This window comes from Bradyrhizobium archetypum (assembly GCF_013114835.1).
GTDB lineage: Bacteria > Pseudomonadota > Alphaproteobacteria > Rhizobiales > Xanthobacteraceae > Bradyrhizobium > Bradyrhizobium archetypum.
In genome coordinates this window covers 1-115,343 of sequence record NZ_JAAVLW010000010.1, presented here as the reverse complement: position 1 = coordinate 115,343, position 115,343 = coordinate 1, and the positions used below count along the sequence as shown (strand labels likewise).

92 protein-coding genes and 12 pseudogenes (1 of these 104 running past the window's edge) are annotated in these 115,343 nt (G+C 58.1%); 56 read left to right on the top strand and 48 right to left on the bottom strand.

Going from position 1 to position 115,343, the window contains the following annotated elements:
- Nucleotides 1–678 carry the 3' end of a DUF1521 domain-containing protein gene (locus tag HCN50_RS28535; protein WP_171713208.1) on the top strand. The gene continues 753 nt to the left of window position 1, outside the view, so the window shows 678 of its 1,431 coding nt (coding positions 754–1,431); the start codon falls outside the window, past its left edge; it ends in the stop codon at nt 676–678.
- 716 nt (nt 679–1,394) lie between these two features.
- Here HCN50_RS28535 and HCN50_RS28530 read toward each other — a convergent pair.
- Nucleotides 1,395–1,598: a hypothetical protein gene (locus HCN50_RS28530; protein WP_171713207.1), complete on the bottom strand. Its 204-nt coding sequence runs from the start codon at nt 1,596–1,598 to the stop codon at nt 1,395–1,397.
- Nucleotides 1,599–2,438: 840 nt separating this feature from the next.
- On the opposite strand from HCN50_RS28530, the pseudogene HCN50_RS28525 reads away from it, so the two are divergent.
- Nucleotides 2,439–3,754: pseudogene (locus HCN50_RS28525) on the top strand (M16 family metallopeptidase).
- Nucleotides 3,751–5,175, top strand: coding sequence for a M16 family metallopeptidase (locus HCN50_RS28520; RefSeq protein WP_311968237.1), 1,425 nt, complete (start codon nt 3,751–3,753; stop codon nt 5,173–5,175). Before HCN50_RS28525 ends, HCN50_RS28520 begins: the two are co-directional and overlap by 4 nt.
- A gap of 679 nt (nt 5,176–5,854) precedes the next feature.
- On the opposite strand, the gene HCN50_RS28515 is transcribed toward HCN50_RS28520, so the two are convergent.
- Entirely contained in the window at nt 5,855–6,583 is a 729-nt protein-coding gene (locus HCN50_RS28515; protein WP_171713205.1) for a hypothetical protein, read from the bottom strand.
- Nucleotides 6,584–6,911: 328 nt separating this feature from the next.
- On the bottom strand, nt 6,912–7,610 hold the full coding sequence (locus tag HCN50_RS28510) for a secretin N-terminal domain-containing protein (protein ID WP_171713204.1): 699 nt from the start codon (nt 7,608–7,610) through the stop codon (nt 6,912–6,914).
- A gap of 1,068 nt (nt 7,611–8,678) precedes the next feature.
- On the opposite strand from HCN50_RS28510, the gene HCN50_RS28500 reads away from it, so the two are divergent.
- Nucleotides 8,679–11,555: a hypothetical protein gene (locus tag HCN50_RS28500; protein WP_171713203.1), complete on the top strand. Its 2,877-nt coding sequence runs from the start codon at nt 8,679–8,681 to the stop codon at nt 11,553–11,555.
- 495 nt (nt 11,556–12,050) lie between these two features.
- On the opposite strand, the pseudogene HCN50_RS28495 reads toward HCN50_RS28500, so the two are convergent.
- Nucleotides 12,051–12,592: pseudogene (locus tag HCN50_RS28495) on the bottom strand (nodulation protein NolW); the annotation flags it as partial.
- A 201-nt stretch (nt 12,593–12,793) separates the two neighbouring features.
- Between HCN50_RS28495 and HCN50_RS28490 the strand changes: the two are divergent.
- From HCN50_RS28490 to HCN50_RS28440, 11 genes are all read left to right on the top strand, one after another.
- Complete coding sequence (locus tag HCN50_RS28490) at nt 12,794–13,291, top strand: nodulation protein NolB (protein ID WP_171713202.1); 498 nt, start codon at nt 12,794–12,796, stop codon at nt 13,289–13,291.
- Nucleotides 13,292–13,311: 20 nt separating this feature from the next.
- Entirely contained in the window at nt 13,312–14,163 is an 852-nt protein-coding gene (gene sctJ, locus HCN50_RS28485; protein WP_171713295.1) for a type III secretion system inner membrane ring lipoprotein SctJ, read from the top strand.
- 10 nt (nt 14,164–14,173) lie between these two features.
- Complete coding sequence (locus HCN50_RS28480) at nt 14,174–14,812, top strand: nodulation protein NolU (RefSeq protein ID WP_171713201.1); 639 nt, start codon at nt 14,174–14,176, stop codon at nt 14,810–14,812.
- Nucleotides 14,802–15,425: a type III secretion system stator protein SctL gene (gene sctL, locus HCN50_RS28475; RefSeq protein WP_171713200.1), complete on the top strand. Its 624-nt coding sequence runs from the start codon at nt 14,802–14,804 to the stop codon at nt 15,423–15,425. The genes HCN50_RS28480 and sctL overlap by 11 nt, the downstream gene beginning before the upstream one ends.
- Nucleotides 15,422–16,771, top strand: a complete 1,350-nt coding sequence (sctN, locus tag HCN50_RS28470; RefSeq protein ID WP_311968236.1) for a type III secretion system ATPase SctN — start codon at nt 15,422–15,424, stop codon at nt 16,769–16,771. The genes sctL and sctN overlap by 4 nt, the downstream gene beginning before the upstream one ends.
- Nucleotides 16,747–17,277 carry a YscO family type III secretion system apparatus protein gene (locus HCN50_RS28465; protein WP_171713199.1) on the top strand — a complete coding sequence of 177 codons (531 nt, stop codon included), beginning with the start codon at nt 16,747–16,749 and terminating at the stop codon, nt 17,275–17,277. The genes sctN and HCN50_RS28465 overlap by 25 nt, the downstream gene beginning before the upstream one ends.
- A 63-nt stretch (nt 17,278–17,340) precedes the next feature.
- Nucleotides 17,341–18,396 carry a type III secretion system cytoplasmic ring protein SctQ gene (sctQ, locus tag HCN50_RS28460; protein ID WP_171713198.1) on the top strand — a complete coding sequence of 352 codons (1,056 nt, stop codon included), beginning with the start codon at nt 17,341–17,343 and terminating at the stop codon, nt 18,394–18,396.
- Nucleotides 18,389–19,054: a type III secretion system export apparatus subunit SctR gene (sctR, locus tag HCN50_RS28455; RefSeq protein WP_171713197.1), complete on the top strand. Its 666-nt coding sequence runs from the start codon at nt 18,389–18,391 to the stop codon at nt 19,052–19,054. Before sctQ ends, sctR begins: the two co-directional genes overlap by 8 nt.
- A 2-nt stretch (nt 19,055–19,056) precedes the next feature.
- On the top strand, nt 19,057–19,341 hold the full coding sequence (locus HCN50_RS28450; RefSeq protein WP_171713196.1) for an EscS/YscS/HrcS family type III secretion system export apparatus protein: 285 nt from the start codon (nt 19,057–19,059) through the stop codon (nt 19,339–19,341).
- The gene (sctT, locus tag HCN50_RS28445) at nt 19,342–20,163 is read left to right on the top strand and encodes a type III secretion system export apparatus subunit SctT (protein ID WP_171713195.1); all 822 of its coding nucleotides are present in this window, start codon (nt 19,342–19,344) and stop codon (nt 20,161–20,163) included.
- The gene (locus tag HCN50_RS28440) at nt 20,160–21,197 is read left to right on the top strand and encodes an EscU/YscU/HrcU family type III secretion system export apparatus switch protein (protein WP_171713194.1); all 1,038 of its coding nucleotides are present in this window, start codon (nt 20,160–20,162) and stop codon (nt 21,195–21,197) included. The genes sctT and HCN50_RS28440 overlap by 4 nt, the downstream gene beginning before the upstream one ends.
- A gap of 41 nt (nt 21,198–21,238) precedes the next feature.
- On the opposite strand, the gene HCN50_RS28435 is transcribed toward HCN50_RS28440, so the two are convergent.
- The 9 genes and pseudogenes from HCN50_RS28435 to HCN50_RS28390 all read right to left on the bottom strand — a co-directional run bounded on the left by HCN50_RS28435 (nt 21,239) and on the right by HCN50_RS28390 (nt 34,021).
- Entirely contained in the window at nt 21,239–21,904 is a 666-nt protein-coding gene (locus HCN50_RS28435; RefSeq protein WP_171713193.1) for a CpaD family pilus assembly lipoprotein, read from the bottom strand.
- A gap of 10 nt (nt 21,905–21,914) precedes the next feature.
- The gene (locus tag HCN50_RS28430; RefSeq protein ID WP_311968241.1) at nt 21,915–23,330 is read right to left on the bottom strand and encodes a type II and III secretion system protein family protein; all 1,416 of its coding nucleotides are present in this window, start codon (nt 23,328–23,330) and stop codon (nt 21,915–21,917) included.
- 73 nt (nt 23,331–23,403) lie between these two features.
- The gene (locus tag HCN50_RS28425; RefSeq protein ID WP_171713192.1) at nt 23,404–24,093 is read right to left on the bottom strand and encodes a response regulator; all 690 of its coding nucleotides are present in this window, start codon (nt 24,091–24,093) and stop codon (nt 23,404–23,406) included.
- A gap of 35 nt (nt 24,094–24,128) precedes the next feature.
- Nucleotides 24,129–24,503 (bottom strand): type 1 periplasmic-binding domain-containing protein, encoded by a 375-nt coding sequence (locus HCN50_RS28420; RefSeq protein ID WP_171713191.1) that lies wholly within the window; start codon nt 24,501–24,503, stop codon nt 24,129–24,131.
- Nucleotides 24,504–26,645: 2,142 nt separating this feature from the next.
- Nucleotides 26,646–28,628 (bottom strand): annotated as a pseudogene (locus HCN50_RS33870) (hypothetical protein); the annotation flags it as partial.
- A 776-nt stretch (nt 28,629–29,404) separates the two neighbouring features.
- The gene (locus HCN50_RS28405) at nt 29,405–29,692 is read right to left on the bottom strand and encodes a DUF3363 domain-containing protein (RefSeq protein ID WP_028351141.1); all 288 of its coding nucleotides are present in this window, start codon (nt 29,690–29,692) and stop codon (nt 29,405–29,407) included.
- 146 nt (nt 29,693–29,838) lie between these two features.
- Entirely contained in the window at nt 29,839–32,049 is a 2,211-nt protein-coding gene (locus tag HCN50_RS33130) for a hypothetical protein (RefSeq protein WP_235977263.1), read from the bottom strand.
- 489 nt (nt 32,050–32,538) lie between these two features.
- A complete protein-coding gene (locus tag HCN50_RS28395; RefSeq protein WP_171713189.1) occupies nt 32,539–33,210 on the bottom strand; it encodes a hypothetical protein in 672 nt (223 codons plus the stop codon).
- Nucleotides 33,211–33,271: 61 nt separating this feature from the next.
- A complete protein-coding gene (locus HCN50_RS28390; RefSeq protein WP_171713188.1) occupies nt 33,272–34,021 on the bottom strand; it encodes a P-loop NTPase family protein in 750 nt (249 codons plus the stop codon).
- 783 nt (nt 34,022–34,804) lie between these two features.
- Here HCN50_RS28390 and HCN50_RS28385 point away from each other — a divergent pair.
- Complete coding sequence (locus tag HCN50_RS28385) at nt 34,805–35,530, top strand: hypothetical protein (protein ID WP_171713187.1); 726 nt, start codon at nt 34,805–34,807, stop codon at nt 35,528–35,530.
- Here HCN50_RS28385 and HCN50_RS28380 read toward each other — a convergent pair.
- Nucleotides 35,506–36,570, bottom strand: a complete 1,065-nt coding sequence (locus HCN50_RS28380) for a hypothetical protein (protein ID WP_171713186.1) — start codon at nt 36,568–36,570, stop codon at nt 35,506–35,508. The two genes, HCN50_RS28385 and HCN50_RS28380, sit on opposite strands and share 25 nt — an antisense overlap.
- A gap of 1,036 nt (nt 36,571–37,606) precedes the next feature.
- On the opposite strand from HCN50_RS28380, the gene HCN50_RS28375 reads away from it, so the two are divergent.
- From HCN50_RS28375 to HCN50_RS34855, 4 genes are all read left to right on the top strand, one after another.
- Complete coding sequence (locus HCN50_RS28375; protein WP_171713185.1) at nt 37,607–38,920, top strand: LLM class flavin-dependent oxidoreductase; 1,314 nt, start codon at nt 37,607–37,609, stop codon at nt 38,918–38,920.
- A gap of 376 nt (nt 38,921–39,296) precedes the next feature.
- On the top strand, nt 39,297–39,575 hold the full coding sequence (locus tag HCN50_RS28370; protein ID WP_171713184.1) for a helix-turn-helix transcriptional regulator: 279 nt from the start codon (nt 39,297–39,299) through the stop codon (nt 39,573–39,575).
- Nucleotides 39,572–40,933 carry a type II toxin-antitoxin system HipA family toxin gene (locus tag HCN50_RS28365; protein WP_171713183.1) on the top strand — a complete coding sequence of 454 codons (1,362 nt, stop codon included), beginning with the start codon at nt 39,572–39,574 and terminating at the stop codon, nt 40,931–40,933. Before HCN50_RS28370 ends, HCN50_RS28365 begins: the two co-directional genes overlap by 4 nt.
- A 576-nt stretch (nt 40,934–41,509) precedes the next feature.
- A complete protein-coding gene (locus HCN50_RS34855) occupies nt 41,510–41,866 on the top strand; it encodes a transposase (protein WP_171713182.1) in 357 nt (118 codons plus the stop codon).
- Here HCN50_RS34855 and fcl read toward each other — a convergent pair.
- Together fcl and gmd are read right to left on the bottom strand one after the other, a co-directional pair.
- Nucleotides 41,863–42,816, bottom strand: a complete 954-nt coding sequence (gene fcl, locus HCN50_RS28355) for a GDP-L-fucose synthase (protein WP_311968235.1) — start codon at nt 42,814–42,816, stop codon at nt 41,863–41,865. The two genes, HCN50_RS34855 and fcl, sit on opposite strands and share 4 nt — an antisense overlap.
- A complete protein-coding gene (gene gmd / locus HCN50_RS28350; RefSeq protein ID WP_171713181.1) occupies nt 42,797–43,882 on the bottom strand; it encodes a GDP-mannose 4,6-dehydratase in 1,086 nt (361 codons plus the stop codon). Before gmd ends, fcl begins: the two co-directional genes overlap by 20 nt.
- A gap of 465 nt (nt 43,883–44,347) precedes the next feature.
- Here gmd and HCN50_RS28345 point away from each other — a divergent pair, with 465 nt between their 5' ends.
- Nucleotides 44,348–45,004 carry an FkbM family methyltransferase gene (locus HCN50_RS28345; RefSeq protein WP_171583031.1) on the top strand — a complete coding sequence of 219 codons (657 nt, stop codon included), beginning with the start codon at nt 44,348–44,350 and terminating at the stop codon, nt 45,002–45,004.
- Nucleotides 45,005–45,482: 478 nt separating this feature from the next.
- On the opposite strand, the gene HCN50_RS28340 is transcribed toward HCN50_RS28345, so the two are convergent.
- Nucleotides 45,483–45,773 carry an antitoxin MazE-like protein gene (locus HCN50_RS28340; protein WP_171713180.1) on the bottom strand — a complete coding sequence of 97 codons (291 nt, stop codon included), beginning with the start codon at nt 45,771–45,773 and terminating at the stop codon, nt 45,483–45,485.
- Nucleotides 45,774–46,662: 889 nt separating this feature from the next.
- Between HCN50_RS28340 and HCN50_RS28335 the strand changes: the two genes are divergently transcribed.
- Together HCN50_RS28335 and HCN50_RS28330 are read left to right on the top strand one after the other, a co-directional pair.
- The gene (locus HCN50_RS28335; RefSeq protein ID WP_225670016.1) at nt 46,663–46,908 is read left to right on the top strand and encodes a hypothetical protein; all 246 of its coding nucleotides are present in this window, start codon (nt 46,663–46,665) and stop codon (nt 46,906–46,908) included.
- Between the two features lie 311 nt (nt 46,909–47,219).
- Nucleotides 47,220–48,053 (top strand): 4'-phosphopantetheinyl transferase family protein, encoded by an 834-nt coding sequence (locus HCN50_RS28330; protein WP_171713179.1) that lies wholly within the window; start codon nt 47,220–47,222, stop codon nt 48,051–48,053.
- 953 nt (nt 48,054–49,006) lie between these two features.
- Here HCN50_RS28330 and HCN50_RS28325 read toward each other — a convergent pair.
- Nucleotides 49,007–49,483 (bottom strand): Lrp/AsnC family transcriptional regulator, encoded by a 477-nt coding sequence (locus HCN50_RS28325; protein WP_171713290.1) that lies wholly within the window; start codon nt 49,481–49,483, stop codon nt 49,007–49,009.
- A gap of 1,896 nt (nt 49,484–51,379) precedes the next feature.
- On the opposite strand from HCN50_RS28325, the gene HCN50_RS33125 reads away from it, so the two are divergent.
- Both HCN50_RS33125 and HCN50_RS28315 read left to right on the top strand, forming a co-directional pair.
- Nucleotides 51,380–51,703, top strand: coding sequence for a hypothetical protein (locus HCN50_RS33125; protein WP_210265135.1), 324 nt, complete (start codon nt 51,380–51,382; stop codon nt 51,701–51,703).
- A 207-nt stretch (nt 51,704–51,910) separates the two neighbouring features.
- Entirely contained in the window at nt 51,911–52,741 is an 831-nt protein-coding gene (locus HCN50_RS28315) for a Crp/Fnr family transcriptional regulator (protein ID WP_171713178.1), read from the top strand.
- Nucleotides 52,742–54,003: 1,262 nt separating this feature from the next.
- Here the strand turns inward: HCN50_RS28315 and HCN50_RS28310 are convergent.
- On the bottom strand, nt 54,004–54,441 hold the full coding sequence (locus HCN50_RS28310) for a MarR family winged helix-turn-helix transcriptional regulator (RefSeq protein ID WP_376700335.1): 438 nt from the start codon (nt 54,439–54,441) through the stop codon (nt 54,004–54,006).
- A 1,090-nt stretch (nt 54,442–55,531) separates the two neighbouring features.
- On the opposite strand from HCN50_RS28310, the gene HCN50_RS28305 reads away from it, so the two are divergent.
- Nucleotides 55,532–57,973 carry a glycoside hydrolase family 113 gene (locus tag HCN50_RS28305; protein ID WP_311968234.1) on the top strand — a complete coding sequence of 814 codons (2,442 nt, stop codon included), beginning with the start codon at nt 55,532–55,534 and terminating at the stop codon, nt 57,971–57,973.
- Between the two features lie 113 nt (nt 57,974–58,086).
- On the opposite strand, the gene HCN50_RS28300 is transcribed toward HCN50_RS28305, so the two are convergent.
- From HCN50_RS28300 to HCN50_RS33860, 3 genes and pseudogenes are all read right to left on the bottom strand, one after another.
- Nucleotides 58,087–58,473, bottom strand: coding sequence for a VOC family protein (locus HCN50_RS28300; protein WP_171713177.1), 387 nt, complete (start codon nt 58,471–58,473; stop codon nt 58,087–58,089).
- Between the two features lie 133 nt (nt 58,474–58,606).
- Nucleotides 58,607–58,834, bottom strand: a pseudogene (locus HCN50_RS28295) (hypothetical protein); the annotation flags it as partial.
- Between the two features lie 14 nt (nt 58,835–58,848).
- Nucleotides 58,849–58,955, bottom strand: a pseudogene (locus HCN50_RS33860) (SOS response-associated peptidase); the annotation flags it as partial.
- Between the two features lie 155 nt (nt 58,956–59,110).
- On the opposite strand from HCN50_RS33860, the pseudogene HCN50_RS28290 reads away from it, so the two are divergent.
- A pseudogene (locus tag HCN50_RS28290) lies at nt 59,111–59,284 on the top strand (transposase); the annotation flags it as partial.
- Between the two features lie 378 nt (nt 59,285–59,662).
- Here HCN50_RS28290 and HCN50_RS28285 read toward each other — a convergent pair.
- Nucleotides 59,663–60,781, bottom strand: coding sequence for a branched-chain amino acid ABC transporter substrate-binding protein (locus HCN50_RS28285; protein ID WP_171713176.1), 1,119 nt, complete (start codon nt 60,779–60,781; stop codon nt 59,663–59,665).
- 651 nt (nt 60,782–61,432) lie between these two features.
- On the opposite strand from HCN50_RS28285, the gene HCN50_RS33855 reads away from it, so the two are divergent.
- From HCN50_RS33855 to HCN50_RS28270, 3 genes are read left to right on the top strand one after another with little or no spacing between them, the layout of a single operon-like run.
- Entirely contained in the window at nt 61,433–61,648 is a 216-nt protein-coding gene (locus tag HCN50_RS33855) for a Flp family type IVb pilin (protein WP_376700334.1), read from the top strand.
- Nucleotides 61,638–62,420: a GTP cyclohydrolase I gene (folE, locus tag HCN50_RS28275; RefSeq protein WP_171713174.1), complete on the top strand. Its 783-nt coding sequence runs from the start codon at nt 61,638–61,640 to the stop codon at nt 62,418–62,420. The genes HCN50_RS33855 and folE overlap by 11 nt, the downstream gene beginning before the upstream one ends.
- A complete protein-coding gene (locus HCN50_RS28270; RefSeq protein ID WP_235977262.1) occupies nt 62,417–62,965 on the top strand; it encodes a 6-pyruvoyl trahydropterin synthase family protein in 549 nt (182 codons plus the stop codon). Before folE ends, HCN50_RS28270 begins: the two co-directional genes overlap by 4 nt.
- Before the next feature lie 125 nt (nt 62,966–63,090).
- Here HCN50_RS28270 and HCN50_RS28265 read toward each other — a convergent pair whose 3' ends face one another.
- From HCN50_RS28265 to HCN50_RS28255, 3 genes are all read right to left on the bottom strand, one after another.
- Entirely contained in the window at nt 63,091–63,387 is a 297-nt protein-coding gene (locus tag HCN50_RS28265) for a hypothetical protein (protein ID WP_171713173.1), read from the bottom strand.
- Nucleotides 63,388–63,750: 363 nt separating this feature from the next.
- Nucleotides 63,751–66,168, bottom strand: coding sequence for a putative bifunctional diguanylate cyclase/phosphodiesterase (locus HCN50_RS28260; protein ID WP_171713172.1), 2,418 nt, complete (start codon nt 66,166–66,168; stop codon nt 63,751–63,753).
- Nucleotides 66,169–66,204: 36 nt separating this feature from the next.
- Nucleotides 66,205–66,723 carry a putative pterin-binding protein gene (locus tag HCN50_RS28255; protein WP_376700333.1) on the bottom strand — a complete coding sequence of 173 codons (519 nt, stop codon included), beginning with the start codon at nt 66,721–66,723 and terminating at the stop codon, nt 66,205–66,207.
- A gap of 1,635 nt (nt 66,724–68,358) precedes the next feature.
- On the opposite strand from HCN50_RS28255, the pseudogene HCN50_RS28250 reads away from it, so the two are divergent.
- Both HCN50_RS28250 and HCN50_RS28245 read left to right on the top strand, forming a co-directional pair.
- Nucleotides 68,359–69,129 (top strand): annotated as a pseudogene (locus HCN50_RS28250) (ferredoxin--NADP reductase); the annotation flags it as partial.
- Nucleotides 69,130–69,206: 77 nt separating this feature from the next.
- Nucleotides 69,207–69,371, top strand: a complete 165-nt coding sequence (locus tag HCN50_RS28245) for a hypothetical protein (protein ID WP_171580327.1) — start codon at nt 69,207–69,209, stop codon at nt 69,369–69,371.
- A gap of 347 nt (nt 69,372–69,718) precedes the next feature.
- Here HCN50_RS28245 and HCN50_RS35005 read toward each other — a convergent pair whose 3' ends face one another.
- From HCN50_RS35005 to HCN50_RS28230, 3 genes are all read right to left on the bottom strand, one after another.
- A complete protein-coding gene (locus tag HCN50_RS35005; RefSeq protein ID WP_446471644.1) occupies nt 69,719–70,027 on the bottom strand; it encodes a hypothetical protein in 309 nt (102 codons plus the stop codon).
- 853 nt (nt 70,028–70,880) lie between these two features.
- A complete protein-coding gene (locus HCN50_RS28235; protein WP_171713169.1) occupies nt 70,881–71,111 on the bottom strand; it encodes a hypothetical protein in 231 nt (76 codons plus the stop codon).
- A gap of 405 nt (nt 71,112–71,516) precedes the next feature.
- Nucleotides 71,517–73,256 carry an outer membrane beta-barrel protein gene (locus HCN50_RS28230; RefSeq protein ID WP_171713168.1) on the bottom strand — a complete coding sequence of 580 codons (1,740 nt, stop codon included), beginning with the start codon at nt 73,254–73,256 and terminating at the stop codon, nt 71,517–71,519.
- Between the two features lie 1,299 nt (nt 73,257–74,555).
- Here HCN50_RS28230 and HCN50_RS28225 point away from each other — a divergent pair.
- Nucleotides 74,556–75,470, top strand: a complete 915-nt coding sequence (locus HCN50_RS28225; RefSeq protein ID WP_171713167.1) for an alpha/beta fold hydrolase — start codon at nt 74,556–74,558, stop codon at nt 75,468–75,470.
- Complete coding sequence (locus HCN50_RS28220) at nt 75,467–77,344, top strand: MFS transporter (RefSeq protein ID WP_235977261.1); 1,878 nt, start codon at nt 75,467–75,469, stop codon at nt 77,342–77,344. The genes HCN50_RS28225 and HCN50_RS28220 overlap by 4 nt, the downstream gene beginning before the upstream one ends.
- A 149-nt stretch (nt 77,345–77,493) precedes the next feature.
- On the opposite strand, the pseudogene HCN50_RS28215 reads toward HCN50_RS28220, so the two are convergent.
- Both HCN50_RS28215 and HCN50_RS34850 read right to left on the bottom strand, forming a co-directional pair.
- Nucleotides 77,494–78,060, bottom strand: a pseudogene (locus HCN50_RS28215) (LysR substrate-binding domain-containing protein).
- A complete protein-coding gene (locus HCN50_RS34850; protein ID WP_171713165.1) occupies nt 78,048–78,371 on the bottom strand; it encodes a LysR family transcriptional regulator in 324 nt (107 codons plus the stop codon). Before HCN50_RS34850 ends, HCN50_RS28215 begins: the two are co-directional and overlap by 13 nt.
- Nucleotides 78,372–78,821: 450 nt before the next feature.
- Between HCN50_RS34850 and HCN50_RS28205 the strand changes: the two genes are divergently transcribed.
- The 3 genes from HCN50_RS28205 (at nt 78,822) to HCN50_RS28195 (ending at nt 80,955) form a co-directional block, all read left to right on the top strand.
- Nucleotides 78,822–79,550 (top strand): autoinducer binding domain-containing protein, encoded by a 729-nt coding sequence (locus tag HCN50_RS28205; protein ID WP_171713164.1) that lies wholly within the window; start codon nt 78,822–78,824, stop codon nt 79,548–79,550.
- Between the two features lie 192 nt (nt 79,551–79,742).
- Nucleotides 79,743–80,381 carry an acyl-homoserine-lactone synthase gene (locus HCN50_RS28200; protein ID WP_171713163.1) on the top strand — a complete coding sequence of 213 codons (639 nt, stop codon included), beginning with the start codon at nt 79,743–79,745 and terminating at the stop codon, nt 80,379–80,381.
- Between the two features lie 43 nt (nt 80,382–80,424).
- On the top strand, nt 80,425–80,955 hold the full coding sequence (locus HCN50_RS28195) for a cysteine hydrolase family protein (protein WP_171713162.1): 531 nt from the start codon (nt 80,425–80,427) through the stop codon (nt 80,953–80,955).
- A gap of 563 nt (nt 80,956–81,518) precedes the next feature.
- On the opposite strand, the pseudogene HCN50_RS28190 reads toward HCN50_RS28195, so the two are convergent.
- The 3 genes and pseudogenes from HCN50_RS28190 to HCN50_RS33850 form a co-directional block, all read right to left on the bottom strand.
- A pseudogene (locus tag HCN50_RS28190) lies at nt 81,519–81,676 on the bottom strand (IS5/IS1182 family transposase); the annotation flags it as partial.
- 180 nt (nt 81,677–81,856) lie between these two features.
- On the bottom strand, nt 81,857–82,246 hold the full coding sequence (locus HCN50_RS28185; RefSeq protein WP_171713161.1) for a hypothetical protein: 390 nt from the start codon (nt 82,244–82,246) through the stop codon (nt 81,857–81,859).
- 156 nt (nt 82,247–82,402) lie between these two features.
- Nucleotides 82,403–82,777 carry a hypothetical protein gene (locus tag HCN50_RS33850; protein ID WP_235977260.1) on the bottom strand — a complete coding sequence of 125 codons (375 nt, stop codon included), beginning with the start codon at nt 82,775–82,777 and terminating at the stop codon, nt 82,403–82,405.
- Nucleotides 82,778–83,007: 230 nt separating this feature from the next.
- Between HCN50_RS33850 and HCN50_RS28175 the strand changes: the two genes are divergently transcribed.
- On the top strand, nt 83,008–83,214 hold the full coding sequence (locus HCN50_RS28175; RefSeq protein ID WP_171713160.1) for a DUF6894 family protein: 207 nt from the start codon (nt 83,008–83,010) through the stop codon (nt 83,212–83,214).
- Nucleotides 83,215–83,510: 296 nt separating this feature from the next.
- Here the strand turns inward: HCN50_RS28175 and HCN50_RS28170 are convergent, their stop codons facing one another.
- The 3 genes from HCN50_RS28170 to HCN50_RS28155 all read right to left on the bottom strand — a co-directional run bounded on the left by HCN50_RS28170 (nt 83,511) and on the right by HCN50_RS28155 (nt 87,267).
- Nucleotides 83,511–83,702, bottom strand: a complete 192-nt coding sequence (locus HCN50_RS28170; protein ID WP_171713159.1) for a hypothetical protein — start codon at nt 83,700–83,702, stop codon at nt 83,511–83,513.
- Nucleotides 83,703–84,992: 1,290 nt separating this feature from the next.
- Nucleotides 84,993–85,673, bottom strand: coding sequence for an HAD family hydrolase (locus tag HCN50_RS28160; protein WP_171713158.1), 681 nt, complete (start codon nt 85,671–85,673; stop codon nt 84,993–84,995).
- Between the two features lie 7 nt (nt 85,674–85,680).
- A complete protein-coding gene (locus tag HCN50_RS28155) occupies nt 85,681–87,267 on the bottom strand; it encodes an amidophosphoribosyltransferase (protein WP_235977259.1) in 1,587 nt (528 codons plus the stop codon).
- A 564-nt stretch (nt 87,268–87,831) separates the two neighbouring features.
- Between HCN50_RS28155 and HCN50_RS34845 the strand changes: the two genes are divergently transcribed.
- A complete protein-coding gene (locus HCN50_RS34845; protein ID WP_376700332.1) occupies nt 87,832–88,110 on the top strand; it encodes a transposase DNA-binding-containing protein in 279 nt (92 codons plus the stop codon).
- Nucleotides 88,111–88,287: 177 nt separating this feature from the next.
- Entirely contained in the window at nt 88,288–88,521 is a 234-nt protein-coding gene (locus HCN50_RS28145) for a hypothetical protein (RefSeq protein ID WP_171713136.1), read from the top strand.
- 149 nt (nt 88,522–88,670) lie between these two features.
- Here the strand turns inward: HCN50_RS28145 and HCN50_RS28140 are convergent, their stop codons facing one another.
- On the bottom strand, nt 88,671–88,919 hold the full coding sequence (locus tag HCN50_RS28140; protein ID WP_171713156.1) for a hypothetical protein: 249 nt from the start codon (nt 88,917–88,919) through the stop codon (nt 88,671–88,673).
- Nucleotides 88,920–89,047: 128 nt separating this feature from the next.
- Nucleotides 89,048–90,619: a S10 family peptidase gene (locus HCN50_RS28135; protein ID WP_171713155.1), complete on the bottom strand. Its 1,572-nt coding sequence runs from the start codon at nt 90,617–90,619 to the stop codon at nt 89,048–89,050.
- Between the two features lie 371 nt (nt 90,620–90,990).
- Between HCN50_RS28135 and HCN50_RS35000 the strand changes: the two are divergent.
- A pseudogene (locus HCN50_RS35000) lies at nt 90,991–91,135 on the top strand (IS701 family transposase); the annotation flags it as partial.
- A 619-nt stretch (nt 91,136–91,754) separates the two neighbouring features.
- Here HCN50_RS35000 and HCN50_RS28130 read toward each other — a convergent pair.
- Both HCN50_RS28130 and HCN50_RS28125 read right to left on the bottom strand, forming a co-directional pair.
- Entirely contained in the window at nt 91,755–92,537 is a 783-nt protein-coding gene (locus tag HCN50_RS28130; protein ID WP_171713154.1) for an enoyl-CoA hydratase-related protein, read from the bottom strand.
- A gap of 92 nt (nt 92,538–92,629) precedes the next feature.
- A complete protein-coding gene (locus tag HCN50_RS28125; RefSeq protein ID WP_171713153.1) occupies nt 92,630–93,706 on the bottom strand; it encodes a LacI family DNA-binding transcriptional regulator in 1,077 nt (358 codons plus the stop codon).
- A gap of 296 nt (nt 93,707–94,002) precedes the next feature.
- On the opposite strand from HCN50_RS28125, the gene HCN50_RS28120 reads away from it, so the two are divergent.
- Complete coding sequence (locus HCN50_RS28120) at nt 94,003–95,217, top strand: CaiB/BaiF CoA transferase family protein (RefSeq protein ID WP_171713152.1); 1,215 nt, start codon at nt 94,003–94,005, stop codon at nt 95,215–95,217.
- Between the two features lie 239 nt (nt 95,218–95,456).
- Here HCN50_RS28120 and HCN50_RS28115 read toward each other — a convergent pair.
- Nucleotides 95,457–95,681: pseudogene (locus HCN50_RS28115) on the bottom strand (kinase/pyrophosphorylase); the annotation flags it as partial.
- 713 nt (nt 95,682–96,394) lie between these two features.
- Here HCN50_RS28115 and HCN50_RS28110 point away from each other — a divergent pair.
- The 7 genes from HCN50_RS28110 (at nt 96,395) to HCN50_RS28080 (ending at nt 102,957) form a co-directional block, all read left to right on the top strand.
- Nucleotides 96,395–97,690, top strand: coding sequence for an ABC transporter substrate-binding protein (locus HCN50_RS28110; RefSeq protein WP_171713151.1), 1,296 nt, complete (start codon nt 96,395–96,397; stop codon nt 97,688–97,690).
- Nucleotides 97,690–98,589 carry a carbohydrate ABC transporter permease gene (locus HCN50_RS28105; protein WP_171713150.1) on the top strand — a complete coding sequence of 300 codons (900 nt, stop codon included), beginning with the start codon at nt 97,690–97,692 and terminating at the stop codon, nt 98,587–98,589. The genes HCN50_RS28110 and HCN50_RS28105 overlap by 1 nt, the downstream gene beginning before the upstream one ends.
- Nucleotides 98,589–99,401, top strand: a complete 813-nt coding sequence (locus HCN50_RS28100; RefSeq protein ID WP_171713149.1) for a carbohydrate ABC transporter permease — start codon at nt 98,589–98,591, stop codon at nt 99,399–99,401. The genes HCN50_RS28105 and HCN50_RS28100 overlap by 1 nt, the downstream gene beginning before the upstream one ends.
- Nucleotides 99,402–99,425: 24 nt before the next feature.
- Nucleotides 99,426–100,523 carry an ABC transporter ATP-binding protein gene (locus HCN50_RS28095; RefSeq protein WP_171713148.1) on the top strand — a complete coding sequence of 366 codons (1,098 nt, stop codon included), beginning with the start codon at nt 99,426–99,428 and terminating at the stop codon, nt 100,521–100,523.
- Nucleotides 100,524–100,576: 53 nt separating this feature from the next.
- Entirely contained in the window at nt 100,577–101,032 is a 456-nt protein-coding gene (locus HCN50_RS28090; RefSeq protein ID WP_171713147.1) for a MaoC/PaaZ C-terminal domain-containing protein, read from the top strand.
- 66 nt (nt 101,033–101,098) lie between these two features.
- The gene (locus HCN50_RS28085) at nt 101,099–102,262 is read left to right on the top strand and encodes a glycoside hydrolase family 88 protein (RefSeq protein ID WP_171713146.1); all 1,164 of its coding nucleotides are present in this window, start codon (nt 101,099–101,101) and stop codon (nt 102,260–102,262) included.
- A 218-nt stretch (nt 102,263–102,480) separates the two neighbouring features.
- Nucleotides 102,481–102,957 (top strand): Lrp/AsnC family transcriptional regulator, encoded by a 477-nt coding sequence (locus HCN50_RS28080; protein ID WP_171713145.1) that lies wholly within the window; start codon nt 102,481–102,483, stop codon nt 102,955–102,957.
- Nucleotides 102,958–103,146: 189 nt separating this feature from the next.
- Here HCN50_RS28080 and HCN50_RS28075 read toward each other — a convergent pair whose 3' ends face one another.
- The 6 genes from HCN50_RS28075 to HCN50_RS28050 form a co-directional block, all read right to left on the bottom strand.
- On the bottom strand, nt 103,147–104,370 hold the full coding sequence (locus HCN50_RS28075; RefSeq protein WP_171713144.1) for a glycoside hydrolase family protein: 1,224 nt from the start codon (nt 104,368–104,370) through the stop codon (nt 103,147–103,149).
- A 97-nt stretch (nt 104,371–104,467) separates the two neighbouring features.
- Nucleotides 104,468–105,499 carry a helix-turn-helix domain-containing protein gene (locus HCN50_RS28070; protein ID WP_210265134.1) on the bottom strand — a complete coding sequence of 344 codons (1,032 nt, stop codon included), beginning with the start codon at nt 105,497–105,499 and terminating at the stop codon, nt 104,468–104,470.
- A 301-nt stretch (nt 105,500–105,800) separates the two neighbouring features.
- Entirely contained in the window at nt 105,801–106,994 is a 1,194-nt protein-coding gene (locus tag HCN50_RS28065) for a CaiB/BaiF CoA transferase family protein (RefSeq protein ID WP_171713143.1), read from the bottom strand.
- Nucleotides 106,995–107,033: 39 nt separating this feature from the next.
- Entirely contained in the window at nt 107,034–107,177 is a 144-nt protein-coding gene (locus HCN50_RS28060) for a hypothetical protein (RefSeq protein ID WP_171713142.1), read from the bottom strand.
- 234 nt (nt 107,178–107,411) lie between these two features.
- Nucleotides 107,412–108,206 (bottom strand): enoyl-CoA hydratase/isomerase family protein, encoded by a 795-nt coding sequence (locus HCN50_RS28055; RefSeq protein ID WP_171713141.1) that lies wholly within the window; start codon nt 108,204–108,206, stop codon nt 107,412–107,414.
- A gap of 37 nt (nt 108,207–108,243) precedes the next feature.
- Nucleotides 108,244–108,588, bottom strand: coding sequence for a MaoC/PaaZ C-terminal domain-containing protein (locus HCN50_RS28050; protein ID WP_210265133.1), 345 nt, complete (start codon nt 108,586–108,588; stop codon nt 108,244–108,246).
- Between the two features lie 719 nt (nt 108,589–109,307).
- Here HCN50_RS28050 and HCN50_RS28045 point away from each other — a divergent pair.
- The 7 genes and pseudogenes from HCN50_RS28045 to HCN50_RS28015 form a co-directional block, all read left to right on the top strand.
- Nucleotides 109,308–110,000: a copper chaperone PCu(A)C gene (locus HCN50_RS28045; protein WP_311968233.1), complete on the top strand. Its 693-nt coding sequence runs from the start codon at nt 109,308–109,310 to the stop codon at nt 109,998–110,000.
- Between the two features lie 104 nt (nt 110,001–110,104).
- Complete coding sequence (locus HCN50_RS28040; protein ID WP_171713140.1) at nt 110,105–111,895, top strand: PQQ-dependent dehydrogenase, methanol/ethanol family; 1,791 nt, start codon at nt 110,105–110,107, stop codon at nt 111,893–111,895.
- A 132-nt stretch (nt 111,896–112,027) separates the two neighbouring features.
- Complete coding sequence (locus HCN50_RS28035; RefSeq protein WP_171713280.1) at nt 112,028–112,522, top strand: c-type cytochrome; 495 nt, start codon at nt 112,028–112,030, stop codon at nt 112,520–112,522.
- Entirely contained in the window at nt 112,519–113,151 is a 633-nt protein-coding gene (locus HCN50_RS28030) for a hypothetical protein (protein ID WP_171713139.1), read from the top strand. The genes HCN50_RS28035 and HCN50_RS28030 overlap by 4 nt, the downstream gene beginning before the upstream one ends.
- Nucleotides 113,152–113,286: 135 nt before the next feature.
- Nucleotides 113,287–113,355: pseudogene (gene pqqA, locus HCN50_RS33840) on the top strand (pyrroloquinoline quinone precursor peptide PqqA); the annotation flags it as partial.
- Between the two features lie 280 nt (nt 113,356–113,635).
- The gene (locus tag HCN50_RS28020; RefSeq protein ID WP_311968232.1) at nt 113,636–114,037 is read left to right on the top strand and encodes a (2Fe-2S)-binding protein; all 402 of its coding nucleotides are present in this window, start codon (nt 113,636–113,638) and stop codon (nt 114,035–114,037) included.
- Nucleotides 114,034–115,343: molybdopterin cofactor-binding domain-containing protein (locus tag HCN50_RS28015; protein WP_171713138.1), on the top strand; the 1,310-nt coding region annotated here is incomplete at its 3' end. The genes HCN50_RS28020 and HCN50_RS28015, both read left to right, overlap by 4 nt.

The following is a 115,343-nucleotide window of genomic DNA, read 5'->3' as shown; positions in this document are numbered from 1 at the left end:
ATCGATGCTGGTGAAGAGGGGCGCGCTCCGGGCGCCGGCTCTCAGTCCCAGTACACTCCTCAGCCGCTCGCTACTCCATCGTACTACTACTATACTCCAGTTTTCGTTCCTCCTCCCCCGCCTGTGTCGATGACCCCAGTTGCGGTTAACCAGAGCCCGCCACCGAAAGCTAGTCCGGTGTGGTCGCATGAGGTCCATGACGGCAAGGCAACCATTCACCTTGGCAACAAGTATACAATCACTGCCGACGAGAAGGACGGCACCTGGACCGTTCGCAACAACGAAACCGGCCATGTCTCGAAGATTCATGGCGATCCTCATGTCGATGCTAATGGAGACGGCAAGGACGACTTTGATTTCAAGAAAGGCATGACCCTGCAACTCGATGATGGCACCAAGATTACCGTGGATACGGTCGACTACGGCAAGGGCAAGACCATTTCGTCCAAGCTCACCATCACGAATGGCGACAACGCCATGGTTGTCGAGGGGCTCGGGGACGACAAAGATGGTGCCAACAATCTGAAGGTGACGCAGTCCAATGCTGGCCAAACCCTCGATCAGCTGACGTCGGATGGTGCACAGACGATATATGAGCAAGGTCAAGGGTGGGTCGATAGATCCGGATGGCAGGTCAATCAGGCGAGCATTGACGCCAATGAGCAGGCCGCCGGGTGAGGCCGATCTGAGCGCCATTCAAAGAATGGGGAGCGGGCGCTGTCGCCCGCTTTCCCATGCTCCTCAACGCGCGCAGGGAAGCACCTCCCTTGGGGTGCCCATGCATTATCCGCGCTCTTACGCTTTCGATGATTTGATTGGCATTTCTCTGCCGGTAACAGTCTGCAACGAAGGCACGACTGGATGAGTGGGGGCCATCTCGAGGAGCGAGAGCTGACCCAACCTCAAGTCGACATTGCGCAGGGTTCTGCCAGTAGTTCCTTGTAAGGTCGATTGACAAGAGGGGACGCGCCTCGGCGCCCGGTGCGCGGCGAATACCAAGCGGCAGCAATGCGCGATTCATCGTATTTGCGGCCAAGAGCGACGCGCCGCCTCGTTAGGCGCGTCACCAGCCGCTAACAGCGCGCGAGGACAGGAAGACCCTGTTTGGTCTCTCAATCCTATAAGAGACCTTGCGACGGCGATTGCCTGAAGCAACGCGAGTCCGTTCGATATGTGAGCCGGACGTCTTGGACTACCAAGATACGGATGACCGGAGTAGCCCAAAGCGAGAGGAGCCTAAGTTGTCATGCCAAGCTTACCGCAACCTGTCTGAGCGACCAGGCACCATTGAGGTGCGAATCCTCCGGCTGCTGAGAAGCTCCACTCCGTCCTCTTTGCTCATCGTTGCATGGATGTGCATTTGCGCTCGTTGCTTCTGACTCGATAGGGCCGAATCAAACATCCTCTTCTGTGTCGTCCATGGCAGAGTCTAGATCGGCTTGCGCGTCGCTGACAATTTGCATTGCGAGCATGCCAAGAGCCATTTCGAAAGCTTTGCGTTGTTGCATGCCCTGCGAGTTGGCCTCATCGGCCCCCTCGGTTCCGTCCGCGCCGTTATTGCCTCCTGCTGCTCCGATATTGGGTGCACCTGCGTTCATGTTCGTAACACCGCCTATAGATAACCACCCTCTCATCTTAGCAACGTTAGCTTTCGAGAACCTGACGAGGCTCAGGGCGTTCATGATAAGCCATTGGAGGCCGCATCGATGTTCCGTCAGGTGCGGCGTTGGTGGTCTGCCGAAGGAAAGCTAGTGCTGGTCGAGGAAGAGTGTCGCGGCTGGCAAGATGGTCTCGGTGGACGCTAGCGCGGCGGCAATCCGAAAGGCGTGTTCATTAGAAAAGCTCCTGCAGGGCAGCAGCTCTCGGCAGTGGCCGCCAGGAAGGGGCCTCTGACTTGGTGGCGCCGCGACAGGCTTTAGATGTTTCCCGGCGGGCGCCAGCTGCGGCCGCGAAATGGTGGAGCAGTGCCTCTGGCGCGAGATCGGGCCTGCGGTATGTGGCGTCGCAGGATCTACGCAAACGCGAGGCGGCGAGTTGTCGTGCGTTTCGTGCACAACGTCGCGTTCGCAACATGTTGGCAGATACCAAACAAATGCGGCTTTAGCTTTCGAACAGAAGGTAGGCGACGCGCTTCGTTTCGCGTCCAGCTGGCCGCGCAGCGCCCTGTGCGCGGAAGCATCAGGCGATTGGCCCGGCTTTTGCTCCCTTGTTTGCCAACGGCGTGCGGCTCTCTGCTTTGTCGGGATCGGCCGCTGCAGAATGCCAATCTCTATGCGACCGAAGGCGATGCCATGAAGAATTGGAGTTCATTGACAACCAAGGTGCTAGGCACGGCCACTGTTGCAATGGCCTTGACGACGCCCACCGCGCTGGCGGTCGAATACAAAAAGGATAATAGCAGCAATCCTAGCTTCTGGGACGTTCCTGAAGAACGGAGCGTGCTTACCCAGATCACAGTCACCTCGGAACGACCAGCAACCTTCACGCTTCAGAACGGCCTACAGGTGGTGGTGATCCCTGATCATCGTACGCCGGTCGTCACGCAGATGATATGGTATAAGGTCGGCTCCGCCGATGAGGCGCCGGGCAAGTCGGGGCTTGCGCATTTCTTCGAACACTTGATGTTCAAGGCACAGCCAAGCATCCGCCCGGCGAATTCTCCAAGATCGTGCAGCGCGTCGGCGGCGACGAGAACGCCTTCACCTCGACGGACTACACCAGCTATTACCAACGTGTACCGCGCGACCAGCTGACGAAGATGATGGAATTTGAGGCCGACCGGATGACCGGTCTCGTTCTCCAAGATGAGAACGTGCTGTCCGAACGCGACGTTGTGCTCGAAGAATTCAATAAGAGCGTCGCCAACAATCCCGACAGGCGGTTCACTGAGCAGATCAGGGCGGCGCTTTACCTCAACCACCCCTACGGCCGCCCCAATCTCGGCTGGCGCCAGGAGATCGAAAAGCTCGACCGCGAGGACGCGCTCGCGTTTTATAAGCGCTTTTACGCGCCGAACAACGCGATCCTGATCATCGCCGGCGACGTCGATCCAAAGGAAATCCGCCTGATGGTGGAAAAGAATTTTGGCGATATTCCAGCGCAGCTCGCGATCCCAGCGAAGCGCGTGCGGCCACAGGAGCCGACGCCCGAGGCACCCCGCACCGTGACGCTCTCCGATCCACGCATCGAGCAGCCCACCTGGCGCCGCTACTATCTCGTGCCATCGGCTTCCACAGCGCCCGTAGGCGAGAGCCCTGCGCTCAACGTGCTCGCGCAAGTGATGGGCGGCGGCACCAATTCCTATCTCTATCGTGTGCTGGTGATCGACAAGCAGCTCGCCATCAGCACTGGCGCGAGCTACCAGAGCACCTCGCTCGATCCCTCGCAATTCGTGATTTCGGCCACGCCGAAACCCGGCGTCCACTTTGCCGAGATCGAGAACGCGATCGACGAGGTGATCGCCGACCTCGCACAAAATCTCGCGCGCGCCGAGGATCTCGAGCGCGTCAAGACCAAGCTGATTGCGCAAGCGATTTACGCCCAGGATGATCAGGTCATGCTTGCGGTCCTGTATGGCGGGGGGCTCACGACTGGGCTCAGCGTTGAGGATATCGGAAGGTGGCCCGACCGCATTCGCGCCGTCACGGCCGAGCAGGTGCGCAAGGCCGCGCAGCAATGGCTCGACAAGAAACGTTCGGTAACGGGCTATCTCATCAAGGAGTCTGCGCCCAAATGCGAGGAGAAGCGCCCGTGACCTATTCCTTCACACGCCGTGCCGTCCTCGGTGGGGCTTCGCTCGCGATAGCCACGCTCGGCTCTGCACCATCGCTTGCCGCGACCAGGATTCAGCGCCTGGTGTCGCCCGGCGGTATCGAAGCCTGGGTCGTGCAGGGTGCCACCGTTCCGCTGATCGCGATGGAATATGCCTTCCGCGGCGGAGCGACCCAGGACCCCACAGACAAGCCGGGCGTCGGCCATATGGTTGCGAGCCTGCTCGATGAAGGGGCCGGCGATCTCGACTTCGAGGCCTTTCACGAGCGGCTCGACCGCCGCGCCATTAAGCTGAGCTTTACCTCGAGGCGCGACCAGTTCCGCGGCTCTTTGCGGACGCTTAAGGACAACAAGGACGAGGCTTTCGATTTGCTGCGGATGGCGCTGACCTCGCCGCATTTCGATGCGCTCGATGTTGAACGGATCCGTGCTGCGGTGCTCGCGAACCTTCGGCGCGGCTCCGTCCATCCTTCAACGCTCGCCAATCGCAAATTCCTCGAAGTCGCTTTCGGCGATCATCCATATGCCCGCCAGGCCGGAGGCACCCTCAAGAGCGTGCCGAAAATCGACGTCGCCGATTTGAAGGACTATGTCCGCCGCGTGGTCGCCAAGGACACGCTCAAGATTGCGGTAGTGGGTGACGTCGATCAAGAGACGCTTGGCAGACTGCTCGACAAGACGTTTGGTAGCCTGCCGGCCAAGGCGGAGTTGACAGAGGTAGCCGATGTGATCGCGGCCAAAGCGCCGCAGTGCGTCTTCATTCCGCTAGACGTGCCGCAAACGGTCGTAACGTTCGGCGGTGCTGGCGTCCGCCGCAGCGAGCCGGATTTCATGGCCGCCTATGTCGTCAATCATATCCTCGGTGGTGGCGGGCTGTCGTCGCGGCTGTTCCGAGAAGTCCGCGAGAAGCGCGGGCTAGCCTATTCCGTGCATGAGGCGCTCTTGTGGATGGATCATTCCGCCGTGTTTGTCGGCAATACCGGCACCCGGGCCGATCGCGCCAGCGCGACGGTCGAGGAGGTCCAGAAGCAGGTCCGCCGCATGGCCGAGGAAGGCCCGACCCAGCAGGAACTCGATGACGCCAAGTCGTACCTGAAGGGCTCGCAGATGCTGGCGCTCGATAGCTCATCAAACCTTGCGCGGGCACTGCTGCAGTATCAGCTCGATAAGCTGCCGATCGACTATATCGAGAGGTACAGCGCGCTCGTCGATGCAGTGACGCTGCAGGATGCCGGGAAGGCGGCGCAGCGGCTGTGGGGGCAGGATCTGCTCACCGTCATCGTCGGCCGCTCCCCACTGGCCGCAGCTCAGTCGATCACCGCGCCATCGGCCACGAAGCCGCGGCCAGCGGCAGTACAACCAGGCACCGCGCCATCAGCCGCAACGCCGACGACACCCAATTAACGTTGTATATTCGTGAGGTGATATGCGACTTGACCTCTTTTTTGGGGCCGCGACAGCTTGGCAAGCGGTGCCGTCAATGCGATATCTCGGCCCCGGCCGTAAAGGTCCCACGGGCACTGTCGGAGCCGGAAGGGCTTGTTTCAAGGCACGGTTGGGTCGCGGCGATGTCCATAGCAACGAATTTGATGGTGCGCCACACGGGGTCACCATCTCGACTATGGTCGTCTCAGTGCCACACTCGGCGCGAGCGTCGAGCAAGTGCTCACGCCGGCATGGTCGGTTAAATTCGAGCCGCCATCTAAGCTTCGGGGGAAAAGCACAGCATGGAACGATGGGCACGTTCCTGCAGGCCTGCAGGCTCCATACATTTAGAATGAAGATGCTCGCTCGTCGCTCTAAGCTTCGCACGGCTGAGACGATACAGTGACGGGGGCACGGATCCTGCAGCCAGGTCGTGTGCACTCTTCGTATTCCCTTGCGCCGCCATTGCCTGACCAATTCTCTGAAAGGATGCATAATCGATTGATTGGGTCGATCATCTTGGCGGGAGCCTAAGATAGCCAAGATAGTCGACGCCGTTCGAAAGGACGGTCGCCAAATGCTCCTGCCGTCGGCGACGTCCCGAAGGTCCGCTAGCGGGACGACTATGCCCCCTGCCGCGGGCTGGGCCATGGAATGCCTATGACTGTCCAGGCCAAGGGCCTGCGTCGAGCGACGGTTTGACATGAACAAACCCGTCTTGTCGCAATTCGGCTGTGTGGGGCATACCCAGCATGGTGAAAGTTGTGGTCTGGGAGGTATTGGCAGGCAAGAGTCCCGCCCTCCTTAATATGTTGATCTGCGCATCCGAGGCCATATGGGGAAAGAAGACCCAGTGGTCGGCTATGATACGTTCGTTTTCTGGAATGAAATCTGTGAGTTCCAACAGCGCAGCCCCAGCGGACGAGGACGGCCCGGCTCGCGACGGCCCGGCTTGCGATGGTCCAGCTTGCGAAGGTCCAGCCTGCGATGGCCCGGCTTCCACATTCTGCCAAAACAGCTCGGGATCGAACTCGGGGAGTTCGGCGATGGCTTGAGCAATCGGTTGCTGCGAGCCGGGCTGCGGAGAGCTTTCCCTGTCGGCCACCAATGGCCCGGGGGAGGGCGCAGCCGGCACATATAGATCATCGTCCCAATCCAACAGTGATGGGTCGGAATGCCCCGACTCCAAGTATCGCGCATAGGGATGCCAGGCGTCCAGATATGGCGAGTAGGCTTCGCCATGCTGCACGGGAGACTCCGCAGCAGGTGGCGGAGCGCTAACTTCGAACTCGCTCAGCTGGTGCTCAAAGCCCGCTGCGTCCGCGGGCAGTGATGGTGAATCGGGCTGCGGGCTCGTGTTCGTTGGGCTAATTGAGTTGAAATCCATCCTGTTCCTCCTTTGAAAGTTCGGCTCGAGCCTAGCTCGACGAAGGCCATTTGCATTGCGACCTGCAGAGAACCGTTTCGAAGGCTCGTGGGAGTGCAGCCTCCAAGCTGCCGGCAAAAAATGGCGCCAGCCACGCTTGCCGTATTCCGAGCATCGGGTGCCCGACGTGCATCTCCATTACGATGGGTAGGCGGCATCGCCGTCTAGACATCCGCTCTCTCATGCTAAGAGAGTGAGCTTTCGAGAAGCTGACGAGCGTCAAAGGATTCGCAACGGGCCAATGGTGACGGCACTGACTTCCGCCGAAAGCTGCCGCGCATTTTCAATTTCATCTCTGGCCTGCCGCAGGCTCGCGCACGATGCTGTCCTGATGCGGCGCGTCGGAAGAATAGGGGGCTTCCGGTCGTCCGTCGCGAACGACCGTGGTTGAGGAGCCACGAAATAACTTCACGACCGATTCCCGCGACTGCTTTTCGACGGCAGCGTGCGGCCGCGTCTGCGCCTCCGCTACAAGGCCGTTGAGCGTCTGGTCCAAGAGCGCGACGAAACGTGGTGGACCAGAAACCAGGACGAGGCCATCCCCTGGTGCCGGTCTCACAAGATAGCGCTCGTCGGAGATGTTGAGTGCATCGAGGGCCGCTTTGAATGCATCGAAGCTGATCGGCTTCAACACAAGCAGACGACTTTGCGCCTCGCTTGCAGCAGTTACATACAGCACGAGCCCGTCGTAGTACCATTGAAGATTGTAGAGATTGGTCAAACGGTCGAGGAACTCGCGCGGTGGCAGATCTGGCATGCGCCCGCGAATCCGACCCTTCACTTCGGCGCTGACGCTTACTCTGATACTGAGGTTGTTACCGAATTCCAGCAGTGCGGCAGACAGGTCCTGATCCAGAACCGTGTAGTTATAAGGTGCCGAAGGCAGCGAAAGCTGAGCCCCAAAGGCCGCGAGTGCCCCGGTGGAAAGGAAAACTCCTGCGCTCGCAACTGGGTTCAAAATCTTCAGGATCGTGCGTCGGCTTAGCATTCCCAAGTCCCTTCGGCCTGAGAACAAGTATTAAGGCTTCGCCCAAATTGGAAGCCAAAACGTGATCCTTAAAATGGCCTCATGGCTCGCGTGTTCGTCAGCTTACGGTCAGCTGGTCTCTTTACGGTGCTGACCATCAATTCTTATCTCATCGGCGCCATACCAACGACACCATCGATCATGTTAGGCGCTACGCCGATCTCTCTGAATCCTACCGAAGGTCTGTTTCCGGGCTCTGTCAGCCGGCAATTATCGGCGAGCAGAGCCAGTTTGAGTAGACTTTTGTTCAGGTGGCCTCGCTTCGATTCAAGACGCTGCCTCCTCAGTCGTAGATAGATCGGCATTGATTCCGCCGGTATCGGAAGTTCACCATGCAATAACACAGGCGCGTACGGTGGGCGAGCGCGTCCTCCAGACACACACTCTCTCTGCAATATATCGGAGCAATACAGGTCCATCTGTCGGCAGTGTGCTCGCCTGGGATGGTTCGGACCGAGTGACACCAGCCAGTTTTGTCCAAAGCCGCCATCAGCATCGGCGCGCTAAAGATGCGCCGATGGTGCGTCCAAGGACGTGACACTTCCTTGGTGCTCCCATTGGTGACGGAGCTTGATCGGTGAAGCGAGCTCCCGTCATAGATATGTCGCCAGGCGAGATAATCGCGCATTGGTCCATCGTCGAGTAGGATTGGCTCGTCGTAAACCGTTATGCCTTTCGCTGTCACCGCTCTTCAGTACAGACGAAGCAGAACCACACAATTAAATCATCCTGAGAACTCGTCAGCTTCTAGAAAGCTAACCATCCTAAAATGAGAACCGGATTCTCGAGGGCGAGGCCGCCTAGCGAGCGCAAATGCAATGAACGTGGCTGCGCGCGGTTCTCCGTGTAGTCGGATGGGCTCGATGTAATCGGAGGATCGCGGCTTGCAGCTGCGCCAATTTCTTGTTGTTGCTGTTTTCGATTGGACAACGAGATTTGCTGTTGAAACCTCCCTCGCCTTGAGCCGTGCACACGTCCGAGCTGAGCTGGCGGATTTGCGCACAATCGACATTCTCAAGGACGATTAGAGTGGACCGCAACAACATCAACCCATTCAGCCCTGGTGAGTTTCAGGCGTACAACGCCACGCTGCAGCAGCAGGAGCAAGAACCGGGCAATACGAGCCAGCAAGCGAGGTTTGAGCAGCAGCTGAGCGAGCTGCAACACAGTGCGTTTTATGAGAGCTCCGCAGAAGCGGGTTCGCCTGATGGGCAAACCGCAGACGGAGGTGAAGCGATTCGGCGCACTGATGTCGGCGATTCGATGCAGGTGGCGCCCATTCAGGGCCACTCATTCAGCAGCACGCGCCAAAGCGTAGACATATCCCATACTCCCTTCGGCCGTTCGACTGAAGTGCCGTCCAAGCGAAGCCGCGAGAACGATGGCCCGGACGAGGAGCTTTTTTCTAGATTCCGCGAGGCATCAAAGAAAAGCCGAGCCAGCGATGGCACAATCCGCGAGGAAGCCAAGAAAAGCGGACCAAGCGATCGCACGATCCGAAGGGATCTAGAGGTACTGCGCAACTTCAGCGCCTGGCGTCAGGCGAAGCAGAAGCCACCAATCAGCAGCCAACTAGAGAATCTTCAGGCATTGCGTGCCGAGGGGAACGAGTTTGCGGCCAATGATGTTCGCTTGGCCGCTCGTATCGAGGCAGCGTTGACAAGGCTCGAGCAATTCACAGTCGGAGCGCCGGTGACAACGTTGACTCGGGGCGGCCGGCCGGTTGAGGCTCCCGTCACCGCAGTCGGAGCGTCGGTGATGACGTTGCCGCGGGGCGGCCCGCGGGTCGAGGCTCTTGTCCCCGAGGACGAGGCGCTCATCAACGCTGCGTGTGACGATGGCGTTAAGCGCGGCTTTGCGGCGGTAACCATGCAGGAGTACCGTAGGGCTCTTAACAGCTTCGGTAGGTGGCTCAACAAGCGCGGGGTGAGCATTACTCAGGCTGGCCCCGAGGAGCGAGACCGCTATATTAACTCTGGGAAGGGCTCGTATCTTAGAGAGTTTCCACGCGCGTGGAATCTTCTTCAGGACTACCGACAACGCGCCAACGCGCCGCAGCCGTTCCCGCCTCAGGAAGTTTCCCCCAGCGCGGATGACGAGGCGCTTTTTCTCGAATTCAACGAGGTGGCCCCGAAAATCGGCGTGAACCTGTGGGCACTTCGCCAGTTCAGCGCCTGGCTTCAGGCGACACAGAAGGCCTCAATCACCGGTCGAGTTGAGAATCTAGAGGCTTTACGTGCCGAGGCCGACGAGTTTGCGGGCGATGACGTTCGCTTGCGCAATCTTCTCAGGACGGCGTTGCCAAGGCTCCGGCAATATCAACAAGCTGTCGAGGCGAACCGAGCGCTGGGGTTGGGTCCACCGGAACAAGCGGGCTCGCTCGCCGGCCAAGGCGCTCCGCAGCCGAGCTCGCTTCAGGAGCTTGCGGCAACGCCCGCTACCCCGAGCGAGGGAGCGTGGGATTGGTTTAGGGAAGTGATGCAAGAACCAGCTCCGTCATCGTCCGCACCACACCGTGGCTTGCAGCCCAGCTCGTATCAGGAGCTTCCGGCAACGCCAGCCACCCCGAGCGCGGGAGCGTGGGATTTGTTTACGGAAGTGATGCAAGAACCCACTCCATCGTCCACACCACACCGTGGCCTGCAGCCCAGCTCGTATCAGGAGCTTCCGGCAACGCCGGCTACCCCGAGCACGGGAGCTTGGGATTGGTTCAGAGAGCAGATGCAAGAACCCACTCCATCGTCCACACCACACCCTGGCCTGCAGCCCAGCTCGTATCAGGAGCTTCCGGCAACGCCAGCCACCCCGAGCGCGGGAGCGTGGGATTTGTTTACGGAAGTGATGCAAGAACCCACTCCATCGTCCACACCACACCGTGGCCTGCAGCCCAGTTCGTATCAGGAGCTTCCGACAACGCCGGCTACCCCGAGCACGGGAGCTTGGGATTGGTTCAGAGAGCAGATGCAAGAACCCACTCCGACATCGTCCACGCCGTACCGTGGCTCGCAGCCCAGCTATTGGGACTGGCTTAGGGAACAGGTGCAACAACCCGAGCCATCGTCGTCTGCCAGGGCTGCGCCGTCAAATATCTACGGCGGCCTTGAGCCAGTGCCTGATCCGAATGCGCCCACAGTGTCTGAGTTGCGTGACGATGCGCACTCTGCGCCGGCGCGTGGTATCGCCAGACCACCGTCGTTCATCGGGCCATCATTGCCCCCTCAAGAGCTAGCGGAAATCGGACATATGGTCGACAACTGGAGCCACCGTTCCCAACCTGCCTCGGACGCCCTGATCGACATACTCGGTAACGTCGGTCTCTTGCCGAATCAGTTCGGCCCAACACAGTTCACCATCGAGCGTCAGCTTTACTCGGCCACGTTGGGACCGGGAGGACGCAGCGACGTTCAACTCATCCATCACCCGCGCGCTAGCCAGATGAGTGAAGTCCAAAGATCCCGTCAGCCGCTCCAGGAGCCTGCGTCATCGTCGTCAGCCAGCGCTCCCTCAGACGTTTATGGCAGTGTTGAATCACTGGTTGATCTCAATCCAATCACACGATCCGAGTTGAGTGACCATGCTCAGCCGGTGCGGGGCGCCGGCTCGTCGTCTCCCGGATCATCAGGGGCCTATCGCTGCCGAGCGGAGTTAGCGGATATCGGACCTTTTCTCGGCGACGATTGGAACCACAGCCGCTGGGACAATCAAGGGCGGGGCCGAGAGGTCTCGCACAGCGGCACGTTGTACATACTGAACACGTGGAACCTACTTCCGACCCCGCAGAACCGGCGGATAGAGTTCACCATAAACGGTGAGCTCTACACGGCCGAGTTGAGGAGCAGGCAAAGTAACGCGATCTTGGGATCCGGCCACGTCGTTTATCTCATCTATCACCCTCAAAGTGACTGAAGAACGCGCTTGCGCTGGGAGTCCCCGAGTTCTTCGTTTCGATGCGCCCAAACATCCCATGGCAGCGAAACTGCGAATTCCGACGATCTCCCGCGCGTGTACCGACGCGCTGCGGCCTGCGAGATGATTTCGCCACCATTCCGGGATGATCTCGCCGGGCGTGGAGGCGTCTTCTGCGGATGCTTCTGGCTCCGAGCAAGTCGCACGGGATTGGGGCCTGACCTGCCAGCGAATAGGGAACGCCCGGACGGTACTAGACATGAACTCCGCCAGCGCCCCTAGCTCTCGAAGGAGGTACTCTCGGCAGTCTCACGGCATTGAGCAGCTGATCGATATTGCCTCGAAATGCTACGAGGACCGGATCTTTTCTTTGTTCAGGAACGTTAGGCCGCAGAAGTGGCAAAGCCGTTGATTTGCTCTCAGATAGAGACAACAGGGAGCCTACAAGCTGGAAATCCGTAGCATTTTTCTCCGCTGACGCTGGTGCCCAACCGGCTTCTCGGCGGTGAGAGAGCGTGGCCGCGCCTGTCGTTCGGCCACAAGGCCGTTGAGCGTCTGGTCCACTAGCCCCATGAAGCGTGGCGGACCGCTATTCCCGGTGCCGGTCTCTCAACATAGCGCTCGTCGGAGATGTTGAGTGCATCGAGGGCCGCTTTGAACGCATCGAAGCTGATCGGCTTCAACACAAGCAGACGACTTTGCGCCTCGATTGCAGCAGATACGGAAAGCGCGCCCATCATTGTATCATTGAAGATTTTAGAGAGTGGTCAATGGTCGAGGAACTCGCGCGGTGGCAAATCCGGCATGCGCCCGCGAATCCGGCCCTTCACCTCGGTGCAGACGTTTACTCTGATATTGAGGTTGTTACCGAATTCCAGCAGTGCGGCAGACAGGTCCTGATCCAGAACCGTGTAGCTATAAGGTGCCGAAGGCAGCGAGAGCTGAGCCCCAAACGCCGCGAGTGCCCCGGTGCAAAGGAAAACTCCTGCGCCCGCAACTCGGTTCAAAATGTTCAGGATGGTGCGTCGGCTTAGCATTCCCAAGTCCCTTAATCCTGAGAACAAGTATTAAGAGTTCGCCCAAATTGGAAGCGAAAGCGTGATCTTTAACGGCTTCATGGCTCGCGTGTTCGTCAGGTTGCGGTCAGGTGGCCTCTTTACGGTATTGACCATCAATTCTTAACAACGGCGTGTCTCATCCGCGCCAAACCAATGACACCTTCGAATATGCTAAGCGCTATGCCGATCTCTCTGAACCCTGCCGAAGGTCTGTCCGGGCTTTGCCAGCCGGCAGCGATCGGCCAGCAGAGCCAGTTTCAACAAACTCTTCTTCATGTCGCTTCGACATCAGACGCTGCCCCCTCAGTCGCAGATAGGGCAGCGTCCGTTCCTGCGGTGTCAGAGGTTCAGCGTGCAACGGTACAGGCGAGCCCGCCCGGCGAGCGTGTGCTTCAGGCTCTCTCTTCGATGTATCGGAGCAATCCCGTTCCTTCTGCAGCAAGCGGCGGTGTGGCCGCGATTTCGAAGACCGCCCAACCTGGGCCGGCCGCTCAGCCGCTTTCGCGCTCGCAGCTGGTCGGGGCAAACCCTGCGGGCAAGCCGGAAGGGGGGCTCGACTTCGACGCGATGGTTGCCGGTCTGCGGGACGTTTACAGGGGCGTCGTCGAGGTTTCGCTTGTGTCCAAGAGCACCAGCGCGGTCAGCTCATCTTTGAACAAATTGCTATCGGCGGGCTGAGTTCGTTGACGTCTTGTGTCATCTATGGACAAAACGGCCGTGCCCGCCTATCCGGTCGGCGGTCGCGTGTTTTTGCCGTTCTATGGCTTCTCCTCCCCTTGATCGGCTGTAAGGCCGATCTCTACACCAAAGTGCAGGAGCGCGAGGCCAATGAGATGCTTGCTATCCTGCTTAGCAAGGGCGTCGATGCGGTCCGTGTTACTGCCAAGGACGGGACCAGCACGATCCAGGTCGAGGAAAAGCAGCTGGCCTTTTCGATTGATCTGCTAAATCTCGAAGGGTTGCCACGCCATCCTTTCAAGAGCCTTGGCGAGGTGTTCAAAGGATCGGGCCTGGTTGCCTCGCCGATCGAGGAACGCGCCCGCTACGTTTATGCTCTGAGCGAAGAATTGTCGCGCACGATTAGCGATATCGACGGCGTCATATCCGCGCGCGTCCACGTTGTTTTGCCGAAAAATGATCTATTACGCCAGGACACGATGCCGTCCTCAGCGTCGGTGTTCATTCGACATAGCTCCAATGCAAAGCTCCCAGTTCTGCTACCGCAGATCAAGATGCTGGTCGCCAACAGCATCGAGGGCCTATCCTATGACAAGGTGGCGGTGGTCTTTGTGCCGATTGAGCGGGCTCCGCTAGAACAGCCGGCCCGGCCAGTTGCGTCCGCTCAGTCGACCAAATCTATTTCAGATCCGGTACTTGCGGCCGCTATCGGGGGAGGCGGCGCTGCCGTTGGCCTGCTCTGCTACATATTCCTGGGCTCTCTTATGCGTCAGCGCGCCAAGCCTTCGCGCGCGCGATCCAGATTTGGCATTCGTTCGAACGTGCCCGTTATCGAGCCTCCCAGTAAAAAGATCGCTTCTGACAAGGCATAGGAGTGAGCAAATGCACATACCGCTGCCATCCGCCGGTTCTGATACGTGGTCTGAATCGCACTCTGAGGGCCTGCGCGAGCTTGCTGCCTCCACCCATCTGACCCGCCTTGCTGCCCGTCTTGACGGGCGGCTGTCGGCTTCGACTTTGGTGCGGCTGCAGAAAAGCTCAAGACTGCAGGTAAGACTTGCTGAAATGCTGCTTGCTAATGAAATGGACTCTAGCCGCCGTGACTGGGGAGATGATCTTTTGCGCGGCGATGATCCGAGTAGGGCTGCTTTGCTTGCCGGCAGTATCTGGCATGCTCGCTCGCTCGTAAAGCTCGTCTCAAAGCAGCATCTTGCGATTCTGCTCGACCGTATCGGGGCAGAAGCGCACGCTTTCGGTATCAGGAACCTGGCCAGCGCGGTCGCAATCACCACTACCGCTGATCCGGAGCAACTTTCGCAACAGATTGAACACGATGGCCATGCCTGTCTAGGTGCTTGGCTCGACGAAGCCTCGGCACTTGATCGCACGCGCGTGCTGTTACGCTTGCCCACGGGTACTGCTGCCGAAAATCCAGCGGCCGAACACCGCAATGCCGCGGGCCCATTGCTTTCCCTGGTGATGGCCCATTTGCCGAGGGAGAGGCCACGGCATGACAGCTGATGACCCAGCGCTGCCGGTCGCCCCCGAGATACGTCCGCTCGGGCCTTTGATACCGGCTGCCGAGATCGGAATCTGGTGCGATGCCGTAGAAGCGCGCGCGGCTGCCGAGCGGCATCTGCAGCGTGTTCGCGGCTGGGGACGGACAGCTTATAGGCGGGAGCGGGCGCGCGGCCGTGAGGACGGCTTCAAGAGCGGCGCCGAGGAAATGTCTCGGCTGATTGCGCAGGCTGCTTCCGCACTTGCGCAGCGAAAAGCCATTCTGGAGCAGGAGTTGCCGCAGCTCGTCATGGACATCGTGAGCGATCTGCTGGGCGCGTTTGATCCAGGCGAGATGTTGGTGACGACCGTTCGTCATGTGATCGAGCAAAAATATGGCAGCGCGGAAATTTGCCTCCATGTCTCCCCTCTGAAAGCCGATGCGCTGGCGCGCGAGTTCGCTACGTGCGATGGACAGGAGGGCCGGCCGAAAGTGCGGGTTGATCCGGATCCGGCTCTAACGACAGAGCAGTGCGTGTTGTGGAGCGAATTTGGCAATGTGGACATTGGAGTTGCAGCGCAGCTCCGAGCTCTACGCCTTGGCCTGGGTTTGCCTTCAAAGGAAGACGGACCGTGACCACATCAGCAACCCATGCGGCGGGAGAGAGGAATCTGCACGCTGCGCTATCGTCTCTGAAATCTACAGCAAAGCATATCGACACGCGTGCTGTACGAGGGCGGATCACACGGGCGGTCGGCACCTTGCTCCATGCCGTCTTGCCAGAGGCGCGTATAGGGGAGCTTTGCCTGTTGCAGGATCCCCGCACCGGATGGTCTCTCGAGGCCGAGGTCATCGGCCTATCGCAAGATGGGGTATTGCTCACTCCTATTGGTGATATGGCGGGCTTATCCAGCCGAGCAGAAGTAGTCGCGACAGGACGAATGCATGAAGTACCGGTCGGCCCCGATTTGCTTGGCCGGGTGATCGACAGCTTCGGCCGGCCAATCGACGGAAAGGGTCCAATCAACGCCGCTCAAACTCGTCCGCTGCGTGGTAAGGCTCCCAACCCAATGACAAGGCGCGGTATCGAGCGAACATTTCCACTCGGCGTCCGTGTCTTGGATGGGCTTTTGACATGTGGCGAGGGGCAGCGGATCGGCATCTACGGAGACCCAGGGTGCGGTAAGTCGACGCTCCTGTCGCAGATTGTAAAAGGCGCGGCTGCCGACGCCACCATAGTCGCGTTGATCGGTGAGCGCGGTCGTGAAGTGCGGGAATTCATCGAGCAGCACCTTGGTGAGGCAGCGCTTCGCCGTACCGTCGTTGTCGTTGAAACCTCCGACCGCTCGGCAATGGAGCGAGCGCAATGCGCTTACATGGCGACGGCACTCGCCGAATATTTTCGTGATGAAGGACTTCGCGTCGTCCTGATGATGGACTCATTGACGCGCTTCAGCCGTGCCATGCGCGAAATTGGCCTTGCCGCAGGAGAGCCGCCGACGCGGCGCGGCTTTCCGCCATCGGTTTTTGCGATGCTTCCTGGCCTGTTGGAGCGTGCCGGCATGGGCGAGCGCGGCTCAATCACGGCCTTCTATACTGTGCTTGTCGAAGGCGACGGCTCGGGTGATCCAATCGCCGAAGAATCACGAGGCATTCTTGATGGCCACGTTGTTCTCTCACGCCTTTTGGCTGCACGCGAGCACTTTCCAGCTATTGACGTATTGTCAAGCCGCAGCCGCGTGATGAATGCGGTCGTCTCTGTATCGCATCGAAAGGCGGCTTCCTTCTTCCGTGATCTGCTCTCCCGCTACGCCGAGGCCGAGTTCTTGGTGAAGGTTGGCGAATATAAGCAAGGCAGTGATCCTCTGACAGACCGGGCAATCAATTCGATCGAGGAGTTGCGGAAATTCCTGCGTCAGGGCGGAGACGAGACGTCAAGCTTTGAGGAGACGGTCACATGGATGTCACGTCTGACCGCGTGAATCGTGTCCATGCCTCGAAATTGCGGCTAGTGAAGGATATGAGACAGCGGAGCGCCCTTCGTGAGGTGTCCAACATGGAGGCCCAGCGCCGCACCGCGCTTCAAGCGGTGGAACAAGCTGTCCGGGATCTTGCAACGGCCGAGAAAAACCAAGCGGCGCGCGAAGCGGAGCTTTACCGAGAACTTGCATCGTTTGATTCGCTATCTGTCGAAGAGCTCGATCGTCGCTGTCACATCGTCATCCGACGGCTTAAAGCTGAGACCGCAGGAGCACGCCGAACGCTTGAGGAAGCGCGCGCCGCTCAAGAGCGGGCCGAGACGGCGGTCTTCGAGGCGAGGACTACTTTGACCAAGTGCTCAGCTGCGAGTCAGAAATGGCAGCAAATTGAAGGCGACGTTCAGCGCGCGAGTGATGCCCATTCAGAGGCGGAAGCCGAGATAGAGGCCGATGATGATGTTTTGCTTCGGTATGGCAGTGGTTCGCGTACTCACACGGCTAGCGACTGAACTCTGATGGCTTCTTCTCTTATGCTAGGGAAAGCGCCTTGTCTTGTAGACGCGCCTGTGACCATGGCTACGGATGAACAATCGGGATTTAAACCGGCGGTAACCCTGTCCCCTGCGGTCGTCTCTTGGCTCAACGAGATCGCTGCTGCCCGCAAGCCTCTGCAAAGCCGTCTAAGTGATAAGCCGCTATCCGTGCGGATGGAACGGCTTGTCTGGGAGGCGGAGCCGTGTGCGGTATCGATGCTCGACTGCGTTTGGGCCGTTGGACATGAAACAATCATCTTATCCTTGGCCCGTCCGGTTGTAGAAGGGCTGATCGCGACGGTGCAAAGTGGGCTTGGCCTACCTGCCGAGCCCACTCGTTCGCTCCTCGTCGAATTTGCACTCGATCCGTTGCTCAATCAACTAGAGGGTCTGACGCAACAGAAGTTGCAGCTGATCTGTTTGAGCGAAGCGACGGCTCGAGGTCCTTATCTGGAGCTCGAAATCACCTACGGCCCATTCAAGGGCAAAGCGCGCCTGTTCCTGTTCTCTTCTCTCGATGGTTCAGTTCCACCCGCGTTTCGGGCGTTAGGCGGACTGCTCAGGCAGCTGCCGCGAGAGGATCGCCAGCTTCCCTCAGAATTGCCTGTCATCGTTAAGGGAGAGATCGGCTCGCTCCGTGCGACAGTCGCGTTGCTACGGACAGCAAATGCAGGAGACGCTCTATTGCCGGACGTAATACCCGTCGCCCGTGGCCAAGCCATCCTCAATACGGGAACCTTATGGGCTCCGGCACAGGTTGCAGAGGATCGCTTGATCGTACAGGGGGCATTCCGCTTCCAACCACATCCCCTGGAGTGTGCACATATGATGACCCAATCCGAAAAACCCCGACCTCCCTCCGAAAGTGATCTCGACAACATCGAGATTACTCTTGTTTTCGAATGCGGTCGCTGGACTGTCGCACTCGGAGCCTTGAGGGATATCAACGAGGGACATGTGTTCGAACTTGGCCGGCCGCTCGACGGCCCGGTTGATATCCTTGCCAACGGCCGCCGCATAGGCCGCGGGGACATCGTAAGCATCGGCGGCGAGCTCGGCGTCCGGTTGCGGGGCAAGTTGGCCGTCAATGACTGACATTCAACCGGGAATTCTTGGTCTTCTTGCGCTCACAGCCGGCCTTGGCCTGCTGGCGTTCGTAGTTGTAACAAGCACAGCGTTCATAAAAGTATCCGTCGTGCTCTTCCTCGTTCGCAACGCGCTCGGGACTCAATCTATCCCACCAAACCTAGTTCTATATGGCGCGGCACTGATCCTGACCGTTTTCATTAGCGCGCCAGTGATTGAACAGACCTATAATCGCATTTCTGCGCCACAACTACGTTACCAAACGATCGATGATTGGCTGAGGGCCGCAAAGGAAGGGCAGGAGCCGCTGCGCGATCATCTGAAGAAGTTCACCGCTGAGGAGCAGCGCCGGTTCTTCTTGGCTTCAACCGAACAGGTCTGGCCCGAGGACATGCGCGGCAACGTGAGCGCCGAGGACCTGGTCATTCTGGTGCCGTCTTTTCTAATTTCAGAACTCAAGCGCGGCTTCGAAATTGGTTTTCTTCTCTATCTGCCCTTTATCACCATCGATCTGATTGTAACCACCATCTTGATGGCCATGGGTATGTCGATGGTTTCGCCAACAGTGATATCCGTGCCGTTTAAGCTGTTTCTATTCGTCTCAATCGACGGCTGGTCGCGACTTATGCACGGACTGGTGCTCAGTTACACAACACCGGGAGGCTGACCATGGATGAGGCGAGCATTCTCACTCACATGAGCAAGTCACTTGTGCTCTTCATGATCTGGATTCTGCCACCGCTCATCGCGGCGGTCGTGGTCGGCCTGGTCGTCGGCATCATCCAAGCGGCAACGCAGCTTCAGGACCAAACTTTGCCACTGACCGTCAAGCTTCTGGTTGTTGTCGCGGTGATCGCTTTGTTCTCTCCGGTGCTCAGCGCGGCGCTGATTAAAGAAGCAGAGCAGGCATTTACCGACTTTCCCGCACTAACCGCAACTATTAGCCGACGTTAGATGAACGTCCCGTCACCCAGCGAGACGCAAACTCTGATCCAGGAGGCAACCGAACTGGTGCTTGCAGCCGGGCTCGCGGCAGCTCGTGCCCTTGGCATTATGCTGGTTCTTCCCGTATTTACGCGGGCGCGCATGAGCGGGCTGATCCGGGGCTGCGTGACCTTCGCGATGGGATTGCCATGCGTGTTGCAGATCAGGCACGGCTTGCAGTCGCTGGACAACGGCTCACGGCTGGTCACTGTCCCGCTGCTCGGTTTGAAGGAGGTGTTCGTCGGCCTGCTCATCGGCTTTTTGCTCAGTCTTCCGCTATGGAGCATCCAAGCGGTGGGTGAGATCATCGATACCCAACGGGGAATTACCAACCCTGTTGCTTCCGATGATCCCGCCACGCGTGGCCAAGCTTCGGCGACAGCGGTCTTGCTCGCTACCACTGCGATTACGATTTTCGTTTTAGCCGGGGGATTGGAGAGTATGGTTAGGGGCCTTTATGGTAGCTATCTGATCTGGCCCGTGTATCGGCTGATGCCTAGCTTGACGGTGCAAGGCGCAATGGCATTCCTCGGGCTTGTTGGTCACATCATGCATACGACGCTACTGGTCGCTGGCCCCGTGTTGGCATTCCTGCTGCTGCTCGATGTATCCGTCATGATACTCGGGCGGTTTGCGCCGCAAATCAAACTGAATGATGTCTCTCCGACCATAAAGAATCTGGCGTATGGGATCATTATGGTAAGTTACGCCACCTTCCTCGTCGAATATATGGGATCGGAGATCAGTCGGTCCAGTACCGTGCTCGAGTTGTTCGAGAAGCTCCTTAAATGAGTGGCTCGAGCGAAGAGAAGAAACTACCTCCCACTCCCAAGAAGCTAAAAGATGCACGCAAGAAAGGGCAGAGCCCGCGCAGCGCCGATTTGGTCAGCGCAGTCAGCGTTTGCGCCGGTTTCGGCTGGCTCTGGTTAAGAGCCGGCATTATTGAGGCCAAGTGGCACGAAACGATACGGCTAATCGACAAACTGCAGGATCAGCCGTTCACAAGCGCGGTCCAGCAGGCGCTGGGCGGCTTGGTGGAACTGTTTTTTGCGGCCGTTGGTCCTTTCCTCGGGGCCGGTGTTGCTGCTGGTGTTCTAGCGGGAGTCCTAGCCAATGGTGGACTAAACGTCTCTTTCGACTCTTTGAAGCCGAAATTCGAGAAATTGGATCCCATGAAGGGGCTCAAGCGGATTGCATCTAAGCGGTCGTTTATTGAACTCTCGAAGTCGCTTCTTAAAGTGTGCGTTCTCGGCGCAAGCCTGCTACTCCCGGTTATCGCAAGTTGGAAGGCGCTGGTATACTTGCCAACTTGCGGTATGGGGTGTCTCAGCTTCGTCTTCACTGAGATCAAATTGCTGACCGAGATTGCTGCCGTTGCTTTTCTGATCGCCGGATTGGCCGATCTTCTTATTCAGCGCTGGTTGTTTTTACAGGATATGCGCATGACCGAGACGGAGGCCAAGCGCGAGTCCAAAGAACAGCAGGGCAATCCCCAGGTCAAACGAGAACACCGTCGCCTTCGCCAGGAGACGGCGAACGAGCCTCCGCTTGGCGTGCATCGCGCTACCTTGATAGTGACAGGAGAAGCGATCTTGATTGGGCTTCGCTACATTCGTGGCGAGACCGGCGTGCCGATCGTGGTTTGCCGTGGTGAGGGCGAACTTGCCTCACGACTGCTTGCTGAGGCGCAGTCGCTGCGCCTCAGCATTGTTCGGGACCCGGCCCTGGCGCGTCAGCTCATCCGAAATGCCATGCTTGGCAACGCCGTTCCTGGGAAGTGCTTTGAAGGAGTTGCGAGAGCGCTCTATTCCGCCGGGCTGGTCTAGACATTGCTTGTGCAGCCATGATTGCGCCATCCGGCCGCGCGCTATCGAGGCGACTGTATATCCCTCGTTGCCGTAGACCCGGCTTCTGGCAAGGACTTGTTGCCAATCCCATCTTCCAAGTCGCTCTTGTTGCGGCGCCCCATGGACCCATATGTGGCAACAGGAATGGCGGCACGATCGCCCTTTGTTGTCATGACAGCTCTATTGTCAAGTAGGTCGCCCGGATCGTTGACCATGACTGCGAGATTGTTGCGGATTGAGCAGCCTAGCGTCTGGTCGAACGAATTATCGTTAACTGAAGGACCAATGATCGAAAGCGACGGACAGACGGGAGGACGTGCTTCATAAACAATGGCCGCGACTCGTACCGCGAAGCCGACAGGCCGGTCGATGCGAGTACCCAACAGGCGAACGTTGTAAGCGGCAACGCCCATTGCGCGGGCCTCGCTGGCTACCTGCGCCGCGAGCCGGGGCGAGCCGGTGATATCGAGATGGAGCGCATCAAACCGACTGCGGCTGGCGCCGGCAATGAAATCCCTTAGCCGATACCGCTCCAGGCCACGAAGGCTCTGCAGCACCAAGACACTGTTCTGCTGCTGCACTATAGTTGCTTGTTCAGCCGGCCCGGTGTTGACCAGAGCAGTGCTTGTGCAGCCGCCTAGGCTCGCCATCAGGACGAACAAATGGGGCAGGGCTCGTACAGTCATTCAACAATCCTTATTCGATAATAAAGCCGGCGCCGCCTGTCGCGCCTGGTACACTGGTGCGCGGAGCGTCGCGGCCTCGCGGCGGGCTTGCCAACGTGTTCGTCAAGGTGCGCCCCATATCTGAGGGCGGTCCGATGCGGTCGGCAGGGGCGCTCATCCGGTTCGGGTTCGATGCTGGCCGCACGATGTAAGGCGTGACAATAATAACGAGCTCCGTCTCCTGCTTTTGAAAGGACGAAGAGCGAAACAGTGCACCGAGAATGGGCACGTCGCCTAACCAAGGAAAAGTACTGATGTCCGTGCTGAAGTTACGCCTGATGAGCCCGCCTATTGCAAAGCTTTGACCGCTCCCAAGCTCGATAACGGTCTCCGCACGCCTCGTAGAGAGGGCAGGCACGGCCATACCGTTCACTTTGACCTCACCTTCTTTCGAAATCTCGCTGACCTCAGGTTTCACGCGGACATTGATTTGATTGTTGTTAAGAACGGTCGGGACGAAGTCGAGGCTCACTCCAAAGTGACGAAATTGGACCGAAACCTGTCGGTTGTCCTGCATGACCGGAATTGGAAATTCGCCGCCCGCAAGGAAGCTCGCGGACTCACCAGACATTGCGGTGAGATTCGGTTCAGCCAGCACGGAAGCGAGGTGCTCGCTGGCGAGCGCGTCGAGAACAGCGCCGATGTTGATACTACCGGCGCTGAAGCCGATACCTGCCTTGCCGCCGCCGCTAGCCGTGCCGGAACCAGCACCTTTGCCGCTGCTAAAGAAAAAAGTGCCATTCTGGCCCAAAGCGGAGAGGTTGATGCCGAGCTCCTTCATGGCGCTGCGTGAGACCTCCGCTACGCGAACGCTAAGATTGACCTGTAACGAGCCGGCGACCTGAATTTTATTGACGACCAGCGCACCCGGACCGAGAAACTGCTCTGTGACCTTCACGGCAGTGGCGACGATATCGGCATTGGGAGCCGTACCGTTAAGGATCGCGCCGCGGGGGGTATAGCTGACTTGGATCGGATAGTCGCCGACCTGGGCCTTCAACATGGCACGCAGATCCTCGATCGGCTGCGTGACGACAACACGCAACTCGGCGAGAGCTTCCCCTTTGTCGTTCAAAGCGAACAGGCTGGTCCGTCCGGACTTCTTGCCAAAGACGAAGATGGTTGTATTCGATGGCGCTTGATAATCCGCGATCGTCGGGTCGGCGACAAAGATGCTCGCCGCCGGCGCGGGCAGATGAATTGTCTTGCCGAGCGAGGAGGAAAGGTCGATCGTCCCGTTGATGCTGCTAAGAGCCGCGCGCGGCGGGCCTCCTCTAGCGTCCCGCGTCGTCTGAGCTGCGGCAGCTAGTGGTGATAGCAAAGCGACCGCGCACAGGAGGTGGGAAAGAGAAGGACAAACGGCAGACCACAGGGCGCTAGCGACGATCGAGCGTCGATCGCTGCCACCCTCATTATCTAGAGCGATCTTCAAGGTAGTCTTTGCTTTCAAGTTCGATCGACTACGCGGCCGATGCCGCGCTATTCAATTCAAGGATATAGCCGATGCCGCGTACGGTCGTGATCCGTAGCGTAGCACCAGACTGATTCAAATGACCGCGCAAGCGATAGATTGCGACTTCAAGCGCATTGGTAGAGACCTCATTGTCAAACGCATAGAGGCTGTCCTCCAGCGAGGCGCGAGGCACGGCGCGGCCTGCGCGGCTGAGCAGAAGCTCAAGAATGCACACTTCGCGTCGTGCAATCTTTTGCGGCCGACCACCAACTGAAACTTGCCGGGCGATCGGATCGAATTTTAGATTACCAAATACAACGACGGGGGCTGTCATTTGCGTTGATCGCCTCAGAATGGCTCGCATCCGAGCGATGAGTTCATCAGTAGACACGGGCTTGGGCAGAAAATCGTCTGCACCACCATTGAAAATGGCAATCCGCCTACCGAGATCATTGCGGCTGCTCATCACCATGGCAGGCATAAAATGTCCGTCACGTCTCAACCGCTTCAGCCAGTCCAGGCCGCTTCCATCCGGTAGAGCCAACTCGAGCAGGAGAATGTCGTACTTGGCGTAGTCCAGAGCGGTCGTCGCCTCATCCAGAGTGCCCGCCACATCAACGGCAAAACCGCAATCCGAGAGCGCTCCTTGCACAGCGCGCGCAAGGTCCGCATCATGATCAACCAGTAGCGTTCGCATTTCATTGCCTCTTCATGCCAAAACTACCAAGCAGGTCACCGTCGACCATGAAGTCGGGCGAAATTGAGTTCTCCAGCTTCAACGTAAACGTCGGGAGAAGGTACCGACCAAGAAGAGCAATGTTGCCGACGGCTAGCTCTCACTCCGCCCATTGCCTGCCGATTAGCACTTTCGGCCGTCTGCTGAGGATCGCATACGTCCTCGACAAGGCTCAACGTGGTCTTCATGTCGGCAATCAGGCCAGAATAAGTAAAAGCATTGAGCGCTGTGGCTCGGCCCTCGTACATTTTCGCGCCAATCGCGGCAGTGCTTCTGGTCATCGGCTCGGCGAGCGCATCGCTAGCACGCGCACTCGAAACCAAAGCACAAGAGAGAATGGCTGGATTGGCATGCGAACTGATACGTGACATTTGGAAGGTTCCCATGTTGCCCTGACTCTGCGGTCAGTCTTGCTATGCCATCGACGTGTGAGGTCGTTTGATCACAGCAAATGCAAGCTTGAACGCGTGAAGACGGATCGCACCCCCGCAGTGGGCCGATGCTCTAGATGCCGCTAGCGTGGGACGAACAACCAATGCGCCGCGGGCTATGAAAAGATTGTCTAGGTGGGCGATGACGTGCATCGGGAGCGGGCGAAACCCGGCATTCAGACAGATCCAACGCGCCCGCTAGGCTGCGGCCCATCTGGCACACCGACGAATGATGGGTCCGTCCTCGCAGCGGCGTTATCAGGCATGTGGTTCGCGTGGTTCCGCCGCCTGCATTCCACCTCTCGGAACGAACGGCGGCAGATGCCGAACTTGGAGTCAACTTCGTTTCCGCTCCGACAAAGGGAACGCGAAGACAGCGAGTACTGCTCCTCAGCTCATCGTGCTGTTGCCGCCTCAACTTGGCTGGCGCGGGTACCCCCTCCGGCGCGTAGGCGGCGTTGCCAACAGGCCTTCCGGTGGACTGAACGAGAAGCGTGACGGGGTCGGGCGGCGTGGCCCTACGGGTTGGAGACATTCGCAATTCTTGCTACCTGTCAGGAAGTGTTGCGCGCGACGCATTGTCGCGACTGATGTCGGAAACCCTACAATCTGACGCTACGTGCGATTCAAGTCCCTTCGAGAGCTCGTGGCACGGAATATTTTATAAATCGCAGGCCTGCTGAGGTAGCCACGCGGAAGATCAATGAAAAGCACCGCGACGCATCAAATAGCAAAGCATCTTACGGGAACTAGAGAGCCTGTTCTGGCCGCGATCTCTCCATTCGTTGTCATCTGGACGGAAAACCGATGCCTGTTATGGCGGTTTGAGACATTTCGCGCTTCTTGCTATCTGTCAGCAAGTATTGTCGCGACCTGTGTCGGAAACAGCACAATCTGATGCTGCGTACGATTCGGGTCTTCCGAAAGCTCGTTGCATGAATATAAACGGCCAAACCCCTGACCTCGATTCATAATCTTGTCCGACGTGTTGCCGTCTTTATATCCGGTGACGTCGTGCACCGACGCAAATTGATAAGCCATCGCGCGGGTGAGAGTTGCACCACTTCACCCGCGATAAGCAAGGGGCGCGTCGTTTCCTGACAGATCACCATCATTGTATCCGAGCTATGGGCTCAATCGGTGCCCGGCATATCTCTTCATGGCTCGCAACTTGATGCACTCCCAAAGCGCGTCGGTTACTCGCTTGACGGTGCGCTCATCATCAGTGGCAATTGTTGAGCATCGTGGATTTGGCCTCTAGCCAGGCCCGTTCCAGCTGATTTAAGGATCCGGGCTGATTAGGAAGTTGCATGCCAGAGCCTGCCATGAAGGCGAGGCGGCTTCCCAAGACGAGCGGCCAAGGTGCAGCGGTCATCAAGTCATCACAAGGAGCTTCTGGCGAGGGCCGTTACGAACGATGGGCGCCACAACGAGCTATAGTGATACGGAAAGGTCCATCGACACTGGTACAACCACGGCGCAGCCCGCGCATCGCAGTCGCGCGCGTCCCAGCACAGAGATCGGGGGGGCAGAGCGAAAAGGCCGCGTTTGCGCCTAAGTCTCCAGTTAGCGCTTGCCGGGACCCGGAGATGCAGCCCACCTAATTGCTCAATTCGCGCTCGAGCGAGGGGGCAGGGCACGAGCTGAAACCGAGACTGATGCCATCACGGCAAAGCGACCCGAGGCGATCGACAATTTTTCGGTGATAGATCCCCCGCAATTTACCCACCAGATCAGAGGGTTCGGTGAGGTCGCGTGGCAGGCAGGAGCCGCGCGCGGGGGATGTGTGCGATTTCGTAGAAGCCGGATGGAACGAGCCGCTGACGCGCCCGAGCACCGGGCGAGATTCAAGACCCGATGCTCTTAGACTAGACGATCGCGCTATGCGACTGAGAAGGAGATCTGCGGCCGCAGCGCGGAGGACCGTATCAGAGCACCACAGGATAGTAACTGCTGCGTGTTCCTCGACGGCGCCGATCAGACCGATGCTTGAATGACTCTCGAACCTGATGCGCCGAGCCGAGCTGGATATGCCAAAACTGTGATCACACGGTGCCGGGCTCGGCGAACGGCTCGTTTTACTCATTCGTCGATTGGCGACTGGCGGGCTAGACGATCCACTTCCAACTGTGGGGGTCCATCATCTCGTCGAAGCTCCCCTGGAGAGAACTGCTCTAGATTGAAAGTATACTCTTCTGGATCGATGGAGAGCGACTGGGCACGGTGATCGCCGTCAAGCTCGTCATGCAATTCGTTTTCCAGTCGCTGAAGCTCCTCTGAAGGGACGAAACCTGGCGACGGGATGGGTTGATTATCTAGATGATCGAATAGTCGCCGAAGCTCCTCCTGAGAAATCTGCTCTGGATCGAACGCGACCTGCCCTTCGACGAAAGCCGAGGGCGCGGGTTGATCATTCCGCCGTTCCTGAAGTTCGCCTAGTTGCGCAGAGTCATCATCAAGAAGTCGTCGAAGCTCCCCTGGAGAGAACTCCTCTAGATTGAAAGTAAACTCTTCTGGATCGATGGAGAACGACTGGGCAGGGTATTCGTCCCGTCGGCCGTCAGGCTCGTCATGCACATCGTTTTCCAGTCGCTGAAGCTCCTCTGAAGAGACGAAAACTGGCGACGGGATGGGTTGATTATCCAGCACTTGCCGAAGCTCCTCCCGAGAAATCTGCTCTGGATCGAACGCAACACGCCCTTGGACGAAAGCCGATGGGGCGGGTTGATCATCCCGCAGTTCCCGAATCTCTTCGGGCCGACTGGCTTGCTGCAACGCGCTGTGCTGCGCAATGACGTGGTCGAGGCGCCTCGGCTCCATCAATACCGCGCTTTCGGGATGAATGGGAGCCGCGTCCGAGGGGTGAAGATTGCGCTTGGTGTAGGGGAGCACGATCGTCCCTGTCAACCGGAAGGTCCGGAGATGGTTTATTGCCCTAAGGAGTCCGTCGGGATTACGCTTCCCGATGAACCCGGACACGTCACTGCTCAACGACTCACTGTCGAGCTGAGCAACAAGGCTTGCTTTGTTTTTTGCGAAGAGCCAACGGCTAAAGCTACGAAGAGGACTTGCATATTGGCGGGCGGATTCTCTTGGCAACCCGGCCTTGATGAAGGCCTCCTGGAGCCCCGAGATATCGCGAGCATCCTCGAAATAAAGAGGCCGCATGTCCGACCCTGTCACAACCCCACTTGATTGAGCCGGCCGCAGCGCCGAGGACGCGCTAAGCTGCGCAGCGGCGATGTCGAGGCGCCTAGTCCCGGCCTCGATGAGGGCCTTCTCAAGCCACGGGACAACGGGAGCATCCTCGGAAGAAGGAGGCCGCATGTCGTGCCCTCTCACAATCCCCGTCGACTGAGCCGGCTGCGGCGCCGCGCTGTGTTGCGCAACGGCGTTGTCGAGGCGCCTCGGTTCCATCAGTACCGCGCTTTCGGAATGGATGGGGGCCACGTTCGGGGCGGCAGGATTGAGCTTGGCGCGACCGCTCCTTGGGTGTACGACGACTTTGACTTCGCCCGTCGACCGAAAGGTGCGGAGACGGTCTAATGCTGCCAGGAGTCTCGTGGGATTGCCTTTTCCGACGAACTCGCGTACGTCACCGCCATCGCTCAGCGACTTACTGTCCATCCGAGCAACAATGCTCGGTCTGCGTTTTGCGAAGAGCCAACGGCTATAGCTAAGAAGAGCGTTTACATGCTGCTTCGTCCCGCTGGCGGCCATCCCGCCCTTGATGAGGGCCTCCTCAAGCCCCAAGATAGCGGAAGCATCCTCGGAATAAACAGGCTCCCGATTGTCCCACTGATGCCTCCGTATCACAATCCCGGTTGACTGAACCGGCTGCAGCGCCGAGGCGGCCGGCATTTCTCCACCACCTCCTCCTGAACCGGCGATCTCGCTCAGCTGCCGCTCAATCGCAATCCCTTGCGGATTCTCTAGGGTCCTCGGCCTCTTCGCTGTTCTCAACTCATCTGTGTCATGTTCATTGTCGATGAGGACCTCCTTGCTTGGCAGGAGGTTGCTCCTGGCAAACGCACCCATCAGCTCGTCCGGGGACTGCTGGCCGTCGCTAGACACATTTGAAGGGGGACTACGGCTTGGCCATCTGTCGGCCAGCGCATTATCGGCCTGACGCGCCTCGTGCAATTGCTGCTCAAAAACCTCTTGCCCGGGTCGGTCCCCTTGATGTTCTTGCGCAGCGTGTTGCACCCGGGGCCACGTTGTTAAATTCGATGGGTCAAAATTTTGCGGGTCCACGCTAGCCTCACGTCCAAAGACAACTGAGCAGGTCTTCTACTCGGGCAAGCTTTCGAGAACCTGACGTGGCCAAGGTCCCGTAGCCGGGAGGTATTCGCGCCGGCCAATCTCGGAAGAGGCGGCGGCTGGAACCATCGTCTCCTCCACAATCCGAGCCTTATCGTCATTAGAGATCCAACGCCGGCGTCCTTTTTTCGTGACCACTTCCAGTCGGCGCCGTCGCGTCCGACTTAAGCGTAATAGTCAAGAATAAATGCAAGGCGGTCCCTTCAAAGGAAATCGCGAACCTCGCCTATCGCATGCGCCGCGAGAGGGTAGGGGCAAAACGACGTTTACGGATCACCTGATGCTGGGTGATTTTGTCGGGACATACGAGATCTGGACATGTTCTGACCTGCGAGCACAACCACGATCCGCTCGCGCATCGCAAGTCGCGCGGGTCCCACCGCACAGATCTGTGGGTCAGAGCGAAAGGCCGCGTTTGTCCCTAAGGCTCTAGTCAACGCTGACTGGCCGGCGACGCCGCTCACCCAGTTGCTCAATTCGCACTGGAGCGATGAGAACCAGGGCACGAGCTGAAACCGAGATCAATGGTCGATCATGCCCAAGCGCAACGAGACGTGCGACAGCCTATCGGCAATAGATCCCCGCAGTCTACTCACCTGCATCAGCGGGTAATGCGCAAGCCCCATTTCCTCGGCGAGGCCTCTTCCGATGGTGTCAAGCTCACGCTGCAGGCTCTCGATCAGGTTGCGGCCAAGCTTGACCTTGTCGCCTTGACGGTAGGCAAGCCCCAGGTCTGCCAGCACATCGATCAACCGCTCGAGTGCCGCGCGGACCTCGGCACCAACTAACTTGAATTTCGCGTTTGCCATTTCCTTTTATCCAAACGCTCATGCACGCCCAGGGCGTTTCCCCTTGGTGCCCTGCTGCGAGCAAGCCTATGCCGCTTGCTCCCGGGTAAAACGTCTCCCGGTGCGCCGCCCCGCTGACCCTCGAGGTTGCAGCCCAAGCGCGTTCTTCAACCAGCTTCGGGATAAATACGGACGCGTGAGCCGCCGTCGGTATCTAGCAACTCGGCCCTGTAAGGCACGCCGCGGATGTTGATATGTGTCGGGCGCCCGGCTTGCGGCATGAGGTGCTCCCCCTCTAGTACACGGACAAGGTAAGGCGGAAGCCAGCGTTCGCGGTGCTGCCATCCCCCGCGGATAAGAAACCCAAGATCCGCTATGGGCTGACGCGATGGCCCAGCTTCATTCATCGGCCTCGCGCGAGGATGATGGATGAGGCGAACGTCCCTGCGCCCTCCCGGCCCAAACGTGGCCGAGTAATGCTCACCGTTGATCGCGAACTGGCTTGGGCCGAACTGGTTCGGCATGAGATTGATGTTACTCAGTACATCGATCAGGACGTCCGAGGCCGATTGAGAGCCTTGGCGCCAGCCCTCGCCAACGATAGATCCGATATCCCGTAGCTCCTGGGGGGCCCCTGATGCTCCAACGAACGACGGTGGTCTGGCGAGCTCAGGCGCCGGCACGGAGTGAGCGTCGTCACGCAATTCATACGGTGTGGGCGGATTCAAATTAACCAGCGGCTCAAGACCGCCGTGGACGTCTGACGAGGGACGCCTCGTAGATGATGGTGACGCGGGTTCTTGCATCTGCTCTCTAAACCAATTCCAAGCGCCCGCGCTCGGGGTGGCTGGCGTTGCCGGAAGCTCCTGAAGCGAGCGCAGCTGCGGGCCGCGGTGCGGTGTGAACGAGGATGACGCGGGTTCTTGCATTTGCTCCCTAAACCAGTCCCAAGCTCCCGCGCTCGGAGTGGTTGGCGTTGCCGGAAGCTCCTGAAGCGAGCTCGGCTGCGGAGCAGGGTGCGGTGTGAATGAGGACGACGCGGGTTCTTGCATCTGATTCCTGAACCAATCCCAAGCTCCCTCGCTCGGGGTAGCTGGCGTTGCGGGAAGCTCCTGCGGCGACCCGGGCTGCCGAGCGCCTTCCGCAGCGAGCGGAGGCGCGCTCTCAGGAGGAGCCAGCCCCAGCGCTCTGTTCGCCTCGAGGACTTGCTGGTAGCGCCGAAGCCTGAGCAAATCGGCGTCAATTTTGGAGTCCGCGGTCTGGTTCCTATACTCCTCAACATCTTGGGCCAGCCCATTGTCGTTCAGTCGGCCAGCCATGGCCCCTTTTTCGCGCGTTTGCAGCCAATCACTCAGCCTGTAAAGACGGCGCGCCCGTCTATCCACCGTCTCCGGCTCAACCCTGGCTGTCGCCTTTTCTGCGTTGGCCAACATGTCGATGAGGGTTGCGTCTGCCGGATAAGGAGCCAGGCGCCGGATATCGGCTGACAAGGCCCTACCCGCGCCGATGTCCCGGAGCTTTTTCAAGGCCGCGATGGTGCGCCTGCTCGTAAGCTTAGGATCCTTCTTGGAATCCTTCGCGTAGGCCTCTACATCGCGATCCAACCCAGCATCTAACTCCGGGTTGCCGAGCCGATCGGCAATTGATGCCCTCCGGTTCTGGCTAAGCCACGCGCTGAAATTACGCAAATCTGCTATCGCATTCCGGATGGTGCCATCGCTCAGCCTGCCTTCGGCCTGGCTCTTGAACGCCTGCAAGAGCGCCTCGTCCTGCTCAAAAACACAGGGTATGCGGGCCGGCTGCTTGGCGTGATCAACGCGAAACTTCGTTAAAAAGACCTCTTGCTGAGCCGTGGAGCCGGACGGCTTTTCGCTGCGAGGAGTCCCAAACGCCTTTCCGACACCTGACTTGATACGCGACCACAGTCCGCGATTCTTGCTGTTCTTCGTCTGTATCGCGCCCTGCTCCTCAGATTGCAAAGTGTAGCGCGCACTGCTGAACAAATCATCCCGCAAATTGGACTGCGGCGGTACTTGGGCCGAATCTCGAAAATAAGCGCGGGGAATGTCTACGCTGTGGCGCGTGCTGCTGAACGATTTGTCCATCAGCGGGGAGTGTGGCGGCATCCTCATCGAACCGCCGAGGTCAGTGCGCCGGATTCCTCCACCGCCCGTTTTGGGACTTTCATCAGGAGAACTAGACGTTGCGGAGCTCTCACCAGGCGAATTGAGTTGCAACTCGCCCATCTGCTGCTCAAAGCTAGCTTGCTCGCTCGTATTGCCCGATTGCTGCCCCGCGCGCTGCTGTTGATAGTACGCTCGTGCGAATCCTTCCACATCGAAATCAAACAGATTAAAACTGTTATTCGTTCGCTCCATGGCACCTCACATCCCACAGCAAAGCTCGTATCCGGCGCACGGTAGGGTGATTGAGTGGAAACGGTGGAGCCTTCGGCCGAGATTCCGACTGGCGCCTGAAGCCAACCGACAATCAACAATCATTTGCCGCAACCGAGACCGCCGCCATGCCCCTCCGATTTCCGAGATCAAGCAATCTGGTGTTCATTTCCTTCACGACGGATGACGTCGCCGTCTACATCGACGTTCTCATGCTAGGAGAGTTACCTGTTGAGAAGCTGACGAGTCTCAGAATATAAAAATAAGCCAATGGCGACGGCGTTGATTTCTCCAGAAATCTGCCGCGTACCCGCCACGTGATCTTTTTTTGGCCCAAGCCACGCACGAGGGTCCTCCCGAAACGAAGCGGGCAAACGGCCTCGCCGACAGCTCGGATATTATGTCTGCGAGCGATACGACCAAATTGAAGAACACTTGTGTCGCGGGAATTCTCTACATGTGGAGCCCGACTCAAGCGGACGGCTGTGGCATTGCCATCGACTCGAGATCGCGGAACATGCTGTAGTTCCGCCAGATCCACTGATGCAACTCGGTGGAGGAATCTTTCTCATTGCGCAGATATCCCGTAAATGAAAAGCTCAGTCGGTCGACGTAGGTCTTTAGAAATACCGGTAGCGCCGAAAAGCGGAGTACACGCGCGCCATCAATGGCTTCAGGTAACTCGCCGCGCAGCATGAATTCATTGTGGACGGTGATTAGCGATCCTGGCGGAATCCGCCACCGCAGCATCTCATAGCTGCGCGAGGAGATGCGGTCGGTGCCGGCCAAGAATAGAACGACGGGGGCAACACGGCATCGGAGCGCCTCCCTGATGAATCCGATCTCCTCGCACATCTTGAAGAATTCATCAAAGGCATGGAAGCCAAGATCGATTACCTTGGCCACCCGATCGTGCAGGATAAGCCGGTCCATCAGCTGCATCTTGCCGTATGTGTCGATCACATCCGCCGTCTCAGTGATGTCAGGGAGGTAATCGACCAGTGACGGCTCCTTCAGGTTGATGTCGAAGGAGAGCGCAGTGCCGTTCTTCAGAAGCAAGAACTCGCTCATGAGGCGAGAGACGAGCGTCTTACCGACCTGCGGGCTAGGCGAGCAGATGATGTAAACGGGCGTAGCTAACATTGGCAGTAACATTATGCGAACTTCATACGTGGCTCAGCCGGTTCAATCGCCGAACGATCGACTATTTTTCACCGGCGCGGGTTACTGACTTGGCGCCGGCCAAGTCGGTCAAGTTAATGCGATCATATTCGCGCCAGACATTCGCGAGCCAGTGCCGAACGTAGCCGCGCAGCACGAAGGAGTGGTTCGCGGCATCCTCGTTCCGGCCCTTGTTGGCTACAAAGTTGACGAACGGGACGGAAGCAACTTCGACCTGCTCATAGGCCATCTCGTTGAGCTTGGGGATCGTCAGCTCGGTCGCGTTCTTGATTCGGTGGAAATAGGAGTTGTAGGTCGATTCGTCCCACTGGAAGAATTGAGTGTCGTTGATGAAGTTCTTGACCAGAAAATACTTTGCACCAGTCATGAAACTGGACGTCTCGGCGATCTCGTCCAGGGAAGCGATGGATGATCCCAAGATGTGGAATACGGCAAAGGTGATCTGGCCGGACCGCGCGGCATCCAGAAAACCGATGTCGCGCAAGGATGCCAGCGCCGGGGACAGCAAGCCTGCGCGGGCGTCGATCACCGTGACGGATAGCCCTGAGTTCAGTGTGTCGAAGATCTTCATCTGATCCGCAGTCGTGGTCATGTCGACGATCTCGGTGATCTCGGGGTGGAATCGCTTCAACGTTCCTCGCGGCGACTCAGTATCGAATGCGTGTGTCTGCACGTTATTGGTATTGAAATAGTCCAGAAGCGTTCGGGATACGGTCGTCTTGCCAACCCCACCCTTGTCCGCACCTACCACAATCACAACCGGCTTTGTCATGGAATCCCCCTAAAGCACTCGCTACCGCCGACCGCGACGTGTGCAATCGGCAAATCTCTGCTTTGGATGCGAACATGGCAGAAACAAGGGATAGTGGAATCTTTGGCGCGTCACCAACATGATCGGTGGGGATTGTTTAATGCCAGGCAATCAGTGACGTTGGAATACAGACGACTAGTTGCTGTGAGCGGTGTTCCACGTCAGGTTTGTAAACATGCGATCGACTCCGTCGGAAAAAAGTCGACTGCGGCGATGATCACCGCGACCATCATCGGCAGTACATCGCCGTTATATCGATGAGCATCAAACGGCTTGAATCTCACGTTGCGTCAGGTTGTAGGCTTGGAAGAACGATGACCAAGGCTAACCACGCAGGCCTCTATGGCTCATTTGAGAAATCAATTCGAGCGGCATGGCTTGCGAAGTCGACCTTCTCGCTTGCGGATGATGATCGATTATTCAGGTGCAGCTTGTGCCAGGATGGGAAGCGCTTTCGCCGGTTATTAAAATGACACTGAAAGAGAGCAAGGTCGCAATGTGGCCTGGGGAGTGTCGGATGATTACGATGCTGAATGCTTGGTAATGTAAGCTGCAATTGCGCAGGTCGCGTGCCGCCAGCGCTGCGATCAACTTATCAGAAGATCGCGAACAGACGCGCTTCCACTGCAAAGGACAATCTTTGTCCGGCCGGGGGTTCCGGCCCGGAGAAAGCGGCGCTGCGACGGTGTAGCCGCGCAGAGAGCACCCCTGGTGCGATCTCGTAATGACGTTGTGTACGTTCTGATGAAACTTAGTGAAGCGCTAAACGAGATTGATCGCATTCGCCACATCGGTGAATTCTCGGCTGCAGTGCTGAAGCACGACAGGCAGCTGCGTATGGTGGACCACGCAACCTTTCTGCAAAAGACCGCCACGGATTTCCAATTGCGATTTGTGGCATGCTTCGAAGAAGACATCCGCGTCGGGAAATCGTTGGGGTACGCTACGACATGCGACGCGGTGAGCCGGCAGGCCGGAGGTCAGGCAGGTATCCAAGCGTGCGAGCGCATAGCTGCATGTGTGTCGCGGCTTGATAAGGCTCTGATTAAGAAAGTCGGGCTCAGAGCCCTTTCGTTGTTCGCATCATCATTCGGTCGATACTCAAGAGTGGCGGAATGCCGTAGTGCAACGATCAGAATCGCCGAATGTTGTCACGATGAAAGCCGAGCGCTTCAGGAGTTGAACAGCCAAAGTCTAGGACTGCTGGTGAACGGTTTCAGCAAGTGGCCAGAAGAGACGGCCTCTCGCCAAGCCGCGATCGCAGTCGCGGGTGAGGTGCTTCGCCGTTTAGGCCGCTATCCCCGGTTCTCTGAGTTTACCCCGCGGGGACTGGCGAACCTGGTGAACGGTTTCAGCAAGTGGCCAAAAGAAGCTGTCTCTCGCAAAGCCATATTCGCGATTGCGGGTGAGGTCCTTCGCCGCGGCGACCAGCTGTCTCTTTTCAATCAGCAGGACTGGCGAAGCTGGTGAACGGTTTCAGCAAGTGGCGAGAAGCGGCTGCCTGTCGCCAAGCCACAGTGGCGATTGCGGGTGAGGTCCTTCGCCGAGGCGACCAGCTCTCTCATTTTAATCAGCAGGACCTGGCGAACCTGGTGAACGGCTTCAGTAAATGGCCGGAGGAGCCCTCTCGGCAAGCCACAGTCGCCATCGCGGGTGAGGTCCTTCGCCGTCCCGGCCGGTTCTCTGATTTTACTCATTAGGGACTGGCGAACCTGGTGAACGGATTCAGCAAGTGGCCAGGGGAGGCGGCCTCTCGCCAGGGCACAGTTGCGATCGCGGGCGAGGTCCTTCGCCGAGCCGCCCGGCTCTCTGATGTAACTCATCAGGGACTGGCGAATTTGGCGAACGGCTTCAGCAAGTGGCGGGAGGAGGCGGCTTGTCGCCAAGCCACAGTCGCGATCGCGGGGGAGGTCCTTCGCCGTGTACTTCAGCTCTCTCAGTTCACTCACGCTCACTTGGCGAACCTGGTAAACGGTTTCAGCAAATGGCCGGAGGAGGTGGCCTCTCGCCAGGCCGCAGTCGCTATTGCGAGCGAGGTCCTTCGCCGTGTCGCCCGGCTCTCTGATTATACCCAGCAGGACCTGGCGAATTTGGTGAACAGTTTCAGCAAGTGGCCGAAACAGACGCCCTGTCGCCAAGCCGCAGTCGCGATAGCGGTTGAGGTCGTTCGTCGCGCCGCCCGGCTCTCTGGGTTTACCCAGCAGGACCTGGCGAACCTGGCGAACGGTTTCAGCAAGTGGCCGGAAGAGGCGAGCTGTCGCCAAGCCACAGTCGCTATCGCGAGCGAGGTCCTTCGCCGTGCCGCCCGGCTCTCTGATTATACCCAGCAGGACCTGGCGAATTTGGTGAACAGTTTCAGCAAGTGGCCGAAAGAGGCGCCCTTTCGCCAAGCCACAGTCGCAATCGCGGGTGAGGTCCTTCGCGCCGCCCGGCTCTCTGAGTTTACCCAGCAGGGACTGGCGAACCTGGTGAACGGTTTCAGTACGTGGCCGGAAGAGGTGGTGTGCCACCGTGCGATGGCGGATATCGCCAGTGAGCTACAAGGCCAAGATTTCCAATCACGATTCCCACAAAGAGTCGTAGCAAGGGAGCAGAGATACGCTGGATCAAGCGAACGCCCAGGAGTTCGAGCCGCGCCTGCGAAAGATCAGCAACGAGGTTGCACACCGCCAAGGACATCCGCCACTGGGGAGCCGAAAGGGATTGCACGTAGCGCAGGCACACCCTGCCGGCTGCGAGCTGCCGAGCCCAGAATGTCCGAGACCACCACGTTGCCTGCTGCATGCTGAGATGACAAGCGCCCCGGTCGTGAAGTCGCTATAAGGAACATGATCCTTGAGCAGGCATTCGAGCTCGTCAGAGACCAACGGTCTTCGTTTGACGCACGTGTTGTCGTGTTCGGCTGTGTCCGGTTGAAGACGTCAATTTTCCAGAGCCCCACACTGAGCAGGTAGTAGTCCGTCGGCGAAGCACACCGTTTTCCTATTCGAGCAGCCTCGCACGGAAGGTCTTGTGGCACGCCGATTGCTCCGCGCCGGTAAAGAATCCGCTACGACTCCGCTACGACAATGGCGATATCGCAGCACCGGCCCGGGAGTTTAGATGAGACTTGCTCAGTTGATCCAAATCAATGCCATAAATGCTGCATTTTTGAGTGCGGTCACGACAATTGAACCAACGTTCTTCGTGGTGCCGCTCTCATTCGGCCAGCAGCGGCATTGTCCCTCTATCGTATCTGATCGTCGGCAGAGAGGCACATCCAGGTGGGGCTTCGGTTTCGCGGCGCGCTGGCGAGCCTGCCTTTCAGTCGGCCTTGTCCGGAATGGTCGCGTATGAGGCGCTGCGCACTACCTTCGTAGGGCGCCGCAAGCCGTTCCAGCAGATCGGGCGGGTCGAGGTGAGACGGAGAGCTCCGATCGGCGCGCAAGAATTTTCAACGAAGGGAACGAAGTACATGGTGCCCAGCCAACTGGCACAGCGTGGTGCGGCGCCGTGGCCAGAAAATTTGAAGTGGATTTATGACCGTCGTGCACCGGGAGAAAGCGGATGAAGGTTGGACTGTTTTATGAACACCAGTTGCCGCAGCCTTGGGAGGACGGCAGCGAGCGAAAATTGTTCAGTGATGCGCTGGAGCAGATCGAACTGGCCGATCGGCTCGGATTCGATTACATGTGGGAGGTTGAGCATCATTTCCTCGAGGAATACTCCCACTCATCCGCACCCGAGGTATTTCTGGGGGCCGTCTCCCAGCGTACAAAGACTATTCGCATTGGTCACGGCATTTGCCTGTCCTCCCCGAATTACAACCATCCGGCGCGGGTGGCGGAGCGCCTGGCGACGCTCGATCTGATCTCTGGGGGGCGCGCTGAGTGGGGGACCGGAGAATCGGCGTCGCTGATCGAGATGCATGGCTTTGGGATCGAGCCCGAGCAGAAAAATGCTATGTGGCGGGAAGGCGTCGAGCGGACCGCCAATATGATGACTATGCGGCCGTATCCCGGGTACGACGGGCAATTCTTCACAATGCCGACCCGTAACATCGTGCCAAAGCCGGTCCAGAAGCCGCACCCACCGATCTGGATGGCGTGTTCCCGGCGCGAAAGTATTTTGCGTGCCGCGCGTCACGCGGTAGGGGCGCTGGTTTTTGGATTTGTGGAGGCGTCGCAAGCGAAAGTTTGGCGCGACGAGTACTATCAGATCATCAAGTCCGATGAGTGCGTGCCCATTGGGCATTCGGTAAACGCCAATATCGCCGCTCTCAACGGTATGATGGTTCATGAGAACGCCGAAGAAACTATGCGTCGAGGACTCGATGGTTTCAAGTTCTTCGGCTATTCGATCGCGCATTATGCGGTATATGGCGAACACCGTCCTGGGCGCACGAATTTGTGGCGGCGCTTCCAAACGATCAAGGACGAGATGAAGGAGACGCCAGGCTCAGGCAGCATCGGACAGCCCAAGAGCGTTCGCGAGCATCTCATGGGGTATGCTGATGTCGGTATCGACCAGATGATCTTTATCCAGCAGTGCGGCATGAATAAGCACGAACATATCTGTGAGGCACTCGAGCTGTTCGCCAAAGAGGTCATGCCTGCTCTGAAAGAACGGGAAGACGAGCGCGTCCGACGTAAAGAAGAGGAGCTGGCTCCCTACGTAGAGGCGGCACTTGCCCGCAAGCCATCGATGCCCGAGCTGAGCGAGTCGGACATCCCGAATGTCGAGGCGATGGGCATCGTGCTCGAGCGTCGTACAGGTAAGGACTACGCCTCGGCGGGTGGCACGTTCGCGGACCCGACTCGCGGAGGCGCCATTCCGATGGCTTCACGCGAGTCCTTCGCCAAGTCGACCAATGTCGACTGATAGCACCACGGTGGGATCTGCCCGGTGGGTTAGTGGCCGGCAGCCACTGAGGAAATCGGCCACGCCTCGCTCACAGTCCGAAGAAGCTTGTGTGCTGGCCCGCACCACGCCGCTTTGGTGAGGCATGATTGCCGCGGAACTGCGATCAAGATCAGCACGCGCGAAGCGCGATCACTCCCATGATTCTCAAGTTCGATAGACTTGGACCAGATTTCCCGATGGTAAATTGGTTCGTGTCGCAGCCGGTTCTGAGTTGATATTTTCCCGTTCGGGAAATTTCGCTACGGAACCATTTTGACCGTGGTTTTCCCGATCGGTAAATTCAGGCTTGCTGGAACGCTCTTTCGTCGGCAATATTCCCGCTCGGGAAAATGACATGACCATCACGACCACCTCAGAACTCGGCGAAACGATCCGGAACCGGCGGACCTCCTTAGGTCTCCGGCAGCAGGACCTCGCCTTGGCAGCGAACGTCGGCGTCCGGTTTATCGTCGACATCGAGAATGGCAAGGAGACAAGCCAGGTCGGTCTGGTCCTCCGCCTGCTGCAGGCGCTCGGCATCCGGCTGACGGCGGAAATGAGCCCTGTGCCGGCGGCTCGGTCGGCCAGCGAGGAATCCGAACCCTTCGACCCTGATAACTTCACGCCGTCATGACGAGCAAGCCGAAAGCGGGCGGCGCCGGCGAGACCCTGGAAGTCCTGTGCGGCGACAAGCTCGTCGGGCTGCTGCGCCGGCGCTCGGAGCAAATTCAGGACATCGAGTTCGTCTACGATGAAGCGTGGGTGAAGGATCCTCAGGCGTTCGCCGTCTCGATCCGCATGCCGCTCGCTCAGCGCGTTCACGAGCCGGACGTCGTGTACCGATGGTTTTTGAACCTATTTCCAGAAGGCCGGACGCTGAGGACGGTGGGCACCATCCTCAAGATTCCGGAGGCGAACGTGTTCGCGCTCCTTGAGGAGTTGGGAGAGGATCTTCCGGGCGCACTCGCAGTCTACCGGCCCGCCGACCAGCGACCGAAGCGGACGCCGCGTTATAAGCGGCTCACCGAAGCGGAACTCGCCGCCGCCATTCGGCGGCTTCCGGAGAAGCCGCTTCTCGTCGGCGAGGAGGGCATCCACATGTCTTTGGCCGGCACGCAGGACAAGCTTCCTGTAGTCCAGTATCCAGACGGCGGCGTCGGCCTCGCGCTCGATGGCGCGCCGACGACGCATATCCTCAAGCCGGCCAACAAGCACTTCAGCAACGCCGTCGAGAACGAGGCCTTCTGTCTTCGCCTGGCGGCCAAGGTCAAGCTGCCCGTCGCCGAATGTACGATCGGAAAGGCGGAGGGTCTCGACTACCTGCTGGTGAAGCGCTACGACCGCGAGCCTCACGGGCGAAGCCTCCGCAGAATCCATCAGGAGGATTTCTGCCAGGCCGCGGGGCACATCCCGTCGACCAAATACGAATCCAATCCGGCGACCAAGCTGCGTGGACCGACCCTGAAAGACTGCTTTGACGTTCTGCGGAACACGCAGGCAGGCGCCTTCAACGCCGCCCGTTTCGTCGATTTCTTTGTCTTCAACGTTCTCTGCGGAAACGTCGATGCGCATTCGAAGAACTATTCGCTGCTGCTGCAGCCGAGCGGCGGCGTCTCCATGGCGCCGCTCTACGACGTCATGAACGGCGACATCTATCCGGACGTCACGCGAAACCTGGCGATGAAGATCGCCGGCAAGAACCGCGGTCACATCTACGCCCAACATTGGGATCGGATGGCGGAGGAAAACCACCTTTCCGGCACGCAGGTGAGGCGGCGCGTCGGCGAATTGTCTCATGCTGTCCTCGATGCACTGCCGTCCGTCGTCGAAGAGTTGAACGCGCTGAAGAAGTCTCCGGTCTACCAGCAAATCTCGGACTACGTCGCCGGCTATTGCCGCGACATGCTGCGGAATCTGAAAAGCGATGCCGAGAACGAGCCCGACAAGGACCCGGATCCCGAGGCCGCCACGCGTCCCCCAGGATTCTCTTGAACATTTTGCAGAACTGCGTCGCGGGGGGTGAGGTTAAGCTTACTCCTCGACGTTGATGGCACATATGTCGCGCGCCGCAGGTCAGGAAGGGCTAATGTGCACGCTCATCTCATGCTGAGCGGCGCGTGAGTTTTCAATTATCCATACTGAAGATATTAGCCGGCAGCACGAGGGGCACGCCACGATCCAGGTCATAAAGCAATATCTCGAGATCTTCTGCACGAGCGGATCGGATTGGGTCGCACGCATGAAGCGTCTGAATGCTCTCGCGCCAGATCTCGACACCTTCAGTCAGCATTTGGACGTCCGCCAAGCTGAAGGGTAGCGCATCATGGACGACGGTCGAGCGATTCTGGAGGCGCGCGCCGCTACGTAACCGAGGGCGTACGAACGCGCCTAAATTTCGATCTTTGGCCCTTCCGAGGGCGGTGCGCGTCGACGATCCACCTGGCGCTGCCGAATCGAGGGCACGTCATCGCTCCGGAAAGCCTATGGAGGCCGAGCTCCCCGCCGGGCAGTCTCGCCGGCACTAGGCTAGGGTCTGTACTCAATAAAGATTCCGGTCTGGGGTCATTTGTGATTCAAGCTTCCCAAGCGATGGGGGCGAAGCAACTGTACTGCCTGAGCGAGTTGGAGTGGAAGCGGATCGAACCGCTGTTGCCACGCGGGCGGCACGGGGCGCACCGCGTGAATGACCGATGCGTGATCAGCGGGATTCTCCACATGCTGCGATCGGGCGCACGCTGGCGAGACTATACGCCAGACTACGGGCCGTACACAACGATTTACAACCGCTTCAACCGCTGGAGCCGCCAAGGCGTGTGGAGCAATATTCTCTACGCGTTGACCGGCTCGCTCGCGCGGCGGGCGCACCACGCGAGCAGTGAAACCTTGGCGCGGCAATACGGCCCGACAAGCCTTTCGGCGATCTAGGCGTTCACCGCGTGCTCACTGAGGAAAGCCTGATAGGCGAGCCTGATGCCGTCCTCCAGCTTCGTGCTGGCGCGCCAGCCGAGCTTGGCCAGCCGGCGGACGTCGAGCAGCTTGCGCGGCGTGCCGTCGGGCCGCGAAGGATCGAAACCGATCTCGCCGGTGTAGCCGACGGTCGCCGCGACCACGCGGGCGAATTCGGCGATCGTGATGTCCTCGCCGGTGCCGATATTGACCAGCTCGTCGCTGGAATAGCTCTTCATCAGATGGATGCAGGCATCCGCGAGGTCGTCGACATAGAGGAATTCGCGCCGCGGCGTGCCGGTGCCCCAGACCACGACCTCCTTGGCGCCGGACGCTTTCGCCTCGTGGAAACGGCGGATCAGCGCGGCGACGACGTGGCTGTATTCGGGATGATAATTGTCGCCGCGGCCATAGAGATTGGTCGGCATCACGTTGATGAAGTCGGCGCCGTATTGGTTGCGATAGGCCTCCACCATCTTGATCCCGGCGATCTTTGCAATCGCATAGGGCTCATTGGTCGGCTCCAGCGGCCCCGTGAGTATCGAATCCTCGCGCAGCGGCTGCGGCGCCAGCTTGGGGTAGATGCACGACGAGCCGAGAAACATCAGCTTCTCGGCGCCATTGACGTGCGCGGCATGGATCACGTTCGAAGCAATCGCCAGATTGTCGTAGACGAATTCGGCGCGCAGCGTGTTGTTCGCGACGATGCCGCCGACCTTGGCCGCTGCCAGAAACACCACCTGCGGACGCCGGGCGGCGAACCATTTGTTGATCGCGGCCTGATCGCGCAGATCGACCTCGCTGCGGGTGATCGTCAGCAGTTCGACGTCTTCCTGCGCCAGCCGGCGCACCAGCGCGGAGCCGACCATGCCGCGATGGCCGGCGACGTAGACCGTCTTGCCTTTCAGCTCAAACGGAATGCTTGCCACTGGCCGCCTCCCGCCGCGCGTCAGCGAGGTCGCTCGCAACCATCTCCCTGACCATTTGGGTGAAGGATGTCTTGGGTTTCCAGCCCAGCTTCTCCCTCGCCTTGCTGGCGTCGCCGACCAGAAGATCGACCTCCGTGGGGCGGAAATAGACGGGATCGATCCTGACCACCGTCTTGCCGGACTTGTTGTCGACGCCGGTCTCGTCGGCACCCTTGCCGCGCCATTCGATGCTGCGGCCGACTTCGGCAAAGGCGAGCTCGACCAGCTCGCGCACCGAGCGCGTCTCGCCGGTCGCCAGCACGAAATCGTCCGCCGCGTCGGCCTGCAGGATCATGTGCATGCCCTCGACATAATCCCGTGCATGGCCCCAGTCGCGCTTGGCCTCGAGGTTGCCGAGATAGAGCGCCTCGTCGAGGCCCACCTCGATGCGGGCGACGCCGCGCGTGATCTTGCGGGTGACAAACGTCTCGCCGCGGATCGGGCTCTCATGGTTGAACAGGATCCCGTTCGAGGCAAACATCCCGTAGGCCTCGCGGTAATTGACCGTGATCCAGTAGCCGTACAGCTTGGCGACGCCATAGGGCGAGCGCGGATAGAACGGCGTGGTCTCCTTCTGCGGCACTTCCTGCACCAAGCCATAAAGCTCGGAGGTCGACGCCTGATAGAACCGCGTCTCCTTCTCCATGCCGAGGATCCGGATCGCTTCCAAAAGCCGCAGCACGCCGACGGCGTCCGCATTGGCAGTATATTCCGGGCTTTCGAAGCTGACGCCGACATGGCTCTGAGCGGCGAGGTTATAGATCTCGGTCGGCCTGATCTGCTGTATCAGCCGGATCAGGTTGGTCGAGTCGGTCATGTCGCCGTAGTGCAGCACAAACGGCACGTTGCGGGAATGCGGATCCTGGTACAGGTGATCGATCCGCGCCGTGTTGAACGAGGACGACCGCCGCTTGACGCCGTGGACGGTATAGCCAAGGCCGAGCAGATATTCGGCTAGGTAGGCACCGTCCTGCCCGGTAACGCCGGTGATCAGCGCCACGCGCCGCTGTGAATCCAAAGCCGTCATTCTCTCTCCGGTTACGCGCAAGGGAGGGCCGTCATTTGCGAAGTCTAACTGAAAGTTGATTCAAATCAGGCGGGTAGGCCGCAGAGTCAGCATCGACCGGGCAATGAATGCTGGAGCCAACCTTTTGCCTTGTGCTGTGATCCGATTGTGACGAGCTACTTTGATTTCGGCAGCAATGACATGGTACCACGCGCTCGTTGAAGAGCCCGCGATACGCCGGCGACCGCATTCTAAAAGGCACGAGTTGATCGAGAGGCGCACATAATCCATCCGCTTATCGTCACGCCGGCACATGCACTATATATACATTGATATACATTGCGCAGGAGGGGCGTGCGTGTAATCGAGAATTCAAGAACAACGTTCAAGGGCCCTGTACGTAGGCATCTGCCGAGCGCTCCAAAAGTTCTCGACAGGACTGCTGCTAGGCTTCGGCAGGCCTTCTCTAAGAGACCGCATATTCCCATGGAACCCACATCTTCCTTAACAGTACATCAGCAGATTGTTTCTCTTCTTCAAAAGCCGGATCCCGTTATCTTGGACATCGGCTGCAACGACGGAACAGATACGCGAAAGTTTCTCGAGCTCTGCCCGCAGGCTCAGCTCTATTGCTTTGAGCCAGATCCCCGAGCGGCTGCTCGCTTCAAGAAAAACATGGATCGGTATCTCGACAAGGTGAAGTTATTTGAGATCGCGGTCAGTGACCGAAATGGCAGGATCGATTTCCATCCAAGCAATGGAAATGGAGATGCCAAGGACTGGGATCTCTCTGGCTCAATACGCCGACCCAAGAATCACCTCCTGGAATATGACTGGGTTCAGTTTGATCATCCAATCTCAGTTGAAACTCGACGGTTGGATGACTGGTGCAATGAGGCGAACTTAAAACGCATCGATTTCATTTGGATGGACGTGCAGGGAGCCGAGTCCGATGTGATCGCTGGCGGCAGACATAGCTTGAGCAACACGCGCTTTATCTATACGGAATACAGCGACCAGGAGCTCTATGAAGGGCAGCAGTCCCTGCAAGCCATTCTTGACTTGTTACCATCGTTCGAAGTCGTGAAGCAGTATCCCCATGGAGTCGAGGGTGATGTCTTGCTTAGGAACACGAGCCTGTAGAAGGAGCTGTGAGTGCGTGTACAAGGCCGCCGAAGAGATAGTCGGCCTCGGCCAAAATGGGCGGACGCTGACCGTACTTACCTGCAGTTGGGTCGGCGAGCAGGGTCACGACGAAGAGGATGAACAGACCTGATAGTGAATCCCTCCATCGCACTTATTTTTCCTGAGATGATTTCTTACAACCATGTTTGAAACGCTAGCGCAAACTAGGTTGACTGGCACGAGGCATGAACATCAATGCCAGGTAAGAGTGGCTAACCGAATTTCGTGTTGAGGTCGCCGTCCCTCTGGAAAATGGCTATCGTTGTGCGCAGATCGGCGGTTTGGCAGCGGTCACGGCTTCATTTTTTGTTCCTAGGTGATACGGCCATGCCGAGGAACACCATCTCCGCTGATTGAGCCCTACGATATCTCGTCGCCGGGACGACCAACACGCCTGCCGATCTTGACGTTGCGAACGGTTGTGATTTGTCTACCATCAGTCTGATGTCGCGAGCAGCCGTTGCACCCATTCGGCTCGATGATGAGCCGGAACACGGGCGCGGCTTGCCTGCATAATTCTTGCCGCAAGCGACGGTCCAGATCTCGCCGCGTCTTGTCCGTCCAGGTCGGAAACGTCGTCGATGAAAGCCTGCTCCTTGCGGGCTTGGCTGCTGGCTGCAACAGCAAGTGACTGACGATGGGCCTGCTTCCGGAAGAATGGAGACCGCACATCGGGTACCACAATCCGGAAAGGCCGCAAGCCCAACAAAAACAGCTTGAATCTCACGTTGCGTCAGGTTGTAGGCTTTTGTTGACCAAAGCCCATCATTAGCAACTCAAATGTGAGTGCCACGCAACGTTAGCATTGAGAGCTTCGTGTGTTCGCGAGCATCCTCGTGACGCTTTCAGTCAGTGTGGGTTTTGAGAGGCTGAGTCACTTCGCGTGATAGCAGTTCGAAACTGATCGGAGTCAAGGATCGAAGATCTACAAATCCAAGAGGGCTCGTAAGAGGGCTCGTAGTGGTGCGACGTGGAAGGTAAATCAGTCCGTGCAAGCGGTTGGGGCGGCCGGCCTCCCCGTAAGACAGAGTTCCCCATGTGGGTGAGGCGTGCGCCGCACTGGCTGAGCCGCGTGGCACGTTGCGGTCTTCTTAGGCGCGCACGGTAGCCGATCTCTGTAGCACGTGGCGAGAGCGCGCCGAATTCTTAGGAAGCGCGGTACCACTGCGAAGGAGCTGTCCTCTGTGATGTCTTGCGCTATCTTCTCGTTTCGTGGGGAACGTTGGGAAATCTCAGTCCGCTGCTCACCGCGGCCCGGCTGGTGCGCCGGCGCGGTCACCATGTTCGTGTAATTGCGGACCCGGGATGCGTGCAGAATTCAACGCCGCCGTTTTGTCGCGGCGAAGCGCCCAATCGGTGAGGCTGCGGATCTGGCAAATGTCTCGAACCTTCGACATCGTATGCGCAAGGTCGTCTTTGAGCCTTGTTCTGCTTACCACAGCCCCAGAAGTAGATCCTGGAAGTCGACGGAAGCTGTCTCGCGGCAAGTTTCGTGAGCCGGCATAATGTGACCCTTGTGGCAACACAGGCGCGGAGGCGGAGCGGCTTTGGCCGGTCTTTCAACGGCGACCACAACGTCGATCACAGGCGAGCTAACATTCAGAAGGAAGCATTTCTTGACTCAGGCCGAAAAAGACGTGGTCGAGCACATGCTCGCATCATTAGCGATGAGCTCGCTGCAAAGTGGCATTGCACCCACCAACGAACAGGTTGCGCACCATTTTGAGCTATCATGCGAGAGGGTTGGACTTGTCGTCACACTTGAATCTGCGACCCGGATCTTCAATTGCCTCGCACGTGAGATCCACAAGGCGCAGTCGGTGCTCGAGTTCATCGGTCGCGGCACGGATCAAATGCAGTGAGCGAACGGAATGGAGCTCGTTGCACGTGCGCGCAGCATAAAGTCGCCCTCGGGGGTTCGACATCATAATGGAGGGTCGGCCCCACACGTTAGATTACACATAGACTACATAATTCTGCTCGAGGTCCACAAGCAGAGTACCAATCCGCCCCGATCTCTGCCTCACCGTTTGTTCAAAGCCGTACCCGTCCACTGAGCACTCTGCGACAGCCCCAACAATGGTGATGCAATTCGGCCAGCCAGGTGTGGCGCGAGGGCTGTCGATCTCGAAAGCGGGTCGCGTCAGCGCAGAGCTCGTCCGATGCACGCTCGATGCGTCCGATCCTGCCGTCGAAATATCGTGCGTCGCAGAGCATGACCTCGTCTCGGACGCTGCGGGCCTTGAGTGGCCTGCGGTCTCAGGTTAGCAATCGTAAAGCAAGTGCAGATTTGCAGCTTCACACTTTTCCAGAACAAAGGTTCGCCCAATCTATGAAAACGCTCACGACGTTAGGGGCTGCTATCGGCGCAGCTTTGGCACACGACATCAGCTTTTCTGGCGGATCAATATATGACCCGTTTCCCCTCCCATTTCCGGCTGAAGACGACATGTTGGGGAACGTCTCGCTTCGTCGTCGGCGTGAGTTCGCCTGGGGACGGCATCACGCTCATGAGGCACTGCGTAAATTGGGTTTCGCTCCTGTTCCGATTTTGTCGAGAGTGGATCGGGCTCCTCTTTGGCCTTCGGGAGTCGTCGGGAGCATTTCACACTCTTCATCTGATTGCGGAGCTGTTGTCGGAAGCTCCAAGAATGTGCTCGCTCTGGGATTGGACATTGAAGATCAAGAACCGCTCGAACCGGACCTTTTGCCGTTCGTATGCACCTGCGAGGAAATTGAGCGCAAGGAGTGGTCCAGCAGTCGCTTCGGCCCGAAATTGTTGTTCGCAATAAAGGAAGCCGTATACAAATCATATGCCCCGGCAACTGGCGAATTCTTGGATTTTCAAGATGTCAGTGTCAGAACGAATGACCAGTGCGGGGTCTTCGAAGCCGAGATTGTCAACCCAGAAAAGCCTACTAGTTTTGGCAGTCGAACCATAAAAGGAATCTATCGCCCATTTGTCGGAGGAATTCTAGCACTAGCCGTGCGATTTCGAGGCGCGTGATGCATCTCGTCTCATATTGCTGGAAGGCCACAAGAGAACCTCATCGAGTGTGCCTTGCAATTGAAAAATAGTCTTCTGTTCTACTAGGCAAGTGAGGCCGGGCGTTGATTCCGATAAGAAGCTTGATATGTGTGATCCTGTAGCGCCCGGCTCCCCTGATCCGACTAGACCAGGTCCTCCCACCAGCCCTTTCTGATCGAATGCGACCTGAGATGCCGGTCAATCATGTGGTTTCTCAATCAGGAAACCAAGTATCGCCTGGCAGGTCACAAGTAGCTGCCGTCATCCGGGTTTCGCGCGATGCCCACGGTCGCAATAGCGATGGCCACTAGGGCCAACATCGAACCCCTATGTAACTGCGGGATGCGCAACATCGATCTCGCGGGAGCGACGCAGGCGAGCTTCAAGCAACAGCCCCAGGCCAGAGATGATCAAATGGTGGGTGACGGTTTGCCGAGTCGCGATTCGCGTTGGCCTGCGCACGTTTCCGTTCGGAAGCAAACGCGCCGATCAATTAGAGGAGGGGTGCTGCCATTCGGCGTGCCCGGCTCGAGCGCGGAGTTACTCTTGACGACGTTGTATCGGCGCCATGTATTTCAGTTCCGATGCTCAGTCGGTTCGAGGCGGGCAATCGGCGGTCATGATTGTGCTGCTTGAACTTATCGGCGAGAGATTAGGTATCGACCTTTCGCCGCTATTGCGTGAGGTGAGCAAACGACGGGCGAGGCTCAACTCATCCAAGGCCTCTGATCAATTGGAGCTCGTCCGCTCAGGTAGCAGGTACGGCACACCTATCGCTTGCTGTCGTACCGAAAGGGAGAACGGAAGCTTTTCAAAGCCTTCTTCATCAATATCGACAGGCCAAGCCAATTCATCGGCGGTTCTATGTCCGTAAGTGACGAAAAGCGCGAAACGCGTCGATCCGCAGGGTGAACGCCTGCATCAGCGTGTAGTCAATTCTCGGATGGTGTCTCAACTGGAACAGCAAAGCCCGCTTTTACGCGATCCAATACGACCATTGTTTTGAAGCTCTTGATGTCTGGATTCACATAAAAGAATCGCCGAGTGAACTCCTCATAATCCTCCATAGTGGGCGCGGTAACGTACAGGACAAAGTCCGCGTCGCCGGTGACGTAGAAGCCGTTGACGACCTCAACTGACGATCTGATGGCCTTCTTGAATCTATCGATTATATCTGAACGCTCTCGCTCCAGGGTCACCAGCACCAGCATTTGAATAGGTCTGCCCACCGCTTTGGGCGAAACGATTGAAACATCGGCCTCGATAATGCCTTCCGAACGGAGCCTCTTCAGTCGGCGTTGACACGCGGTAGCAGAAAGCCCTGCCAGTGCGCCGATCACCTCGGAAGTTAGGCGGTTATTCTTTTGCACCAACTCGAGGATGCGGGCGTCTATCCGATCGTATCGCATAATCGGCTCCCCGGCCTTGAGGTGAATTTCATCCCGAAAATCGTCCAAAATATCCCAAATGCATGCGATGATTTCAACAAATAACGGCGTGGGCGATCGCACCGTCCTGGCCGCTGGGTGTTGACTCTGCTCTGCCAGGAGCCGATCAACCTGCCGGAGTAAGATCGGCCATTGAACCTGAACGTCGAGGTGTGAATGGTATGAGGCGTTAGTGCGAGCACCTGCTGCTCCAACCTTCGGCAAAGATCGTTCGCTTTAAAGAAGCGCCTATGCTGAAATTTCAAGCTGGCTCTGCTTTTACTTTTGCTTCCGGAGATTGCGGCCCTCTCCGCTCTGACTTGCTGACGGATTTGCTCAAGCTGGCGGCCGATCGCGGCCTTTCGCGGGCAACGCGATTGCGCCAAAGACCGCGTACAATGTTCACACCCTTCTGAAAACGTGCTCCACGATGCGGGCATTCTCCTCGCCTATCCATCGTCGCCGCGCCCCGGGGCCATCACCTCGATGCAATGACAGGAATCAACATCCCGCCTGGTATCATGCATCGCATTTGCCACCCTTTTCACTTCCATTGATCAACTAAGTGGGCTGGATCGCAGGGGAGCCGAAGGAGAGGGAGGATAGGAGCTCATGCTGGTTAAGTTTGGTTAGGTGTTGAGTGGCACAGGCACTGAAGTTGACCTGAGCCTCAACGTGAAAGGAAATGTGGTCGCTAAGAGCCGATCGAAAGCAGAGCGCTGCTCAACCAAGCGTTGCTCGACGATTTTTCGCTGCTCATCAGGCATCTCGTTTTGAAGCAACTTACGACACCGCCAAATCTCGTTCCGCACTGATTTCATCTCACTTAAGCTATCATCAATCGAACTACTCATAGATGTGGCACAGTGTGGAACAACTAAGCTTTGAAAACTTGTCAACAGCGTCATCCTTTGGCGAAGTCGCGCACCATGGCTTCATCACGAATTTTTAGGTGTGTTGGGGGGACCGGAAAATCAGGCCGACAGTGGCATCTATGTCACCGAGGCAACATCGATAGATGCAAGCCTCGCGCGCTATCTCGAGGCCACCACAGATCATAGGCTCTCAATCGAGCCAAAATGGAAGCTTTGCGATGTTCGCCTCTAGCCGGGCACTGCGTAGATAGCCTCCCTACATTGTCTTCACCGTTTCACCATGCGTCTTCGCCGCTTCCACCATGCCTGCAGGTGAGGTGCAGCGATGCCAAGTCTGATGTGCACGTTCTTGGCGAAGCAGCTCGCTGAGCGCTTCGCGAGGATTGCTGAATTTAGCGAATATCTAGATCTTGATTAATGCAATGAGCCGCGCATCTACGGTTTATTTCTGCGTTTTGGCGCCGTTTTTAGTGAATTCAAGCGGCTGGGACGGTTTGGGTTGCGTATAGCAGCACACGTGAGGTCGCCACTGCCAATGCAGCCAGGCCAACAAGCTTCAACGGACGAGCGATTTGTTACCGGCGGAGTTTGCGAGATGTCGATCGGCCGTCCTGTTTCATTACGGAGCCATAGAGAAGCTCCCTCTCCACATTTCTTCCGATCATCGTCGTGTGGATGGAAGGAGTGCACTATGAAATCGCTAGTTATTCGCTTTTTACGCGATCGGTCTGGAGCTACCGCCATAGAATACGGTTGATAACGGCGGGTAAAGCTGTCGCTGTCCACGACTGACTCAGCTCGTCACCTCGGGTAGCGTGTGTGGATAAGCCACTGATTCGATTATACATGACGATTCGCGGGTCCTTTCGGCGTACGTTTCGTCGCAGTGAGTTCGGGCTGCTTACGCCCTGCTGCGAATGATACTCAGGCAAGCTGACGACGAACTGACGGGAAGGTGTCACCCAGCTTAGAGGACGAAGGGCATCGGCCTAACGACGAGTTGATGGTGGTGTGCGCTTCACCAACGATGGGTCGGACTCAATCTTCGGTTCAATTTGATCATGCTGGTCGACGCTGTTTCATCGACACTCAGCCGTTGCTCTCAATTCTGCCGATCGACGCGCGGCGTAACTTCTGCGAACTTGCCACTCCTGGTCCTTCGCCCATTGCGGGCGAGGCGCTCAAGCACATCGCCGAGTTCTATGCCATCGAGAAGGACATCCGTTGCTGTAGCCCGGAGGCGCCGTCTCGTTCGGCAACAGAAAAGCCAACCGCTCGTGGAATCTATCGAGTGGTGGTTCGTGCAACGCTCGCGTTGGCGGGCTGAGGCGCCCTGGCGGACACCGCACTTGAGAAGCAGTTCGACAGGGGAAGGTATTGAATCCGTCGAGGAAGGGCGCTCGAACGCGGGATTTGAGCTTCAACCCCAGGCTCATTGCATTTAATCAGGATGAAAGTGTCCTTACAGTCCGAATCAAGTTTTCGTTACGTGTCAGCGAGGTGATCGCCGCATGTCGGGAGAGGGGGCCGCATTATGACCGACCATGTGTCCACCGTCCGCGAAGCGCTTGACGGCTCAAGAGATGCAGCACTCACAAAGGTCTCCGGCAAACAGCCGATGCTCGACCGGCCTGTTAAGATGCGTCCTCGTACGCGCTCCTTCGTGAAAAATGCGATCCTCGCCAGTCTTTCTCTGCAAGACCTCGCCGCAATAGGCGAGTTCCTTGAGCCGATCGTGCTGAAAGAACGCATGATCCTGCAGGAGCCGAAAAAGCATCTTGATTACGTCTATTTTATCGAGTCGGGCCTCGTCTCGCTGAGAATTGTCGCGGCGGAAAGCATCCTTGAATCGGCGGTGATAGGAGATTGGGGTGCGGTCGGCGCTTCGCTCTTAGTGGTAGGGCATATTTCGACGCACCAATCTGTTGTGCTTTTTCCCGGAAGTGCGCACAGGATCCGGGTCGAGGATTTGCGTCGGGTGACGAAGGAGCGTCCTGAAATCCGAGAACATCTTTTTCGGTACGTTCAAGCGCTGACCTTGCATTGCGCTCAGACGGGATTGTGCGGGATTCGGCACGATCGCGAACAGCGGCTCGCGAGCTGGCTCTGTTTGGCGAGTGATGCTCTGGGCGCTCATGTGCTTCCAATTACCCATGACTACCTTTCGTTCGCGTTGGGGTTGCGCCGCGCTGGTGTAACCGAGACGCTAATCCGATTCGAAGAACAAAGGTTAATTCGCAAGATGCGTGGCGTCTTGCAGATCTATGAACGCAAGGGTCTCGAGCAAAAGGCATGTGGTTGTTACAAGCTTCTTTCAGGCGCTTATGCCCTTTCTGAGTCCCTCAGCAGAAGAGCAGGCGGTTAGCAAAATCGCCCAGGCGTTCAGTGCATCTTGCAGACGCGTTGCCGGCGGCAGTGTTGTCTGCCCGGTCGCATTAACATGCGCAGATACACCGTCATGCCGTTTTCGGCTTCGAGGCATTGCCGTCCCATACCGGATTGGTCCACATGGACGTCCTGCGTCGCCTTTGGAAAGGGGACTTGCCGCTGCAGCGGCCTTTGTGTCGGCTACGCACTTCCTACAATATCGTCGCAACGGTCGGCATCTGGCGATCGCCCGCACGTTACGAGGGCGTCGCCATTGGGCCGACCTCGCGCGCATCGGTACAGTTGCCGGAATGATCTTGTTAAATGTCATCTGATCGATGACCATTCCCGAACGCCACTTTGTTAAATAAGCCCCACGGTAAACGGGCTCTGCATTAATCGTGTCTCGGTGCTGCAACAACCGTTCTGTTCCTCATCAGGAACAGCAAAATGTGACTCCACAGTCCTTATTGCGGAGATCAGTATCCGAAATATCGAGCAGGCGGATCGAGCGTTTTTATAACGGATTGTTTAGGCCCGAAGGTCGCAGCGCGAAAATGCCTGCGACCTCTTTTCGCTCAGACTCAAACCAAATATGAACTGAAGAATGGCCTATTTAATCTTTGCCCGCGATGGTGCAAGCCGCATTGTATTGAAGCGAGATAGTCGGGACGGAGCCGAAAAGAAAGCGCGCGAGCTAAGGGACCTAGGCTGGTTCGATGTGCAGATACAAGAAGCCGAGCCAGCCCGAGCGACAGCCCCAAAGGGCTCGGATGGCAATTGAGGTCCGCGATCCGGACGTGCCGCGGGCCTCCAGGTCAAGCTTACCTAGGAGTCGATCTGCTTAGGCAGGTCATTAGTAGAGGTCCAACAAAAAGGGCGCTGTAGGACGGCCTAGGGTTACCTTTTTATGTCCCATCACGGGATGTTTGGTAGATTTTAGCGCTTGTCTCCTGACTATTGATTGCGTCCGTTCTATTGACGCTTCTCGCTCTTTGGCATGCTGCGCAGTAGCTGTCTTATCCGCTCGTCGCGATCCCGTTTGAGAAACTCGCGCTCGCGATGCTCGAATGCCGCGAGTTCAATCTTGGCCGCTTTAGAAAGCGGTCCCCTGGTGTCTCCGCCAATTGACTATTTCCTGTTATCTACGCACCCCTCACGGGCCCCAGGCCACCATAGACAATCAATGGAACCGGGGAAAGTGTCGTCATGAAAGTTGGAATTCGTTCAGACGCGCCATAAGGATTATGCGTTTTGGTCTCAGGACTCCAGGGCGACTTTCAAGCGAGCTTTCTCTAGCCGATGCCTAAGTGCAGTGAGCCTATTAGCGAACTCACTCAGTTCGTGAAGACCGAAATCACCAAAAACAAATTCATCGAGGAGTTCCTGGTGTGCAGCGACGCTAGCGAGATGCTTGTAAGTCTTGTCCGTCAGTGACATCTGGACGACCCGGGCATCGCTTGTGGAGGTCCTACGCCGCAGGAAGCCCTTCTTCTCCAGCAGCTTTGATTGGGTCGTGACGAATGAAGGGTCGACGTGCATAAATTTCGATACCACGTTGACCGGAACACCGTTCTCTCTGTCCAACTCCGTCAAGGCCATCAAGATCATCCACTGTGGCCCGGTAATGCCAAGTACATCGGCCCGGAATTGGCGAAGTTCCTCCAGACATAAATTGATCGATCTTATTTCCCACATGAATCGCCGGACCACCTCCTGACTCTCAGCAGAGCCACTGTCGACCGCTCTTGCTAGACTGGGCATATCCTGAGTCATCATATGTCAGCAGTTCATCCTTCGGTTCGTTTCCCCTAGCGCAGATTAAGAACACGGACAATGCTGTCCGCGCGAACCCACAGCGCGCTCAGATCGTTCGGGCACTCGGCGAACTTCCGGATCACCTTGGCGTCACTGCAATCGAAAACGGGGGGCTGGGTTGCCGTGAGCAAAAGTGGACAATTCGATGTGGTGAAATCGGTCGAAAAAAAGCGCGGGACCGCAGAATTTATTCGCCGAAGCCGGACGCATTGCATTAATCAATATCGCTATCTCGTTACTATGCAGGGCCAAGCGTAATCCAGTTTCACGAGCCAGACTGTTTTGAGTGTCGGCAAATACAATCGCGCGGTCAAACCCATCTCAATCGGCGAAACGGCATAGGAGTGGGGCATGGCTAGGTGTTTCTACCGCGGCACGCCTCAGATGCGATCGCAGGGCGCATTTCCAGCCCAGCGTCATGTCGGCGGATGGAAGCCTGAACTGGGCGCGCTCCTCAATCGAGCATATCGACAACCTATGCCGCTGGAGAGGGCACGAGAGGAATTCCTCGTCTCGCTCATGTTTCGCATCTTTCGCGCAAAAATGACCAACTGATCGCAGCTATCCCTCGAAAGCATCGGTACGACATGGCAGTTTGTGTTACATCGGTCGCAAATTGATGTCCCGTTAGTCGGAATCTAAACAACCAGATTGCGTTCGGGTAATCGCGCGTGCTCCTAGCCCGCGAGTTCAGGATTTCGAAATCAGTCTAAATTGATTTGCCGGTCGTTATCGATCGAACGAACCGGGTCAACTCCCGTTTAGCTCAATATTGGATAACCCCGTCGGACGCGCTAACCACTGAGCCCGGGGCATAAACATTGGTGTGGCTTGAAGGGGTCGAATTTTTGAGTAAGCCCGTTTCGAGTGTTAGTTGAAATCGACTTCACATTGCAACGACGTACAGCAGCAATCGCAAGATCAACTTAATTCTGTCACAACACGCCCACGTTGAACGCGTATCTGCGACGTGCTGCATCGCTGCGCGCGAGTGGAATGCTCTGCTGCGTTGAATACGCTGAACACGCAGACCGGTGCCTCTGCGCAAGCAAACGAGCCACCAGGCAGCAAGAGAAACTACGAGGAAAGAGAGAGGAGCTGTACGATGGCGGGCGTATTTCCTGTTCAAGGGTTTGGGTTCCTCTCCAACTACAATGGTGCATTCGTCACCAGTTCCGCGCTCGCCGCCATGCAGGCGATCGCCGGCACCAATGCGAACTCAATCGAGCTCGCGCCGCGGCTCTTTATGCAGACCAGGACATCGAATGATGTCTTCGCGGATCCCAATAAGACCGAGAGCGACGCCAATATTCTTCAGGCCATGGCAAATGCCCAGGCGCTCGGTCTTTCGGTCACGCTGAAGCCCATGGTCTCCGCCCTAGATGGCGGTCTTGCGTACGTTCTTAATCCGAGCGATCCCGCCTCCTTTTTCCTTTCCTATAAAACGCAAATGGTTCACATGGCGGAGCTCGCCGAACAAGCAGACGTCAGCATGCTTGTGATCGGAAATGAGCTGGGCAAGCTCTCCGGCCCGCAATATCGAAGCTACTGGGTCGACCTCCTTGATTCCGTACGCGCTGTGTTCCACGGCGAGATCACCTATGCGGCCGCAACCGACGAAGCCATCAATGTCAGCTTTTGGGACAAGGTTGACGTCATCGGAATCAATGCTTATCCGCCGCTGACGACGAAAACGGACCCGACTGTCGAAGAGATGGTCAATGCGTGGAACAGCATGTCCACGGACGACTACTGGGCGAAGGTGATGAACCACATGTCGCCGGTCGATTTCTTCCATTCCCTTGCCTTGCAGTACGACAAGCAGGTGCTCTTCACCGAAACCGGTTATCGCAGTGTCGACGGAACCAATATCAGCCCGGGCGGCTGGGCCGACAGCACGACGGAAGACGTCCAGGAGCAATATGACGCCTTCAATGCTTTCTTTCAGGTGTGGGGATCGGAAGGCGGAAGCTGGTTCAGGGGCGCGTCGATCTGGAATTGGGATACGAACAACAAATATTCGCCGCTCGGCTATTCGCCCGAGGGCAAACCTGCCCAGCAATTGATTACCGAATGGTACGGAGGTCAGCACCAGCCGCCCGCCCAGACGCTGACGGGTTCTCCGTCTGCCGATCTGATGGATGTCGGCGGCGGCAATGACGTGCTGTCAGGCGGGATTGGCAACGACACGATCAAGGCAGACGGCGGCGACGACTCCATTACCGGCGGGCCCGACACCATTCCGAAACTCACGGAGACTACCGTCACAGTGACGGGCTACAGCTCCGTCGTCGATGGCGTCGGCGCCAAAATGCAGCTCCTGCTCAACGGGCAGCAGGTCGGCGACACCGTCGAGTTCCACGGCGCGACCGACGCATCGGGCTTCCAGACCTTTACATTCACCTTCGCCAACCCGGCGACCGTCTCCAGTCTCGATCTCGCTTTCATCAACGATATCGTCAACGCCAATGGCGACCGCAACCTTTATGTCAAGGACATCACCGTCAACGGCGAGCATCTTTCCGTTTCCGACGCCGTCAATCCGAGTTCGCCGGGAACCTGGAATCTCTACCAGAACAAGTCCATCCACTATGACATGACCGCTCACCAGGACCTGTTCTTCGGCTCGTCAACCGATGATGACAGCCTCGACGGCGGCGCGGGCAAGGATCTGATTAACGGCGGCGCCGGGACGGACATGATCCAGGGTGGCGCGGGCAACGATACCATCAACGGCGGTCCCGGCGCGGATGTGATCCACGGCGGCGCCGACGACGATTCGATCAACAGTGGCGCCGGCATCACAACAGCGACGGACCAGCTCTACGGCGACGACGGCAGCGATATCCTCAAGGCCAGCACTGGCGACACTGGCGCCCTGCTCGATGGCGGAGGCGGCAAGGATCAGCTCTATGGCAGCGGCGTTGCGAACGTCATGAATGGCGGTGACGGTAACGACTATCTCTCCGGCGGCGGCGGACTGGACACGATGCACGGCAATGCCGGCGACGACCAGCTGAAGGGCGGCACCGCGCCAACCCAAATGTTCGGAGACGACGGCAACGACAGCCTGCAAGGCGGCACCGGCAGTGAGTTCCTGTATGGCGGCAGCGGCAACGATCGCCTGACCGGCGGCAGCGGAAACGACTATCTGGCCGGCGGCACCGGCAACGACACGTTCGTGTTCGCCCCTGGCCTCGGCAAGGACACCATTGCCGACTTCCAGAATGCCGATGGTGTCCAGGACATCATTCAGCTCGACAAGACGCTATTTGCCGACTTCAGCGCGCTTCAATCGCACATGGCCCAGGTTGGCACCAGTGTCGTGATCACCGTCGACGCCAACACGACGATCGAGATTCAGAACAAGACAATAAGCCAGCTCCACGCCGGCGATTTTCTGTTCGTGTGAGGCCGACCGGGGTTAGAGAGCCCCCACCTGGCGCTTCGCGCCGACCTCCCCCGCAAGCGGGAGAGGTGGAAGCGTGTCTGCGGCCAATCGATCTAACCAAAAATCATCATGCTTTAGACTGCCCGATGGCACACCGCTTCGACCTTGTTGCCGTCGGGATCGCGCAGGAAGGCTCCGTAATAGGCGGCGTGGTAGTGGCGCAGGCCCGGTGGGCCGTCATCGGTGCCGCCGGCGGCGATACCGTCGCGCCAGAAGTTATCGACCTCGCTGCGCGATTTTGCCTTGAAGCACCAGTGGCGGCTTGAGGCTTCGTCCGGCTTTGCGCCCCTGTAGATCGCGAGGTAGACGCGGTCCGGGTACTCGGCGTCGGCCCGCTCGCCATAGCCGACCCAGCGATCGCTGCGGCCGACCTTGACGACGTCGAGCGCCTGCATGATCGCGTCGTAGAAGCGTTCGGCGGCGGCGAAGTCGGAAACCGTAATGGAGACGTGGTCCAGCATCGATCAGGCCCTCGATGAGGATGGAGATTACCTCCGGCGTCATTGCGAGCGAAGCGAAGCAATCCATACCTCGGCATAAGGGATTATGGATTGCTTCGTCGCTTCGCTCCTTGCAATGACGGTGAGCCTTGCGTCAGGACGCCATCTTCAATCGCTCCAGCGCTTCCTGCAGCTTCGCCTTGCGCGCCACTGCCGCCTCGCGCTTTTCCCTTTCCTCTTCGACGATCTCTTCGGGCGCGTGCGCCACGAATTTCTCGTTGCCGAGCTTGGCGTCGACGCGCTTGATGTCGGCGTCGGCCTTGACGATCTTCTTGTCGAGCCGGGCTTTTTCCGCGGCGAGGTCGATCACGCCCTTGAGCGGCGGAGGCGGCATGCCCAGCGCATCAGCGTCATCTCGCGACCGTCGCTGGCGTTGCGGATCACCGGTGCGGGGTAGTCCGGAAACGGGGCATCGGAGGTAGGTTGCCGACGTAGCGGTTCATGACGCGGAAGAGCGCGATGATCGACTCTCTCAAGGGCGAGGAGCCACCGGCCATTCGGAAGCGGTATCGGATCCTCAAACGAGATCGTTCATGACCTTGCCCCACGGGCTTAACCCAGCTTGAAGTTCGTTCTGGTCCACAACAAGGACCAGAACATGAAGCGCAACCGCTTTTCGGAAGAGCAGATCATCGGGATTTTGAAGGAGCATGAGGCCGGCGTTTCGGTTGCCGATCTGTGCCGCAAGCATGACGTCAGCGACGCCAGCCATTTACAATGGAAGACCAAGTTCGGTGGGATGGAGGTGTCGGATCGGCGCAGGCCGGCAGAGGACAAGGTGCAACAACAGGCGATGAACCCATGGGACGAAATCCCGAACGAGTGAAGCTACTGCCCCCAATGCGCTCAAGCGCGTAAACGTGATCTAGCTCCCTATTCCGCGGATCTCATCGAGGCAGCGGCCATGTGCCGCGCTCAAAAGGCCGGACATATGACCGCACAGTTCCAATGTGTGAATCGACTGAAAAAGCTCTTGTCACGCGGGCCGTTCCACATATGGGGGCAAGGTCACCGTTCTTGCATTTTTTTCGCAAGCTGCAATGCGCGTGCCTCAATCGTACGGCAGCTTGCTCGCTGCGCGACATGGCGGGCTCTGAAAAGAAAACGCTCGGGCGATCGTCAGGGGTTTCTTATATCGGATTGAGATGCGTCAGGAACCCTTTTCGTTCACCTCGGCATAGCCGCCCTTGTCGTCCCATTTATAAACGACATAGTCGATCTGCTTGATGTCGCCCTTGGCGTCATATTCCAGCTTGCCGAGCACGGTATCCCATTCACCGGCCTTGATCGTCTCCATCACCTTCTTCGGATCGGTGGTCTTCGCCTTTGCCACCGCCTGCGACCAGACCTGCATCGCGGCATAGGTGTAAAGGGTGTAGCCCTCGGGGTCGATGTTCTTGGCCTTGAACTTTTCGACGATTGCAGCCGCCGTCGGCTTCTTGCGTGGGTCGGGTCCGAAGGTGAAGAGCGTGCCTGCGCCGGCGGCACCGGTGATCGAGGCATATTCCTTGTCGGCCAACGCGTCACCCGCCATCAGCACGGTCTTGAGGCCCTGGTCGCGCATCTGGCGCAGGATCAGGCCGGCTTCCTGATGGTAGCCGCCGACGAAGACCAGATCGATGTTGTCACGCTTCAGGCGCGACACGATCGAGTTAAAGTCCTTGTCGCCCTTGTTGTAGGACTCGAACATCTTCTCGGTGACGCCGGCCTTGTTGAGTGCCTTCTTGGTCTCGTCGGCAAGGCCCTTGCCGTAGGTGGTCTTGTCGTTGAGGATGGCGATGTTCTTGCCCTTGAAGTTCTTGACGATGTAGTCGGCGGCGACCAGGCCCTGCTGGTCGTCACGGCCGCAGACGCGCGCCACATTCCACAGCTTACGCTCGGTGAACAGCGGGTTGGTCGAGGCCGGTGTAATCTGCAGCACGTTGCCGTCGGCATAGGCTTCCGAGGCCGGGATTGACGAGGATGAGCAGAAGTGGCCGGCGACGAACGGGATCTTGGCGCTGGCGAACTTTTCTGCGACCGAGCGCGCCTGCTTGGGATCGCAGGCGTCGTCGCCGACCTGCAGCGCCAGCTTCTTGCCGAGCACGCCGCCGGCGGCGTTGATGTCGGCCACCGCCTGTTCGGCGCCGTTCTTCATCTGCCGGCCGAATGCGGATTCGCCGCCCGTCATCGGGCCCGCAACTGCGATGGAGATGTCCTGCGCCAGCGCGGTTGTCGACAGCGCCAACGATGCGCCCAATGCCAAGCCGAAGAGCCTGAGTGATTTCATGGAGTGGTCCTCACAAAGTGAAGGAAGGCGAGCAGGCTCGAGCAGAGCAGCACGAGCCCCGTTGCGTCAGTGCCACGAAGCCGTTGGAGACAAGGTCATGATCGCGCATGAAACACCGTCGATTGCGTCGCAGAAGAGAGGAGCAGTCCCGCCTTGGCTCGATGAGAGAAAACAACCCGCCTCTGCCGAAAGCACAAGCTTCTAGTCGGGGAGGTGTCTGCGCCCGAAAGCAGGATGGCAAGTATCTGCCGGCGTCGAGCCAGCAGGACAAGGAATCGGGGCGGCATACGCAAAGGGAAGTTCGTCCGAGCAAGCGATCGTAACTTACAATGCGTTCGCCCCGTTCACCCTTGTAGAGCACTATCGATCTCATACCGCCGCGCAATGTCAACGCATGAAGTTGCCAACATGAACATTAGCCGAATCAGGTGGGTATGAAAGCAATAGGTCTGTCCGTAACGTACAGAACGCGCCTTTAATTGTGATACTTCACTCTTGTCCGAAGCGTACCAGCTGTTTTATCTGCTTGCTCCGGCGAGCATCGGTCCGCTCCGTACAAAGTTTCCAAGCCGATAACAACGAAATCTCGAATGAGATTCGGCTAGCTTTAACAAATTGCCGGTAAAGTCCTGAGTCTCAACTGTTGGAAGGGTGCACACCGTGAAAGCGTCAGTTCGCTTTTTACGCGATGAGTCTCGAGCTATCGCCGTAAAACATGGGCTGATAGCGACGGGTATCTCACTTGCTATCATGGCAGCGGTGAATAGGCTCGGAACTAAACTCAGCGCGACGTTCGCTTCGATCAACAGCTCTCTGACCGGTGGCGCCCGCCGGCTCGCTCGCGCCGAATCAACCTATGCGTCGTAAACTGAACCGTAAGGGGGGTCGGCCAGATTACGCGAGCGACATTCCTCGCCAGCCGGGGATGGGACGGAACGCAGCAGGGGATGGCATGAATAACAGTGCCAAGAAATTGCGGCTGCCGCCGCGTGGCGCCGCACTTTGCAACGAAGCCATTGAGGGATTTGCCGATCGAGCGGCGAAAGCCGCGATGATCGCGGAAGCGTCGCAGAAATTAGAGGAGCTATTCGACGTTCTGCGCATCGATCATGTCAACGATCATAACACCCGCGATACGCCGCGGCGGGTCGCCAAGATGTTCGTTGAGGAAGTGCTGCGCGGCCGTTACGACGCCGCGCCGAAAATCACCGAATTCGAAAACGTCGAACGCTGTGATCGTCTGATTGTCACCGGACCGATCGACGTGCGCTCGACTTGTGCGCATCACCTCATGCCGATCCACGGACAAGCCTACATCGGCGTGCTTCCATCGCCCGAGGGCAAGATCATCGGCCTGTCGAAATACGACCGCATCGTCGAGTACTTCTGCGCGCGACTGCAGATCCAAGAGGAGCTCGTCTCCCAGATCGGCAACTACATCGTCGACGCGACTGCGCCGAAGGGACTCGCCATTCGGATTAGCGCAGTTCACATGTGCAGGACCCACCGCGGGGTCCGCGCGAGCGAGCAGAGCCGGATGATCAACAGCGCCTTCTTCGGTGAGATGCTGCACAACCAGGATCTTAAGAACGAATTCCTGCACGAGGCTCTGGCGCTGGAACGGCGCATCGGCACATGAACGTTCGTCAAGAAAATAAATCTCGCATGGCAACCAGCCTGCTGTCTCAACCTTCCTCGCCGCCGATTGCGCCCGCTGCGGCCGGTCCGATCTACCGTTCGACCAAGACGTACGGTCACAGCGAAGGCTTGTCATGCTGCTTTCGGCAGTGGCGCGCGACGCACTCGCATTGCAACCTGCTGCATGGTTACGCTCTGTCCTTCGCCTTTGTCTTCGGCACACGCGAGCTCGATGAATGCAACTGGTGCTTCGATTTCGGAGACCTGAAGGAGGTCAAGGCGTGGCTGCATCACATGTTCGATCACACGACGCTGGTCGCGGCGGACGATCCGCACCTGCCCGTCTTTGAATCATTGCAGCGGACGGGGCTGGCAGAGCTTCGCGTGTTGCCGGCAGTGGGGTGCGAAGCGGTTGCAAGGCACGCCTTCGATCACGTATCGGATTATGTTGCGAAGAAAACCGCGGCCAGGGTATGGCTTGAAAGCGTGGAAGTCCGCGAACACAGCGGCAACTCCGCGATCTACTGCAATCCGGCCGGAGCCTGATGTCCACACCGATGCAACGTTCAGGACAGTCACGACATCCTCGCGTGACTGCGTGGACGGCGCTTCGCGCCGACTGAAGTCCCGAGAGGGCGCACGGCTACCGTCGCGGGCGGACGAAGACAGCGCTAAAAACGAGCGACTAACGCCGCCGCTAAAGGCAATCTTGACTGCGACGACTTCGATATCATCTCTTTGACCATGCCGAACTGGCCTCCCGCAATCCGAATGTCGATCTGCCCTTTGGCCAGCCGAACTCCAGCCGCCCGTCCATCACAGGCGACTACTGCCCCCTTTGGAACGGCGATCGCTGGAACATCAGAAAGCTTTGCAGGCCAAAACGTAACACGCTCGCCGGGCGCAAACAGAGCGGCTGAATTGTCGAGTTCGATGACGGTCTCTACCGAAGCTTCGTATTGTTTCAATGTCGGGCCCACAGACCGGGGTCGCTGCAAAACTCTGCAGTGGCGAATCTTCTAAATAGAAATTGATACTCCTGCCGACGCGCATAAGGCTAGGCTTGCCTCGGGAATGGCCGTCCCGAAACACAGCTTCGAGGCGTCGAATAATTCGAGCGACGCCCTTCAGAGATTCGCGAACGGCCGTATCAAGCGTCAGCACATCAGTGCCCGCGCGACAGGCCGGGGCAACACCCGGCTTTTCTCCGTTTACACGTCAGGTACGGGGGCGTTTGTGAAGTGCATGCCTTCAACAATAACCTCGAGCGGGCGAGGCTCGAAGTGACCGTGCAACGCGGCGGGGCAAAGCGCCGCCCTGATAACTTACGCCTAGGCCGCCGTCTCCCGGTTCGCACCGGCCGCCAGTAAATCGGCGATCTGTTTGCCCGACATGGGCCGGAAGAAGTAAAAACCCTGCGCATCGGTGCAGCCGGCGACCTGCAGGCTGTCCTTCTGTTGCATTGTTTCCACTCCCTCGCCAGTTGTCTTCATGCGGAGCGTGTGCGCAAGATCGATGACCGACTGGATGATCGACATGCAATCGGCATCGGTGGTCATCTCGCGGACGAACGTTTGGTCGATCTTGATCTTGTCGAACGGAAAGCGCCGAAGATAGCTGAGCGAGGAGTATCCTGTTCCGAAGTCATCGAGCGCGATCCCGACCCCGAGTTCGCGCATCCGATGCAACGTAGCCATGGTGGTGTCGTTGTCCTGCAGCAGTAGCGATTCGGTGATCTCGAGCTCTAGCCGTTCGGCTGGGAGGCCTGAAGCCGCCAGCGCCAGCACCACGTTGTGCGGAAGGTTGGGATTCTTGAACTGCGCCGGCGACATGTTGACCGCGATCTTGACATCGGATCGCCAGCCTGCTGCTTCATGGCAGGCCCGACGCAGCGCCCAATCACCGATCGCAGGAATGAGTCCCGCCTCTTCGGCGATGGGGATGAATTCGGATGGCGGCACAGGCCCCCGCACCGGGTGATTCCACCGAAGCAGCGCCTCGCACCCGGTTATCCGGCCCGAGGTCAGATTAACCTGCGGCTGGTACAGGAGGTGAAATTCACCTTCCGCCAGCGCAACTCGCAAGTCCAATTCGATCTGCCGCCGCGCCTGCACTTCCAGATTCATTTCCGCTTTGAAAAAGCAGAAGGTCGCCCGGCCCGCCGCTTTTGCCTGATACAGGGCGAGGTCTGCGTTCTTGAGCAGCTCATCAGGAGCATGGCCGTCCGCGAGCGCGAGCGCGACGCCGATGCTCGTTCCGATATTGATGTGGTGTCCACCGGTCTCGAATGGTTCGGCGATGGCTCGAAGTATTCGGTCGGCAAACTGGGAGACGTCGTGATTGGATGCATCCATCGCCAGCACGGCGAATTCGTCTCCGCCGAGCCTTGCAACCAGATCGCCGGGCCGCACGGTCGCGCTCAGGCGTTCTGCCACAGATTTCAGCAGCGCATCCCCGACCGGATGGCCGAGCGTATCGTTCACGGTCTTGAAGCGGTCGAGGTCAAGCAGCATGACTGCAAATCCTCCGTCATCTTCTGCACGCTCGAGCGCTGCGATCATGCGCTCATGAAACAACGTGCGGTTTGGTAGATCGGTCAACGCATCATGGTGCGCCATGTGCGCGATCCGCGCCTCGGCACGCCTCCGTTCCGTCAGATCCTCATATGTTGCCACCCAACCTCCCTCGCTGAGCGGCTGATGTGATACGCCCACGGTGCGCCCGTCGTTCAATTGCTCGAAGTAGGTCCGGGCCCGGTTCTCACGGACCAGGATCTGTTGATTGGCATAAACCTGGTACAGGCTGGCGCCCTCGTCGCTGCTCGCGGAAAGGAATTCCGCAAGGTGACGCATCGGCGTGCCGGCCTTCAGCAGGTTCTTGTCGAAACCGAACATCGCCTGATAGCGCTGGTTGCAGATGACAAGTCGCTGCTGTGCGTCCACCAGGCAAAGCGCCTGCGACATATTGCCGAGAGCGGCCTCGAACCTTTCGTTTTGCGTGCGCAGGTCACGATCGCGCCGGACAAGCGTCTCGTTCTGCCGCTCCAGCTCGGCGTTGGCGAACTGCACCTCCTGATGAGCTTCCGCCAGGTTTTCGGATGTGACCCGCAGGTCATTGGTGAGCACCTTCATCTCGTTATGGGCTCTCTGCAGCAGGCGATTGTGCCAGGCAAGCAAGACGATCAGTGCGATGCCGCATACGATTAGCCCCGCCGCCATTACCGAGAAGGTCCAATGTAGGCGGATCAGCTGGCGCTGATCGTCCGCAACGCGGTCGCCGCCGACGCGATTGGCGGCGGCGGCGAGCTGGGCGAGACGGGCATCCACCGGCAGCAGGATCTGCAGCAATCTCGGAACATGCGCCGGCTTCAGATCCTCGAGGTACGGTTGGACGGCGTCAATCGCTCGCGCGAGCGCGTCAATGGTCGCGGCGTATTCCGCATCTGCTTTCACGAACTCCTCGACCTCACCGGTACGCAGAAGCGAAAGTCGGTTGACAATGATGTCAAAGCGCAGGCGCACTTCGTCCGCGCTGATCTTGCTGTCCGGGAGACCGAACGCGCTTACCCGTTGCTCGAGACGCGTGTACTCTGATGTCGCCTGACCAACCAACCAGGCGACATTGTAGCGCGAGACCCGCTCGAGCGCGCTTTGGCGCTCCATCACCAATGCGGAGATGTAAGCGGTGGCGGCAACGAACACGCCGGTGACCAGCGCGAGCAAAATTTTGATTGGGCGAAGGTTCAACATGGCGGCCATCGTCGAGCGACAACGCTGGTTTGCCCGTTACTTCACGATCAGGCGGTTCACCTGCCACGCCGAGCGACTGTAGAACTTCTGGCTTCGCAGCTCCGGGTCCGTATCGTAGGGATAGACGATGAACAGCGGCCCCTTGTCGCGGATCGGCATATATTCGCCATCGCGTTTGATTGCGAGGATGGCGTTGTATTTCGCGAAGTCCTCGACGGGAATCTCGGTGCTGTAGTCGTTCAGCGCCATGGCGACCACACGCTGACCAGTGGCGCCGACGTTCTTCATCAACTTGTCGAGCGGAACGCCTTCGAACTTGACGGGATGCTTGTACCAGGGTGTGCTGGTTTCGAAGCTCACCATTCCCATCGCTTCTAGGTCGGAACGGCGGAAGGTGAGGCCGGCTTCGGCGTCGGAGGCATTGATCCTGCCGCTGATGGTCAGGATCGGGTGTTCCTGCGTTACGCCGGTCTCAGGCAAGCAGGTGAAGGCGAACGCCAGGCAGGCCGTAACAACGAACGTTATGACTGCGACGCGGCGCGTCTGCATAGACATGCGGAATCTCCCGGAGCGGCTGATTGAATGAAGCGATGAACTAACACTGCGCCTCTGTTCGAAGTGCTAACGCTGCCGCTCGAGGGCCCGGCTGTTGCACTTGACGGTAACCATTTTGCTAACGCGAAATCGGCAAAGCCGCATAACTGCGGCTTCGGACTAACCAGCAGGGGCTGCTGCGCAGAGCCTAAAATTCCAAGCGAGTGACAGGGGGGCTTTGTACGAAGCGATCCGATCTGTCGGGACAATGCGCTAGGGTGGAGGAGCGAGATCATTCGTTCGTTTCGTACGGTACTTGCCGGCGCAAGGCCCCCAGTTTGCCATTAGTGTCTGCGTGAGAGCGCCTCGAATTCGTCATCCGCGCTCACCTGGTCGGACAAACGTTCAACATGAATCATGCCGATGGGAATCCGCGATGAAGTATTGGTATGACAGACGAACATCGAGAGCTGGAGCGGTGCAAGCAAGAAATTGCGTATCTCAAACAGCTAGTTGTGCAGCTTTCTGAAGCTGTCCTACGCAACATCGTAGAAGGCGCCGATGGCCGGAAAAATCGGAACGTACGTGAGCCTCTCGGCGGCCTGCCGAATCGCAAGTCGGCGGAAAACTCTCCGTCATCTTCAAAGCGGTAATATGTGAGACCGCAGTCCTTCGAACAGAACGATCGGGAGCTGCTGACCGCGCGCGCCCATGTCCTGCTTTAGGATGCCATAGAGAGCGTCGTCCATCGTGGGGAAAGGTACGCACAACTGGATAAATTAGAAGCGTTGACATATGCGTAACTCTGAGCATTAGAGCCCGTCCGAATCGGAGCGAGCGCGCATTGTGCCACGATCTCGTCGCGGCAGGTGACCTCATAGCAGCCGAAGGCCAGGCCTCGAATCGACGGACAATCAGGTCCTCGCTTGAAGTCGGACCAACTAATGTGGGTGCGAGTTTTCGAGGACGTCCATTTTGAGTGCTCCCGAATTTCCGACGACAATCAACGGCGCTGATTCCGGGCGCGAGAAACTCGGTTAGCCTTTGGTCAAAAATGGCGATCACCAAGACCAAGTGCTCGTGAGAGTGGATTGTCATGCATATTCAGCAAGCCGAGCCCGTCCAGACCCAGATCCGACGCAAATGACTCCAAACTCGCGCCGAACGAGCTTTGACCAGAGCTAAGAATTGCAACAGAGCACAAGTTTCTAAGGAATCTGAAGCCGAGACGACACACTCAGGTGAGAAACGAGATTCTTCGTTCGTTACGTACTGTGTTTGTCGGAGCAAAGGTGTGCCCAATTTGCCATTGCGTTCTGCGATGGCACACCCACTTGGCAGGATGTGAGCTGGCAAAGCCAGCCAACCTGCCCGGCGTGAACCTGGAGGAAAAACTCATCATCTCAGCAACGCAGAGGCCCGGCGGGCTAAACGAGTCAAGCGATTGGAGAGGTTGTGAATGGTCAGCGGCCGGGTTGATAGCTGCAGGCGGGGGCACATGCCGATCTTGAAAGCCAAAGCAGTTGAGGGTGTGAACCTATCGGTCCGACGATAGTGCATCGAGAGCCTCAGCTGGTGTTCGCAGTATTATTTGGAAAACCCATGCAGACACTTCGTACTAACGCGGACCCGCGGGTAGTTTCGCGGGAGTGTGAGATGAGCAATTTCAACCAGGAACGCGTGCTGAGCGTCCATCACTGGACCGACAATCTCGTCAGCTTCACCACCACGCGGGATCCGTCGTTCCGCTTCCGCAGCGGCGAATTTACCATGATCGGGCTCACGTTCGACGAGAGGCCGCTGCTGCGGGCCTACAGCCTCGCCAGCGCCCATTACGAGGACCGGCTGGAATTCTTCGCGATCAAAGTGCCGGATGGTCCCTTGACCTCGCGTCTGCAGCAACTGAAGGAGGGTGACGAGATCATCGTCAGTCGCAAGGCTACGGGGACGCTGGTCATCGATAATCTCGAGTACGGGCGCAATCTCTATCTGATCGGCACCGGCACCGGGCTTGCGCCGTTCCTGAGCGTTATCAAGGATCCTGCAACCTATCTGCGATTCAAGAATGTCGCGCTGCTGCATGGCTGCCGCCGTATCGAGGATCTCGCCTATGGCGAGATGATCACGGGAAAACTGCCGAGCGACGAGCTGGTCGGCGACTTTGCGCGCTACCAGTTGATCTATCATCCAACCGTGACGCGCGATCGCTTCTGCAACTGCGGCCGGATCACCGACCTGATCGCGTCAGGCAAGCTGTTTTCAGACATCGAGCTGCCGGAACTCGACCCGCAGCATGACCGCGTCATGATATGTGGCAGCCCCGCCCTGGTGCGCGATGCCCGCGAGCTATTGGTGGCGAAGGGGTTTATCGAAGGCAATCACGGCCAGCCGGCGCAATTCGTCTTAGAAAAGGAGTTCGCCGAACGAAATAATTTGAGCTCTGCTAGGCCAAGGGGTCTATATGAATCACGACGGCAAGTAGGAATCGCCATGAAGCATCTGAAATGACAGACGAACAGCGCGAGCTGGAGCGCTGCAAGCAAGGGATTCTTCGTCTCACACAGCTGGTTGCGTTTCTCAAACGGCAGGTTGTGCAGCTTTCTGAAATTATCTTCGACCGTCGTAAAGAGCGCCAGGAGTGGAAAATCGGAACGCTTGTGAGTCTCTGAGCGATGCCGAAGTGCGCGCTGTTTCCCAGCAGCATGGCTTCCAGGCTTTAGGAAGCGGGCGACCAGCCCCTCGAGTTCCGTGGGGACGCTCTTATTTTTAGTCGGAAGCGCGGTGCTGTATATGAGGGCTAATGTTCAATCGTGACGGTGAATTCTGGTCTCAACTTGCGGCATATCTCTACGCTGTGGTTGTCGCGTTGTCTGTGTTGTGCGGCATTGCTCAGCTTCTAACAGGGCCAATCTTGAACGATTTCTCAAAGTCAGATGAGCGAGCATCGGGCATCATTTTTGGATGGACCGCACGCAGCCCAAGCGAATGACTGGCGGGAGCGGTCGAACGGAATCCGCTAGCAGTCCAACCGGGAAAATGGCATTGCAATGAAGTCATCTCCTCTTCTACGTTTTTGGCGGGACAAGGCTGGGGCGAGCTCAATTGAGTACGCCCTGATCGCGGCTGGGATTTCTACTACGCTTGTCCTTGCGCTGAATGTTCTTGCCTCCAACCGCAATGTTGATTGCAGTTCCTCACCTTCATCAAACGTTTCGACGCGCCAGTTCGACAAGTTGAATCTCGAACCCAGCAATGATAGGCAAGGCAAATGACCGTCAGCAAATACCAGATCAGGCGCGAGCTGCGGCAGCTGATCGAGACGCATGTCAGCTCCTCGAGCACGTTCGAAGACTACGTGCTAATCACATGGGAGAAGAGGCGAAGAACCGGCTGGAGCTGGACGCGAGAACTTCCCGGATGAGGAGGTCGACGCCTCTCAATTGTAGCGCCGGCCCGAGCGCTTCGCGCTGATGGTCAATCCTCTGGCGGAGGCTCAATTGGAATACCAAAGCCCGCCTTTAAGCGTGTCCGATCGATTTTTTTGACTTTGAATCGGGGGGCGGCGCAGAAAGGGCCGCCCTGCCTTGAGCTACTGTTGCAAAGTGGTGTTGGCATCATCGCGGTGATGAGTTCCTGTAAGCCGCTGCTGTTTGCGCCCACGTCCATAGCGGCCTCTTGCTGACGGATCACACGCCACAAAACGCTCGCCGCGTTCGCCGGCCCTTACCCGCAATGTCTCGTTCGCGCCCTGCCGCCAAGCGGCGGCATTCCTCGCGAGGCAACAAGATCGCTCAGCCTGCTATCCTCCGCTGACGCTGCGGGCCAGAGGCTGCGGGTCGGTCGTTGCGGCGCTCAGAGATCGCCATCGAGGCCGCGCCGGTCGCGGTCTTGGAAACAGCAACAGGAGATCACCACCGCTCAGATTGGCACCTTCACCCGCGCCGAAGATGGCTCGTACGCCAGCATCATTAAGACGCTCTCGCTCAAATCAAAACAGCTCCGAACCTGCGCGTCATGGCCGGCAACGTCGAGAGGGCACCGCGTGGCAGCGGACCTTCGAGGAAACACCGTCTATCACTCGGTCAGGCTTGGTGAGGGCCTGTAGCCTGCCACGATCCAACCGAAGACGGCGCGCAGCGCAACCATTGCCAGACCCAAGAAGTTTACGACTAGCAAGGCTAGATCTGCGTAAGCAGGCCGAATACTCGGCCGCTTGCCCCAGCCTGAATTCTGTTTCCATCCACTCGCACCTTGTCGCGCCGTTGCGGGCCTGAGAAGTTCGCTGGACGATGTCCAGAACTCTCGGTAGAGCAGCCCACCTTGCCGAGATCAATAAGGCCAGCTTGGTTGATGGCCGGTTTCAGCGTCTCTTCCGATAAAGGCGCGCCGCACTCCAGCGTCGTCATCATCTTCCAGCTACTATTTTGGGCTTCTGCAAATGCAGCCCATTGCTCATAGCAAGCGTAGAGAACCGCTAGAACCGCGACGGCAACCGATAGTCGGCCGCTATCCCGCTGGTTGGGTACCGGAAATCCCCCGGCGGCGGACAATCCTTTTTAATGGTTAGGAGTTGCTGGCTGTGGCGGAGGGATCGAACTTCCGAATAGCGCAACTGCCTCAGACTCCACTTCCGCAGTTACAAACGCCTTCTGGCGGGCGCGGAAATCGAAGGTCGATCGGTTAGATCGATGCAAGCTTTCGGGCTTGAACGCCCAAAAGCTTGCAGCGTTTCCCGGTCTTTCGCCTGGCTCTAGCCACGGGATCGGTGCTCTCGTCATTTTGATCTCGGCTTCCGAAGCTTAGAGCGAGGTGTTTCAGTCAAACTTGTAAGAGGCCTGGAAGAACGTGCCCCATCGTTCCATGCTGTACTTCGCAAGAGCAGGGACCTGACTTAGGATTTTCGGGCCTTCGCAGCCGCTGCAGTTGTAGACGACATCACTGTCCTTTTTGGTCCACATTGCCCAATACCGGCCACCGACGCCAACGGTAAAATTTTTAGTGATGAAGTAGGATAGGATTGCTTCCACCTGAACGCCGCCGCCACTATCCCCGCGCTGTTCGTAGAAAGTTGTGTTGTGGCGAAGGAGATGGTTGTCGCGACCATTGAACTCGGTCCAGGGCAGGTAAGCAACGTCAGCGCTTACCCGCCAGCGCTCAAGCAACATGGTCTCGGCGCTAAGGCCGATTCGCGGCGCATTCCAGTCGGTGTCTTGGCTACCCATTATTCTTTTATCACCCGGCGCCAGACATGAATAGTAGGGCGAGGCGGTCTGAACGCAGCCTATCGAGTCGGACTTTTGGCTGTAGTAGCTCCAGCCGATAAACCCGCCTACCTTGTAGGTGCCGCCGCGCAGGAAGTCGTAGCCGGCATCGGCCGTATAGTACATGAATCTTCCGTTGGCCTGACCTGATAACGTGTTGCTATAGGCCACGCCGTCCTCGATGGGGAAGCTCGAATCTTCGTCGTTCATCTTTCCTTTGTTGAAGCGTCCGACGCCAATATTGCTCTTCAGGAATATTCCCCAGGGGCTGTCTAGACGTCCGAACAACTCGCCGGAAACTCCGTCCAGCCACTGATAGCTGAGCCTTGAATTAGGAATGCCGGTCTCTCCAGGTATCGCAGGCGCAACGTTGTAGTCCCATTGGAATCTTCCCCGGCTGAGCCAGAGCCGTGAGCCACCTTCGAATGACCAATCGCCCGTATATGCAACAGGCGCCTCTTTGGCCGTCGCTCTTTCCGGGTACAGCGGCGCATCGGACCCTTCCGGCGCTCTCGGATCGACGCCAAAATGGTAATTCAGGCCGATCTTCCCGACGTGATAATTGCTGGATAAGGTGCTTGTGTTGGCTGGGATGATTGCAAGTGGCGGAAGCTGCATGGTCGGAGGGGTCGCCACACGCGGCCCGCCAAAACCCATATAGTCGTATTCAAATTTGACGGTCCAAGCAGGCGTGAGCGCTTGCTCAACGCCGGCGCCGATGGTCGCACCGAAACGACCGTAATCGAACTGCGTTGTTTCCCGCGGAAAGCCGACAAAGTTCCCGTGCCGAAATTCGTTGTTATTGGCGATATCACCGCGATTGTTTTGCCAGGCCACGCCTGCCTTGACGTAGGCCAGCGTGTGGCCCTGCGGGCCAAAAGCGTAACCCACGCGAGCGGTCCCTGTGACAAAGACGTTTGGACCTGCCGTGCAGGTGTCGGTCACAACAATGCCTGAGAAGGCAAGACAGGTGTTTGTGCCATCGGAGACAGCATGGCTCGCGTCTAGTTCGACGCCGAAAACCCACCCATTCGTTTGCCAATTGTAGCCGAGCTGGCCTCCGGCCAGGAACACAGGGGTACTGACGACGTCGCCATAGATTGAGGGGCCGTAGGGATCACTGAATGATGTCCGGCCGTAGCCCCCGCCGACGTGCCCGCCGATATATCCTCCGGTCCAGCTCCAGAGTGCCGGTGGGACCCTTACTAGCGGCCTAAGATCGGCCGAATTAACGGCACCGCTTGCAACGAGTGCAGCTGTTGCGACAGCCCAAAAAAGAAGTTTCGATTGCATGCCACCTCACGAACACATAGAGCGCGCGCCATCTTGCAAGAAGGCCAAATGGCCGACGCTGCTGGCGCCCCTTCCACGCTGTTTGTGGTGTGCAGGATCTAGGCCAGCGGACGCGATGCGCATTCCGTGCGGTTTTTCGATCGCGATGTTGTCTTCGCAACAAGACCGGTGGATTTTGAAACAAGCCGCTCGTCTGAGGTCGGACACGAGAGGCATGCTGCACGCGTGGCATTTCTGGCGTATTGAATAGGTGAACGCTCCTGTGAAGAGTTCGTCTCTTGCTCCCGCCTCCTCCCAAATGTGCAATAGACAACTGTGTGAGTTGTTTGCTGTAGCACCTGTGACTTCGGGGAGAGTGGTTCAATGCGCCGAAATCTGGTGCTTGCTGATAGGCTGATGCGCCCCAAATGATGATCCGCTTCTTGTACGGCCGGCCCGCAATGTCGCGCACGACGGAAGGCAAGAAGCTTGGAAGCCCGCGGCCTTCATTCAGTTAAAAAAGCAGCGGATGTGCTGTGTTTAATCGATGTGTGTAGCGAGTGGGCCCGGACAACTGTAAGGCGCCCCGCGGGCAAGCGCTGCCCTTCGTTCACTCGAACTGAGCGCGGAGAATTGACGCGGCAAAAAACAGATGCGTTCATCGGCATCCGCTAAGCAAAAGCACGAAGTCTCCACCTCGCTTGAACAACATTATGAAGTGAAGGCGAATCCCCTTCGCCAACATACAGACTGCCTAAAGCGCGCGCCCGGCGGGGCCGAAAAATAGATCATCGTCAGATGGATCTGCCGATCGGCAGGCTAATTCGGGTTGAGCACCTAATTCTTGAACGCGATTTTCCCCAGCAGATCGATCAGCTTTATTCGGATGACATAGCGTTCGGCTGAAGCACCAATCAATAGCGACGACATTCTGAATAACCTGTGTCATGGCCCCAGCATAGTATTCTGACGGTAAAATAGGCATACGCGCAGAAACATTTAGAATCAAGACTCTGCGGGTGCGGTTCGGCCCGCTAGCGGAGCTGCGCAGCCTCATTCGGCGGGTTATTCAACAGACACACGCGCTCATTCTCGAGGAGATAGCGTGAGGCTCGCCCGTTGCTTCAGCCAGATGGTGCTCTCGGGCGACCTTATGGGGTTGCTCCCTAAAAAGACCTGAAGGGCCTGGCCGAAGCGCGTCAGAAGAGATGTGTCGAAATCCGATCCGCCGGTAATCGACACCTCCATTCTTATGCCTGCTCATCCACAACGGCACTCGATGCGCGGCAACTTGCTGGCGCTCCAAGAAAAGGGGTGTCGATGCCTTATATCGATTCAGGTGGAATAAGGCTGTATTTCGAGGAATATGGGCGGGGCTATCCAATCATTTTCGTTCATGAATTCGAATCCGACCTGCACAGCTGGGAAGCGCAGATCCGGTATTTTTCGCGTGGCTATAGGTGCATCGCCTACAACGCGCGTGGATATCCACCGAGCGACGTTCCTGATGATCCCGCCATATACGGCTGGCAGGTCGCCGTAGAGGACATCGGCATCGTCATGAGCGACCTCTCGATCGAGCGCGCCCACATGGTTGGATCCAGCATGGGCGCCTATGCTGCTCTGCTGTTTGGGTTGCGGTACCGCGAAAGGAGCAGCGCGATCGTCGCAGCCGGAGCAGGGGCGGGATCTCCAGCCTCGGATCGTGAAAGGTGGTTGAAGAACACGTCTGTTCTCGCGCGCGCATTGGCGGCGCGAGGTATGGATGCCATGGCAGAGAAAATGGCACGCCACTTCACGCGAATTCAACTGAAACACAAGGATCCGAAAGGCTGGCAGGAGTTTGTAAACCGGCTCAAGCAGCATTCGGCGCAGGGTATGGCCAATACCTTGCTCCAGTGCCAAGCCGTGCGACCCTCCTTGCACAACTTCCGCGATGAATTTTCACGGATGACGGTGCCGGTGCTGCTCACCGTGGGTGACGAAGACAAGCCGTGTTTAGAAACCGGCCTGATGCTCAAATCCACAATTCCCGCCGCCGGCATTTGGGTGTGCCCCAATACGGGCCATGCCATCAATCTCGAAGAACCTGCAGCCTTCAACGCGCAGATTGAAGCGTTCTTCAGCGCCGTCGAGCGAGGAAGCTGGGGCCATATCGACCGGCGGAAACAGCCCGTCTCGGGATATGAGAATTCAACGGCCGCTCGATTGAATTTCGACGGAGCGCTTCCATGAAGTCATGGATTGCTATCTACCTTTCCGAGCCCGTCGCCGCGCGGCTCGCAGTCGCAGCGCAACGTCCCGGCGCCACCAAATCGGAGATCATTGAGGCTGCCCTCGCTGATTTCTTCGGGCCAGATCATGACGTCGATGACCCCTCGGTTGATCGCCGGCTGAACGCCATCAACCAGAACCTCGAACAGCTTCATCAAGAGTTGCGGATTGTGAGTGAGACTGTTGCGCTTCAGGCTCGATTTCTTCTCGCCGTCACGCCTCCGCTTGCAGCCGCCGACCAACCTGCCGCCTGTACCCTGGGACTCGCGCGCTTCGACGAATTTGCTGCACAGGTGACAAGGCGGGTTCATCTAGGAACGTCGCTCATCAAGGAAACAATTGAGCGGGTGAATTCGACTGATCCGGCGCATCTTGCAACACAACCGGTGAGGCAAGAAGGGCCGGCCCGCTCCACACACCAGGAACCAAACAGCGTTGCGGCGCCTGTCGCCGGCAACAAACCACAATCTCCGGCTGTTGCTCGAGGCGCAGCCTTCGATCGCGAACCCGATACAAGAGCAGAACAAACAATGGCTGGCGCGATATGGCGGCCGTCTCTGGCGCCATGGCGTGCTACGGGGCCGCAGCGGTCACGAGCCTTCTCCACAGATTGGCTTTTAATTTTGCGCGTCTTCTTACCTTTCGTCGCTGCTTACTACCTTTCTTTTCTCTTTCGCACCATAAACGCGACCATAGCTGCACCATTGACCTATGAGTTTGGACTGGGTGCCGACGACCTCGGTCTCCTGACGTCCATCTACTTCCTGACCTTCGCGGCCGCCCAGATTCCTATTGGGGTGTTAGTGGACCGATACGGTCCACGAAAAATCCAGAGTGTCGTGCTGATGGCCGCAGCCGCCGGGGCAGCGCTATTTGCCGTCTCCGACAACTTTTGGCTTCTTCTTCTCGGCCGAGCGTTAATCGGCTTTGGCGCTTCTGCAGCATTGACGGCCGGATTGAAAGCCGTCGTTCTCTGGTTTCCCGCCGAGCAGGTGCCACTGCTCAATGGCTTGATGATCATGCTAGGGTCCTTTGGCGCCGTGACGGCAACATTGCCGGCCGAATACCTGCTCGTGTCGATCGGCTGGCGGGGATTGTTTGAGCTCTTAGCCATTGCATCGGTTGGATGCGCCCTCGCAATTTTCCTTCTTGTGCCAAAGGGCACGTGCTCATTCGCCGCGAAGGGGACTACCATTGGACTACGAATGATTTATTCAGATCCTCGCTTCTGGCGTTTGGCGCCGCTCTCCGCAACCTGCATTGGTACGGCCTGGGCGTTACAGGGGCTGTGGGCTGCCCAGTGGTTCGCCGATGTCGAGGGCCTGGATCGATCGGAATTGCTTCGCAATCTCTTTGTCATGGCAATCGCATCGAGTGCGGGCGCCCTGGTTCTAGGCGTTGCGGCTCAAAAGCTTCGTCGACACGGGATAGGTCCTCGACCGCTCCTGGGCTTGGTCGCACTTCTGTTCTTCGTAGCCCAATTGGCAGTGATTCTGCGAGTACCTTTGCCATCATCTGTTCCGTGGATCATTGTCGCTGCCTGCGGGGCGGCGACCGTCCTTAGCTACGCGATTTTGGGCGATTTTTTCCCAAAAGAGCTTGCTGGACGTGCCACCGCGGCGCTCAACGTCTTTCACATCGGTTGCGCCTTTCTGGTCCAGTATCTGGTGGGTTTCTTGATTCAGTACTGGACACCTCAGCAGGGCCACTACCCGGAAATTGGTTACCAGACAGCCTTTGCAGTCAACCTTGCAGTTCAGCTCGGAGCATGGTTCTGGTTTATTATCCCCGTGCCTCTACGAGGCAGTCGTGCCGGGAGCAAGCGGCCGCTCTAGAAGCTCTGCAAGATGTGGAAAGCGGCGCCACCAAGATCCGCGGTCTGTGTGGGGCGGTCTTCAACCTGACGTTCCCGGTTGCTTGCGGAGTTGCTATTGCGAGGGGGCGACAGGCAGGGCCACTGAACCTCGGCCGTCTTCAAGTGGAGCTAGTCTTTTTGCGTCAGCCATGTGATAAACTGCTCAACACTTTTGGCTTTGCGCGCTGAGGGGTTGAATAGGCCGTAGAACCCAGAGCCAATGATGCGTGATTGAGGAAAAAGAATTCCAAGGCGCCGTTCTGCAATGTCGAGCGAAACGAGAGCCTCCGGCACAAGAGCAATACCATAGCCATTGATTGCCGCCTCTATGCAGAGGAAGAAGTAGTCAAAGACTTGGCCACGTGGCGTCTGACTGACATCTATACGAGCCTTGCGGAACCAGTCCGGCCAAGCCGAGATACGGCTCTTCATGTGCAGCAGCGGGCACCGCGTCAAATCCTTCGCATGGCGGACTTTCAATTCCGACAGCAGCGCTGGCGAGACGACCGCCACGGCTTCGTCATGGAGAAGATGACGGCAAGCTTATCCGGCCTTTTTCATAGGATAGCACCGGATGACAAGATCGCTCTGGTCGACGCTCTATTCGAACTCATCGGTGTTAGAGGTTTCAAGCCGGATTTCGATACGTGGATTCAGTCGCTGAAAGGCTGCGATACGGGGGATCAGCCATCGCATCGCAAACGATGGCGTCGCGTTGATGCGGATGCGGTGTGCGGAGCCGGAGCTGGCAAAGTCCTCCGAAGCAACGGCCAACAGATCGAGGCTCTTGCGTACTTCATGAGGTAAGAACGTGCTGCAGGCGTCAATTCAATGCGGTTGCCAGTCTTCCGCACCAATTTGCAAGAGAAATATCCTTCCAGCAGCCGCAACTGTTGGCTCACAGCGCTGTGGCTGACATTCAGTTCAGCGGCAGCTTGCGTGAGGCTTTCATGTCGTGACAACGCCTCAAAGGCACGAAGAGCGGTGAAAGGTGGAATTTTGCGCATGCTTAGGTGTTAGATTCTCTAACATTGATCCCAATAAATGATACTTTCCAGATCACGAAAACGCGGTTAACCCGCGCGATTGAAAGTTTTTCGACGAAAATGACAACAAGATTGATTGTAAGAGGTTCTCCAGCTGTTGTAAGGCTGCGTTGCAGCTTCTCAGTTAGAAATAACGGTTAGATGGCAATTTTAGTCTGTTGGCGGGGCTCACCATTCGCACGGCTTTTTCAACTTTGCCGAGATCCTGTCCGAATAGGTTGCATAGAATGATGCCGGTACATCCGCGGGCAGGGCCTTTACGTTCGCCTCCACCTCGGCCACCCGGTCTCGAGCCCGTGGGTGTTCTGGCGGGAGCTCGCGGGACCTGGTAAGCCGAGAAGCTTCTTCGCCAAAGGCGGCGGTGGGGTCATTAGTAAGCACGTTTGACTATGTTAAAATGGTAGAGCCGGAATGAGCCCGGTCGAATGCATCTTCCAGGAATTTATTGATGCCATCCAAACTGCAACCAGCGAGGATGAATTCGAGCGCGTCGCAACGCGGCTAGCACAGAGGCTTGGCTTCCAGCGATTTGCCTACCTGCGCTTGACCGGCGAGACGCCGATGTTGATCTCGTCATATCCCAAATCCTGGACCAGCCGGTACTTCCAACTTGGATATCAGCAGCTCGATCCGGTGGTGCGCCGCGCGCGTGCCGAGCGCGCGCTATTCAGCTGGGGAGGGGAGGCGTCAACCTTGGCCGGAAATCGCGAGCAGCGCCGTTTCTTCGATGAAGCGACGACGTTCGGAATTAGATCAGGCATCACTGTGCCAATCAGGGGTGGATTTGGCCGGATGGCTGCCTTTACGCTAGCGACGGGCGACCGCGATCTTCACCCCGAGCGGCTCGTGGCCGACGGGGAGGATCTCATACGACTCGTCGGGTTGCACTTTCATTGTTATGTCGCCGCCAGGCTTGACGTACTCTCTGCCAGTACACGCGTCGCAAGCGAGCTCACTCAGCGCGAGCGCCAATGCCTTGCATGGATCGCGCGCGGAAAAACTATCGCTGACATCGCGGTGCTGGTCCAGATTGCACCGAGAACTGTCGGGTTTCATCTGGATAACGCACGCGCCAAGCTAGGTGCAGCATCTCTTCCTCAATGCGTCGCCGAGGCGCTGCGGCGCGGCTTGTTATCGTAATCATCCACACCACTCCCATTTCGCGAGATGCAAAACAGACAGGCGCTCGTCGCGCCGGGCATGTTGTATTGCGCTCGATCCAAAAAGGTCTAACGTAATCAAACTGAACAAGAGGTACCTGTAAAATTTGACAGGCGATTAGCAACTCTCTTTCTGGTTTTGAGGCCTCCCGATAATTTCAGGAGGTCGCTTATGCATGCCATTGCAATTCACACCTCTCAATTTGGTCGTCATCTAGGGTTGCTCGCGGCGATGTATCGGCTGCGGCGCCGTGTCTTCAAGGACAGGCTCGACTGGTCAGTGTCGGTCTCGGGTGAATGTGAGCTCGATGTGTATGACGCTCTCGGGCCGACTTATCTCGTTCTGATGGCAGACGCGGGGGAGCCGGTTGGTTCGGTTCGTCTGCTTCCGACGACCGGACCAACCATGTTGGCCGACACCTTTCCCGTTCTGCTCGGCGGGACGCCAGCGCCGGCTGACGAAAGAATTCTCGAAAGCTCACGCTTTTGCGTCGACACAAGTCTTACCGCGGAGCAGGCAGCCAGTCGTCTCAATCGCGCTACGTTTGTCCTGTTCGCCGCCATGATGGAGGCAGCACGCGCCGCGCGCGCAGACAGCATCGTTACAGTGACTGATACGCGTATGGAGCGCATTCTTCGCCGTGCGCGCTGGCCATTGAGACGGATCGCTGATCCGCAGCAGGTAGGATCGACCATGGCGGTCGCCGGCTTTCTCGACCTGTCCGAACAAACGCTTCACAGGATGTACGAACAAGCCGACGTCAACGGTCCCGTGCTTGTGCCAGCGGATCTTGTTAACGCGGCTGCCTAATGCCCCGCGGAGCAGCATCCAGCAACAGTAATTTGATATTTAAATGCTCGCAGACCCACGACATAGCCGGGTGGTTTTGATCAATATGACGCGTGGTAAGACGCCGGCTTCGGCCGGTCTTGCCCCGCGGCATGTCAGTTTCTCATTGCTGCAGACAGGCTTGGAGATGTTTGGTGTCGCGTCGACCGTCATAGGCGAATGCCAGCCGTTCGAGATTATGCAGAAACTCGTGCACTCGACGACGCAGCTGGACGTTGATGCTCTTTCCATTTGGCGCGATCCGCGATTTACGGACAATCTGGCTTCACGCGAAACCGGTATCATTTTCTTTGGGGGAGGTTGGCTCGAAGAAGATATCTTCATTGCCGCACTGCAGGCGGTCGAGCGTGGATATGACGTACGCCTCCTCTCGGACCTTATCGCAACGCGTGTCGACGCGGATCGATCACTCGCTTTGGATCGGATGGCGCTTCATGGCATCTTGGCGACCACGGTGCGCCAGATGCTGCTGGAATGGGCGGTATGTCTGCATGATCCGCTTTTGACGCAAAAAGTTCAGCAGCTTCTATTATGATCTGCGGGGCCATCCCCCAAGCGGGGCACTCGTTCTTGTGGTACTGATCTTGCGGACGCAGATGCGCAGCATGGAGAGGCGCGGGGCGTCCAAGAGCGAGACCAACTCTAGCGCTGCATTCAACACCTGCGGTTTGCCGAGACTCAGGTGAGAGAGCGCAGGTAAGACGAGCTTCATCGCACGTGCGAGGGGACCCGAGAGGGCTCGCGCTGGCAGCAATGTAGAGTATGGACACCGCGTAGTCCTATGAGGAGTTTTCTTTCGATGAGCTCGACAGGATTGCGGGTCTTTTTGCAATGCACCCGGGAGATGCGTTCATGAATATCCGGGCCTCCGCTCAAGATAAAGACGAATGTTCGCTAGTGAACAGTCGCGAACCTTGAAGCCGATCAGATCATCCTTCCGGATTTTTCGCGAACGCTTCCCGAATCATCGTTGATCACTGAAGAACCATGCGGCTCGAAGCTTATCGCAAGCGAGCGCCCCGCCGTGCTCGTCAGATCCCTCGACGGAGCCTTGGAATTCAGTGGACAAAGCTGCGGCTTGCGCATCACCTCTAACCGGGCAGTCCGTGTGAACCGCACGGGACATCCCAAGCCTCGAACGGCCATCTGGATCTTGGTGCTCAGGCCAACGCTACAAATAGCCTGATCTTCAGGCCCTTTTTTAGCCTCGGCAGCTGCTTGTGGGCTCGGAGGATGGTAGAATCAACGATCAGGTGTTATATTGAGCTAGCAGCGCGGGCGGTAGGGACAGCGCCTCCATTTGGCCCTAAATACGCGGCGCCGAGTCGCCCGAGCTGCGTCTAGTTGGTTGCACAATGTGTAGAGGCTAGACGGCGCGGATCTCGGCCGCGATCCCCGGACTTTGGTGTTGGCGAGAGCCGTTCCAGCCACCCTCGTTAGCCCAAGCTTGGATCAGCCCCCAATCGCTGTTGAAGTGCCTGCCGATCAGCGACGAGACTGTCGAGGCGCAGCAGGCCGACCACCAATCGTTTAACCAGCTCGCGCGTGTCGTCCACGATATAGACGCCAATCATAACCGTTCTGGTGCTGGGCCATCCGGCCTTACTCCAGGTGGTCGTGCAGCCTTTCTGCGAAGGCTCTTGCGATGCTGTGGTGGGGGCGCCAGCGGGGTAGTGGTAGTGATAGGCGACCGGCCCTTCCGGAGCGTGGCGATCAATGAGCAGCAGCGACCAACGCTGCCAGTCGCCATGCCCGTCAGCATCACTCACTGGCTCAACATCGCAGACCGTGCAGTTCGAGGCGGCGGTGCTTTCATGAGCGGGCACGGAAGCTCACCACCTATCTGGCATCGTGGGACCGGGTCATCTGCTTCATTTTCCAGTCCCTCCCCATTGGTTGTGTACACAATCACAGGGAGACATAGGAGTCGGTACCGCCTTTCTACGGATGTGGACTTCGGCCGCCTGTTCAAGCTGGCGGGTCTATTCCACCAGCCGCAGAGTCCGGCGCTGTTTTATGCGATCAAGCGCGCGGACAACTGCTTCTCTATCGAGAACGGCCAATAGTCGGTGCACTGTTTGAGCGGCGTCGCGCGGCCCTGGTGCGATGTATTCGCCAAGGATGCGCCTGGCATCCTCAATCGCCTTCAATACGGTGTCCTCATCCGGAGTATTCATGGTACACGCCTTAATGTGCGGACCCAAACCGGGAAATGAACTTCTTTCGTATTCTCGTTTTGGAATAAGAAAACGGCCCCGGCTTGCTGCTGCGCCAAGACCACCAGACATCATGATCACTATCGAAATTGTAGTCTGTGGACTGATGGACATATGAGCAAGATTCTTCGCGTCCTTCATGCTCGTTCAGCAATTGACAGTTTCTTTGGTTACCAAATCATTGGGAAAAAGTGGCAAGTCGTCCCAGTGTTGGACGCCGAATGCACAAAAAGCCGTACCCGCTCTGTTCGCCCATGCTCGGTGAAACTACTGATAACCAAGATACAGTTTTCACCTTTCTGGCCCGGAACAGATTTCACACTCGTGACATGATACGCCCGACGGTTGAAGCTCGACCTAGGATGCACGCGATGGGGCGATATTACTTCGACCTCCAAGGTGCTCAGAATGCCCACGACTCAGGCGGCCTAGCATTTGAAAACGACATGAAAGCTTTCCATGCCGCTAAGCGACTGGCGCAAGAGTTGGCTGCCGCGCGACCAAATCTGAGAGGAAACACCTGCGTGGTGCTCACCCGCAAGGATGCGGATGATCTTTATTGCATAGGTGTTTCGTAGGACCGCTTCAGTGGGCCACTAAGCCCGATTGAAACTCCCGCCGGTTCACGCTGGCGGGTTTCTTACCTGCCGCTCTTTCCCGAAATCTTTCTCCGGAGTCGCAAAGCGAACCGACGCGTATACGTGCGTGTGCTTAAATCCGCGTTTTAGCACTCTCCCAATACTTCGATTCGCCCGGCTAGTAACGGCCGGGCTTTTCGTAGCCGGGCCCTACACTGACCCTAGCACTTGACAGACGATCGCCAGCACCAAGATCACCAGCATGGCGTAAGCAGTCCTACGGCCAATGCGGCCCATTAGCTGAGAATCTCCTTGATCTTGATGCCGCGCAAGGCCTCGACGCAGTCTGCTACCAAATGCAAAAACTCGTGTCGCTTTATGCTTTTCACCTGACGCCCTTCCATGTTGATGAGAATGAACTTCGCCATTTCGTAGGCGACTTCAAACTGCGATTTGCCGGTCGCCTGAACGTCGCTCCTTTCAGCCATTTCGCTCTCCGAAGTTGTTATTGGCAGGGTAGCGGTTCCACCCCAAAACCTCGTACTCGAGGCAACGCCTTCAGGATCGTTGCTCCTTGAACCACTTCTCCGCGGCATCGACATTGGCGAACACCTTGATGTGCGCGGCATCGCCGACCTGCTTGCCGCTGTTGACGTAGACAAAACGGTCATTGATCTCTCTTCAGCTTTCGCTTGCCCAATGCGGCATCTTCAAACCCGGATTAAACACCCGATCGACGTGAAGGTTCAGCGCCCGCATGATGCCGATCCGGGCCAGCATCGTCGGGCCGCCGCTCTCCGCAACGGCGGCTTGCCATTCGGACGCGGAATGTTCGGCTTCCGGCAGCTTCGCGATATAACTGGCGGCATCCCTGAGGGTGAGGAGCCGGCGGCCATCCGGAGACGGAATCGGGTCCTCAAACGAGGCCAGGGCAACAAAATGTACTCGAGCAATGATCTTGGGTATTCCGCCGCAGGGAAGCCTTTCCTAGCGGCTTGTCATCTTGTTCATGGTTTGTGCTATCGTGAAATGAGCAGCGCCTGTGAGATCGAGATCCTGTTCAGGCGCCGTCGGCTTTACGACCAGCTTGGGCGCGAGCCGGAGGGCTTCTACCGGACCCTTCAGAGAGCATTGAAAGAACGCTATGGGGCTAGATCACATTCGTTCCGAAATCGAGCGCATGCGCGTCCAGGTCGGAAGCGAAGGGAAATCCTTCTGCTTCAGCGCGCCGGTATAGCAACCACATCGGCTGAGCCTTTGCTTCAAACGATGCGGCCAAGATCGAGGGCCTTTGCGACGAACGGGACCGGCTCAAAAAAAGCAGGGCGGTTCAACGAACGATCGAGTGTTCGGGGCCCGGAGTAGGTGATGGGGGTGCTACGAAGAGAGCGCCGCCAAGTCGCCGTGGATCAGGGCGGTAGCCGAGCTGCGGCAGCGGACGACGCGAGAGGGGCACTGTATCGGCATGTCCAGGCGATCACGGTTGCGATTAATCAGTACGCGGAGAAGGCGCTCGGCAACCGACATTACTTTCTCAACAAGCCCTATATCATCGCGGCTCCAAGAGACCCGGCGACGTTCCGTGAACGACGAAAAAGCTCAGTTTTCGCAACCGCGATCAATAGGTCAGGGGCCGCCAATGGTCCCACTGCTGGCGAGGGAATTCGACCATGAGGAGCATAACCAAGGGCATCGACTTCAGCCTAGCTGGCATCTGCGCAAGAGTCTTTGTTCTCCGCGGCCGCACGGGTCGATTGTAAGCTGAGTTTCACTCATGATCATGCGTTACAAAGAAAGCCGTACCTTTGCAAAATTGGCAGCAGCTCATGATGGTCATGAATGATGTAATCCGGCTGTGCAGCCTGCAAACGCGACTCGGAAACAAATCCGCCGGTAATGGATATGCTGATAAGCCCGAGGTCGCGTGCAATGTCCGTTTCAACCGGCATGTCGCCGATGATAAAGGTTGACTCGGGCTTCAGATTATTTGCTTGCATATACCGGCGAAGGCGTTCGCCTTTGCTCATGCTTTTGAATTGAGTGGCGCGGCTTTCGAAAGCTAAAACCTCGTTGACGCAATTATCGAGTCCAAGCCTGCGGATTTGGGAACGAAGTGGGTCGACTATATAGCTGCTGAGAACGATCGTTGAGACCGCCTGTTGACGTGCCGCTTCTAGAATGCAACGCGCGCCTTTGCGCAGATCGGCCTTGCTCGCCAGCGGTTCGTAGGTGTCGTGAAAAATGGCGCTGCCATCGCTATCCACGATTGCGGCTTCACCTTCCGACATTCCGACACTGCGGTAAAGGACAGAAAGCGGGAGCTCGCACTGTTCCCGAAACGTTGGCATATCGATATCAGGGCGACCGAAGCGCCCTAGAATGGCATTGATTGTTTTCAGCACCGCATCGGCGTCGTCGAGCAGCGTGCCGTTCCAATCAAATACTAGAGTGGGTTTCATGATAACCTCAGGCAACGGCTGACTCTGGGAAGGGAAGATCGGCGATTAACTTGTTCAAATTCTTATTCGCGCGCTTTTGCCCCGCTGGGGTTGGCATCTCAAACGTAAACGGCGACAAATCTATTCCATCATGCCCCTGCGGAAGCAAGGATACGAGAACTTGGAAGGGTAGATAAGTGATAGCCGCAGCATTGATGGATACGGCAATTGTGCTTTCGATGACCCTGAGCATTTGCGGTTCGATGTTATGAAAACGCAGGCTTTGCTTGCGCTGTTGGGGTGGGAGGGTCTTCCACGTTTGCCAGAACGCCAACTCGTCCATGGTGTCGATACCCATGCCGTAGTAATTTGGGGCCACTATAGGCGGTGAACCGATTGCCCAATGCACAGCCTTGGCCCCGGCGGCAAGGAGGATATTCGTGACAGCCCGACTTGTATCGCCGCGAATGAGGGCTTCATCGGCCATGATTATGGTGCTGTCGGTAACGTCCTTCTCTGCGACACGATATTTTTGGGCAATAAGAGATTTGCGCTCGCCAACGATACCTATAAGCGTCCGCTGAGAAAATTGTGTTGCGATGAGTTCGTGACGTTGGACGATGGCGCCGCCTTCGGCCAGTGATGCAAACAGACCATCAGCATATGGCCCTCCGGTTCGCGGCATAGAAGAAACTATAACAGGGGCGGACCCCACTTCTGCTGCCAGTCTTGGCGCAATAAGTTTACCAAGAGCAACCCCGATATTGTAACGGGTTTCGAGATGAGATTGGCGTTTCGACGTGTTGGGGCTTCCTAGGTAAAGCGTTTCGTAGGCGCATAGCCTGGTGTTATGTCGAGCATCGCACACCGAGTGATCAAGGCATGCTCCCGTTTTTCCGTTTACGCACTTGATGTAGCCCGGTAGAATTTCGTCCGCCTTGCCTCGTAGTCCGGAAAAGGCGCAGTTTTCCGAAGCAAAAAGCAAAAAGCCATCGTCAGTTTGCATGAACTCCAAAGGTCGCAAACCATATCGGTTTCGGAAAGCAATGAGATTTCCTTCACCATCCAACAAGAGTGCGCTAACGGCGCCATCGATACAGTTATCGATCTCCCGAAACATTTTTTGGTGATTCACCGGCAGACCATGCCGCCAATAATCACTTTGACAAATGTGCTCAATCAGCTTGAGCAGGAGCTCGGCATCCGTTTCGCCGTTAAGGCGATGCCCTTGGGCGAATAATTTGTTCTTAAGTTCATCAGCATTGACCAAAGCCCCGTCGAGAGAAATCGCCAAATGGCGGCAACCGGCTTTATGGTTGTGAACAGGCTGAAAGTCGCTCTCGTCGTGTTCTCTTCTAGATGGACTACGAACGTGCGCAATCGCGACGCGAGGCCTTAAATTCGCATGCTGTTCACTATAGTCGATCGTTGTTAGTTCGCATGGCGACTGAGACGACTTTGTATATTGTACGCGTTTTTCGTGCATGAACGCTGCAAAACCGAACCCCGCCTGTCCACGAAGTGCAAGTTTCGGAAGCATGTGCTTGAGCCGATCATAAACTGTCTCCTGTGAATGACTTGAAGGCAAGAGAACAGCGCCAGCAACACCGGACATGCTATTTATCCTTCAGTGACGACCATTTTTATCGTCGTCATTCGACACTGCGTGTGTCGTGTTCAACCAAAACACCGCGTCCTGTGTCCGACGCTAAGGCAGATGTATTCCGCCGGCGCGGCGCGAAGCACGCGGTTCTGCTCCGTTTTAGCAAGGCCCGTGCCAGTTTCTTAAACGGTGCGGCTCACGCGGCAGACCGGCGGATTGCTAGGGCTGAAAATATGAGCGTTTTGATCAAGCGGCCGCGATCCGAGCTGTTGGAACTACGACACGTTGGCTGAGGTGCCACAGGTTTTCCGGAAATAAGCGCGTCACGAATCGAACGTCCGTATCGGCGCGGCGCTAAGGCGCGATATCTCACCCGGCCCACTGACACCGCGTTCTTAAGCGACTATCTGTGAACGAAACCTGCGTCCCCAGCCCAAGAATATCGTATGCGTCCGGTGACGCTTTCAACTACCCATAACTGTGACCACTCGGGTTGATCCGCTGATGGGCGAAATCTTGAGACAAAAGAATCAATTGTGAGTCCTTGCTGAGCACCTGATTCGCGATGGGTGCTCTATGGGGCTGACACTAAGGGATCTATCGGCAAGAGGCCGGTTGCGATCCTTGGCGGGTGAATGTTGGATTGATCGAGAGAGTGGTGGATGCGAGTTTAGGGATGCGCGGCTCGGCGACAGTTCCGTAAACTGCTCACGCAGATTGGAAGCGCCATGGGACAACATTCCGCTCGTCTGCCAGGATTGGGCGAATACCAAGGCAGATCGTCGACGAAATGGACGAGGTCGCCGTCAAAGGGCTCCATCGCATCGAAATCAGAGACAGCAACGGCGATCCTGACCACGCCGTTCTTGAGATCAGGTGTCGCAAGAGTCGCGTCCTGCCGCCGATCGGAAAGCAGAAGCGCTATCCCGCGCTGGCTCGCGCGGGACGCCGAACAACAGAAAGAAGATCGATTGGAAACTGATCACGGACCTGCCTGTTGCTTCCCCGCACCGACGCCAATGAGAAGCTCGAATGGTATGCTTTGAGATGGAAGATCAAGGTGTTCCACAAGATCCTAAATCGGGCTGCAAAGCTGAGGAGTCGAAACTCACGACCGCCCAGCGTCTGACCGATCTGATCTCGCTCTTTCTCATCCTGAGGTTGGCGGGTGTTCTGGATGACGATGCTCAACCGTGCCGTCACCTACCGCCAACCCTCGCATCGACTGCGACTGAAATCGGCGTGCTCGATCGCCTCGTCAACTAGAAACGAATAGCAAGGCAGAAAACGCTCTCGCACTATCAAAATCGCCGGGCTCGGCGGTTATCTCGCCCGCGTCTGCAATCCGCCGCCCGGCAATACCGTCATGTGGCGCGGGCTGTCACGCCTCACCGACATCGCGCTGAGCGCTATGATCAGACGGAAATTTGCGGGTAATTGAAAGCCGGTCGGCCCGTGGTTAGCTCATCTTGAGCGGATGGCGGAGCGCGCTTATGCCGCGTGAGCGACGTTCTGATGTCGCCAATTCCAGGGCATGAGTTGGTGGATTTCGGCAGATGGCCGGCAATGAAGATCGCCACCAGTGGACCGATCGTCGCGCCTTGCACCTCCGGGGTCGTTCTTGCGAGCAGCGGACGGATTTGCTCGACCAGCGCGTCGGCCATTCTCATGGTCGCTGCCACATGCTTGCTCGTTCTGCGCGCTTCTCGCATTAAGAAGCGCCGATCTACTATAGGCCCAGGAAGCGGACATGCTTGTGACTTAGTTCGCCGCCAGCTGATGAACAGACGGCCTACTTCATCATCGCTTCGACCTCTGCGCGAAAGTCCTGGCGCGAGGCGTCGCGTGAATAGAACATGTGACCGCCCGGAAAAGTCACGAGTCTGACCCGCGGCGCTGAGGCGAAGGCGGGCAGCTGATCGAGCACCATCTTCGAGCCAAAATAGGGCGTGGCAAGATCGAACAGGCCGTGCCCGACCAGCACGTTCATCTTCGGGTCCGTCGCAAGGATCTGGCGCAGCTCCGACAGCGACTGCGGGGGGCTGCCGTTGCCGAAATCCCAACCTTGCCCGACCGCGCCGTTGAGCAGTTCATAGGAGCCGTCCGGCCGCCAGTTGAGCTTGCGCGTCAGGATATCGACCGCGGCGCTGGTCAGCGGCGCCCGCAGCGCATCGCCCGAGGGATCGCCGAAGCGATGGCCATTAGAGTCCGGATAGGGATCGAGGCCGCGCACGGAGGCGTCATAACGGCCGGTCACCTTGCCGCTCTTGCGATCGAACTCGCGGCGGAATTCGTTGCTATCAATGCGCCCGGCAAGCCGTCGGCTCACGGCCTGGTCGATTCCGGTCAAGCCGGCGACCTTGTCGGCGAGACGGTTGGTGGCCTCCTTGTCTGCCTGACCCTTGACGAGGTCGGCCAAGAACTCACCGCGCGCGTAAGCTTCGACGTCGGCGAGATCGGCGCGATTGACTGCTCCCCTGCCTTCGCCCTTGGCTTCGCGGGCTACCGCGACATAGCTTGGCAGCGTCGCGACATATCGCAGAAGGCTCGTGTCTCTAAACTCGCGGTAGTCGAACAGCGGCGAAACCAGGATCAGGCCCTTCACGCCGACGCCCTGCTGCATCTGCAGATTGCGCACGACCTTCGGTCCGCGAATGCCGCCATAGCTTTCGCCCGCGACATATTTCGGCGAGGAGAGCCGCTCGTGCTTTTCGAGCCAGCGGCGGATCACAAGCGCGATCGAACTGGCATCGCCATCGACCGAATAGAACCGCTTGCGCACATTCTCGCCCGTCGCCACGAAACGGCTATAGCCGGTGCTGACGGGATCGATGAACACGAGGTCGGTAAAATCGAGCCAGGTCTCGGCGTTGGGCCTGACCTCCGGCGAGGCCGACGGCGTGACGGTCTCCGCATCGATCGGCAGCCGCCAGGGTCCGGCACTGCCGAACTGCAGCCAAGCCGAGGACGAGCCGGGGCCGCCATTGAAGAGGAACGTCACCGGACGGGTGGCGCGATCTGTGCCGTCGAGCTGATAGGAGGTGTAGGCGATGTCGGCCTGCGGCTCGCCCTTGTCGTCGAACACGCGGATCGAGCCCGCAGTCGCGATGAAACGAAGCGTCCGCCCGGGCAGCTCCAGCGTCTGTTTGGTCGTGGAATCCGGCGGCAGGCCATGCTGCTCGGTAGTCGAAGGGGAACTCGGCGCGCTGCCGCTACGCGCATCGGGCCCTTCCTTCTGGCCGGACGGCGTCGTGGCGGCGGGGCGCGGCGGCGGATCGTCGGCCTGGGCGCTCCTCGTCACGGCGCAGGCAAATAGGGCCAGAGCAAGAGAGGTGTGGCGCAGCGCGGTCAAATCCAATGACATGGAGTTTCTCCTGGTCCGGCCACACTTTGCTTGTCAGCGGCCAATTGCGACGGTTTGAGATTGCGGGACACGGGACTGGCACTACAGGTGCACTTTTTCGGGTGCTTCTGCCTGATGTTGCACAACGCGTGTCTCCCAAAACGGCTCTCCCAGTTAGCTGAGAGTCGGGAACAACAAACCTATAAAATCTAGTAGTCGCCCTGAGGGCAGGGGTGTCGGCAGTACCGCCTGCGCAATCACAGAGAGCCTACCCAAGCAGGCCCTGTCATCCGGAAGGGACCAATCAGAGTCAGCGATGGCACGACTGGCCTATGCGAGTGGCGATCTCGATGGCAGTAATACGACAACCTTGCCAGGGGATGGACGCGAGGATCCGCCGCAACATTGCCGACGGCGACTTGGCGTTTTACTCCACGTGGTGCCCAAGGCACGTCCATTCAAAAGCTGGTATCGATAGAAGCACATCGCTGGGCCGTCGAGGACAGCTTCCGAAACGACCAGGAGCGAGCTTGGTATTGATCAAACGAAACCCGCTCCTGCATGCTGGCATCGCCATGTCTCACTCGTCATGCTTGCCTATTATAATGACGTCGTCCGTTCTCGGGCCGACACCGCATCAAAAAAAGCGATCGCCGCGTCGGCCAAAGCATGGTTCTTTATCCGCTAGTCGAGTACGCATCGGTGAAGATCTTCACCAGACATCGGCTGCAACAGCCAGACGGGCGTTTTCGCTGGCACAAGTGCACGTCCGTGCCGCTCAGAATCTGGCGGTAGCGTTCGGGATTGATTCATTCGCATTAATGTGCAGCATGGCAAGTGTGCTGGCCGGCACAATGGCCCCTCGAGGCTCACCGGGACGCAACTGCGGCGGCCGGTCGTTATTCTGAACTGGTGGTCAAGCAGTTGGCCGAGCGGAGTGGGATGTCCTTGCGCGCTCATTCGCCGAGCCCGAGGAGTACAAGGACACTCCCCGAAATTCGACGAGTTGATGGAAATCGTCCGGAGCACGTTTCGGATGCGGTAACCGAATTTAGTTTCCGCTGGTGGTCAAGCCAGATGGCGGCCGCGGTAGATTGAAAGCTTTGCCGGCGCAGAGCTCGCGCCACCTTCCGCCGTGCCCTTCAGTTGAACCATTCTAAATCCCCCGATAACTAGGCGACCGCTTCTCAAAAAACGCGTTCATTCCCTCTTGCTGGTCGGACGTCGTGAATGCGTGCCTGATGGCTTGTCGTTCAAATTCTAGACCGGCGTCAAGTGCGGTTTGGTAGGCGGCGAGTACAGCCGCTTTAGCCAGTTCCGCGGAACGCGGCGGCTTGTGCGTGATAATTTCGGCAAGCTCGAGGGCGCGGCTCTGTGCCTTGCCGTCTGCCGTGACCTCAGCAACAAGCCCAGCCTGAAGAGCTGCGCGCGCACAGATGGGTTCTCCGGTCAGGATCATGAGCATCGCGAGCGATTTGCCGGCCACTCGGGTCAATCGCTGGGTTGCTCCGTCTCCTGGCAATATCCCTATGTTGATCTCCGGCTGCCCGAAGCTAGCGCCTTCACCGGCGATCACGATGTCAGCCAGAAGCGCGAGCTCGTGACCACCGCCAAAGCAAATGCCCTCAACCGCGGCAATAAATGGCTTGGGGAAATTGGCGATATCTCGCCAAGCAGAACGTCGCGCGGAATTGTCGATGGCTTCGAACCCTCGTTGCCGCATTTCCTTAATATCGGCGCCGGCAGAAAAGAACGCATCGCTGCCACGAAGTACGACGCAGCGCACCTCATCATCCAGCGCAGCTTTGCGAAGAGCGGCCGCGAGTTCCGCGATCAGATCATTGTTCAGCGCGTTTCGTTTGGATGGCCTATTCAGCGTTAAGAGCACCACGTGCTGCAGGGGAGACGTCCAAAGAATGAGGTCGGATTTGGCGTTCAACGTAGCACCTTTGCAGCTTACTGATCAGCGCCATTTACACCGAAATCGTTTTCGCGAACAGCTGTCCTGCAGCCTAGCCAGCTTGCCAGCCTTCATCGGGGGCGCTTCGGAAGGCGGTCGGCTTTCGGTGGTGACGCGGTGGACGAGCGCACTACCAGCCGGTAGGGCAACAACACGCTCTTGGGGACCGGTCTTCCTGCGATCGCACTGATGAGATAGTCGGCTGCGCCTCGGCCGATTTCAGCAGCCGGAATACTGATCGTCGTTAGCGGCGGATCCACCTGTGCCGCCAGCTCCACGTCGTCAAAACCGGTAATCGAAACCGCCCGCGGCACGTTCAAGCCCATCTTGCGGGCTTCCGTCATGGCGCCGATGGCCAGCGTGTCGGTGGTGCAGATCACGGCGGTCGTGCCGGGATGGTCAGTAAGCAGTTGGCGAAGTGCCTTTCGTCCTTGCGCCAGCGAGTGGTCGGCCCTGATGACCTGACTAGGCTCGAGTCGGATGCCGGCTTCAGAGAGGGCGCGCTGGATGCCATCAAGTCGGGCGCGCGAACGGTCATTCGACGGTAGAATGTTGGCAATTGCACCGAAACGAACGTGTCCCAGGCCGAGAAGAAATTCGGTCATTTCGCGAGTGGCGCGTTCGTTGTCGATGCCAATGGCAGGAATGCCGCCGCCCGCCTTGGAGACGTAAGTCGTAATGACGGGGACGCCAGTTTGCTCAACCAGAGTTCTCAGCTCCCGACCGTGCGAGCCCCCCACCAGCACAATGCCGTCGATGCCACGCTCGATGAGGCTCTGCATCTCCTGCAACTCGCGGCGTTGATCATATTGCGAATTCGCGATGAATAGGGTGTAGCCGCTTTCGCTTAGTCGATTCTGCAGGGCCTCCACGCTTTCGGCAAAGATGCCAAGGCCCAGCGTCGGAACGATCGCGCCGATCGTCCGCATGCGTCCCGATTTCAGTGCCCGGGCCGCACTATCGGGCGTATAGGACAGATCGGTGATGAAGCGCATCACTTTGTCGCGCAGTTCGGGCCTGACAATTCCTGGATGATTTAGAACGCGCGACACCGTCGCCGGCGAGACGTTCGCCTCTCTTGCGACGTCCTCGATCTTCACCCTGGGCCGGGATCGGCCTTTGGGATCGGCGATCGATTTCTTGTCCATCTGATCTGCTCGGATTGTCCCAAAACGGGCTGTTATCACCATTCGAGTTAAACCACCGGGAGGGCCGCTATCTCAAGCGCACTGTGGTCGATATCGGTGGTTCTTCCGTTGAACAGTATGCGCGCGCCTAAGCGACATCAAGCAGAGCGCGCCGGCGGCCATACTCCGATAGTGCGGCGCCTAACACGCTTGACTCCGCTCGTCGGTGAGACCAATAATCCTGAAAACGATTTCAGAAGCGCGGGTTGTCGCCAGCATTTCGTGAGATAGTTAGAGGGAGAGCCAAGAAAGAACGTATGGTCGATCTTCTCAAGGGCATTCGCGTCCTCAGCTTCAACCACTTCCTGATGGGCCCGATGGGTGTGCAATTTCTCGCCGATCTCGGCGCAGACGTGATCGCTGTGGAGCCGCCGGACGGCGCCTTCCAGCGGAAATGGGGCGGGGCGGACAAGCAGGTAGATGGTCAATCCATGCTGCTTCTGACCGGCAATCGCAATAAGCGTAGTCTAACGCTCGATCTCAAGAAGCCGGACGCGGTTGCTGTTGCGAAAAAACTAATCGCAACGTCGGATGTCCTCACGGAGAATTTCCGGCCTGGCGTGCTCAACAAGCTGGGGCTTGGCTATGAGGACGCCAGGAGCATCAAGCCAGATATCATCTATGCCGCAGCGTCCGGATATGGCGCAGACGGGCCGTACGTCAATCGACCGGGCCAGGACCTCTTGATTCAAGCGTTGGCGGGGCTTGCAACCATCACCGGAAGCCGCGAGCACGGCCCGCGCGCCGTAGGTGTTTCGGCCGTTGATCATCACGGGGCCGTTCTTTTTGCGGCTGGCATCCTGGCCGCATTAGTGAGGAAAGCGCGTACGGGGCAGGGGTGTCGGGTCGATGTCAGTTTGCTGTCAGCAGCCCTCGACCTGCAGATGGAGTCCTTCACCTGCTATCTCAACGGGCAGAGACCGGACGATGTGCGCCAGCCGGGTCCGATCGCAGGATGGTATTACGGCGCACCTTACGGCATCTATGCCACCCGGGACGGACACATCGCGATCTCGCTCGGATCGCTCGACGTGCTTGCGGATCTGTTTTCGCTTCCCGCCGCTCAGCGCGTTCCCGACACGGAAGCTTATCGGCGGCGCGACCAGGCATCGGCAGCGTTTGCGGTCAACATCGCCAAACGCACGACATCGGAATGCCTTGCGCTGCTTGAGTCTCGCGGAATCTGGCACGCCCGCATCAATGACTATTCAGATGTGGTCGTCGACCCGCAGGTCATTCACAACAAAAGCTTCCAGGTCGTGAAAGGGGCGACGGGGGCGCCGATTACCCTCGTCAGCCATCCCATTTGTTACGACGGCGAGGTGCCAGAGGTACGTTTGCCGCCGCAGAAGCTCGGGGCGCAGACGGAAGAAATCCTGAAGGAGCTCGGCTACGACGCTCGGCAATTGAAGGATCTCTACGATACGGGCGCCGTGGGCTCTGTGACATCTCTTGATCCAAAAGTACTTTAGCTACAGCAACATTTCAGGCCGCGAAAACCTTGTCTCCTCTATGTCCCCCATCGCGCTAGCTCATCGTCAGCAGGAAACCCGCTGGATGCAGCAGGTGAGCGCGGGCGCCGACTGGTAGCTGTCGCACGTACCGCTCGCATGGTGTCGTTCGGGGATTTCGAGGACCCGCGATCCTCAGCGGGATCGGTGCATTTGCTGCCATGTGTCCGATCAAGAGGCTCTCCCGAGCATTCCCTTGCCAACACGGCTGCGACGGTCTCCTCGATCGAGCGGCGTGTTCACGTCGAGCCGCGCCCAACTGAATTTCGCGCTCAGCTTGCGGGCATAGGCGACTTCATCGGCTACCGACTGACGATCGATGTAGTTGTCCTTCGGCGCCCATGCTCAGCAGGCCGTTTTGCCGGACCGGGATCGGGCGTCGCATGCTGGCTGACGACCAGCGGCTTCTTCGAGGGCTCCAACTGCACAGAAAGCCGACCGAAAGTGTTCCTGAATGATCCGCATTTTGAAACGCGTGGTCTGACATATCCCTCGTTGAGATGGAGGCCACAGAACCGCCAACGATGCCGGCGAATGCATATAAGTCATGTTGCTGGCTTAGCCATAATGATGGATTTGATCTTTCGAGCTGCCGCTCCTTTCTCATGGCATCGATAATCCGCGAACCCGGACGCAAGCTTCGGCTGTCCCCTACGTGTGGGCTTATTCTTCCAACCAGTAGAGGCGATGCCGTGCCTGCATTAGCACAGTATGGGAATACTTAGCGTTTCGGCATTCTTGCGCAGCGGCTCGCAGAAACGCGCGCACTTATCAGCGCAGAAGTGGTTGTGCGTCGCAGCGGATGCGGTCGCCCCACCACCCAGATTGCACGTAAGAAAGTACAAGAAATCCGGAAATGCGTCCTAGCGCTCTCCCGCTCCGTTTGCCGATACTTCGCTTAATCGCTGATTAGGGTCGTCAGCCGCTCCGTGTGTTACGACGGCCAGGTGCCGGAAATAGTTTGCCGTCGCAGAAGATCGGGGCGCAGACGGAAGAAATCCTGAAGGAGCTCGGCTACGGCGCTTGGCAATTGAAGGATCTCTACGAGAGAAGCTGCCGCTCATTCTGTGGCCATCTCTCAACCGAACAAGAACATAAGCTTCTGTAGAAGCGCGCTTTGCCGAAGAGGAGGAATGCCATGGGACTAGAGAATAAGCTTGCGCGTGCGCTTCTTGTCGGCGGCGGCTTTTGTGCCGTTTGCTCTTCGACATCGCAAGCAGAAACAGCGCTGAGCGTCTGTTACATCAATCATCCCGTGCAAGTCGCAAACGTCGCGATCCTGGAGAAATGGGCGGCCAATCAAGGCGTTAAGCTGAATAAAACGGTGACGTCCTACACCGTCTATTTGCCGAAGATCACCCAGATGTTGACCTCCGGGGCCAATGACCAATGCGACATCATCTGGAACAATGACGACTGGGGACAGGATCTCGCCCAGTATCTTGAACCGCTCGATGACGTTCCTAATGCGCGCAAGGTGGAGGTGGGGCAGCTTGAGCCCTTCCATACTGCCGACGGAAACACGACGGCGGTATCGATGACGACCACGGCCGGCATTCTGTTCTATCGCGCCGATCTCATTTCCGAGGCGGAGTTGCCTAGGACATGGGACGATCTCGTCAAAATCAGTCAGACCCTGCAGTCCGAAAAGAAGGTGAAGTGGGGTTATGTCGGCGGCATGAGTTACACCAACACTTTCTTCAGCTTCTGGTGGACGCTCTGGAACAATAGTTGCGACGTCTATGCACCCGCCTATGAGCGAGACAACAAGAAGCTTGCGGCAAACGGTTGGAAGCCAATGATCTACTCTCCTTGTCAGGTGCAGACCGCGGAGTTTTGGTGGGATGCTCTCAATAGCAAGAAGATTAGCCCGCCCGGCATGACGACCTATTCGCGCGATGAGGCAAATGCGATCTTCCAGGCCGGTGACGCCGCCTTTACTGTGGCCGATACTACTTTCCTCGGCACCTTCAATAACGCGGAGAGGTCATCGGTCGCAGGAAAGGTCGGCATTGCGCCATTTCCGGTCGGCCCCATGAGCAATGGCGTCCACACCTGGATAGACGTGTGGGGCTGGTCAATCCCAAGGACTCTTCCGAATGATCGCAAGACGGCGGCCAAAAGGCTGCTTGGCGCTATGCTCGGCGATTCCGACGGTCAGATCGAGCAATGGAATCAGACCGGAGGCCCGCCGCCGAACACCGACGTCTGGCGCACACTCGAAAAGAATGACGCGACCTGGCGCAGGCTCCACACCATCCTCTTCAAGCCTGATCATGTCCATGCTGCCTACTATTTCCGCAACTGGGCAACTGTGCACAAGGTCTATTCGGACACGCTGATCCGCGCGATGAAGGGCAAGCGTGAGGACATTACTGCTACCCTCAAGGCCGGCTCCGATGCGATCCATGCCGGCGCTACGGCCAACGATTGATGACCGCTCGTTTCACGAAATTTGGATTCGATGAGAAAGAGCGCTTCATGCTCTTTCTCATCGCGCCGGCCGCGATCGTTCTCGCGTGTTTCGAAATCATTCCGATCTTGATCGGAATGAATGCAAGCTTCCGCGAATGGTCGCTTGTCAACCCGCAAAGGACCTGGGTCGGACCGAAGCAGTACATCGCCGTCTTCACCGACCCTGTATTCTTGAAGATGGTTCTACCGAATACGTTTGTCCTGACGATCGTCTCGGTCGGCGTATCTCTTGCACTCGGCCTAGCACTGGCATCATTGCTCAATCGTCCGTTCTTTGGCCGGGCGGTTGTGCGGACCATCATCCTACTGCCGTTGACAATCGCCCCTGTAATCACAGCGACTATGATGAGGTGGTCTTTCAACGATCAGTTCGGTGTAATTACTATTTTCCTCTCATACCTGGGCCTTCCTGATGTCGCCTGGCTCTCCGACCGCTGGCCGAGCTTTGCGCTGATCATCATAACAGACATATGGATCTGGACACCGTGGTTCACCATCATCCTGCTGGCCGCCATGCAGGGACTGCCGCCTGAACCCTTCGAGGCCGCGCGGATCGATGCGGCAACGCCGTGGTGCATCTTCAGGCGTGTTACGCTCCCAATGTTGCGTCCAGTGATCATCGTCTGTGTTCTGATCCGCGCAATTGACGCGTTCCGCACCTTCGACCAGGTCTGGATCCTGACTGGCGGCGGGCCTGCAAGATCAACAGAAGTGTTTAGCGTTTATGCCTATGTCCTGGCCTTCGTGGATTTGGACATCGGTCGCGCCGCGGCCGCTGCCGGGATCGGCGCACTCATCATGCTGTTTGTTGGGGTTGGCCTCTATAGGCTCGTCAACCGGAGCATGGAGGTGTCGTGATGATCTCCTTCGCCCTTCATACGCTGCGGCGTTCGATCTTCGCGATCAGCATTGCCGCGATATTTGTTGTGTTCGTAGGGCCCATTGCGATCCTCGGCGTGACGTCGATCCGTCCGGCGTCTGGCGTATTCTACATCTGGCGCGGCACAAATTTCACACTCAACAACTTCGTCGAGGTGCTGCATCAGTCCCAGGTGGTGCAAGCGATGTGGAACAGCTTCGTGCTTTCGACTTTGGCCACCATCCTGTCGCTGAGCATCACGATCGGCAGCGGCTACATGCTGTCGCGCTTCGGCGGCTGGATCCAGCGCAGCTGGTTTGCCACCATCTACATCTTCCGTACCGTTCCTTACATCTCTTGGGTGCTGCCGCTTTATCTGGTCAATACGCGCCTTGGGATCTACGACACGTATGTCGGTCTGTTACTGCCGCACATCGCGGTGCACGTCTGCTTCTTCTCATGGCTGATGAAGGGCTTTTTCGACGGCATCAATCCGTCGATGGAGTATGCGGCCCTGATCGACGGCTGCACGCGATGGGGTGCGTTCTGCCGAGTCGCGCTTCCCGCCGCGATGCCGGGGATAGCTGCGCTTGCGATCCTTTGCTGGCTCTCGACGTGGAATGAGTTTTTGTTCGCGCTGATCCTATCAGGCAAGCGCACGCCCCTGATCACGTCCACTATGGCGCAATTCGTCACCGAGACCGGAACGGAATGGAATTTAATGAGCGCGACAGCCGTGCTTGCGATGATGCCGGCGCTGCTGGTGACCATCTTTGGTCAGAAATACGTCATTCGCGGGCTGCGCATGTAACCGGCGCGACTCAGAGGAAGGGTTATGGCAGAGGTCATTCTACAGGACGTCGTAAAAAAGTACGGCACGTTTAAGGTTGTGCACGAGGTGAACCTCAATATCGCAGCCGGTGAATTCGTCGTGCTAGTTGGTCCATCCGGATGTGGCAAGTCCACGACGCTTCGCATGATTGCCGGTCTCGAGAACATAAGCGCGGGGACTATCCGGATTGGAGACAAAGTCGTCAATGACCTGCCGCCGAAGGATCGTGATATCGCGATGGTATTCCAAAACTATGCGCTCTATCAGCACATGACGGTGTTCGACAATCTGGCATTCGGGTTACGAAACCGGAAAGTCCCTGAAACGGAAATTAGGAGCGAAGTCACCCGCGCGACGCAAATGCTTGGTCTGGAGCCGCTCCTGGCACGCAAGCCGTTTCAACTCTCCGGCGGTCAGCAGCAGCGTGTGGCTCTTGGACGGTGTATCGTACGGCGGCCACAAGTTTTCCTGTTCGACGAACCGCTCTCGAACCTCGATGCCAAGCTGCGTGCGCAGATGCGAATCGAGATTAAGGCGCTGCGCGAGCGCGTGCCTACCACATCGGTCTATGTCACCCACGATCAGGTTGAGGCGATGACGCTTGGCGACCGCGTTGTCGTCATGAAGGACGGCTGGATTCAGCAGATCGGCACTCCGCTGCAGATCTACAATCGACCGGCCAACCGGTTCGTCGCGAGCTTCATCGGGGCGCCTGCAATGAACTTTATCGGGGTCGAGCTTGTCGAAGAACTCGGCGTCATGTCGGCGCACGCGAAGGATTTCAAAGTCGAGTTGTCGCTCGACCAGGCAGCGGTCCTGCGCAAGCATGGCGCCAAGACGGTGACCCTAGGTATCCGGCCCGAGCATGTTCGTCTTGGCACCCCTACAAACAATACGGGCTCATCCTTCACCGGCGTCGTCAACGTCACCGAGCAACTTGGCTCGGAACTGGTGATCGCGCTCAACGTTGGGGGCAGCACGATCATGGCATCGCGTATTTCGCCGGAGACGGAGGTCAGTCCTCATGCCCGCGTGCAGATGTGGGTGGATGGGAAGGAGCTGCAATTATTCGACGATAAAACGGAAATTGCGATTAGATAGTGTTCTGTACGCGTCATGCACTGTGAAAATCGAACAGCGGAAAGGCAAGAACAATGAATGTGATGCAGGCGAACGTCAAGGATAGCGTTCGATTTTCGAAAACCGTCGGAGAGTCCGATATCTATCTTTTTGCGGGTCTGACCGGTGACCTTTCGCAAAATCACGTCGACGACGAATTCATGAGTCATTCGATTTACGGCAAGCGCATTGCCCATGGCGCGCTGATGGTCGGATTCATTTCAACGGCCTCCACCCGAATGATTGAAGAAAGCATGCGAAAGGGCATTGATACGACGCCCGTATCGCTCGGCTACGATGGCGTGCGGTTTCTGAAGCCCGTTTACATCAACGACACGGTGACAGTGACCTATACCATCAGCGAAGTCGACGAGGAGCGCCGCCGTACGCTTGCCAATGTGGATGTCACCAACCAGCGTGGCGAACTCGTCGCCGTGGGCAAGCATCACCTCAAATGGACGCCCAACGTGACGAAGCGGCCTACGTCGTAGGTGATTCGAAGGCGATCGTACGTGCATGTGGAGAGAAGAGGTGGCCGGAAAAGGCAACTGGAGAAGATGGTAAGCACAGCCAAGCCGCGATGGGAACAGGCAATCGAACGGATGCGCTGCCGAGTCGATCAGACGCTCGAGAGCCTGCAATCGGAGTTTCCGCACTGGGCCGAGGCCGCGACGGGAACATGGACCACGACTGTCGACGGCGACTGGACCGGCGGCGCGTGGCCGGGCATGTTGTGGTTGTTTGCGCGACGCACGGGGAGCTCCAGATACCTGGATGCTGCCCGGCTGTGGAGCAGCCGGCTCGAGCCGCGGGCGCATCTGCAAACGGCATTCAAGGGCTTTGGGTTCTACTACGGCGTTGCACTTGGCGACATCCTGTGTGCAGACAAGGATGCCGCGACATTGGCGCTGGATGCTGCCCAATCGCTGAAGGGTCAATATGACCCGAGGCTCGGTCTCATTCCACTTGGTGGTGACGCCGAGGAGTCGGAGGACGTAGGCAACTGCTTCAGTAGCATCGATTCCTTGCAGGCGGTTCCTCTCCTGTTCTGGGCGGCAGAGAAGACGGGGGAAGCATCGTTCGCTGACGTCGCCGCGCGACATACGACGCGGGTGCTGGATATTCACATGCGGCCCGACGGTTCGATCGTGCAGTCGAGCGAGCTCAATCCAGCGAACGGCAAGGTCGTCCGCCATTTTACCCACAAGGGCTTTAGCGAGAGCAGTGTTTGGGCGCGGGCGCAGGCTTGGGGCCTGGTCTATGCCGCGGTCGCGCTTGCCCATCGTCCGCAGGAAAAGCGCTGGATGGAGCAGCTGATCGCGGGCGCCGACTGGTGGCTGTCGCATGTCCCGCCCGGCCTGGTGGCGTTCTGGGATTTCGATGATCCGGCAATCCCCAATACAGAGACCGATACGGCGGCTACTGCGATCGTCTGCTCGGCGCTGCTCAAGCTGGGGCGGCTTGCGCCTTCCGCCGATCTCCGCGCGAAATATCAGGATGCAGGCGAGCTCACCGCGCTCGCTCTGATCAACGGCTACCTTACGCCCGTCGGGGCCGGGGAGACCCGCTCGCAAGGCATGCTGGTTGGCGCCTGCTTCAATAAGCGGCGCGACGCTCGTGTACGGGATTCCGTGACCAATGCTGAGACGATCTTCGGCTCCTATTATCTGCTGGAATCGCTGAACGTTCTGGATGGTTTGATCGAGGCGGAGAAGATCTAAACATATCGCTCGATGTCACCTCTTGCGATACGTGGAGCCATATTATGAGAAGTTCAGACTGGGTTGGTGAAAAATGTGGCGGCGCGGAACTATTTGTAAGCTGAGCCAGTACCGAGAGCGCATAATGTGCGCCCCCGCCGTCTACTCTGCGCCTCGCTCATATCGCGAACTGCTCATAAGGCCTCCGAAAGCTTCAATCTTCTAAACGTGGCGCAGCCATGCAACTCGATAGAATTGATGCTCGTCTTCTTGACCTCGTACAGCGCAACAATCGCCTGACTAGTGAAGAACTCGGCGCGAAGGTCGGCTTGTCTGCATCTGGAGTTCAGCGCCGACTGAAGCGCCTACGATCACAAGGCGTCATAGAAGGAGACGTTTCAATCGTCTCCCCAAAGGCAATCGGACGGAGCGTGAGCCTGTTGGTTCTCATTTCGTTTGAGCGCGATCGGACCGATATCGTCGATCGCTTTAAGCAGACAATCCGCAAAATGCCAGAGGTGATGAGCGGTTTCTATGTTACCGGACAGACTGACTTCGTTCTCCTAGTAACAGCGAATGATATGGAAGAGTACGAGCAGTTTACTCGGTGTTTAGTACAAGAGAACCCAGACATAAAGCGCTTTGAAAGTATGGTCGTTTTGGACAGAGTAAAAGCCGGCTTCACTGTACCAATGACTTCTATCGCATGCTGGTGACCAGTAGAGCGCAGTGGCTTGAGGTCCACCTCAAAAGGCTAGTCGCCAAGCTCAAACCGTGCGGCTGTAATAAAACGCAGCTGAACGTTGCGATCGTGCAGAAAGTGAAGTCGACGGATTGGGAGCGGGTCGGATATGCCTGGAAGAGGCGCGTGCTGGGCAGATCAGCTCGCGAAAAGCCAGTTCATCTCACGCGAGTGTCGGCACCGCCGTCAGCGGTCGGAACTTACCGGGCAGCATGACGCGGCACAGGGCTTCTGTGAAGAAGAAGTCGCCGAACATGGTCGCGCTGCGCACACCCTCATTGTGCGGCTTCGAGTAGCAGGAATTCTTCAACAAGCCGCGATGCGAGGGTTCTCGCGCAAACTCATCGCGGCAGAGCGCTTCCAGCATCGTCAGTCCCTTCTCAGTCCACGCCGAAGCAGCGGCGCCATCGGGATGCAACCGCCCCAGCTCGAGTAAGGCGGATGAAATCACGGCCGCTGCCGCCGTGTCCTTAATGTCGGCATCGGCCTTCATCGCATCGAAGTCCCACGGTGGGATCTGACGTCCACCGAGCCGCTTCATATGATAGTTTGCAAGCTGTTCGGCGAGGTCTAGATATCGGCGCTGCCCGGTCTCTCGCGCGGAGTTGACAAAGCCGTAGATGGCCCAGCCCTGGCCGCGGGTCCAGGCGGATTCGTCGCCTGCTCCCTGGAAGGTATAGCCGCGCTTCCGCGCGCCGCTCACCACGTCGTACTCCACTGCGTGATAGGTGGAATGATCGGTGCGAATGAAAGCCTTTGCGGTCATGTCGGCATGCGCTTCGGCGATCAGGCGATAGCTGCGGTCGCCGCTGTAATTGGTTGCCCAATACAACAGCGAGAGATTGGCCATCGTGTCAATGGCCGAACTGCATTGCCCGCGCGGGTCGTCCAACGGCCCCCAGGAGGCGAGATACGCGCCGCTGCGCGTGGTGATGATCCGAGCGCGGAGCTTGTCGGCCGCGGTCATCGCGATATCCGCATACCAACGCTCGCCCGTGATCGCGTGCGCGGGAATCGCGCTGCTGTCAAAGATAAAGCCGATGTCATGCGTGTTAGGGTCGTCCGCGCGCTGAGCCACGAGCCGCATGCGTTCGCGCGCCCAGATCAGGTATTTCTTCTCGTTGGTATGCAAATAACATGTCAACAACAGGCCAACCCAGAAGCCGCACAACCAGTTGCCGTGGCTCCAGGCTTGGCCGCTATAGCCCGCCGACAGCGAAGCCGGCAGCTTAATCCAGGAGCCGTCCGGTGCTGTAACATGCGGAAATTCGACGCCCAATGTCGGCTCGTCTTCGGCCACTTTGTGGGCCATAACATTCAGGACCTCGGTGAACAGTCGCCGCTGCGCGCCAGTGAGTTCGATCGAATTTTTGGTCGTGTCCGGCATGCTTCTTTCCGAGAGAAAACGGGTGGGTGAGATCTTCGCGACGAGCCCCGATAGGTTTGAGGGCTGCCAGTTTCGCTTGGTTTATTCGGCGATGGGATCAAAGGTTCAGCGTAGCTAGGCTCTGGCGGAATTCGATCGGCGAGCGGGTGGTGTGCTTCTTGAAACAGCGGCTGAAATACGCAGGATCCTCGAAGCCAAGACGGTCGGCGATTTCAGCCACGCCGATTTCGGTGTGCAGCAGCAGCCGCTTGGCCTCGAGCATGATCCGCTCGCGAATGAGCTGAGCCGCGGTTAAACCAAGGGCTTGCCGAGTGGCTTCGTTGAGCGCACGCTCGGTGACTTTCAGAAGCTTGGCATATTCCGCGGTCTCGTTGATGGTGCCGAAATTCTTCTCCAGCGCGCTCTTGAAACGGCGTGACAGGAGCAGGTTTCGGGACGACAAGTCGGTGAGGGCGGGAGGTACGGCTATCCGTGACATCTTCATGAGGAAGATCCGCAAATAGGACCAAATCACATCCTCATGCCCGGTCTTCTCCGCCGTGTATTCTTCGATTATGGCATCCATGATCTGGCGGAGACTCTGGGCCTGTATATCGTCCAGATAAAACGCGCTGTTGAGATTTTCGAGACTGTAGATCGGAATATCGGTGAGCGAATGCCGGTTGTGGACTCTGAAAGCGAAGAATTCCGGGCTGAAGCTGATGGTGTGCCCGATCGCGTCTTCCGAGAGCGTGAAATCATGGATCTGCCCTGGGGCCATGAAGAACACGCTGTTCGGCCGGACTTCATATTTGACGGAGTCGATGATGTGGCAGCCGGTGCCGCGGGTCACCCAGACGATATGATAGAAGTCGTGCCGATGCGGGTAGGGCAGCGTCGATTTCATCTTCTCCAGCGGCGCAAAATGGATGTTGAGCGACTTGATCTCGGAGCCGTAATCGTAGTGCTCTATCTTCACGACCGGCAGTGAACAACACGGTTTCCGGTGCGCTGGCTCGCCTCGTGAAAAGAAGGAGCGGACTGCCGCCGGTCGTCGGCCCCGTCTCGCCGGTGATCCTTCTACGTCATCCATCGGCTCTGAGGACGCCATGGTTGGTAATCGTTGAGTTCTGAAAACGATTTCAGTCATTTTTATAGCATCAGTCGCGTTAATTTGCCAGCCCCCTTTTCTTGAGGATTCGCCGTTTGGCGAATTTCTGCTGCAGTGGAAGGCCCTGTCTGAAACGCAGATACTTGTAAGCCGAAAGTCCGCTGAGGACTGCCTCGCCCGTCTGTTTGCGGACCATCGTATCCAGGATCAGGATCCGCTGAGAGATAGCCGAAAGCGTCCACTTCCGCTTCGGTGAAAGTGCGGGTCACCGCATGCGTTCGGCCAATCTCGAACTTGCTGAAGCTCGGTAGCCGCCAGGTTTCCGGCTTGGTTGCGATGATCACGAGGCGGCCTTATTGGTAATGGCTATCCCGCCGTCAGACAATGCGTCGATTTCGTCCGCTGCATAGCCAAGCTCGGCCAAGATTTCCCTGGTATGTTCGCCATGCCTCGGTGGCAATCGACGTAGCGGTGGCGGTTCGCCGTCGTAGCGGACCGGATGCGCCAAGAGCCGCACCTCGCCCGCTTGAGGGTGCTCGATCGTCATGATCATGTTGTTATGTGCGACCTGCGGATCGGTTTCGACCTCCTCATAGTCATTTACCGGCGCGTACCAGATGTTGTGCGCATCGAAGATCTCCATCCACTCCGCCGTCTTACGGCTCTGCACGCGCTCATAGACGATGTGATGGATCTCGTCGCGCCGACGCATCGGATCCTTAGGGTCGTTGAAAGCTGCTAGCTTCGGATAGTCGAGCGCCGCTGCCATCTGCGATGTAGGGGTTAGCGAGATCGCGATCCAGCCGTCCGCGGTGCGATAGATCCCGTACGGAGCGGGGTGGAAGCGGCTGCCCAGCGGCGGGTCAGTGCGCGCCCAGAGCCGGCCCTTGTTGAGGTAGTAGGTAAACGGCTCAATCTGCAGATCGAGGGCTGCATTGAGAAGGTTGCTCTCCACCAGCGCGCCGCGTCCGGTGCGCTGACGCGAAAGCAGCGCCGAAACGACGCCGAACGCTGCAAGCGCGGCGGCGTGCTGATCGACGATTGCGGAGCCAACCGGGGTCGGCGGCGCGTCGGCCCCGCCCGAGAGCATGGTTATGCCGCTCATCGCCTGCAGCAACATGTCCTGGCCAGGCCGTTTCAAGTAGGGGCCGGAGGATCCATAACCCGAGCAGGAGCAGTATACGAGGCGGGGGTTGACGGCCTTCATGTCTTCATAGCCGAAGCCAAGCCGCTCCAGGACGCCCGGGCGGTAGTTTTCAACCAGCACGTCGGCTTCGCGCACCATGTGCAACACGATCTCTTTCGCCTTCTCATTGCGAAGATCCAGCGAGAGGCTCCGCTGATTGCGGTTGCCGAGCAGAAAGAAAATGCTCACGCCTTCCTTGAAGGCATCCAATCCGGACCAGCCGCGCTCAAATGCGCCTCCAGGAGGCTCGATCTTGATTACGTCCGCCCCGGCGTCAGCCAGCATCTGCACGGCCGCAGGCCCCTGCAGAAAGTGTGTGAAACTCAAAACCTTAATGCCCTCGAGCATGGAAACCTCATGGTTGGACCCAGCAGTTGTTCTCAAACGTCAGCGCTCACGCTTTGCTTTCATTCGCGCGAGTAGTTCGCGCGAGATGATCGTGCGCTGCATTTCGGATGTGCCTTCCACGATTTTCAGCACCTTGGCATCGAAATTTGCCATCAGCGGCGAATTGGCGACCGCAATCGACACGCGATCGCTCCTCGATCACCATAATGAAGGACAGCCATTCGCCGCCACCACCGCCATGCCCGCAGGGTAGGGCAGGCCGGCAAGGCCAAGCCTGCGAGCCTTATTTCGTACAAAAATGCTTCTTCTTTCCACAACTGCTGGGACCAGGGCGCGATCTGGCTTTCCGCGAAACGCCGAACGGAATTGCGGATCATCGCGTGCTGATCGTTCAGCGAATGGGGCACGCTCATGGGATCACTTGGGTTTCTCGGAATTCGAATCGTCGGTGAGCGCTTTTTTGGGCTTGCGGCGCGCGGCAAAGGCGCGCAAACCCGTGCGGGCGGCAGTGGTGCCGAAGTTGACCGCGTAGTTCGCGGCCTCCAGATCCAGTCCCGCATTCAGCGGGATCTCGGCGGCGCGGTTGACGCTGCGCTTGGCCATTTCCATGGCGAACGAATCGTGCGACGCCAACTGTTCGGCAAAGGCCAGCGCCGCCGACTTCAGCTCTGGCGCGGAAGCGAAAACATGAATGAACCCAAACTCCCGGCATTCCGCGGTCGTATATTGGCGCCCGGTCAACACCATTTCCTTGGCGCGCGCCAATCCCATCTTTCTGACCGCGAGCTGCGTTCCGCCCCAACCAGGGATGGTATTGAGTGTAATCTCCGGAAAGCCAAACCGCGCCGTATCGGACGCGACGATGAAGTCGCACGCCAGTGCGAGCTCGAAGCCGCCGCCCAATGCATAGCCATTCACCATGGCGATAGTCGGCTTTGCGAATTCATATAGCCTGAACAGGACGCGCTGACCACTTTGCATGTCGCGATAGGCCTCGACACCATTCATCTCGATGAGGCCATCGATGTCGTTGCCAGCCACAAAGGCCTTTTGACCCGCCCCCGTAATCATGACGACACGGGTCGCGCTATCCCGCGCAGCATCGTCAAGCATGTGGTCCAGCTCGTGCATTACCGCCGGCGTGAACGCGTTCATCTTGTCGGCGCGATTGATGGTGAGCACGCGAACGGTGCGGAGCTGCTCCGTCAGCACCAGGCTGTCGCGGTCAGCTGTTTGCATCAAAGGACCTTCAGGTAGTTGTTGCCCGAGGCCGCGGTAGTGCCGCTCTCTGGTTCATGACCTCGTAGTAAATAGCCCGGGGCATCGAAGGTGACGCCATATCGGTAGGGCACTGCGCTTCCGGAGCCTTTGCTACCATATATCCCGTCACGGTGGAGAGAAGGCCGACCGAGACCATTCCCTGCGCGATCCGCTTCTTGAAGCGCGTATTCTTGGCGTACTCCTCAGCGAGGTGTACGCCGCGGAAGTCGCCAACAATGTCTGTGAATGCACATACGTCATATTCGGTCACGGTCTTCGCGACCTCGGCGCTATCGCCGATCACATAACACTTCATGATAGGTGGCTTGGCCATGATGTTAGATCTGATCTTTAGAGCTGCCGCTTCCTGATCGCCCCGACATCTGCGAACCCTGGAAGTAAGCTTCGCCGCCGTGGACGTGTGGGCTTACTCTTCCAAATGTTAGAAGCGACCCTGTTTCGGCGTTAGGACAGTTTGTGCGAATGCTTGGATTTCTCGGCAATCGCGTGCAGAGGGGGCTCGAAGGGGTGCGCACTGGTCACCGCAGAAGCGATTGTGCGTCGCGGCGATGATCGGCGCGCTATCCAGATGCCGATGTCACGCAAAAAAGTACAAGAAATTCGGAAATGCGTCCTAACGCGTTGCGCTCTGTTCGCCAATACTTTCGCTCAATTGAAGTCTATCGTTGTATATCAAAAAGCGCGAAGGGGGGGGCGGCGGCGTGAAACATTTGGCGTGAAGCTTTGGGTCCATCCTGACGTCAAGGCGCCAGCGGACCGTCTGCCCGTGATTACACATGGCGCGGTGCAGGGCATTACCGACCTCGCGATGTCTATGGCGGCGAAGTGCTCTCGCTAATTAGGACGGAGAACGCGTGGTCAGTTCCGGCGCCGATGGTCTACCCTAATCTTGCCGTTCCGGTCGGCGGTGCACTGCTCATTTTGCATGTGCTGGTGCAGATGGTTGTGTCGCGCCTGTCGCCCGGTAAGTAGAGACACCCGTCGGTGCGTCGGGAATATCGAGCCGCATCTAACAGTTGGGGAGGCGCGATCGTGTGGGGTCTTCATGTTGGCAACGTCCTTCTTGGGCTCGGTGCGCCGGTTGCGATCTCTATTGCAATTGCGAGCGCGCGTGCCGTTGGGTCGACTGGCGCGCCGCTGCTGGTCATTCCACTGCGGCTCTTTGCCAACCTGTATAATGTCGGCCCGCTGGCGGTTCCGTTTCTCATGGACGACGATCGCTACGAACTTCGCGGCCGCACCGATATCGATCGCGGCAGGCGGATTGTGCGCGGTGGTGGCGGATTGCGGCTCTTTGCGATCCGACTTTTGATTGTCGGACTTGGGCTGACGCTGGTGCCCGGATCCGCCGCCGCAAGCGACGCGCTGAAGGTGACGAATGCCCGGGTTTCCGCATCCGATCAGATCGGTATCGATCTGCCGCTTTTGCTGACAATCAAGAACGATGCAGCCGAAGCTGACGCTATTTTGCGCGTCCGCTGTCCATTCGCGAATTTTTCGGAAAAGCACACCGTTGATCGCGGCGAAGGGGCGCCCGCCATGCGTGCGGTTAAGTCGATTCCGATTCCGGAGAACGGGACGCTCGAGCTCAGGCAGGATGGATACCACGTCATGCTACTAGAGACTCGCCACAAACTTGTCGACGGCGAGACGTTCACATGCGCCGTCGTTTTTCAGAAAGCCGGAATAAAAGAAGCGGAGGTGCAGGTTTCACGAACGCCCTGATCTCAGTGGACCGTTGAGCCCGCTGGATAAGGCTTCTCAGCCGAATGCCCGGACGCGTGCCGGACGTTCGATCAACCCTAATATATCAACGGAGGGCACTACTCATGGAGCGACTGTCAGATCACGCAAGAATATCGACGCGAGCGCGGCTGGTTGCGGTTGCAATCGCCGCGGGAGGCATGCTGGCTGCAGCGTCGCAGGTCTGTGCCGCGGATGAGGTCACTCAGGAACGGCTGCTCAATGTCGGCGAGGAGCCGGGCAATTGGCTTCATCATCACCAGAATTATTCGGCTCACCGGTTCTCTACTCTAAAGGAGATCAACCGCGATAACGTGAAGAACCTGAAGGTCGCCTGGACCATGCACCTCGGCGGGGTCGAAGGCGGTGGGATCTGGAGCCATGGCGGGCTGGAAGGCACTCCTATTGCCGAGAACGGATTCCTGTACGTGACTGATGGCTGGGGCTCGGTCTACAAGATCGATGCTCATGGTGGCCGTGGCGTGCTGGTCTGGAAGATGGATCCCAAGACGGACCGTGACTGGGCTGGTGCTGTGGCGTGCTGCGGCGTCGACAATCGCGGCGTCGCGCTGTGGGGTGATCTCGTCATTTCGCATACGCTCGATGGCCGGCTGATCGCGACCAACAAGGAAACCGGCCAGGTTGCGTGGCAACGGACTGTGGCCGATCCGGACAAGAGCGAGGTCATCACCGGCGCGCCACTGATCGTCAAGAACATGGCGATTACGGGTGTTGCCGGCGCGGAGTACGGCATCCGAGGCTGGATCGCTGCCACCGATCTCACGACCCAGAAGGAGGTCTGGCGCACCTATACAATCCCGGGCAAGGGCGAGGCTGGCAGCGAGACCTGGAAAGACAGCAACAACGCGGCCGCCTCCGGCGGCGGTTCGACTTGGGTTACCGGCAGCTACGATCCCGCCACGGACACCATTATCTGGGGCGTCGGTAATCCCGGGCCTGACTGGGACAGCGCCTATCGGCCAGGCGACAACCTCTACACCGACAGCTCGCTCGCCCTTGATGCCACGACCGGCAAGATCAAGTGGCACTACCAGCACACGCCGAACGATCCCTATGACTACGACAGCGTGGCAGAGAACGTGCTGGTCGACATACCGGGACCGAGTGGCCCGCGCAAGCTCGCGCTCGAAGCGAACCGCAATGGCTTCGCCTACGCGATCGATCGCACCACCGGCAAGTTCGTGTGGGGGGTGCCGTTCGTTAAAAAGGTCACTTGGACCAAGGGGCTCGACCCGGAGACCGGCAAGCCGATCGAGTACGATCCGAACAAGCCCGTGCAGACCTACATCGCATCGGTGACGCCGAGCCGCACCAACATGGAAAGCGACATCTGCCCCGGCAACATGGGCGGCAAGAACTGGCCGCCGACGGCCTATAATCCTGACCTGAAGCTTTGGTACGTCCCAGTGATCGAGAGCTGCAATCGCGTCAAGGTCGAGGTGATGACGCCGGAAAAACTGAAGCCGCGTGAGTTCTGGACCGGTGGCGGCACGAGCCAACCGTTCAAGATCACCGGCAGCGTGACCGCGATCGATGTGACAACCGGCAAGATCGCCCAAAAAATGGAAACGCCGTTCCCCAATCTGGGTGGCATGTTGGCCACTCCCGACCTCGTCTTCACCGGTCAGCCGTCCGGCGAAGTGATGGCCCTTGATGCCAAGTCGCTGCAGAAGCTTTGGGAGTTTAATACCGGCGGCGGCGTTAACGCGCCGCCGATGACCTTTACGGTCGATGGCAAACAGTACATCGCCATTCTGGTCGGCCTGGGCGGCGCCTGGGACAAATGGTTCATCGATTCGACGCGCGAGCTGAAGAAGATTCAGCCGGGATCGATGCTCTACGTGTTCGCGCTCTGACCTGCTCGCAAACGAGGGTCCGTTAATCCGGACCCTCCAACCTTTTCGAAAAGAGACGCGATGATGGCTTTCAACGCATCCCCGGCGGCGACGAGTATCCTGCTCGTGAGCGTCGTCGCGCTGAATCTTTCGATGTCAGGCCTCGCCTATGGTCAGGCGGCGCAAGCAGCAGTGTCGGACCCGACCAATGCCGGCAAGGCCGTATTCAGCAGGGCCAATTGCATGGGCTGCCACAAATGGCACGGCGATGGCGGCGGCGGGTACGGCGGTGATGCGCTGTCGCTGCGCAAGACCGAGCTGACCAAGGAGCAGATCATCGAGACCGTGGCTTGCGGCCGGCCCGGGACGGGCATGCCGTTCTTCGTGCGAGGCGCCTATGACACAATCAGCTGCTACGACATGACCCGGCAGGATGTCGGTGAACGCATGCCGCCCGAGGGCGGCACGTTTCTGCGACCGAACGATATCGCAGCGGTTGCTGACTATGTGATCGCCCACGTCAAGGGCGCGGGCGAGCCGACCTACGCTCAATGTACGACCTTCTTTGGCAACACGTCGCGCGTATGTGACATCTACAAGGCGGGTGCGGAATCATCCAGCAAGACGGGGACTGAGGGCTCGAAATGAAATCGGCACGTCGCGCCGTGATGTCGGTTGGGGTCTTTCTTGCCGTTGGGATGCAAGCCGCTGTCGCGCAGGTCGAGCCCGAATATGATGTTCGCGATATCACCGTTGGCAGGCCCGTCCATATAGTATCGGACGCAGGCTACGCGAATCTTTGCTGCGCCAGGGATCCAAAGGCCAAGCTGCCAGCTTGGTCCGCATGGGATGAGTGCCCGGCCGAGCGCGATGGGTTGCGAGCAATTCACTTCGAGTTCGATCCTGAGACAAGCCGAGAAGGCACGCTAATTGCGGGTCATCCGGTGCTTTTGACCGTCTTCATTGACGGCAAGGGCATCGTATCGGGCCTCGATATCGAAACCGATCCGAATGCAAGACTGTATGCTCGGAAGAAGGCCTTTCTACTAGCTGCGCAGGTCAGGTCTCGTTACGGCGGCGAAGGGTGGACATGTACCGAAGGGAAGACGCAAGCCGACGAGCAACCGGTCGGCGGTGTTTTCATCCGCGACACATGCAGAAAGTCACTGCCGGACCGGTTGCTCACCGTCGAGCGCAACTTGTTCAGACGAGCCGGCCGAGACCTGAGGGACTTCGTTGATCGGACGTATGTTCGGATTACCCGGGAGATGCAATAGGGCTTCTCTGCCGAGCCGGTACCTTGTGGTTTCCACTTCTTCAACTTGCGTCATCGGGCTTGGAGAGTTGCCGAGGATGCAAGAGGGCGTGTGCTCGATGCGCAGGCCAAGCTCAGCCTCTCCAGGGAACAAGAGATGAAGTGGAACGCCCCGAAGATCGTAGAACTGCCGGTCGGCATGGAAATCAACATGTACGCCTGTGCCAGCGGGGTCGGTATCCCGGACGGTATGCTTCGTTTGAGGTATTTCGCTTGTTGCCCGATCGGCCCGGTGCAGGTTAGCGGCGGGCGGGTGCCGTAACTGCGGGAGTTAGCGCAGCTTTGCGATGCTGCCACTCGTTTTCACCGGAATGCAATCAGTTCAATCGCCTCGAATTCGTCCCGTAAGAAGGTTTTTGGCAAATGGCAAACTTAAACATCAACGGCAGAGATCTCTCCGTGCACACGATACGCCGCTGCTCTGGGTCATCCGCGAGCAATTGCAGATGACCGGTACGAAGTTCGGCTGCGGCGCAGGTCTCTGCGGCGCCTGCACGGTTCACCTCAACGGCGAAGCCATTCGCTCCTGCCAGACCGTGGTCAGCGACGCTGTCGGCAAGACGATCACCACCATCGAAGGGCTTTCCGCCAAGGGCGATCATCCCTTGCAGAAGGCGTGGATCGCCGAGCAGGTGCCGCAATGCGGCTACTGCCAGTCCGGCCAGATCATGCAGGCAGCCGCGCTGCTTTCCGAAAATTCCAATCCAACCAGGGATGAAGTGATCGCGCATATGGACGGCAATCTGTGCCGTTGCATGACCTATTCGCGCATTCAGAAGGCGATCATGCGCGCCGCATCCGAAATGCATACCGCCTCCAACACCTCGACCGAGCGGAGGGCCACATGAATACGCACGTGAACATCACCGACCATGCGCCGACCGATCTCAGCCGCCGCTCATTCCTGGTCGGCTCGGCGGCCACCGGCCTCGTGCTCGGCTACGCCGCGGTGCCCGGCGTCCGGCAGGCGCTCGCCGCGCCCTCCAATTTCGAGCCCTCGGTCTGGTATTCGATCGCGCCCGACGGCATTGTCACGGTCACCTGCGGCAAAGCCGACATGGGCCAGCATATCGCCTCGACCATGGCGCAGATCGTTGCCGAAGAGCTCGGCTCGAACTGGAAGGATATGCGGGTGCAGCTTGCCTCCAACGATCCGAAGTTCAACGACCCCGTGCTGGGGGCGCAGATCACCGGCGGCAGCTGGAGCACGATGATGAACTTCGACGCCATGAGCCGCGCCGGCGCCGCCGGGCGGATCGCATTGACGGAAGCGGCAAGCGGCATCATGGGCGTGCCGGCCGGCGAACTGGTGGTGCGCGGCTCGACCGTGTCGCATCCGAAGTCGAAGAAGTCGATGAGCTTTGCCGACGTTGTCAAGAGCGGCAAGATCACCAAGACCTTCACGCCGGACGAGCTCAAGGCGATCAAGCTGAAGACACCGGACCAGTACACCATGATCGGCGTCTCGGTACCGCAGCTCGACATTCCTCCGAAGGTCAACGGCACGGCCAAATACGGCATCGATGTCATGCTGCCGGGCATGGCCTATGGCAAGGTCGTCACCCCGCCGGTGCGCTATGGCGCCATGGTGAAGTCGGTCGACGACAGCGCTGCCAAGAAGGTGCCGGGCTTCATCAAGGCGGTGACGCTCGACGACCAGACCGGCAGCACCACCGGCTGGGTGGTGGCGGTTGCCAATACCTATGCCAACGCCCGCAAGGCGGCCGATGCGCTGAAGATCACCTACGATAATGGCCCGAACGCCAAGCTGTCGAGCCAGTCGTTGCTCGACGAGGCCAAGCGGCTGCAGGCGCTCGACGATGCCGGGCAGTTCTTCGTCAAGGACGGCGATACGGCGGCGGCTTTCGGGACCGCGGCCAAGGTGCTGGAGGCCGAATACACCACCAGCATCAACATCCATGCACCGCTGGAACCGATGAACGCGACCGCTGAGTTCAAGGGCGAGATCCTGCACATCTATTCCGGCAACCAGTTTGCGACGCGCACCGGGGCAATCGCGGCGGGAGCGGCCGGGATCGATCCCAAGTTCGTCGTGATGCACCAGATGTGGCTGGGCGGCGGCTTCGGCCGGCGGTTGGACGCCGACATGATGGTGCCTGCGGTGCAGGCGGCGAAGGCCGTCGGCAAGCCGGT

Bases quoted from the DNA above. Each gene is read 5' to 3' on its own strand.
- HCN50_RS28160 (WP_171713158.1), bottom strand. From the start codon at position 85,673: ATGAAACCCACTCTAGTATTTGATTGGAACGGCACGCTGCTCGACGAC.
- HCN50_RS28325 (WP_171713290.1), bottom strand. From the start codon at position 49,483: ATGCGATACGATCGGATAGACGCCCGCATCCTCGAGTTGGTGCAAAAG.
- sctR (WP_171713197.1), top strand. From the start codon at position 18,389: ATGACTGACATTCAACCGGGAATTCTTGGTCTTCTTGCGCTCACAGCC.
- sctT (WP_171713195.1), top strand. From the start codon at position 19,342: ATGAACGTCCCGTCACCCAGCGAGACGCAAACTCTGATCCAGGAGGCA.
- HCN50_RS28510 (WP_171713204.1), bottom strand. From the start codon at position 7,610: ATGCTAAGCCGACGCACGATCCTGAAGATTTTGAACCCAGTTGCGAGC.
- HCN50_RS28370 (WP_171713184.1), top strand. From the start codon at position 39,297: ATGACCATCACGACCACCTCAGAACTCGGCGAAACGATCCGGAACCGG.
- HCN50_RS28345 (WP_171583031.1), top strand. From the start codon at position 44,348: ATGGAACCCACATCTTCCTTAACAGTACATCAGCAGATTGTTTCTCTT.
- HCN50_RS28490 (WP_171713202.1), top strand. From the start codon at position 12,794: ATGCCGATCTCTCTGAACCCTGCCGAAGGTCTGTCCGGGCTTTGCCAG.
- HCN50_RS28515 (WP_171713205.1), bottom strand. From the start codon at position 6,583: ATGGATTTCAACTCAATTAGCCCAACGAACACGAGCCCGCAGCCCGAT.
- HCN50_RS28105 (WP_171713150.1), top strand. From the start codon at position 97,690: ATGACCGCTCGTTTCACGAAATTTGGATTCGATGAGAAAGAGCGCTTC.
- HCN50_RS28330 (WP_171713179.1), top strand. From the start codon at position 47,220: ATGCGTCCGATCCTGCCGTCGAAATATCGTGCGTCGCAGAGCATGACC.
- sctQ (WP_171713198.1), top strand. From the start codon at position 17,341: ATGGCTACGGATGAACAATCGGGATTTAAACCGGCGGTAACCCTGTCC.
- HCN50_RS28120 (WP_171713152.1), top strand. From the start codon at position 94,003: ATGGTCGATCTTCTCAAGGGCATTCGCGTCCTCAGCTTCAACCACTTC.
- HCN50_RS28285 (WP_171713176.1), bottom strand. From the start codon at position 60,781: ATGAAATCACTCAGGCTCTTCGGCTTGGCATTGGGCGCATCGTTGGCG.
- HCN50_RS28170 (WP_171713159.1), bottom strand. From the start codon at position 83,702: ATGGCTGAAAGGAGCGACGTTCAGGCGACCGGCAAATCGCAGTTTGAA.
- HCN50_RS28420 (WP_171713191.1), bottom strand. From the start codon at position 24,503: ATGTCACGTATCAGTTCGCATGCCAATCCAGCCATTCTCTCTTGTGCT.
- HCN50_RS28100 (WP_171713149.1), top strand. From the start codon at position 98,589: ATGATCTCCTTCGCCCTTCATACGCTGCGGCGTTCGATCTTCGCGATC.
- HCN50_RS28030 (WP_171713139.1), top strand. From the start codon at position 112,519: ATGAAATCGGCACGTCGCGCCGTGATGTCGGTTGGGGTCTTTCTTGCC.
- HCN50_RS28065 (WP_171713143.1), bottom strand. From the start codon at position 106,994: ATGCTCGAGGGCATTAAGGTTTTGAGTTTCACACACTTTCTGCAGGGG.
- HCN50_RS28435 (WP_171713193.1), bottom strand. From the start codon at position 21,904: ATGACTGTACGAGCCCTGCCCCATTTGTTCGTCCTGATGGCGAGCCTA.
- HCN50_RS28050 (WP_210265133.1), bottom strand. From the start codon at position 108,588: ATGGCCAAGCCACCTATCATGAAGTGTTATGTGATCGGCGATAGCGCC.
- HCN50_RS28315 (WP_171713178.1), top strand. From the start codon at position 51,911: ATGACCGACCATGTGTCCACCGTCCGCGAAGCGCTTGACGGCTCAAGA.
- HCN50_RS34850 (WP_171713165.1), bottom strand. From the start codon at position 78,371: ATGCGCAAAATTCCACCTTTCACCGCTCTTCGTGCCTTTGAGGCGTTG.
- HCN50_RS28125 (WP_171713153.1), bottom strand. From the start codon at position 93,706: ATGGACAAGAAATCGATCGCCGATCCCAAAGGCCGATCCCGGCCCAGG.
- HCN50_RS35005 (WP_446471644.1), bottom strand. From the start codon at position 70,027: ATGCGTCTCGATCAGCTGCCGCAGCTCGCGCCTGATCTGGTATTTGCT.
- HCN50_RS28135 (WP_171713155.1), bottom strand. From the start codon at position 90,619: ATGTCATTGGATTTGACCGCGCTGCGCCACACCTCTCTTGCTCTGGCC.
- HCN50_RS28365 (WP_171713183.1), top strand. From the start codon at position 39,572: ATGACGAGCAAGCCGAAAGCGGGCGGCGCCGGCGAGACCCTGGAAGTC.
- HCN50_RS28205 (WP_171713164.1), top strand. From the start codon at position 78,822: ATGAGCCCGGTCGAATGCATCTTCCAGGAATTTATTGATGCCATCCAA.
- folE (WP_171713174.1), top strand. From the start codon at position 61,638: ATGCGTCGTAAACTGAACCGTAAGGGGGGTCGGCCAGATTACGCGAGC.
- HCN50_RS28450 (WP_171713196.1), top strand. From the start codon at position 19,057: ATGGATGAGGCGAGCATTCTCACTCACATGAGCAAGTCACTTGTGCTC.
- HCN50_RS28195 (WP_171713162.1), top strand. From the start codon at position 80,425: ATGCTCGCAGACCCACGACATAGCCGGGTGGTTTTGATCAATATGACG.
- HCN50_RS28480 (WP_171713201.1), top strand. From the start codon at position 14,174: ATGCACATACCGCTGCCATCCGCCGGTTCTGATACGTGGTCTGAATCG.
- sctL (WP_171713200.1), top strand. From the start codon at position 14,802: ATGACAGCTGATGACCCAGCGCTGCCGGTCGCCCCCGAGATACGTCCG.
- HCN50_RS28035 (WP_171713280.1), top strand. From the start codon at position 112,028: ATGTCAGGCCTCGCCTATGGTCAGGCGGCGCAAGCAGCAGTGTCGGAC.
- HCN50_RS28425 (WP_171713192.1), bottom strand. From the start codon at position 24,093: ATGCGAACGCTACTGGTTGATCATGATGCGGACCTTGCGCGCGCTGTG.
- gmd (WP_171713181.1), bottom strand. From the start codon at position 43,882: ATGACGGCTTTGGATTCACAGCGGCGCGTGGCGCTGATCACCGGCGTT.
- HCN50_RS28220 (WP_235977261.1), top strand. From the start codon at position 75,467: ATGAAGTCATGGATTGCTATCTACCTTTCCGAGCCCGTCGCCGCGCGG.
- HCN50_RS28070 (WP_210265134.1), bottom strand. From the start codon at position 105,499: ATGACTGAAATCGTTTTCAGAACTCAACGATTACCAACCATGGCGTCC.
- HCN50_RS28375 (WP_171713185.1), top strand. From the start codon at position 37,607: ATGAAGGTTGGACTGTTTTATGAACACCAGTTGCCGCAGCCTTGGGAG.
- HCN50_RS28140 (WP_171713156.1), bottom strand. From the start codon at position 88,919: ATGGCCGACGCGCTGGTCGAGCAAATCCGTCCGCTGCTCGCAAGAACG.
- HCN50_RS34845 (WP_376700332.1), top strand. From the start codon at position 87,832: ATGGGGCTGACACTAAGGGATCTATCGGCAAGAGGCCGGTTGCGATCC.
- HCN50_RS28390 (WP_171713188.1), bottom strand. From the start codon at position 34,021: ATGACAAAGCCGGTTGTGATTGTGGTAGGTGCGGACAAGGGTGGGGTT.
- HCN50_RS28310 (WP_376700335.1), bottom strand. From the start codon at position 54,441: ATGTGGGAAATAAGATCGATCAATTTATGTCTGGAGGAACTTCGCCAA.
- HCN50_RS28080 (WP_171713145.1), top strand. From the start codon at position 102,481: ATGCAACTCGATAGAATTGATGCTCGTCTTCTTGACCTCGTACAGCGC.
- HCN50_RS28145 (WP_171713136.1), top strand. From the start codon at position 88,288: ATGGTATGCTTTGAGATGGAAGATCAAGGTGTTCCACAAGATCCTAAA.
- HCN50_RS33850 (WP_235977260.1), bottom strand. From the start codon at position 82,777: ATGAAGGACGCGAAGAATCTTGCTCATATGTCCATCAGTCCACAGACT.
- HCN50_RS28090 (WP_171713147.1), top strand. From the start codon at position 100,577: ATGAATGTGATGCAGGCGAACGTCAAGGATAGCGTTCGATTTTCGAAA.
- HCN50_RS28155 (WP_235977259.1), bottom strand. From the start codon at position 87,267: ATGTCCGGTGTTGCTGGCGCTGTTCTCTTGCCTTCAAGTCATTCACAG.
- HCN50_RS28020 (WP_311968232.1), top strand. From the start codon at position 113,636: ATGACCGGTACGAAGTTCGGCTGCGGCGCAGGTCTCTGCGGCGCCTGC.
- HCN50_RS28385 (WP_171713187.1), top strand. From the start codon at position 34,805: ATGAAACTTAGTGAAGCGCTAAACGAGATTGATCGCATTCGCCACATC.
- HCN50_RS28175 (WP_171713160.1), top strand. From the start codon at position 83,008: ATGGGGCGATATTACTTCGACCTCCAAGGTGCTCAGAATGCCCACGAC.
- HCN50_RS28110 (WP_171713151.1), top strand. From the start codon at position 96,395: ATGGGACTAGAGAATAAGCTTGCGCGTGCGCTTCTTGTCGGCGGCGGC.
- HCN50_RS28085 (WP_171713146.1), top strand. From the start codon at position 101,099: ATGGTAAGCACAGCCAAGCCGCGATGGGAACAGGCAATCGAACGGATG.
- HCN50_RS28260 (WP_171713172.1), bottom strand. From the start codon at position 66,168: ATGTTGAACCTTCGCCCAATCAAAATTTTGCTCGCGCTGGTCACCGGC.
- HCN50_RS28530 (WP_171713207.1), bottom strand. From the start codon at position 1,598: ATGAACGCAGGTGCACCCAATATCGGAGCAGCAGGAGGCAATAACGGC.
- HCN50_RS28300 (WP_171713177.1), bottom strand. From the start codon at position 58,473: ATGCTGGACCACGTCTCCATTACGGTTTCCGACTTCGCCGCCGCCGAA.
- HCN50_RS28395 (WP_171713189.1), bottom strand. From the start codon at position 33,210: ATGTTAGCTACGCCCGTTTACATCATCTGCTCGCCTAGCCCGCAGGTC.
- HCN50_RS28235 (WP_171713169.1), bottom strand. From the start codon at position 71,111: ATGATGACGACGCTGGAGTGCGGCGCGCCTTTATCGGAAGAGACGCTG.
- HCN50_RS28405 (WP_028351141.1), bottom strand. From the start codon at position 29,692: ATGGCAAACGCGAAATTCAAGTTAGTTGGTGCCGAGGTCCGCGCGGCA.
- HCN50_RS28230 (WP_171713168.1), bottom strand. From the start codon at position 73,256: ATGCAATCGAAACTTCTTTTTTGGGCTGTCGCAACAGCTGCACTCGTT.
- HCN50_RS33130 (WP_235977263.1), bottom strand. From the start codon at position 32,049: ATGGAGCGAACGAATAACAGTTTTAATCTGTTTGATTTCGATGTGGAA.
- HCN50_RS28040 (WP_171713140.1), top strand. From the start codon at position 110,105: ATGGAGCGACTGTCAGATCACGCAAGAATATCGACGCGAGCGCGGCTG.
- HCN50_RS28200 (WP_171713163.1), top strand. From the start codon at position 79,743: ATGCATGCCATTGCAATTCACACCTCTCAATTTGGTCGTCATCTAGGG.
- HCN50_RS28245 (WP_171580327.1), top strand. From the start codon at position 69,207: ATGACAGACGAACAGCGCGAGCTGGAGCGCTGCAAGCAAGGGATTCTT.
- HCN50_RS28255 (WP_376700333.1), bottom strand. From the start codon at position 66,723: ATGTCTATGCAGACGCGCCGCGTCGCAGTCATAACGTTCGTTGTTACG.
- HCN50_RS33125 (WP_210265135.1), top strand. From the start codon at position 51,380: ATGGTGGTGTGCGCTTCACCAACGATGGGTCGGACTCAATCTTCGGTT.
- HCN50_RS28075 (WP_171713144.1), bottom strand. From the start codon at position 104,370: ATGCCGGACACGACCAAAAATTCGATCGAACTCACTGGCGCGCAGCGG.
- HCN50_RS28095 (WP_171713148.1), top strand. From the start codon at position 99,426: ATGGCAGAGGTCATTCTACAGGACGTCGTAAAAAAGTACGGCACGTTT.
- HCN50_RS28270 (WP_235977262.1), top strand. From the start codon at position 62,417: ATGAACGTTCGTCAAGAAAATAAATCTCGCATGGCAACCAGCCTGCTG.
- HCN50_RS28225 (WP_171713167.1), top strand. From the start codon at position 74,556: ATGCCTTATATCGATTCAGGTGGAATAAGGCTGTATTTCGAGGAATAT.
- HCN50_RS28440 (WP_171713194.1), top strand. From the start codon at position 20,160: ATGAGTGGCTCGAGCGAAGAGAAGAAACTACCTCCCACTCCCAAGAAG.
- HCN50_RS28465 (WP_171713199.1), top strand. From the start codon at position 16,747: ATGGATGTCACGTCTGACCGCGTGAATCGTGTCCATGCCTCGAAATTG.